115 protein-coding genes, 1 pseudogene and 1 riboswitch (1 of these 117 running past the window's edge) are annotated in these 113801 nt (G+C 68.9%); of the genes and pseudogenes, 51 read left to right on the top strand and 65 right to left on the bottom strand.

From position 1 onward, the window contains the following. Window positions 1–390: 390 nt before the first annotated feature. From RIE08_10765 to RIE08_10800, 8 genes are all read left to right on the top strand, one after another. Complete coding sequence (locus RIE08_10765) at window positions 391–705, top strand: hypothetical protein (GenBank protein ID MEQ8718076.1); 315 nt, start codon at window positions 391–393, stop codon at window positions 703–705. A gap of 37 nt (window positions 706–742) precedes the next feature. Further along, window positions 743–1132, top strand: a complete 390-nt coding sequence (locus RIE08_10770) for a putative toxin-antitoxin system toxin component, PIN family (protein ID MEQ8718077.1) — start codon at window positions 743–745, stop codon at window positions 1130–1132. 199 nt (window positions 1133–1331) lie between these two features. Then, window positions 1332–1772 (top strand): MarR family transcriptional regulator, encoded by a 441-nt coding sequence (locus RIE08_10775; GenBank protein ID MEQ8718078.1) that lies wholly within the window; start codon window positions 1332–1334, stop codon window positions 1770–1772. Between the two features lie 20 nt (window positions 1773–1792). After that, complete coding sequence (locus RIE08_10780; protein MEQ8718079.1) at window positions 1793–2224, top strand: pyridoxamine 5'-phosphate oxidase family protein; 432 nt, start codon at window positions 1793–1795, stop codon at window positions 2222–2224. A 664-nt stretch (window positions 2225–2888) separates the two neighbouring features. Continuing rightward, window positions 2889–3236, top strand: a complete 348-nt coding sequence (locus tag RIE08_10785) for a helix-turn-helix transcriptional regulator (protein MEQ8718080.1) — start codon at window positions 2889–2891, stop codon at window positions 3234–3236. 28 nt (window positions 3237–3264) lie between these two features. Beyond that, window positions 3265–3765 carry a hypothetical protein gene (locus RIE08_10790; GenBank protein ID MEQ8718081.1) on the top strand — a complete coding sequence of 167 codons (501 nt, stop codon included), beginning with the start codon at window positions 3265–3267 and terminating at the stop codon, window positions 3763–3765. A gap of 222 nt (window positions 3766–3987) precedes the next feature. Then, on the top strand, window positions 3988–4248 hold the full coding sequence (locus RIE08_10795) for a hypothetical protein (GenBank protein MEQ8718082.1): 261 nt from the start codon (window positions 3988–3990) through the stop codon (window positions 4246–4248). After that, window positions 4245–4517, top strand: coding sequence for a ribbon-helix-helix domain-containing protein (locus RIE08_10800; GenBank protein ID MEQ8718083.1), 273 nt, complete (start codon window positions 4245–4247; stop codon window positions 4515–4517). Before RIE08_10795 ends, RIE08_10800 begins: the two co-directional genes overlap by 4 nt. A 195-nt stretch (window positions 4518–4712) precedes the next feature. Here the strand turns inward: RIE08_10800 and RIE08_10805 are convergent, their stop codons facing one another. Beyond that, window positions 4713–4997 carry a hypothetical protein gene (locus tag RIE08_10805; protein ID MEQ8718084.1) on the bottom strand — a complete coding sequence of 95 codons (285 nt, stop codon included), beginning with the start codon at window positions 4995–4997 and terminating at the stop codon, window positions 4713–4715. A 346-nt stretch (window positions 4998–5343) separates the two neighbouring features. On the opposite strand from RIE08_10805, the gene RIE08_10810 reads away from it, so the two are divergent. From RIE08_10810 to RIE08_10820, 3 genes are all read left to right on the top strand, one after another. Next, window positions 5344–5739 (top strand): hypothetical protein, encoded by a 396-nt coding sequence (locus RIE08_10810; protein ID MEQ8718085.1) that lies wholly within the window; start codon window positions 5344–5346, stop codon window positions 5737–5739. 147 nt (window positions 5740–5886) lie between these two features. Further along, on the top strand, window positions 5887–6309 hold the full coding sequence (locus RIE08_10815; protein MEQ8718086.1) for a hypothetical protein: 423 nt from the start codon (window positions 5887–5889) through the stop codon (window positions 6307–6309). Between the two features lie 4 nt (window positions 6310–6313). Beyond that, window positions 6314–6658, top strand: coding sequence for a hypothetical protein (locus RIE08_10820; protein MEQ8718087.1), 345 nt, complete (start codon window positions 6314–6316; stop codon window positions 6656–6658). 330 nt (window positions 6659–6988) lie between these two features. Here RIE08_10820 and RIE08_10825 read toward each other — a convergent pair whose 3' ends face one another. Both RIE08_10825 and RIE08_10830 read right to left on the bottom strand, forming a co-directional pair. Continuing rightward, window positions 6989–7189 (bottom strand): hypothetical protein, encoded by a 201-nt coding sequence (locus RIE08_10825; protein ID MEQ8718088.1) that lies wholly within the window; start codon window positions 7187–7189, stop codon window positions 6989–6991. Further along, complete coding sequence (locus RIE08_10830) at window positions 7186–7464, bottom strand: hypothetical protein (GenBank protein ID MEQ8718089.1); 279 nt, start codon at window positions 7462–7464, stop codon at window positions 7186–7188. The genes RIE08_10825 and RIE08_10830 overlap by 4 nt, the downstream gene beginning before the upstream one ends. A gap of 165 nt (window positions 7465–7629) precedes the next feature. Here RIE08_10830 and RIE08_10835 point away from each other — a divergent pair, with 165 nt between their 5' ends. From RIE08_10835 to RIE08_10845, 3 genes are all read left to right on the top strand, one after another. After that, the gene (locus tag RIE08_10835) at window positions 7630–8301 is read left to right on the top strand and encodes a TetR/AcrR family transcriptional regulator (protein ID MEQ8718090.1); all 672 of its coding nucleotides are present in this window, start codon (window positions 7630–7632) and stop codon (window positions 8299–8301) included. A 141-nt stretch (window positions 8302–8442) separates the two neighbouring features. Beyond that, the gene (locus RIE08_10840; GenBank protein MEQ8718091.1) at window positions 8443–9141 is read left to right on the top strand and encodes a DUF4386 family protein; all 699 of its coding nucleotides are present in this window, start codon (window positions 8443–8445) and stop codon (window positions 9139–9141) included. 118 nt (window positions 9142–9259) lie between these two features. Beyond that, window positions 9260–9769, top strand: a complete 510-nt coding sequence (locus tag RIE08_10845) for a VOC family protein (GenBank protein MEQ8718092.1) — start codon at window positions 9260–9262, stop codon at window positions 9767–9769. Between the two features lie 220 nt (window positions 9770–9989). Here RIE08_10845 and RIE08_10850 read toward each other — a convergent pair whose 3' ends face one another. The 6 genes and pseudogenes from RIE08_10850 to RIE08_10875 all read right to left on the bottom strand — a co-directional run bounded on the left by RIE08_10850 (window position 9990) and on the right by RIE08_10875 (window position 13342). Beyond that, entirely contained in the window at window positions 9990–10310 is a 321-nt protein-coding gene (locus tag RIE08_10850; protein ID MEQ8718093.1) for a type II toxin-antitoxin system PemK/MazF family toxin, read from the bottom strand. Continuing rightward, on the bottom strand, window positions 10304–10558 hold the full coding sequence (locus tag RIE08_10855) for a hypothetical protein (GenBank protein MEQ8718094.1): 255 nt from the start codon (window positions 10556–10558) through the stop codon (window positions 10304–10306). The genes RIE08_10850 and RIE08_10855 overlap by 7 nt, the downstream gene beginning before the upstream one ends. Before the next feature lie 143 nt (window positions 10559–10701). Next, complete coding sequence (locus tag RIE08_10860; protein ID MEQ8718095.1) at window positions 10702–11958, bottom strand: sigma-70 family RNA polymerase sigma factor; 1257 nt, start codon at window positions 11956–11958, stop codon at window positions 10702–10704. 34 nt (window positions 11959–11992) lie between these two features. Then, entirely contained in the window at window positions 11993–12337 is a 345-nt protein-coding gene (locus RIE08_10865; GenBank protein ID MEQ8718096.1) for a YciI family protein, read from the bottom strand. A gap of 120 nt (window positions 12338–12457) precedes the next feature. Then, window positions 12458–13207, bottom strand: a complete 750-nt coding sequence (locus RIE08_10870; GenBank protein ID MEQ8718097.1) for a WYL domain-containing protein — start codon at window positions 13205–13207, stop codon at window positions 12458–12460. A gap of 39 nt (window positions 13208–13246) precedes the next feature. Continuing rightward, a pseudogene (locus tag RIE08_10875) lies at window positions 13247–13342 on the bottom strand (helix-turn-helix domain-containing protein). Between the two features lie 174 nt (window positions 13343–13516). Here RIE08_10875 and RIE08_10880 point away from each other — a divergent pair. The 8 genes from RIE08_10880 to RIE08_10915 all read left to right on the top strand — a co-directional run bounded on the left by RIE08_10880 (window position 13517) and on the right by RIE08_10915 (window position 19900). Beyond that, entirely contained in the window at window positions 13517–14509 is a 993-nt protein-coding gene (locus RIE08_10880; GenBank protein ID MEQ8718098.1) for an alpha/beta hydrolase, read from the top strand. Between the two features lie 441 nt (window positions 14510–14950). Then, complete coding sequence (locus RIE08_10885) at window positions 14951–15193, top strand: type II toxin-antitoxin system VapB family antitoxin (protein ID MEQ8718099.1); 243 nt, start codon at window positions 14951–14953, stop codon at window positions 15191–15193. Further along, window positions 15190–15576, top strand: coding sequence for a type II toxin-antitoxin system VapC family toxin (locus RIE08_10890; GenBank protein MEQ8718100.1), 387 nt, complete (start codon window positions 15190–15192; stop codon window positions 15574–15576). The genes RIE08_10885 and RIE08_10890 overlap by 4 nt, the downstream gene beginning before the upstream one ends. Before the next feature lie 215 nt (window positions 15577–15791). Further along, window positions 15792–16280: a hypothetical protein gene (locus tag RIE08_10895; protein ID MEQ8718101.1), complete on the top strand. Its 489-nt coding sequence runs from the start codon at window positions 15792–15794 to the stop codon at window positions 16278–16280. Between the two features lie 42 nt (window positions 16281–16322). After that, a complete protein-coding gene (locus RIE08_10900) occupies window positions 16323–17498 on the top strand; it encodes a sensor histidine kinase (protein MEQ8718102.1) in 1176 nt (391 codons plus the stop codon). Further along, a complete protein-coding gene (locus RIE08_10905; protein ID MEQ8718103.1) occupies window positions 17495–18145 on the top strand; it encodes a response regulator transcription factor in 651 nt (216 codons plus the stop codon). The genes RIE08_10900 and RIE08_10905 overlap by 4 nt, the downstream gene beginning before the upstream one ends. A 53-nt stretch (window positions 18146–18198) precedes the next feature. Then, window positions 18199–18825: a hypothetical protein gene (locus RIE08_10910; GenBank protein MEQ8718104.1), complete on the top strand. Its 627-nt coding sequence runs from the start codon at window positions 18199–18201 to the stop codon at window positions 18823–18825. A gap of 94 nt (window positions 18826–18919) precedes the next feature. Next, window positions 18920–19900: a nitronate monooxygenase gene (locus RIE08_10915; protein ID MEQ8718105.1), complete on the top strand. Its 981-nt coding sequence runs from the start codon at window positions 18920–18922 to the stop codon at window positions 19898–19900. Between the two features lie 39 nt (window positions 19901–19939). Here the strand turns inward: RIE08_10915 and RIE08_10920 are convergent, their stop codons facing one another. Beyond that, window positions 19940–20593, bottom strand: coding sequence for a hypothetical protein (locus RIE08_10920; GenBank protein MEQ8718106.1), 654 nt, complete (start codon window positions 20591–20593; stop codon window positions 19940–19942). Between the two features lie 535 nt (window positions 20594–21128). Then, complete coding sequence (locus RIE08_10925) at window positions 21129–21548, bottom strand: hypothetical protein (protein ID MEQ8718107.1); 420 nt, start codon at window positions 21546–21548, stop codon at window positions 21129–21131. Window positions 21549–21704: 156 nt separating this feature from the next. Between RIE08_10925 and RIE08_10930 the strand changes: the two genes are divergently transcribed. Next, complete coding sequence (locus RIE08_10930; GenBank protein ID MEQ8718108.1) at window positions 21705–22220, top strand: HTH domain-containing protein; 516 nt, start codon at window positions 21705–21707, stop codon at window positions 22218–22220. A gap of 23 nt (window positions 22221–22243) precedes the next feature. Here RIE08_10930 and RIE08_10935 read toward each other — a convergent pair whose 3' ends face one another. Next, entirely contained in the window at window positions 22244–23338 is a 1095-nt protein-coding gene (locus RIE08_10935; protein MEQ8718109.1) for a hypothetical protein, read from the bottom strand. Window positions 23339–23515: 177 nt separating this feature from the next. On the opposite strand from RIE08_10935, the gene RIE08_10940 reads away from it, so the two are divergent. Together RIE08_10940 and RIE08_10945 are read left to right on the top strand one after the other, a co-directional pair. After that, window positions 23516–24310, top strand: a complete 795-nt coding sequence (locus RIE08_10940; protein MEQ8718110.1) for a class III extradiol ring-cleavage dioxygenase — start codon at window positions 23516–23518, stop codon at window positions 24308–24310. Window positions 24311–24661: 351 nt separating this feature from the next. Further along, complete coding sequence (locus RIE08_10945) at window positions 24662–26137, top strand: glycoside hydrolase family 130 protein (GenBank protein MEQ8718111.1); 1476 nt, start codon at window positions 24662–24664, stop codon at window positions 26135–26137. A gap of 9 nt (window positions 26138–26146) precedes the next feature. Here the strand turns inward: RIE08_10945 and RIE08_10950 are convergent, their stop codons facing one another. Continuing rightward, window positions 26147–27184, bottom strand: a complete 1038-nt coding sequence (locus RIE08_10950) for a hypothetical protein (protein ID MEQ8718112.1) — start codon at window positions 27182–27184, stop codon at window positions 26147–26149. Continuing rightward, entirely contained in the window at window positions 27181–28365 is a 1185-nt protein-coding gene (locus tag RIE08_10955) for a glycosyltransferase (GenBank protein ID MEQ8718113.1), read from the bottom strand. Before RIE08_10955 ends, RIE08_10950 begins: the two co-directional genes overlap by 4 nt. Before the next feature lie 204 nt (window positions 28366–28569). On the opposite strand from RIE08_10955, the gene RIE08_10960 reads away from it, so the two are divergent. Then, complete coding sequence (locus RIE08_10960; GenBank protein MEQ8718114.1) at window positions 28570–29574, top strand: glycosyltransferase family 4 protein; 1005 nt, start codon at window positions 28570–28572, stop codon at window positions 29572–29574. A 32-nt stretch (window positions 29575–29606) separates the two neighbouring features. Here the strand turns inward: RIE08_10960 and RIE08_10965 are convergent, their stop codons facing one another. Both RIE08_10965 and RIE08_10970 read right to left on the bottom strand, forming a co-directional pair. Next, window positions 29607–30089, bottom strand: coding sequence for a DUF1772 domain-containing protein (locus RIE08_10965; GenBank protein MEQ8718115.1), 483 nt, complete (start codon window positions 30087–30089; stop codon window positions 29607–29609). Beyond that, window positions 30086–30985 carry an NAD(P)H-binding protein gene (locus RIE08_10970; GenBank protein ID MEQ8718116.1) on the bottom strand — a complete coding sequence of 300 codons (900 nt, stop codon included), beginning with the start codon at window positions 30983–30985 and terminating at the stop codon, window positions 30086–30088. Before RIE08_10970 ends, RIE08_10965 begins: the two co-directional genes overlap by 4 nt. Before the next feature lie 45 nt (window positions 30986–31030). On the opposite strand from RIE08_10970, the gene RIE08_10975 reads away from it, so the two are divergent. Further along, window positions 31031–31975: an AraC family transcriptional regulator gene (locus RIE08_10975; protein ID MEQ8718117.1), complete on the top strand. Its 945-nt coding sequence runs from the start codon at window positions 31031–31033 to the stop codon at window positions 31973–31975. A 60-nt stretch (window positions 31976–32035) separates the two neighbouring features. On the opposite strand, the gene RIE08_10980 is transcribed toward RIE08_10975, so the two are convergent. Next, the gene (locus RIE08_10980) at window positions 32036–32452 is read right to left on the bottom strand and encodes an SRPBCC family protein (GenBank protein MEQ8718118.1); all 417 of its coding nucleotides are present in this window, start codon (window positions 32450–32452) and stop codon (window positions 32036–32038) included. Between the two features lie 46 nt (window positions 32453–32498). Here RIE08_10980 and RIE08_10985 point away from each other — a divergent pair, with 46 nt between their 5' ends. The 4 genes from RIE08_10985 to RIE08_11000 are packed head-to-tail and all read left to right on the top strand — an operon-like array spanning window position 32499 to window position 35178. After that, window positions 32499–33014 carry a TetR/AcrR family transcriptional regulator gene (locus RIE08_10985; protein MEQ8718119.1) on the top strand — a complete coding sequence of 172 codons (516 nt, stop codon included), beginning with the start codon at window positions 32499–32501 and terminating at the stop codon, window positions 33012–33014. A 54-nt stretch (window positions 33015–33068) separates the two neighbouring features. Further along, window positions 33069–33716 carry a helix-turn-helix domain-containing protein gene (locus tag RIE08_10990; protein ID MEQ8718120.1) on the top strand — a complete coding sequence of 216 codons (648 nt, stop codon included), beginning with the start codon at window positions 33069–33071 and terminating at the stop codon, window positions 33714–33716. Window positions 33717–33720: 4 nt separating this feature from the next. Further along, entirely contained in the window at window positions 33721–34485 is a 765-nt protein-coding gene (locus RIE08_10995; GenBank protein MEQ8718121.1) for an SRPBCC domain-containing protein, read from the top strand. Between the two features lie 48 nt (window positions 34486–34533). Then, window positions 34534–35178, top strand: a complete 645-nt coding sequence (locus RIE08_11000) for a poly-gamma-glutamate hydrolase family protein (protein MEQ8718122.1) — start codon at window positions 34534–34536, stop codon at window positions 35176–35178. Here the strand turns inward: RIE08_11000 and RIE08_11005 are convergent. Next, window positions 35163–35582, bottom strand: a complete 420-nt coding sequence (locus RIE08_11005; GenBank protein ID MEQ8718123.1) for a PPOX class F420-dependent oxidoreductase — start codon at window positions 35580–35582, stop codon at window positions 35163–35165. The two genes, RIE08_11000 and RIE08_11005, sit on opposite strands and share 16 nt — an antisense overlap. A gap of 119 nt (window positions 35583–35701) precedes the next feature. On the opposite strand from RIE08_11005, the gene RIE08_11010 reads away from it, so the two are divergent. Continuing rightward, a complete protein-coding gene (locus RIE08_11010; protein MEQ8718124.1) occupies window positions 35702–36325 on the top strand; it encodes a lysoplasmalogenase in 624 nt (207 codons plus the stop codon). 15 nt (window positions 36326–36340) lie between these two features. On the opposite strand, the gene RIE08_11015 is transcribed toward RIE08_11010, so the two are convergent. The 3 genes from RIE08_11015 to RIE08_11025 all read right to left on the bottom strand — a co-directional run bounded on the left by RIE08_11015 (window position 36341) and on the right by RIE08_11025 (window position 38137). Continuing rightward, the gene (locus RIE08_11015) at window positions 36341–36919 is read right to left on the bottom strand and encodes a hypothetical protein (protein ID MEQ8718125.1); all 579 of its coding nucleotides are present in this window, start codon (window positions 36917–36919) and stop codon (window positions 36341–36343) included. 204 nt (window positions 36920–37123) lie between these two features. Next, window positions 37124–37462, bottom strand: a complete 339-nt coding sequence (locus RIE08_11020; GenBank protein ID MEQ8718126.1) for a hypothetical protein — start codon at window positions 37460–37462, stop codon at window positions 37124–37126. Between the two features lie 69 nt (window positions 37463–37531). After that, window positions 37532–38137, bottom strand: a complete 606-nt coding sequence (locus RIE08_11025) for a carbonic anhydrase (GenBank protein ID MEQ8718127.1) — start codon at window positions 38135–38137, stop codon at window positions 37532–37534. A gap of 29 nt (window positions 38138–38166) precedes the next feature. Between RIE08_11025 and RIE08_11030 the strand changes: the two genes are divergently transcribed. Both RIE08_11030 and RIE08_11035 read left to right on the top strand, forming a co-directional pair. After that, window positions 38167–38823, top strand: coding sequence for a phosphate uptake regulator PhoU (locus RIE08_11030; protein ID MEQ8718128.1), 657 nt, complete (start codon window positions 38167–38169; stop codon window positions 38821–38823). Then, window positions 38820–40550, top strand: coding sequence for a glycerol-3-phosphate dehydrogenase/oxidase (locus tag RIE08_11035; GenBank protein ID MEQ8718129.1), 1731 nt, complete (start codon window positions 38820–38822; stop codon window positions 40548–40550). The genes RIE08_11030 and RIE08_11035 overlap by 4 nt, the downstream gene beginning before the upstream one ends. 4 nt (window positions 40551–40554) lie before the next feature. Here the strand turns inward: RIE08_11035 and RIE08_11040 are convergent, their stop codons facing one another. From RIE08_11040 to RIE08_11055, 4 genes are read right to left on the bottom strand one after another with little or no spacing between them, the layout of a single operon-like run. Then, window positions 40555–41400, bottom strand: coding sequence for a hypothetical protein (locus RIE08_11040; protein ID MEQ8718130.1), 846 nt, complete (start codon window positions 41398–41400; stop codon window positions 40555–40557). Beyond that, window positions 41397–42821, bottom strand: a complete 1425-nt coding sequence (locus tag RIE08_11045) for a fused MFS/spermidine synthase (GenBank protein MEQ8718131.1) — start codon at window positions 42819–42821, stop codon at window positions 41397–41399. Before RIE08_11045 ends, RIE08_11040 begins: the two co-directional genes overlap by 4 nt. 35 nt (window positions 42822–42856) lie before the next feature. Next, complete coding sequence (locus tag RIE08_11050; GenBank protein MEQ8718132.1) at window positions 42857–43855, bottom strand: cobalamin-dependent protein; 999 nt, start codon at window positions 43853–43855, stop codon at window positions 42857–42859. After that, window positions 43852–44481 carry a MerR family transcriptional regulator gene (locus RIE08_11055; GenBank protein ID MEQ8718133.1) on the bottom strand — a complete coding sequence of 210 codons (630 nt, stop codon included), beginning with the start codon at window positions 44479–44481 and terminating at the stop codon, window positions 43852–43854. Before RIE08_11055 ends, RIE08_11050 begins: the two co-directional genes overlap by 4 nt. Before the next feature lie 162 nt (window positions 44482–44643). On the opposite strand from RIE08_11055, the gene RIE08_11060 reads away from it, so the two are divergent. Beyond that, window positions 44644–46734: an EAL domain-containing protein gene (locus RIE08_11060; GenBank protein ID MEQ8718134.1), complete on the top strand. Its 2091-nt coding sequence runs from the start codon at window positions 44644–44646 to the stop codon at window positions 46732–46734. An 18-nt stretch (window positions 46735–46752) separates the two neighbouring features. On the opposite strand, the gene RIE08_11065 is transcribed toward RIE08_11060, so the two are convergent. The 6 genes from RIE08_11065 to RIE08_11090 all read right to left on the bottom strand — a co-directional run bounded on the left by RIE08_11065 (window position 46753) and on the right by RIE08_11090 (window position 52546). After that, window positions 46753–47094: a helix-turn-helix domain-containing protein gene (locus RIE08_11065; GenBank protein MEQ8718135.1), complete on the bottom strand. Its 342-nt coding sequence runs from the start codon at window positions 47092–47094 to the stop codon at window positions 46753–46755. A gap of 147 nt (window positions 47095–47241) precedes the next feature. Further along, window positions 47242–49005: an SLC13 family permease gene (locus tag RIE08_11070; GenBank protein ID MEQ8718136.1), complete on the bottom strand. Its 1764-nt coding sequence runs from the start codon at window positions 49003–49005 to the stop codon at window positions 47242–47244. A gap of 46 nt (window positions 49006–49051) precedes the next feature. Then, window positions 49052–49792 (bottom strand): hypothetical protein, encoded by a 741-nt coding sequence (locus tag RIE08_11075; protein MEQ8718137.1) that lies wholly within the window; start codon window positions 49790–49792, stop codon window positions 49052–49054. Next, complete coding sequence (locus RIE08_11080; GenBank protein MEQ8718138.1) at window positions 49789–50712, bottom strand: ABC transporter ATP-binding protein; 924 nt, start codon at window positions 50710–50712, stop codon at window positions 49789–49791. The genes RIE08_11075 and RIE08_11080 overlap by 4 nt, the downstream gene beginning before the upstream one ends. Continuing rightward, complete coding sequence (locus RIE08_11085) at window positions 50709–51590, bottom strand: ABC transporter permease (GenBank protein ID MEQ8718139.1); 882 nt, start codon at window positions 51588–51590, stop codon at window positions 50709–50711. The genes RIE08_11080 and RIE08_11085 overlap by 4 nt, the downstream gene beginning before the upstream one ends. Further along, window positions 51587–52546, bottom strand: a complete 960-nt coding sequence (locus RIE08_11090) for an ABC transporter ATP-binding protein (GenBank protein ID MEQ8718140.1) — start codon at window positions 52544–52546, stop codon at window positions 51587–51589. The genes RIE08_11085 and RIE08_11090 overlap by 4 nt, the downstream gene beginning before the upstream one ends. 181 nt (window positions 52547–52727) lie before the next feature. On the opposite strand from RIE08_11090, the gene glgP reads away from it, so the two are divergent. Together glgP and glgX are read left to right on the top strand one after the other, a co-directional pair. Further along, window positions 52728–54713, top strand: a complete 1986-nt coding sequence (gene glgP / locus RIE08_11095) for an alpha-glucan family phosphorylase (protein MEQ8718141.1) — start codon at window positions 52728–52730, stop codon at window positions 54711–54713. A gap of 23 nt (window positions 54714–54736) precedes the next feature. Further along, entirely contained in the window at window positions 54737–56848 is a 2112-nt protein-coding gene (gene glgX / locus RIE08_11100) for a glycogen debranching protein GlgX (protein MEQ8718142.1), read from the top strand. Here the strand turns inward: glgX and RIE08_11105 are convergent. Beyond that, window positions 56805–57743 (bottom strand): LysR family transcriptional regulator, encoded by a 939-nt coding sequence (locus RIE08_11105; GenBank protein MEQ8718143.1) that lies wholly within the window; start codon window positions 57741–57743, stop codon window positions 56805–56807. The two genes, glgX and RIE08_11105, sit on opposite strands and share 44 nt — an antisense overlap. A gap of 59 nt (window positions 57744–57802) precedes the next feature. Between RIE08_11105 and RIE08_11110 the strand changes: the two genes are divergently transcribed. Further along, entirely contained in the window at window positions 57803–59107 is a 1305-nt protein-coding gene (locus RIE08_11110) for an inositol-3-phosphate synthase (GenBank protein MEQ8718144.1), read from the top strand. A 1-nt stretch (window position 59108) separates the two neighbouring features. Further along, window positions 59109–59705, top strand: coding sequence for a class I SAM-dependent methyltransferase (locus RIE08_11115; GenBank protein MEQ8718145.1), 597 nt, complete (start codon window positions 59109–59111; stop codon window positions 59703–59705). On the opposite strand, the gene RIE08_11120 is transcribed toward RIE08_11115, so the two are convergent. Further along, the gene (locus RIE08_11120; protein ID MEQ8718146.1) at window positions 59702–60160 is read right to left on the bottom strand and encodes a MarR family transcriptional regulator; all 459 of its coding nucleotides are present in this window, start codon (window positions 60158–60160) and stop codon (window positions 59702–59704) included. The two genes, RIE08_11115 and RIE08_11120, sit on opposite strands and share 4 nt — an antisense overlap. Window positions 60161–60275: 115 nt before the next feature. On the opposite strand from RIE08_11120, the gene RIE08_11125 reads away from it, so the two are divergent. After that, window positions 60276–60998 (top strand): pirin family protein, encoded by a 723-nt coding sequence (locus RIE08_11125; GenBank protein ID MEQ8718147.1) that lies wholly within the window; start codon window positions 60276–60278, stop codon window positions 60996–60998. A 39-nt stretch (window positions 60999–61037) separates the two neighbouring features. Then, complete coding sequence (locus RIE08_11130; GenBank protein ID MEQ8718148.1) at window positions 61038–61538, top strand: VOC family protein; 501 nt, start codon at window positions 61038–61040, stop codon at window positions 61536–61538. A 19-nt stretch (window positions 61539–61557) separates the two neighbouring features. On the opposite strand, the gene RIE08_11135 is transcribed toward RIE08_11130, so the two are convergent. The 7 genes from RIE08_11135 to RIE08_11165 form a co-directional block, all read right to left on the bottom strand. After that, on the bottom strand, window positions 61558–62418 hold the full coding sequence (locus RIE08_11135) for a phosphatase PAP2 family protein (GenBank protein ID MEQ8718149.1): 861 nt from the start codon (window positions 62416–62418) through the stop codon (window positions 61558–61560). 170 nt (window positions 62419–62588) lie between these two features. Next, entirely contained in the window at window positions 62589–63647 is a 1059-nt protein-coding gene (locus tag RIE08_11140) for an enolase C-terminal domain-like protein (protein ID MEQ8718150.1), read from the bottom strand. Between the two features lie 13 nt (window positions 63648–63660). Then, on the bottom strand, window positions 63661–64491 hold the full coding sequence (gene menH / locus RIE08_11145; protein MEQ8718151.1) for a 2-succinyl-6-hydroxy-2,4-cyclohexadiene-1-carboxylate synthase: 831 nt from the start codon (window positions 64489–64491) through the stop codon (window positions 63661–63663). Further along, window positions 64488–66179 carry a 2-succinyl-5-enolpyruvyl-6-hydroxy-3-cyclohexene-1-carboxylic-acid synthase gene (gene menD / locus RIE08_11150; GenBank protein MEQ8718152.1) on the bottom strand — a complete coding sequence of 564 codons (1692 nt, stop codon included), beginning with the start codon at window positions 66177–66179 and terminating at the stop codon, window positions 64488–64490. Before menD ends, menH begins: the two co-directional genes overlap by 4 nt. Next, window positions 66176–67468, bottom strand: coding sequence for an isochorismate synthase (locus tag RIE08_11155; GenBank protein MEQ8718153.1), 1293 nt, complete (start codon window positions 67466–67468; stop codon window positions 66176–66178). Before RIE08_11155 ends, menD begins: the two co-directional genes overlap by 4 nt. Beyond that, window positions 67465–68136 carry a MerR family transcriptional regulator gene (locus RIE08_11160; protein MEQ8718154.1) on the bottom strand — a complete coding sequence of 224 codons (672 nt, stop codon included), beginning with the start codon at window positions 68134–68136 and terminating at the stop codon, window positions 67465–67467. The genes RIE08_11155 and RIE08_11160 overlap by 4 nt, the downstream gene beginning before the upstream one ends. 69 nt (window positions 68137–68205) lie before the next feature. Then, window positions 68206–69315: an LCP family protein gene (locus RIE08_11165; protein ID MEQ8718155.1), complete on the bottom strand. Its 1110-nt coding sequence runs from the start codon at window positions 69313–69315 to the stop codon at window positions 68206–68208. 150 nt (window positions 69316–69465) lie between these two features. Here RIE08_11165 and RIE08_11170 point away from each other — a divergent pair, with 150 nt between their 5' ends. Further along, window positions 69466–70677, top strand: coding sequence for a peptidoglycan DD-metalloendopeptidase family protein (locus tag RIE08_11170; protein ID MEQ8718156.1), 1212 nt, complete (start codon window positions 69466–69468; stop codon window positions 70675–70677). Between the two features lie 50 nt (window positions 70678–70727). Here RIE08_11170 and RIE08_11175 read toward each other — a convergent pair whose 3' ends face one another. From RIE08_11175 to RIE08_11195, 5 genes are all read right to left on the bottom strand, one after another. Then, entirely contained in the window at window positions 70728–71495 is a 768-nt protein-coding gene (locus RIE08_11175; protein ID MEQ8718157.1) for a glycosyltransferase, read from the bottom strand. 11 nt (window positions 71496–71506) lie between these two features. Beyond that, complete coding sequence (gene gcvP / locus RIE08_11180) at window positions 71507–74422, bottom strand: aminomethyl-transferring glycine dehydrogenase (GenBank protein MEQ8718158.1); 2916 nt, start codon at window positions 74420–74422, stop codon at window positions 71507–71509. A 78-nt stretch (window positions 74423–74500) separates the two neighbouring features. Continuing rightward, a complete protein-coding gene (locus RIE08_11185) occupies window positions 74501–76654 on the bottom strand; it encodes an acyltransferase family protein (GenBank protein ID MEQ8718159.1) in 2154 nt (717 codons plus the stop codon). Window positions 76655–76661: 7 nt separating this feature from the next. Continuing rightward, complete coding sequence (locus RIE08_11190) at window positions 76662–78836, bottom strand: hypothetical protein (protein MEQ8718160.1); 2175 nt, start codon at window positions 78834–78836, stop codon at window positions 76662–76664. Next, the gene (locus RIE08_11195; GenBank protein MEQ8718161.1) at window positions 78833–80161 is read right to left on the bottom strand and encodes an aspartate aminotransferase family protein; all 1329 of its coding nucleotides are present in this window, start codon (window positions 80159–80161) and stop codon (window positions 78833–78835) included. The genes RIE08_11190 and RIE08_11195 overlap by 4 nt, the downstream gene beginning before the upstream one ends. Before the next feature lie 71 nt (window positions 80162–80232). On the opposite strand from RIE08_11195, the gene RIE08_11200 reads away from it, so the two are divergent. After that, window positions 80233–81276: an ATP-grasp fold amidoligase family protein gene (locus tag RIE08_11200; protein MEQ8718162.1), complete on the top strand. Its 1044-nt coding sequence runs from the start codon at window positions 80233–80235 to the stop codon at window positions 81274–81276. Beyond that, entirely contained in the window at window positions 81273–82043 is a 771-nt protein-coding gene (locus tag RIE08_11205) for a methyltransferase domain-containing protein (GenBank protein MEQ8718163.1), read from the top strand. The genes RIE08_11200 and RIE08_11205 overlap by 4 nt, the downstream gene beginning before the upstream one ends. Here the strand turns inward: RIE08_11205 and RIE08_11210 are convergent. The 3 genes from RIE08_11210 to RIE08_11220 are packed head-to-tail and all read right to left on the bottom strand — an operon-like array spanning window position 81948 to window position 84743. Beyond that, window positions 81948–83093: a glycosyltransferase family 4 protein gene (locus RIE08_11210; protein ID MEQ8718164.1), complete on the bottom strand. Its 1146-nt coding sequence runs from the start codon at window positions 83091–83093 to the stop codon at window positions 81948–81950. The genes RIE08_11205 and RIE08_11210 overlap by 96 nt on opposite strands. A 4-nt stretch (window positions 83094–83097) precedes the next feature. Then, window positions 83098–83868, bottom strand: a complete 771-nt coding sequence (locus RIE08_11215) for an ABC transporter ATP-binding protein (protein MEQ8718165.1) — start codon at window positions 83866–83868, stop codon at window positions 83098–83100. After that, on the bottom strand, window positions 83865–84743 hold the full coding sequence (locus RIE08_11220; protein ID MEQ8718166.1) for an ABC transporter permease: 879 nt from the start codon (window positions 84741–84743) through the stop codon (window positions 83865–83867). Before RIE08_11220 ends, RIE08_11215 begins: the two co-directional genes overlap by 4 nt. A 136-nt stretch (window positions 84744–84879) precedes the next feature. Here RIE08_11220 and RIE08_11225 point away from each other — a divergent pair, with 136 nt between their 5' ends. Together RIE08_11225 and RIE08_11230 are read left to right on the top strand one after the other, a co-directional pair. Beyond that, window positions 84880–86802, top strand: a complete 1923-nt coding sequence (locus RIE08_11225; GenBank protein ID MEQ8718167.1) for a hypothetical protein — start codon at window positions 84880–84882, stop codon at window positions 86800–86802. Then, window positions 86799–88112 (top strand): glycosyltransferase family 2 protein, encoded by a 1314-nt coding sequence (locus RIE08_11230; protein ID MEQ8718168.1) that lies wholly within the window; start codon window positions 86799–86801, stop codon window positions 88110–88112. Before RIE08_11225 ends, RIE08_11230 begins: the two co-directional genes overlap by 4 nt. 6 nt (window positions 88113–88118) lie before the next feature. Here the strand turns inward: RIE08_11230 and wecB are convergent, their stop codons facing one another. Beyond that, the gene (wecB, locus tag RIE08_11235) at window positions 88119–89195 is read right to left on the bottom strand and encodes a UDP-N-acetylglucosamine 2-epimerase (non-hydrolyzing) (GenBank protein MEQ8718169.1); all 1077 of its coding nucleotides are present in this window, start codon (window positions 89193–89195) and stop codon (window positions 88119–88121) included. 140 nt (window positions 89196–89335) lie between these two features. Here wecB and RIE08_11240 point away from each other — a divergent pair, with 140 nt between their 5' ends. Further along, complete coding sequence (locus tag RIE08_11240) at window positions 89336–91333, top strand: glycosyltransferase (GenBank protein MEQ8718170.1); 1998 nt, start codon at window positions 89336–89338, stop codon at window positions 91331–91333. Between the two features lie 11 nt (window positions 91334–91344). On the opposite strand, the gene RIE08_11245 is transcribed toward RIE08_11240, so the two are convergent. The 3 genes from RIE08_11245 to RIE08_11255 form a co-directional block, all read right to left on the bottom strand. After that, window positions 91345–91842: a hypothetical protein gene (locus RIE08_11245; GenBank protein ID MEQ8718171.1), complete on the bottom strand. Its 498-nt coding sequence runs from the start codon at window positions 91840–91842 to the stop codon at window positions 91345–91347. Between the two features lie 132 nt (window positions 91843–91974). Further along, a complete protein-coding gene (locus tag RIE08_11250; protein MEQ8718172.1) occupies window positions 91975–92577 on the bottom strand; it encodes an alpha-ketoglutarate-dependent dioxygenase AlkB in 603 nt (200 codons plus the stop codon). 60 nt (window positions 92578–92637) lie between these two features. After that, window positions 92638–93885 (bottom strand): MFS transporter, encoded by a 1248-nt coding sequence (locus RIE08_11255; GenBank protein MEQ8718173.1) that lies wholly within the window; start codon window positions 93883–93885, stop codon window positions 92638–92640. A gap of 55 nt (window positions 93886–93940) precedes the next feature. Here RIE08_11255 and RIE08_11260 point away from each other — a divergent pair, with 55 nt between their 5' ends. Both RIE08_11260 and RIE08_11265 read left to right on the top strand, forming a co-directional pair. Further along, window positions 93941–94984 (top strand): GntG family PLP-dependent aldolase, encoded by a 1044-nt coding sequence (locus tag RIE08_11260; protein MEQ8718174.1) that lies wholly within the window; start codon window positions 93941–93943, stop codon window positions 94982–94984. After that, on the top strand, window positions 94981–96174 hold the full coding sequence (locus RIE08_11265; protein MEQ8718175.1) for a crosslink repair DNA glycosylase YcaQ family protein: 1194 nt from the start codon (window positions 94981–94983) through the stop codon (window positions 96172–96174). The genes RIE08_11260 and RIE08_11265 overlap by 4 nt, the downstream gene beginning before the upstream one ends. A gap of 12 nt (window positions 96175–96186) precedes the next feature. Here the strand turns inward: RIE08_11265 and ppc are convergent, their stop codons facing one another. Together ppc and RIE08_11275 are read right to left on the bottom strand one after the other, a co-directional pair. Further along, window positions 96187–98934 carry a phosphoenolpyruvate carboxylase gene (gene ppc, locus RIE08_11270; protein ID MEQ8718176.1) on the bottom strand — a complete coding sequence of 916 codons (2748 nt, stop codon included), beginning with the start codon at window positions 98932–98934 and terminating at the stop codon, window positions 96187–96189. 40 nt (window positions 98935–98974) lie between these two features. Further along, window positions 98975–100204, bottom strand: coding sequence for a Glu/Leu/Phe/Val dehydrogenase dimerization domain-containing protein (locus tag RIE08_11275; protein MEQ8718177.1), 1230 nt, complete (start codon window positions 100202–100204; stop codon window positions 98975–98977). A gap of 198 nt (window positions 100205–100402) precedes the next feature. Here RIE08_11275 and RIE08_11280 point away from each other — a divergent pair, with 198 nt between their 5' ends. After that, the gene (locus RIE08_11280; GenBank protein MEQ8718178.1) at window positions 100403–101575 is read left to right on the top strand and encodes an MFS transporter; all 1173 of its coding nucleotides are present in this window, start codon (window positions 100403–100405) and stop codon (window positions 101573–101575) included. Here RIE08_11280 and RIE08_11285 read toward each other — a convergent pair. From RIE08_11285 to RIE08_11300, 4 genes are all read right to left on the bottom strand, one after another. Next, window positions 101545–102960 (bottom strand): sulfatase, encoded by a 1416-nt coding sequence (locus RIE08_11285; GenBank protein ID MEQ8718179.1) that lies wholly within the window; start codon window positions 102958–102960, stop codon window positions 101545–101547. The two genes, RIE08_11280 and RIE08_11285, sit on opposite strands and share 31 nt — an antisense overlap. A 30-nt stretch (window positions 102961–102990) precedes the next feature. Next, the gene (locus RIE08_11290; protein ID MEQ8718180.1) at window positions 102991–104031 is read right to left on the bottom strand and encodes an ABC transporter ATP-binding protein; all 1041 of its coding nucleotides are present in this window, start codon (window positions 104029–104031) and stop codon (window positions 102991–102993) included. Continuing rightward, complete coding sequence (locus tag RIE08_11295; protein ID MEQ8718181.1) at window positions 104021–105679, bottom strand: iron ABC transporter permease; 1659 nt, start codon at window positions 105677–105679, stop codon at window positions 104021–104023. Before RIE08_11295 ends, RIE08_11290 begins: the two co-directional genes overlap by 11 nt. After that, entirely contained in the window at window positions 105655–106716 is a 1062-nt protein-coding gene (locus tag RIE08_11300) for a thiamine ABC transporter substrate-binding protein (protein ID MEQ8718182.1), read from the bottom strand. The genes RIE08_11295 and RIE08_11300 overlap by 25 nt, the downstream gene beginning before the upstream one ends. After that, a riboswitch (TPP riboswitch) is annotated at window positions 106706–106818 on the bottom strand. (Overlaps the previous gene by 11 nt.) Window positions 106819–106910: 92 nt before the next feature. Between RIE08_11300 and RIE08_11305 the strand changes: the two genes are divergently transcribed. Further along, on the top strand, window positions 106911–108284 hold the full coding sequence (locus RIE08_11305; GenBank protein MEQ8718183.1) for a hypothetical protein: 1374 nt from the start codon (window positions 106911–106913) through the stop codon (window positions 108282–108284). On the opposite strand, the gene RIE08_11310 is transcribed toward RIE08_11305, so the two are convergent. From RIE08_11310 to RIE08_11340, 7 genes are all read right to left on the bottom strand, one after another. Then, entirely contained in the window at window positions 108219–108626 is a 408-nt protein-coding gene (locus tag RIE08_11310; protein ID MEQ8718184.1) for an NUDIX domain-containing protein, read from the bottom strand. The two genes, RIE08_11305 and RIE08_11310, sit on opposite strands and share 66 nt — an antisense overlap. Beyond that, window positions 108626–109108: a GNAT family N-acetyltransferase gene (locus RIE08_11315; protein MEQ8718185.1), complete on the bottom strand. Its 483-nt coding sequence runs from the start codon at window positions 109106–109108 to the stop codon at window positions 108626–108628. Before RIE08_11315 ends, RIE08_11310 begins: the two co-directional genes overlap by 1 nt. Window positions 109109–109112: 4 nt before the next feature. Then, the gene (locus RIE08_11320) at window positions 109113–109607 is read right to left on the bottom strand and encodes a hypothetical protein (GenBank protein ID MEQ8718186.1); all 495 of its coding nucleotides are present in this window, start codon (window positions 109605–109607) and stop codon (window positions 109113–109115) included. 31 nt (window positions 109608–109638) lie between these two features. Beyond that, a complete protein-coding gene (locus RIE08_11325; protein MEQ8718187.1) occupies window positions 109639–110121 on the bottom strand; it encodes a hypothetical protein in 483 nt (160 codons plus the stop codon). Window positions 110122–110215: 94 nt separating this feature from the next. Further along, complete coding sequence (locus tag RIE08_11330; protein ID MEQ8718188.1) at window positions 110216–111190, bottom strand: LysM peptidoglycan-binding domain-containing protein; 975 nt, start codon at window positions 111188–111190, stop codon at window positions 110216–110218. 126 nt (window positions 111191–111316) lie between these two features. Next, window positions 111317–112924, bottom strand: coding sequence for an FAD-dependent thymidylate synthase (locus RIE08_11335; GenBank protein MEQ8718189.1), 1608 nt, complete (start codon window positions 112922–112924; stop codon window positions 111317–111319). A 70-nt stretch (window positions 112925–112994) separates the two neighbouring features. Further along, window positions 112995–113801: the 3' portion of a M20 family metallopeptidase gene (locus RIE08_11340; protein MEQ8718190.1), read on the bottom strand. Its footprint extends 387 nt past the window's final position; 807 of the gene's 1194 nt are visible here — the last part of the coding sequence; its start codon lies off the right edge, out of view — the gene reads right to left on this strand; the stop codon is at window positions 112995–112997.

The following is a 113801-nucleotide window of genomic DNA, read 5'->3' on the forward strand; positions in this document are numbered from 1 at the left end:
CTCCACAGGGGCTCTCCAGGATCGACGGCGTAGGAACCACCGATTCTGTTGAGCCCCTGTCCCGCGCACAGGGACCCTCACCCCCTCAAGCGCTCACCCCCGCGAGAATCCGAAGCGCCCTGAAAGTCGTTGCGGCTGAGCATCGACCGCACGGTTGTGAGCGCCTCGGGCGTTACTCGATACACGGGCCCGGAGGTCAGCCATGGAAGTTCGCCTCGAATGTGGACCAGTGGGGCGCTCACAGTGAGCACGGTACACACCCATATCAGTGACGTGTCGCTAGGGTCCGACCGCTCGGGAATGGCACATCGGATCGGTGCTCCAACGCGAGAATGTGCAGTCGATCTCGGCTGATTGCGGAGGACCTTGTTGTCAGGCTATCCTGACAGCATGGGTGTGATCGTCACCGATGAGCTGCCAGCTGACCCGCTGGACGCGCTGCGGGCGCTGGCGCGCACCGAAGCCGAGCTCGACGAGCTGCGCCGCAAGCAGGTCGCGGCGGCGCGGGCTGCGGGGGCGACCTGGGAGCAGGTCGGTGAGGCGCTCGGGATGAGTCGCCAGTCGGCGTGGGAGTACTACGCAGCCCGCACCAGAGCTGAACTCGCAGCGAACGCTGCCGCCAACACCGAGTTGTCCGAAGACGACGCCATGGACCTCGCAGTCGAAGAGGTTCGCGCCGTGCGGCGTCGCCGACGCGCCGGCTGAACCGGCCTCGCATGCGGGTTGTTCTGGATGCCAACATCTGGGTGTCGGCTGCGATCCGAACGGGCCTGGCGTATCGGATCGTGCAGTCCTGGCTCTCGGGATCCGCAAGCTTCGAGGTCGTCTCTGCCCGGCCCTGATCGCCGAGGTCGAAGAGGTCCTCACCCAGCGGTCGAGGATGCGCAAGTGGATCGCCCTCGACGTCGCCGAACACTTCGTCGAGACGCTCCGGGTTCTGGCCGACGTTGTGCCGGACCCGGCCGAGGTCGAGGCGACCACTCGTGACGTCGACGACGACTACCTCGTCGCCCTCGCTCGCGAGCACGGCGCCGACTACATCGTGACCGGCGACAAGGATCTGCTCGAGTGGCCCGACCAGCGCCCGCCGGTGCTTTCGCCGGCTGCGTTCGCCGAGCTGGTGGAGGAGTGAGGGGTGTCGCTCTGCAAGTGGTTTCCCAATGGCAGCCAGCGGCAAGGAGCGGCAGCGGCAAGGAGCGGCAGCGAGCGGCAAGTAGCGCTTCGGAACGTGTCAAGGGGGATGAGACAACTTCTTACGCGGATTGCTTGGACCTGCAGGTGGCGACCATAATCGTGTTGTATTCGTGAGTACACACGCTTATGCTGGTGCGATGAACTCTAGTGAGTGGAGCGGGCCCGAGCTGGTCTTGGCAGTAGTTGGTGCGGCCAAAGGCCTTGAGCGCATCGTTGACGGGAACCTCTCCGCGATCAAGGGGATCACCCTGGCTGAGTTCCGGCTCCTGTCAGCTATCGCCGAAGCCCCGGCCAAGCGGGCAAGCCGCGCGGACATTGCTCGAGCCGTTGGGCTCTCTCCATCGGCGGTCACTCGGGCTCTGCGACCGCTGGAGCGCCTAGGTATTACCAAGACCGTGAAGAACGAACGTGACGCCCGGCTCGCGCTCGCAACACTGACGCCCCAAGGCGAAGAGCTTCTATCCGACGCAATCGGCGTTCTCGAGGACGTCCTGCCATCGATTCTCGAACGAGCCCCATCAGTCGCCGGTGGCAAGGACGAGTTCCGGACGATGCTGAACGAACTCGCCCAACTCTGACAAGACCCGGAAGGATCACCATGAAGGTCGAAGACATTGAACGCATCGCCCGAGATCTCTCGGTTCGTACCTACCTGGCAACTACGAACGCGGAGATGGAGCCGCACGTTGTGCCGGTCCACCCAGCATGGGAAGGATCAACCGTTTGGATCATGACCTCGCGCTCCTCGGTCAAGGCCCGCAACGTCGAACAGAATCCGACCGTTGCGATGCACTGGGAAACCAACGAAGCCGGCGATGGGCTCCTCGTGTGGGGCGAGGCCGTCATTCACGGCGACTCATCGACGAAGCAACGACTCTGGACAGGCGTCTTCGACTACGACCTCGATCAGTTCGCCCCCGATGGCGTCAACAACCCCGACGCGATCTTCCTCGGAATCGAACCAAATAGGGCCATCCACGCGCTCGCCTACGGCGCCGGTGGGGTGCAGCGCTGGCAGCCGCACCCTTGACAAAGCCTGACCCAGGTTGACGCTCACAACAACCGCAGCTGCGAGCCACAACATGTCCGATATCGCTCAAGCGAATGCAAGAAGTCAGCCACTCCCGATCGGCACTTCTGCGTCACCTCTGCCGCCGATGTCCTTGATGGCGCATATTCTCCTCGGTGGTGACGAGTGCACCGCGGATTGGAACCGGAGCAGGGGAGGGGTGTCGCGTGCTAATGGTTTGCTAATGGCATCCAGCGTCCTGGAGCGGTAGGGAGCGGATTCGGGGGTTGCCAGATGCCGCAGGGACGCTGGTTACCGCGGGACGACGCCAGATGCCGCCTTGGGGAGGTGAGTTCAAGTCCCCCTCCGACACGTTGTGCAGGGCCCAGAGCGCCTCCGATGCGAACGACTGGGGAGATCACACGGCTGAGCTTGATGTGCCGGCCGACTCGCCGACGGGTAGTATAGCATGAACGCTATGTCTTGGGGTGAGGTCGAACTCGAGCCCGAGGTCCGTGACTGGTACCTCGCCCTTGATGATGACGATCAAGGTCGCGTCGACTTCCACGCCGATCGGCTGGCAAACGAGGGACAAGACCCGGCGGCAGGAACGACGAGAGGTCGATCGAGCCCGCCGAGCGATGGAGCGATGCATCGCGGAGCGACACACCGCGGAGGACGAGTGATGAGTGAGCTGACGAGCTGGAACGACATCAAGAAGAAGCGTTCTCCGGCGGGCCAGGCTGCCCATGAGGACGAGGCGCGGATCAGCGAGTTCCGGGAGTTGGTGTATCGGCTGAGGACCGAGGCCGGGCTGACTCAGGCGGAACTGGCCGGGCGGATGGGGACGACCCAGTCCGCGATCGCTCGGATGGAGGGCGGCGGCACACGGCCGAGCCTTGAGACGTTGGAGAAGCTGGCGGTGGCTGTCGGTCAGGAGTTGGTGGTCGGAGTGGGGGAGCACCTCAGCGAGAACCGGTCGATCGCCAAGTTGGTGCGCGAGGGCCACGCCGTGGTCCGCCGCGCCGGCTGACGACCCCCCGCCCGGCAGGCTTGCGCTCGTGTTCACGATTCATGCGACGAAGAAGCTGCTCGATCGGGTGAAGCAGCCCGTGGGGGAGCCGGTCGAGGAGCCGGGCACGGCGCTCGGCAACTGGTATGCGACCGCGCTGTTCTGGAAGCCGCAGGTTGCGCTGTTCGTGAACGAGCGGACGTTGTTGCCAGTGTTCGTTCCACTTGCGCCGGCGACGAAGGTCGCCGGTCGCTTGCCCGATCAGCTGGGGCGGTTGCTCGATGCGATGGAGGTGCCGCTCGAGTTCATCCTGCGGGAGACCGCAGCCATGGAGTCAGCAAGCTACGCAAAGACGGCGAACCGCAGCGTCGTTGGTTCGATGAACGACTTCGTGTTCCTCGCCGAGCACTACCTCGCAGGCGGATTCCCCCTCGACCTGATGGCTCTGTCGCTGCGGATGGCGGGTACACCGTGCGGGCCACTTCGCAAGGGGCATGGCTTCCCCGACCTGGAGGTCAAGGCACTCGTCGCCGCGACGATGGACTCCTGATCCCGAACGGCGCGACCTGTGTCGTTTGTCATCACCGTGTCATCAGAATCCCCGGAAACGGCCCCGAATCGACGGGATCGGCCGGAACGACCTACAACCCGACACCCTGTCTGAGCTGGGAAGACAGAGAATCGCCAGCAAGAGTCGGAATCCCAGATGAGGGGTTCAAGTCCCCCCTCCGACACTTCCCACGCCCATCAATTCGTATTACGATAACCGGGTGTGCGGTTCCACCGATCAGCGTTCAAGCACGGCTACGAGGAGGAGACCATCCTTCACGCGGTCGAGCACGCGGTCGTCGTCGTCGATCTGGAGCCCGACGCCGACCCGCCGAAGGTCCTCGCCGTCGGCCCGGACCCGGCCGGCAACCTACTCGAGGTCATCTGGCTCGATCTCGTGGATGCCGAGTTGGTGATCCACGCCATGGAACTGCGCCCGAAGTTCTACGACCTGCTCCCCACCGGAGGAGACCCGACACGATGACCACGCACAAGACCAAGACCGGACGGACCCTCACCGACGCCGACATCGACGCGCTGGCCCAGGAAGTCGAGACAACCGACTACGACGTCGAAGAGCTCAAGACCCGCCGCCGCGGCCGCCCGACCATGGGCTCGGGCCCGGCGGATGTCGTGCCGGTGCGGATCGATCCCGAGCTCAAGGCTGCCATCGAAGCCCGCGCCGAGGCCGACCACACCACCACCAGCGAGGTCATCCGCGAAGCCCTCCGTAAGTTCCTCGAGGTCGCCTGACCGGCTACGTCGGGGGTGTCGCTCTGCAATGGTCTGCTACTGGCCACCTATTGCCGTTCGCTGCCAGTTCGGGGAGGTAAGTTCAAGTCCCCCCTCCGACACCACAACACCGCAGGTCAGGAACATGATCGACGGTCGTGTAGGGCGGAATGAGCGCGGCAGCAGGGCCCTCGTCCCACGAAGTCACTGCACGACTCAATCGGGCGAGGTCAGATCCTCTGCCCGGTCATAGGCATCGAACTTGGTTCGGTCCGCATCCAACTCGTTTCGGTCCGCCTCCTCGAGGAACTCACTGACGCCAGTGCCGGAGGAAATGGCTCGCGGCCCCCTCTTGATGTTCCACCATGCGATCGCCAGGCTGCCGGACACCACTGCCCAGCCCGCGATCAACCAGAGCCAGATCCACCATGGTCCGCCTCCCGCGAAGAAGAGGAATATGAAGAGCTGGTAGCCGAACAGGGTCGTGGCGATCAGCGCCATGACCCACCCCGGGAAGTATCGGGGGCCCCGTTGAGTCCACGTGGTCTTCGGAGGCGGCGGCGGGAGTTCGTTCGTCACAAGACGCCAACAGTAGTCGCCGATTGCCGGATGAAAGATCGCCTCCAATGGTCTGGCGGCCTCGACCACGACCCACGAGATCAGAGCGATCGAAAGGTCCCTCTGGAACGCGCCGACTGGAAGCCCTCGCCGCCTTCCGCGCTGTCCCGGAGGTGTGCAGATCTCGCAACGATGCGCCTACCTTCCGCGGGGGTGCGGTGGACCAGGGAGCGGCGTTCGGTTCGGCGCACTCGGAGGCGCGTTCTCCGTCGACTGGCATGAACGGGTTGTGGGCGAGAGTTGGTGGAAAGGGGAGTGCCCCACCCGTGCAGGTCTGGAGCGACTCGGGGCCGACCGGCTCGATGTGCTCGTCGCCCACGACGCGCCAGCCGGCGTTCCCCTGCTCGGCCTCCGGCTGCCGGCTGCTGACGAGATTCGTGCCAACGAGGTCAGGGAGTTCGTCGCCGAAGCGGTGCGAGCCACCGAACCCAAGCTGGTCCTGCACGGCCACTGGCACATGCGGTCCAGCCACGAGCTGACGTGGCCGGTGTCCCGAGGCGAAGACCTGGCATGGAGGTCGGCGATGGTCGAGGGTCTCGCCGCCGATGTGCCAGGCGGACAGGCGGCCTGGGGGATCCTCGAGCTGGCGCCGCTCCGCTTCCTCGACGTGCGGAAACTTGGATGAAACCCACCATCGGAACGGGCGACCGATGCAGGGTCTCGTACGCGCCGCCGGATGGTCGGCCGGGACGGTTCCCTCTTCCCGTTGACTTCTGAAGTAGTTCAGATATCTTGCAGTATGCGTGTTGTCGAGCGTCCCTTCTCTGAGTTCTTGCGTCAGCCCAACGACGTCGTGGCCGAACTGGCCGAACACGACGTGGTGCTGCGGCGCCGGAACGCGCCCGCCCTCCGGCTGAGCCAAGCTGACCGAGACGACGAGCGCTCCGAGGCGTTCGAGGCCCTGGCCCGCCTGCTGCGGAACCTCGCCGTGCGCAATCCCGCAGCATTCGATGCCGCTGTCGACGACGCGTTCGCCTGGTCGACGTTCCTACCCAAGGCCGACCGCAAGCTCTTCGTCGAGGAGCTGACCCGCACCCTCGTCGGCGCAGCCGACGTCGACAACTACGCACCGGTCGCACAGCTGCTTCGTGAGTGGAAAGGCACCGCCGAGATCCACGCCGACCCGGCCCTTGCCCGCAGGCTGCGCAAGCCGATCGAAGCCGCTGGGGACCAGGTCACCGTTCCCGCCGGTTGAGCAGATGCCCAAGCGCAAGGAACGCGTTGCGCCGCCGCCCACTGCCGGTGGGTGGGACTTCCGCTACGCCAACAACGACGCCGTGAAGGGCTGGGAACAGATCTGCGCCACCGCAGCCGCCAACGCCAGAACAGCGTGGGAGCGCATCACCACCGACCCTCGCCAGCGCGACAGCCGCCAGCACCCGCTGAAGGGCTCGCTCGGCCAGCGCAGTGTCAACGGCGTCGAGATGGAGCAGTGGCAGTACGAGGTCACCGCCGGCGGGCGCCTCTGGTACTGCATCGACGACAAGGCCAAGACGATCTGGCTCACCGACGCCCACGTCGGCCACCCCAAGGCAACCGAGTGATGCGCCGACCCCGCGCACGTGTCGGAGGGGGAGCGAAGGGTGTGTCGCTTGTCATCACCGTGTCATCAGAATCTTCGGGAACGGCCCAGAATCGACCCGAAACATCGGAATCCGGCACGCCCAAATACCCACGCTGACCAGGGAAGACACTACCTATCGACAGGCATCCCAATGGCCCGGGAGCAGTTCAAGTCCCCCCTCCGACACCGCACGCAGAGTGAGACTCTGTTCCGCTCCCTGCCGTCGGTTGCCTATGGCTCCCGCGTCGAGGCCACCCGAGCGTGGTGTCTCGGCGGTGAACTCCCCCGGCTGAGTTGCAGGGGATGGGCCTCAGTGGTCGGCGTGGGCTCTGCGCCGGTGCAGTGACAGCGGGCCGAGGGCTGTGGCCATCCACATTGCGAGCGGCCAGGCGACGTCGCCGGTGTCGATGATCACGGCGGCCCAGACGATCGATGCGGCGACGAAGCCGATCTGCCAACGGCAGCGACGGGTGAACCGGCGTCGCGTGTCCCCGGTCGTGCCGGCGGTCAAGGCCGCACCCTGATGACGGGCTTTCCGGTGACGGTGGCGCCGAGCGCCTTGGCCAGCTGAACCGTGAACGACCCGACACCCCCGGAGGCGCCGATGACGAGCACGTACTGGCCCGTTTCGAGCCGGCCGACCTTCGTCAGGGCCTGGAGGGCGGTGATCCCTGAGATGGTGGAGACGGCGGCTTCTTCGAAGTCGATCGCGTCGGGCTTGTGGGCCCGCTTGGCCTCCTTCGCGACGCCCTGCCCGGCGAAGGCGCGTTGGGCGACGGCGCGCATCGTTCTGGGATCGGCGGCGGGCGATGGTGTGGTGGCTCGCCTCGTTGGCCTGCGATCGGTCGAGGCGTGCATGTCGTCCTCCGAATGTCGTACTTAGTACCGAGCTGTTGTGTACAGTACTCGTACTTAGTACTGTCGGCAACCGAAGATGCGGAAGGAGAAGCGATGACAGCGTCTGATACCCAGGAGAAGCCCCAGTCGAAGAGGCCGCGGCTGAGCGTCGATCGGGTGCTCGACGGCGCGGTCGCGCTCGCCGACGAGATCGGTGTCGACGCGTTCACGATCCGCAAGCTCGCCGACGCCCTCGACACCAAGCCGATGACGATCTATCACCACCTCGACAGCAAGGACGCCATCGTCGATGGGATGGTGGATCGGGTCTTCGCCGCGATCGAGCGGCCGCCGGCCGAGCTGGGTTGGAAGGACGCGATGCGCAAACGCTGCGTGTCGGCCCGGGAAGTGCTGAGCCGGCACTGGTGGGCTGCGCCGCTGATGGAATCCCGCACCAACCCCGGCCCCGAGACGCTCGGCCACCACGACGCCGTGCTCGGTTGCCTGCGGCGCGGCGGACTGTCGCTGGAGATGGCCGCGCACGCCTACGTCCTGCTCGACAGCTACGTGTACGGGTTCGCCCTCCAGGAGGCGAACCTGCCCGCCACCGGTGGCGCGGAGATGGCCGACCTCGCCGGCCGCATCCTCGGGCCGCTGTCCGCCGAGACCTACCCCTACCTCACCGAGTTCACCACCGGCCATGTCCTCCAGCCCGGCTACGACTTCAGCGCCGAGTTCGAGTTCGGGCTCGACCTCATCCTCGACGCACTCGAACGGATGACCTGAGACTGGTCGGTGAGGTCCGCGACTCCGCCCATCTGCACGGTGTGATCAACCAGCTCACGTCGCTGGCCATCGAGATCGTCACTATCACGCCCGCCGGCCCCGACTCCCCATGACCGCCCAATCCCAAGCAAGGAAGACACCATGACCACCAAGACCAGCGTCCACGTTCCGGCCTCACGGTCGACATCTCGAGCGGGCGCGATCGGCGGCCTCGTCGCCGCGGCGACGTTCGTGTTCGGCATCGCCCTGTTCGTGAGCAGTCTGAGCGATTACACCGATTCCGACGCGACGCCGGCGGAGTCCGTCGACTTCCTGGTGGGACACCAGACCGTCTTGTTCGTCTGGTACCTCGTCATCTTTGTGGTCTTCGGTGTGGCGATCATCCCGCTCGCACGAGCGCTCCGCAGCCGATTGGGCGACGTCAGCCCCCAGCTTGCCGACATCGGCGCCGTGTTCGCCTACATCTGGGCCGGCCTCATGTTCGCCACCGGCATGATCTCCAACATCGGCATCTCCGCCGTCGCCGATCTCGACGAAACCGACTCAGGAGCCGCCGAGAACCTCTGGTCGGCCATCGACACCGTCACCGAGGGCCTCGGCGGCGGCAACGAACTGGTGGGCGGCCTCTGGATCCTGCTCGTCAGCCTCGCCGCATGGGGCACCGGGCGCCTGCCGAAGGGACTCAACGTCCTCGGCATCGTCAGCGCCCTTGCGGGACTCGTCACGCTCATCCCCGGGCTCAGTGACGTCGGCATGGTCTTCGGGCTCGGCTCGATCGCCTGGTTCGCCTGGACCGGCATCGTGTTGTTCCGCACCGACACCGTCGATGTGGCCCGATGACAAACCCCCTACCGGCCCGAGGCCTCTGAACGAGACGGCCAGGGAGGAGCGGGTTGGGACCGGGAGCCATCGTCCTGTGCGACCCTTCGGATCAGAGCACTCGACAAGGAGGATCTCCATGCTGACCGTCGGCATCGACCATGTCGCCACGATCACCAACGACGGCGACCGGTTCATCGACTTCTACACCGAGGTACTCGACGCCGTGGTCGAAGCTGACGGACCGGAGTATCCGGGCGGTCCGCGGATGATCATCCTCAAGCTGGGCCCCACCACCGAGCTGAACGTCTTCGAGGTCGAGGGGAACTCGCAGGCCGACCACCAGCGCCCCATGTTCGGGCGTGGTCGGCTCGACCACATCGGGTTCCGCGCCGCGGACCTCGAGCGGTTCGGGGAGATCCGAAGGCGGCTGATGGCCAAGGGGGCCACCGATGGGGTGGTGACCGAGTTCGGGCGGAAGATCAGCCTGTTCTTCCGCGACCCCGACCTTCTCGAGTGCGAGGTTCTGTCTGTCAATCCCGATGCTGACCCCGCCGCGCTGCGGTTCGGGACTGCGTCCGACCGGTTCCCCGAACGTGTCGAGATCGCCCCGGAGTTCGTGCCACTCGACGTGCAAATGCTTCGCTAATGGCAGCCAGCGGTAAGGAGCGGCAACGAACGGCAAGTAGCGTTTCAGCCGATCACCCACTCGGGAATCGCGCTCCGGAACGCTCCGGCGGGCGAGCGATATCCGGCGAAGTCGAGTGCTGTTGGTCGACTTGAAGGTGCTCGGTAGTTACGCGTTGCCCGAGGAAGCCGTTCGACCAGACGTGGTTCTCACTGTGGGTGAGCAGCGCCCGGCCTCGGAGCTAGCAGTCGATGGCGGCGCGGACTGCGGCGCATGCTTCGGTGAGTCGGGCTGGCTGTAGCGCGCAGATCTGGTCGACGAGGTAGGCCTTGGGTACGACTCGGAGATTGTCGAAGCTCGCAACGCAGTCGGTTGGCATGCCGTCGTCCACGCCAAGTCGTAGCTCGGTGGGAATTCCTCTGATGGTGCGGGTGACAGGCGCCGCGAGAACAGCGTTGAGCACAGGAATCGCAGCCGAGCGGGTCATGATCAGGAACGGGCGCCGACCGGCGTCTTCGAGTTCGCCCCACCAGATCTGCCCTCGGTCGGGGGTCGTCACCATGGCTCGTCGAGGATTGCTTCACGAAGCGACGCAAGTGCGGCGCGGTCTTCGGCTTCAGTCGGTGGTTGCCGGGTGTAGCCGTCGACGATGGCTCGGTCCGTCCTGCGTTGCTGTTCGAGTCTCATGATCGCTTCGATGCCGGCTCGGACCGCGGCTGCTCGGCTTTTGTAGGCTCCACTCTCGACGAGGTCATCGAGGTCGGAGAGGAGCGGTTCGGGGAGTCGAACGGCGATCTGTGCGGTAGCCATTCGAGAAGCATACCGAAACGGGATACATATCGGTATGCATCCGGGCCACGAGGGCCGAGCGCCGCGTCGTGGCTGGTCAGGGGTATTGCTGAGCCGCGGAGGAGCCCGTCGCAGCGGGTTGCGACACGGACCGACCGTCCCGTTCAGATCCCTCCATCGGCCAGTTCGTCCCGTCGTCGCCGAAGGAACGATCGTTCCGATTCGTTTGTGCTGCACCCGATTGCGACGTCGAGTGCTTCTTCGGCCTCGTCGAGGCGATCGAGACGGGCCAGGACGCTGGATCGGGCGGTGTGAAAGTACACGTACCCGCTGACGTCACCGGTGAGGTCATCGGCCTGTTCAATCGCGTCGAGAGCGGCGAGCGCTGCGCCTGGCCCGCGCACGTGGTCGACGGCGATGGCCCGGTTCAACGCGATCAGCGCGCTGGGCTGACGCTGCAGGAGCACGTCGTACAGGCGCAGAACCGCCCGCCAGTCGGTCGCCTCGAAGCTGGGAGCGGTGGCATGCAGGGCGGCGATCGCCGCCTGGAACTGAAACGCTCCGCCTCGCCCGAAGGAGTGCGCTCTCGCCAGTTCCGCGAGACCGCGAGCGATCATCGGTTGGTCCCAGAGGGACCGATCCTGGTCGGCGAGGAGGATCGGGCTGCCGTGGCGATCGAGACGGCTGGATCGTCGGGCGTCGGTCAGCAGCAGGAGCGCGTGGAGTCCCGCGACCTCGGGATCGTTCGGGGCGAGCCTGCTCAGGAGCTGAGCGAGCCAGATCGCCTCTTCGCAGAGGTCTCCGCGGATGAGTGCCGTGTCGGTCGCGCTGGCGTGGCCCTCGGTGAAGACCGACGAGATCACCTCGCAGACGGCGCCGATGCGCTCGGTGAGCGTGTCCAGCGTGGGTGGTTCGAAGGGAATTCGTGCGGCCCGGATCTTCGACTTGGCGCGTGTGATGCGGCGCGTCATCGTCTCCTCGGACACCAGAAACGCCCGGGCGATCTGTGGCGTGGAGAGCCCCGCGACGATCCGCAGTGTCAACGCGACCTGCGCCTCCGGGGCGAGGGCAGGGTGGCAACAGCCGAGCAGGAGCGCGAGTTGGTCATCGAGCGCCTGCGAACCGTCGACGTCGGGTGACCCGGTGTCGTCGGAGTGAACCGTCGTGCGGTCGCCGGCCAGTACCGGGAGACGGTCTTCGAATCGCTTCAGTCTGCGGATCTGATCGATGGCCTTGCGTCGGCCCGTCGTGACCAACCATGCACCTGGCCGGTCGGGGATCCCGTCGGTCGGCCATCTCGTCGATGCCTCGAGGAACGCGTCCTGAGCCGCATCTTCGGCGATGGTCAGGTCGCCGACGTCTCGCATGAGGGTGGCCACCAGCAGCGGCCACTCCGCACGAAAGACGTCGGCGACACCCATCGGATTCCTCAACAACCTGTCGCGGCTCTGCTCGTCAGCCGTCGAACTCCATGACCGGGCGGACCTCGACGGTCCCGAAGTGGGCGTTCGGGATCTTGGCTGCCCAATCGAGCGCCTCGTCGAGGTTGGCGACATCGATCACGTAGTAGCCGCCGATGACCTCCTTCGACTCGATGAACGGACCGTCGGTCACGATGCGCCTGCCATCGCGTACCTGAACGGTGCTCGCGGTGTCGGCATCCTGCAGTGCTTCGCCGGCGACGAGGGCCCCCGCCTCGGCGAGTGCCTGGCTGTAGGCGGCCCATTCGCCCATGTAGGGGCCGAATGCTTCGCTGTCAGGGGTTGGTTCATCGGCAGGGTTGCTTGCAAGGAGGAGCATGTACTTCACGGTCTGACGTCCCTTGGTTCGGTGGTCGATTCTGATTGTCACAGACACGACGAACGGCGAACCAGAATCCGGACAGAATGCACGGTCGTGGCTCCCCGGAGCTGGGGCTCGTCAGCCGTTCGCCGAGCAGTTGTCTGCCAGCTGTCTGATCGTGTCGGCCAGTTCGACCGGTTCGAGCACTTCGACGGGCGCAGTGAGCGCGATGCGTGCGACGGTCATGGCGAGCCGGCCGAGGTCCTCGCTACGGATCCCGATCACACACGACGCTGCCTCTGACCGGATTGGTGTGTGGTCTATCCACCGGAGCACGTCAAGGAGTTCGGCGAGCGGTGCGCTGATGGCGAGCGTTGCTTCTTGGAGACGCAGCGCCGGTCCGATCGAGGCGGCGACGAAGCTCGCCGCGTCGCCACCGGGGATCACGCGGGGGGTGAATCGCTTGCCCGCCGGCCGGGGACCGCTGAGTCGGTCGAGTCGAAACGTTCGCCAGTCGTTGCGGCGGAGGTCCCATGCAACGAGGTACCAACGCCGGCCTGCGGTCACGAGTTGGTGCGGCTCGACGAGTCGTCGGCTGTCATCGCCATCTCTTCGTCGGTAGTCGAAGCGGACCTCCTCGCTGTCACGACACGCTGCGGCGAGAACGCTGAGCGCTTCGGGGTCGATGACGGCGTCGTCGGTGGTCCGAGGCACCGACGTCACGGTCGAACTCAGCGCCGACAATCGTCGGCGAAGCCGATCCGGCAGCAGCGATTCGATCTTGGTCAGGGATCGCAGTGACGTGTCCTCCATGCCGCTGATCGCGGCTCCTGCGGCGTAGCGCAGGCCGACGGCCACGGCGACGGCCTCGTCATCATCGAGCAACAACGGAGGTAGGTGCGCGCCTGCCGCCAGGCGATACCCACCGTCGGTCCCCGGCGTGGCATCGACCGGGTAGCCGAGATCGCGCAGCCGATCGACGTCGCGGCGAATCGTCCGCTCGGTGACCTCGAGACGCTCAGCGAGCTCAGCACCCCGCTACACGCGATGCGTCTGCAGCAGCGAGAGCAGCTGCAGCGCCCGACGGGTGGGATCGTTCGACATCTTCCAAGTCTGTCATTAATTCAGGACCGAATCTGTCCGCAATGGTTCCTACGTTGATCTGCAGCTACTCCCGAAGAGATGCAGAGGAATGCCGTGTCAGAACGAATCGATTTCCCCGCACCCACCATGATCGCGGTCAACGGGGTGGAACTCGAGGTCTTCGAAGCAGGCCGTGAACACGCCGGAAAGCCGATCGTGTTGTGTCACGGTTGGCCCGAACTCGCCTACTCGTGGCGCCATCAGATTCCGGCCCTTGCCGCAGCTGGCCACCACGTCATCGCGCCCAATCAGCGCGGCTACGGCAACTCGTCACGACCAGCCGACGTCGCCGCCTACGGCCTCGAACATCTGACGGGTGATCTCGTCGCCCTGCTCGATCACTTCGGGTACGACGACGCAGTCTTCGTCGGACATGACTGGGGTGCGAACGTCGTGTGGGGGCTCGCCCAGCTGCACCCGAGCCGCGTCAGCAGGGTGGTCAACCTGAGCCTGCCCTACCAGGAACGGGGAGACCAGCCCTGGATCGAGTTCATGGAAGCCGTCTTCGGTGACGACTTCTACTTCGTTCACTTCAATCGCCACCCCGGTGTCGCCGACGCCGTGCTCGACGAGAACGCGGAGCGATTCCTGAGGAACCTCTATCGCAAGAATGTGCCGATCGCCGAGCCTGAGCCCGGGATGATGATGATCGACCTCGCCCTTGCGGAAGTACCGCTGGGAGACCCGGTGATGAGCGACGACGAGCTGGCCGTGTTCGTCTCCGCCTTCGAGGCCGCCGGGTTCACGGGCGGCGTCAACTGGTATCGGAACATGGACAGGAACTGGCATCTCCTGGCCGACGTCGATCCGGTCGTTCATCAGCCGGCACTGATGATCTACGGCGACCAGGATTCGATTCCGAGGTCGGGGAACCTGGCGGACTTCGTACCGAACGTCGACATCGTCGGCCTCGACTGCGGTCACTGGATCCAGCAGGAGATGCCAGAGGAGACAACCGAAGCGATCCTGAGCTGGCTGAAGCGCCAGGACGTCAAGCCGGTAGTCGAACCTGTCGTGTCGGCCTCAGCGGTCGACGGTGACCAGTAGCGTGGTCTTGTTGGGCCCGCCGCGCCCTGACGGCCTGAACTTCCGCCGGTATCGCCGGTGAATGGGCGGCCTGGTAGTCGACCTGGGCACTCCCCGGCTGGGGCCTCGGAATCGCCGTCCACGGAATCGTCCTGGTCCGCAACCAGACCAAGGATGAGGTCGCAGTGAGATAGCCCGATGAGCGCCATTCCGGTGACCGGCATCGAAGCCCCCACCACGACCTGCAGCGACCGCCACTCCCTCCACCGTCCCCCAGTTGCCGACGAACGGGGTCGCAGGTGACCGGCGGTCGCGATGTGTGCCGCTACGGCGCCGAGCTCATGCGCGCCTGGAGTCCACCGGCTCCTTCAGCGAGAAGGTTTGCAGAACCTGCTGAGATGCCGATGCCGGGCATCCCCACTCCGTTGACACCTATCTTCCATACTAGATAGATTGGTAGATATGGCGTTGAGCATCAAGAGTGAGCGAGCAGACCGGCTGGCGCGTGATCTCGCTGAGCTGACAGGGGAGTCGATCACCGACGCGGTGGTTGCGTCTCTCGAAGCTCGACTCGAGGTGGAGCGTCGTCGTCGTCGGGCTCTGGGGCTTGGCGACATCGTGGAGCGTTTCGGCCGGTTGCCGCTGCTCGACGGACGAGACCCTGACGACGTCATCGGCTACGACGAGCACGGATTGCCGGTGTGATCGTCGTCGACACGTCGGCGATTGTCGCCGTGCTGTTCGACGAGGATGGCGGTAGAGAGTTCGAGCATCTGCTTCTCGCAGAACACTGTGTGATGTCCGCCGCGGCCCGGGTGGAGCTCGGAATAGTGATCGAAGCCAAGACGGGTTCAGCCGGGACGCAGCTACTGGAGGAGTTGCTCGGGCGCATAGCGATCGAAATAGTGCCAGTCGATGCCGAGTTCGCTGAGGAAGCAATCGTGGCCTGGCGTCGCTTCGGGAAGGGGCGCCATCAGGCCGGTCTGAACTTCGGTGACACGTTCTCGTATGCCCTTGCAAGGCGGCTGGGTCAGCCGCTCCTGTTCGTCGGTGACGACTTCTCGCACACTGACGTCACCGTGCCCTGATCGAGTGGACCCGAAAGGGCTCGCCAACGAGCGATAGCAAGCCGGCGACTCTGGTTCTCGCCGAGACCCCGTTCCTCGGCTCGCTGCTGGCCATTGTCGCCGAGAGGGTCGACGCGCCGATCGGTTGAGCCGAGAAGCAACCACCTGGTCGATGTGGCCGGCGATGGTGTTCTTCATGCTGGGAGACGTCAACCCGTCACCACCTGGAGCATCCCATGACCACTCTCAAGCGCCTGCTGCCCGTCGCCCTCGGACTGTTTCTCGTCGCTTCGGGAATCGCGAAGTTCGCCACCGGCCACGTCTTCCAGTACATCGAGTACCGGTCGGGTATCGACCTCTTCTACCCGTTCATCAACAACCTGACCGGCATCGCCGAGATCGTGGCGGGCGCGGCGATCCTTTACCGCCCCATCCGCCTCGCTGGCAGCCTGCTTGCATCGGCGCTGATGATCGGAGCCATCGGCTTTCACCTCTCACCGTGGCTGGGCGTGTCGATCCCGACCGGGCTTGCCGATGGCGCCGCGACGCCCTGGGATGCCAGCGACTTCGCCACGAGCACGACATCGGTCTCCTTCTTCTTGGCGATCGTGACCGGACTCGGTTCGCTCGCCACCGCACGTAGGGCACACCGGGCGCGCAACAACCCGGAAGCCACGAACGATGCGCCGGCCACGTCGGCCGATGCCGACCTGGTCCGGGCCTGAGCCGCAGTCGGCCGGGAACTAGCGTTGAAGGAGATGAGCGAAATGGCCACCTCGAATAGCGCCCACAGCACCCGATCGCCCTTCGCTCGGTCTGGTGCGGTATGGGTCGGAGTCGGCGTTGCGGCGTGGGCCGTGTCGCTGGCGCTCACCACCGAGTCACCGCTCACCGATGCGCCGACGGTGTGGTGGACCGTGCTGGCAGTCGTGGTACTGGTCTCGATGACGGTGTCAGTGGTCGAGCCGTTCCGAACCCTCTCGGACCTCAGCGCTGCAGCCGCCGTTGCGGTGACGCTCGGGGGATGGGCTGCACTGATGTTCCACGACGACCGCTGGTCGGTTCTCACGTTCGCCCTGTACGCACTGTGCTTTGCGAAGGGTCGGACGCTCGGCGTGGTCCTTGCAGCGGTCGTCAGCGGGATCTGGCTGGTCTCATGGATCGATGCCGATCAGCCGAGTTGGACACTGCTGTTTCCGTTCGCGGCGTTCGCCGTCGGAGCGATCATGTCGGTCACGATCCATCGGGTCGGCGACGAGAACGCAGCCCAGGCGGCGCTGATCGCGCAGTTGGAGGCGACGCGTGAGGACCTCGCCGCATCTGAGCGGGAACGGGGGACGCTCGAAGAGCGGGCCCGCTTCGCCGGCGAGATCCACGACACGCTGGCACAGGGCTTCACCTCGATCGTTCTGTTGAGCCGAGCCACCCGACGGAGCCGGGACTGGCAGACGGGACTGGAGACCATCGAGTCCACGGCGGAGGAGAACCTCCAGTCGGCCCGCCGACTCGTTGCCGCCATGGGACCGGCCGAGCTCGAGAACGGCTCGCTGGTCGAGGCGATGCAACGCCAGCTCGCGACACTGGACGACGAGGTCGACGCCACCTTTACGGTTTCGGGCACACCGGTCGCCATCGACAGCGATGTCGAAGTGGCCCTTCTGCGGGCAGCACAGGAAGCCGTTCTCAACGTCCACAAACACGCCCGTGCCCGAGCGGTGCACATTACCCTCAGCTACTTCGGCGACTCCGTCGCACTCGACGTCCAGGACGATGGAGTCGGCTTCAGCGGAGCAGCACCCGTCGACCGCGGATCGCTGACCGGGGGGCAGGGCCTCGAAGCACTCGAGCAGCGAGCCCGGACGCTCGGCGGGAACCTCGACATCGAACCCGGAGTGGCCGGCGGTACGACGATCTCGGTGCAGCTCCCGGTGACCAGGCGATGACGATCACCCTCGTGGTGGCCGACGACCACCCGATCGTGCGAGGCGGCATCGTCTCGCTGCTCGCGGCGGAAAGCGACATGGAGATCGTGGCCGAGGCCGGAAACGGACTCGAGGCCGTCGCGGCTGCCCTGCACCACCGCCCGTCGGCGATCCTCATGGACCTGCGCATGCCCGAGCTCGACGGCGTCGCAGCGATCGAGGAGATCCGCTCGCAATGGCCTGACGCAGCGATCGTGGTGCTCACCACCTACGACACCGATGAAGCCATCGTCCGGGCGATTGAGGCCGGCGCCACCGGGTATCTCCTGAAGGACGCACCATCGGAGGACCTGGTCGATGCCGTACGTCGAGCCGCGGCGGGTGAGACCGTCCTGGCTCCGCCGGTGGCGAAACGTCTGGTCGACCGGGTGCGGGACCCCATGGCCGCAGCACTGTCGGTACGGGAGATAGAGGTGCTCCGCGAGGTGGCCTCCGGAAATACCAATGCGCAGATCGCGGGGCGACTCCACATCAGTCAGGCCACGGTCAAGACCCATCTCATTCACATCTACGACAAGCTCGGTGTCACCGACCGGGCGGCGGCCGTTGCGGCCGCCTACGACTCCGGAATCCTCACCTCCGAGTCGAGCCGGGGATCGGATTCCTAGCGGCGCCGTTGCTGGCCGGGGCCGCCGAGCGCCGCGACCGTAGGCTCGAGGCTGTGCGGACGAAGACGGCGGAGCTGTGGGCGGAACAGGACAAACACCCCGGCGATCACCATCGCCTGTTCGGGGCGGTGGCGGAGGCGGTCGACGCCGAGACGGTCCTGTACCCGGGCTCGTGGTGCGATGTGGCGGCTTCGTTCGTGTGGCCCTCGGTGACCTACGTGGACAAAGACCGGCGAGCCGTTCGGTTCTTCGACGACCCCGGCGGGGTACGCGAGATCATCGCCGCAGTCGCCGGAGCACCTGCCGACCCCGAAGTCGGGTTCATCCGCGCCGACTACACAGAGCCGCTGCCACTCGCCGCCGACGGCTTCGACCTGCTCGTCTCGCTGTATGCGGGTCCCGTGTCGCGCCACTGCACGAGCTACCTGCGTGTCGGGGGAGCGCTGTTGGCCAACCCCAGCCATGGTGATGTGGCGTTGGCGTCGATCGATCCCCGCCTGGAGCTATCGGGGGTCGTCACACCTCGAGGCGGTGGGTACCGGGCAACGACTGCCGATCTCGAGCAGTACCTCGTGCCGAAGAAGCCCGTTGAGATCACCGCGGAACTGATCGAACGCACCGGCCGAGGCGTCGCCTATACGAATCAGGCGTTCGCCTATCTCTTCCGCCGCGTGCGCTGACAGCACGCTTCGTCGTGGGGCAGGTTCGCCATGGCGAAGCCGCACGACGGGTGGGCGCCGGTGGGCGGTGAACCGCGTGAGTAGATTTGGCCCGATGGCAGTTCGGACCGAAATCTGCGACCTGTTGGACGTCGAGCACCCTGTCGGGAACGCGGGCATGGCAGGTGTCGCGAACGCACGACTGTGCGCGGCGGTGGCCGCGGTCGGCGGCATCGGCTCGGTCGCGATGGGTGGCGCGTCGACGGCCGAGGTGAGCGAGCGGGTTGCTGCGGTGAAGGCGTTGACCGATCGGCCCTTCAGCGCCAACTTCATCGCCTGGCTCATCGAGGACGACCCGTCGCCGCTGGACGCCGCGCTCGAGGCCGGCGTTGCGTCGATAACGCTTTCGTTCGGGGACCCCGCGCCCTACGTCGAGCGCATTCGTGGGGCCGGATCGCTCCTGTTGAACCAGGTGCAGACGGTGGAGGCGGCCCGCCGGGCGGTCGAGGTCGGGGTCGACGTGATCATCGCGCAGGGCAGCGACGCCGGTGGTCACACCGGGGCGATCCCGCTGTTGCCGTTCCTTCCCCAGGTGGTCGATGTCGCCGGTCACATCCCCGTGCTCGCCGCGGGCGGCATCGGCGACGGACGTGGGCTTGCGGCCGTTCTGATGCTCGGCGCGCAGGGTGCGCTGATGGGTACGCGCTTCATCGTGTCGGACGAGGCCGAGAGCGACTGGCCGCGGCTACCCGACCAGGTACTGGCCGCCTCGGCCGACGACTCCGTCTGGACGACGGCGATCGACATAGCGCAGGGTCGCGGGCGGTCGAACTGGCCCGCTGGGATCGGCGCCCGTTCCCTGCGTACGCAGTGGCTCGATCGATGGGTCGGACGAGAAGAGGAGCTTGCGGGCCTTCTCGCCGCCGACAGCGACGCGGACCATGCCGGGGGCAACGACCCCACTCCAGCGTATGCAGGGCCCATCGCAGGCATGGTCGACCGATCCGAACCGGCAGGGCGCATCGTCACATCGGTCATCGCGGAGGCTGCGCAGGTTCTCGAGTCCGGCCGGGGCCTGCTATCCGGTCGGGGCTGAGTGCCAAGCCTGGAGCGCGTGCAAGGGTGGCTCGGACGTCTACGGGGTGACGTACGGCTCGAGTGCAGCGGTGACCGCCGGGTCGTCGAATTCCAACATGAAGACGTTGAAGTAGCCCGCCTGACCCTCTTCGATCGACGTGACGAGCCCGGTCGGGCAGTCGCCGCTCGACGCCTCGAGGGGTAGTGAACCGACGGGTTCTCCAGTGGCCGTCTCGAAGATCTCGAGATCGTAGGTGACGTCGACGAGGTCCAGCGTGAAGACGGTGCCGTCTTCGCGTGTGAAGTCGCACGTTCCCCCGTTCGGAGTCCGCTCGGTGAGGGTCCCGCAGGCCACGAGTTCGGCGAGTTCGACGTCGGAGCTTCCGACCGTCCAGTCGCGTGGGACGCCGATCCCCGGGTCGATCAGGACGCCGTCCTCGTTCTCGACCAGCACAGCAATGGGGTGTGGGCCCGGTGTGGTCGGGTCGTAGACGGGAAGGTCGCCGAAACCTTCGCCGGTGTCGCACACCCGTCCGAGGGCACGGACCGAGGTGAGCTCGTCGTCGGGCGTCTCGGTGGGTTCGGGCGCAGGCGTCGTCGGCGTTTCGGTGGGCGGTTCGGCGACCGTGTCGTTCCCCTCGCCGCCACCCCCGCACGATGTGAGAAAAGCGGTCAACAGGCAGATGGCAACCAGGGACAGGGGTCTCTTCACCGCGGGAGACTACCAGTGGCCGTCGTGGCGCCGACCGCTCGTGGCTCCCAGAACGGCGTGCCGCCGAGCTGGGTGACGCTCGACCGTTGGAGTGAGACGTGCGCTCCGACGACATCACCCACCACCTGGATGACTTCGAGGTCAGCGGTCAGGTCCGAGACGCGTCCGATAGCTCGATGTGCTCGACTCTCGACACTGTCGGGCCGTCCGCACCGGGTCTGCCAAAGGTGGTCGGCGTGTGGCTCGGTGAGCACCGAAGGCGGGAGATGCGCACAGCGGGGAGTAGAGCGTGCGATCGAGTCGTCGGAAGGCGTCGGAGGCGCTGCCAGCGACCAGCAGAGCAGGTAGCGGGGGATGGCGTGACCTGCCGTCCCATGACGCGGTCGTTCAGATGCGGGTCGCGAAGGAAAAGCCGGACCGGCGCCCCCACGCGACATGGAGCGCACCGATGGCGCTGAGAGTGCCGATCGTGAGGCGCGTCGAGACCGTGTGGCCGGGGACGGGTTTGACGCTGATCGGATCGTGTGGGCGCGGCTCAGGGGATGGCGCGCATGCGGTTGTTCCGGGCATTGTGCTCCACCTCGGCGAGGCCGAGGTGCTCGAGTACCGGGGGGACGTAGTTCCCGAACCGGCCCCGATAACCCTTGCGCAGCCCGTACCAGCCGCCAACCGGGTTGTCGGTCGAGCGAGCCCACGCTTCGACCGTGTCGGGCTTCGCCTCCTTCTGCTCATCGGCATTGCCAAGTGCGACCCAATCCCCATTCTCGACGAGCATTGCGTGCAGGTCCTCGATGCAGCTCAGGCGATAACGCAGCGTGGTGGAGCCGACACGGACCACCAGCGCGGGAGGGTCGGAGTTCTCGTCTCGCCAGGCGTCGAACTCGGACTTCCCGGGCGGAGTCGTGAGTATCCAGGGGTCCTCGGGGGTTCCACTTCCCTCGACGTGATCGGGCATCGCTTCCTGCTCCTCGATGGTGTGTCTGCGGGCCGGACGTGACCCGCTGGGAGATCATGAGCGCTGCTTCATGACACCATGTGTCATGAATTACGGGAAACCGTCCGGGGCGGAGTCAAAGCGGGGCGGAGGTGGCCGGTGCGTGCGGGTCGGTTGGTGAATCTCCTGCTCGTCCTCCAGAACGGCGGGCGACACACCGCGGCCGAGCTGGCGGACAGGTTGCAGGTCTGCGAGCGGACCGTGTTGCGCGACATCGAGGTTCTCTCAGGGGCGGGGGTTCCCGTGTACGGGCAGCGCGGTCCGGGCGGGGGGTTCGAGCTGCTGGACACGTTCGAACAGACGGTGCCGCCGCTCCCGCCGGGGTTCGGGTCGCCCCCGGGTCGGCTCCGTCGCGTCCGGGTCCGCCTCTCTCCCGCAGCGTTGCGGTTGGCATCGGTGAGAGGCAGCCCCGAGGGCTGGCGCCAACGGCCCCATGCCGACCCTCCCGCGGATCGCCCCGACTGGGTCGAGGGGTCGTTCCGGTTCGATTCCTACGATTCCGCAGTGCGTGAGCTGATGGCGTTCGGCCCCGAGGTCGAGGTCCTCCTCCCTAGCGAGCTGCGTGCGACGATGGCCCAGGTCGGCCGGCGTATCGCCCGACTCCATCGACAAGCCGGCGACCTCGGGGAATGACGCTCCCTGCGGTGGGCCGATGCTCAGCCCAGGGCCCCCTGGGCGTCGTAGGGGCGGCCGAGCGTTTCGGCCATCCGCCGTCCCGCTTCGATCTGCGCTTCGCTGATCCCGCCGGGTTCGAACGGTCCCCGCGAACCGGCGGCGACGGCAGCATCCGACTTGGCGGTGATGCCGAAATCGCGGCGTACGTCGTCGAGCGGGCGGTGAGCCATCGAGAAATAGTCGAGGGCGATGTAGTCGACGCTGCCTCTGCCGAGCGCTCCCCGCCGAAAGGCGTCGGCGAGCCGCTCGGGCATCCCGTCCTTCGCAAGGTTTCCCTTGTCCGCTTCGAAAAAGCCGGCGGCGGAGGGCAGCAGACCCGTGTGGAAGAGCGTGATGGCCATGCCCAACAGGGCGAACGCCTCGGGATTGTCGCTCGCCCTCGCCATGAAGGCGAAGACCTCGATCTCGGCCTCGAGTCGGCTGCCGTAGTCGGCCAGGACGTGAACCCAGTCGTGTTGGGCGAGCAGCGGCGGAACCGATCCCGGCTCTCCCGGGAAGCGGAAACCCCGCGCCTGATAGAAGTCGTGCACCGCCCGGCCGAGGGTTCCCTTCTCCAGCTCACCGAGGGCCCGCCACTTGGCCAGGAGTTCCGGGCTGTCGACTGTCGAGGACCACGCTCGGACGTGGTCGTCCTCGGACCGCAGAGGCGTGAAGCTGCTGAGGTCGAGACGTGTGATGTACGTCGCACGGTCGATGTCGGCCGCGACGAGCTGGGCCGAGCCCGTGGCGAGGGCACGCGCCTTCTGCAGCGGCGCGGTGTCCAGGTCCAGCTCTGCCGCGAACGACACGATCCGGTCGGCCACGGCGAGGTCCGGGGCCTCGAGGATCATGTGGCCGAGTTCCATCAGCTGCGTCATCTCGGTGCGGAACCTCAGGTCCCGGCCGGCGAGCCCCTCCGCGAACTCGACGGGTCCGAGTGGTTCGAGCTCGGCGACGTCGAGTTCGTATCCGGTCATCGAAGTGGTGATGGCGGTCAGCACCTGGGTCTGCAACTCCGTCAGCCCGCCTTCGGGTTGCATTGCCGTCTTCAGGCCGCGGGTGATGTGAATGACCTCGTCCCGGTCCGGCGGGCCCATGGTCGGGGAACCCGGACCTGGTAGGGGAGTCGGCATGTCAGCGGCGCCCTTCGAGACAGCTCACAGCGACTGATTATCCCCGACGTGGCCGTGCCCCACGCAATCCAAGGGGCCGCCCTGGAGCCAGTGGCGGCCCGTGGAACCGGCCCGCCTCCACGGCTCCCTATCCTCGGTGCCATGACAGGCCGAATTCTCTACATCCCACACGGTGGCGGCCCCCTGCCGCTGATGGGTGAACCATCCCACAACCAGATCGTGAAGTTCCTCCGGGGCGCGCACACGACGTTGGGGCGCCCGAAGGCCATCGTGGTCGTGAGCGCACACTGGGAGTGTTCCGGGCCGACGGTCACGGCCGGCGCGGCGCCACCGCTCATCTACGACTACACGGGTTTTCCGCCCGAGACCTACCGGTTGAAGTACCCGGCACCGGGTGCCCCTGATCTCGCCGACCGGCTCGTGGAACTGCTCGGAGCCGGGGGCTTCGACGCCTCGCTCGACACGGGACGCGGCTTCGACCACGGGATGTTCGTCCCGCTGATGTTGATGTACCCCGACGCCGACATCCCTGTGGTTCAGCTCTCGATGCTGCGAGACCTGGACCCGGCCCGCCACATCGACATGGGCGCCGCCATCGCCTCCGTCGTGGACGACGACGTCCTGATCCTCGGGTCAGGGCTGAGCTTCCACAACATGAACGCCTTCGGGCCCGCCAACCCGGCCAGTGGAGTGGACCACGAGAACGAGGCGTTCGACGCGTGGCTCGAGACGGTCTGCACCGACACGTCGATCGACGAGGACGAGCGTCGCAGCCGGCTCAGTCGGTGGAAGGACGCTCCCTCGGCCCGCTACAACCACCCGCGTGAGGAGCACCTGCTACCGCTACACGTCTGCTACGGAGCGGGCGGGGGACCCGCTACGCGCGCATTCGACGGCAGGGTCCTCGAGAAGAAGGTCGCCGGCTACATCTGGTGATCAGGCGCGCACCGCATCGTCCAGCCTATGGCGGCCAATGTGGTGGCTGGGTTCGCCTCGCCGGAACCCATTAGCCGCTTCCGAAGGTGGATTCGACGTAGGCTGCATCATGGCAAACAAATCGGCTCCATCAGGACAATCCAAGAAGCCCGGCCGTTCGCTCAAAGAAAAGCGAGCCGCGAAGCACGAGAAGCAGGAAGCAAAGACCCAGGCTCACAAGGCCTGGGACAAATAGTTCGACGGATCGCCCCCCGACGAACACCGCTCAATGGGTGATGTCAGCCAGTACGTTGAGCGCGGTCTGCTGATGTCGGTGGACGATCTGATCGGCTGATGCCGGGAGGCCCGCTCATGAACGCTCTCCCCGTCACCCGTTGTGCCGATGTTCGTATTGTTCCCGATGCCCGCAGGGTGATCGTGAAGCCGTTCCTCTCCGGCGACGACGTCGTCGTCGAGGGACGTTCGCGGACCGAAGTCGTCGTCGAGCGGATCATGGCGATGGACGAGTCCGCGGTCCACGCGACGCTGGATGCCGTACTGGTCGACTTCGGCGAGCGACACCGTGACCTTCGGACCGTTCTGGCGTCACACTTCGACACCGTTGCCACCCGCGTTGCCGTCGCTGACGGAGCGTCGTCCGAGAGACGCCTCCTGATCGGGGCCTACTTCTCCCACGAGTACTCGATCGAAGCGGCTGCGCTCGGCAACCCCTCGATGGTGCTCGCGCCGGACCAGGAAGATCTCGGTGACGCCAGCGCCCGGTTCGTGATGAGTCTGCGCGCCGTCGGCGAAGGTCATCTCTCGTCCATCGAGTTCCGCACCGGCCTCATCGGCCGCGACCTGACCGTGAGCCTCGACCCCCCGACGCGCTATGCCACAACGGGGCGGAGGGCGGGCGTCGTCTACGACAAGGCGTTCTTCGAGGCGAAGCTCGGCGAACTCGGCGTCCTCAACCAACTGGCACGCACCGTGCTCGGGAGTCTCCCCGACGACTTCACCAACCAGGAGCTCGATGCCGCCCTTCACCCTTCGACCGAGCATGCCGCCGAGCGCATTCTTTCGGCTGAGACGACCCACGTCTTCGAGTGGCTTGCATCGTCGAACTACCGGGTGGATTTCGCACCCGATAGTGAGATCTCCGAGCGGGTCATTTTCCCGAGTGGTCCCACCGAGAGCCAGGGCATGGAAGATGTCAGACTCGTCAGGTTCATTCGCGACGACGGGACGGTCGTCTACTACGGGACGTACACGGCTTTCGATGGTCATCAGATCCTTCCCCAGCTCCTCGAGACGACGGACTTCGTCAGCTACCGGGTCGCAACGCTGAGTGGAGCGTGCGCCCGCAACAAGGGCATCGCCCTCTTCCCGCGGATGGTCGACGGTCAGTTCATGGCGCTCGGGCGTCATGACAACATGAACAACTACGTGATGCGGTCACCGGACGTGAGGGTGTGGAGTGACGCCGAGAGGATCCAGGAGCCGCAGCTGCCGTGGGAGCTCATCCAGCTCGGCAATTGCGGGTCACCGCTCGAGACCGAGGCCGGGTGGCTCGTGGTCACCCACGGTGTCGGCCCGTTCCGTCGCTACAGCCTCGGCGCGATTCTGCTCGACATCGACGACCCGGCTCGTCTGGTCGGACAGCTCGATGAGCCGTTGCTGGCTCCAGAAGCGAGCGAACGCGAGGGGTATGTGCCCAACGTCGTGTACTCCTGCGGAAGCATGCTCGTCGACGGACATCTCGTTCTGCCCTACGGCTTCGCCGACGTGGGAGCCGGCATCGCCACGGTCAACCTCGACGAACTGCTCACCCGCCTGACGTCGCGGTAGGTATCGCCGTTAGGCGAAGAGAGAGCTTGCCCGGGCATGACCGTTCGTCGTCACGAGATGCCGGGCGTGTTGACGCACCGACACCAGCGCGAGCGTCGACTCGGCGCCCTGGTTCATGTTCGGGCCGGAGGTATGGAGTCCGTCGTAGCCGCCGCCGGTTTCCGAGTCCCACATCGCAATGCCGGCGTCGTTGTCGCCGGCGAACCACTCCGCGGCCATCTCGATGCCCCGGAGCCATTCGGCGTCGTCGGTGACCAGATAGGCGCGGTGGCATGCGTCGGCCATGGCCGCGACCTCGATGGGCTGCTGGTCGAACGCCGGCGGGGTGTCCGCCGGTCCTGCGCCGTCGACCGGGGTGGGGGAGAGGTGGGAGCCGACGGTTTCGCGATCGAGCAGCCAGCGGAGCATCGTGATGCCGTCCCCGGTCACCTCCGGGCGGCCGAGGAGGTCACCGGCCGCCATCAGCGCTTCGGCCAGGGCCGCGTTCGCGTAGGCCAGCCGCTCCTCGGGCCACGGCCAGTCCCGGTTCGACGCGGGGCGTCCGATGGTCGTGACGGCATCGTTGAGAAGCAGGCGGGCGCCCCGGTGGGTCGGATGAGCCGTTGCGACGTCGACCGCGCCGAGCGCAGCGAACGCCATCGCCCGCGGCGACGGGGACCGTTGTTGGATTCCGTGGCCGAAGTAGGCCAGGCAGCTCTGGCGCATCCACTCCTCGGGAGCGAGGCGCGCTGCGGTACCGAACGCCCAGAGGCTGCGCCCCCAGCAGTCGTCGACCGAGTGCCCGCCGCTCCAACGTCCCCGGGCACTTCGTCGATTGCGGATCTTCCCGTCGACACGCTGGGCTCCGGCGAGGAACTTGATCGCAGTGCGGGCGAGTTCGCGCACCGGTCGGTCCGGTTCGCTCTCGCGCGAGATGACGACGAGCAGCCGGGCCATGTCATCGGTGCAGTAGCCGTGCTCGGGTCGGGCGACGGCGAGCTCAGCGTGCTCGAACAGTCCGATGTCGTCGCTCATCGACAGCAGATGGTCGAACATCGACACGGTCACGGCCGCACCGCCCCACGCTCGGCGAGGAGACGTTCCGCGAGGTCGTCGTAGCGGGTGGCGACGGCTGTCCAGGCGAGCCCGGGAGCCAGTCTCCGCGCCTCGGCGGACATCGACGCCGCGAGGCCGGGTCTTGTGAGAACCGACCGCAGCGCGCCCGCGAGGGCTGCGGAGTCGCACTGGGGTACTACGAGACCCGCGCCGGTCCCGAGCAACTCCACGGCGTGGGGGAACGCTGTCGACACGACGGGTCGACCGGCTGCGACCGCGTCGACGAGGACGCCGGAGGTGACCTGGTCGGTCGAGTCGTAGGGGAGGACCACAACGTCGGCGGATCGGATGAGGTCCGTCAGCGAAGCGAGATCCCGATAGGCGTCGTCGAAGGAGATGTGTGCCGCCGCTGCTGAGGACGCAGCGCGATCGGCGAGCATCCGCCGGTAGGACTCACCCGCGTGCGCAAGCACCTTGGGGTGAGTCGCACCTGCGATGACGTACTCGGGGTGTGGCCGGAGATCGCTGAGTCGGGCGACCGCGTCGATGGCCCACTCGATGCCCTTCCCCGGCCCGAGCAGCCCCCAGGTCAACAGGCGCGGCGCGTGCCGCTCGAGATGGGTCAGATCCATCTCCCCCGTGGCCGGAGGTGTCGCCGCCCCATGGGGGATCACGGTGACCTTCGCGGCGGGGACGTCGAACCCCGCAACGAGACGCGCGCTGGCGGTCTCGGTCATCACGACGACGGCATCGGCGCGGTTGCAGATCCGTTCGAGCACGGCCTTCTGGTTCTCCGAAGGCCTGCTCGGCACCGTGTGGGCGACGAGGATCAGAGGGACCACGATGCTCTCCGCGAGGGGTACGACATCGGCACCGTCGGGGCCTCCGTAGAGGCCGAACTCGTGCTGGATGATCGCCACATCGGTCTGGTTGAGTACGTCGAGAGCCGGCGGAAGTCCAGCCGTGTCGTCCGGGTCGATGGTGCCGAGCACCGATGCGTCCTCGAAGGTCGGCACCGGGCCACATCGCACGACATCGACGGTGCCACCGTTCGCGATGAGGCCTGCCGTGAGCGCGGCAGCGAACGTTGCTATCCCACACTCGGTGGGTGGGAACGTCGACAACATCGAGAAGCTGCGGGTTGTGTCGTCGCCGCTCTCAGGAGTGGGACGGGCAGGCAGGGATCTGTGCATGACTGAGCTCCAAGGTCAGCTCGGTCGAGGCGACAGGCCTGCGGAGGGCGACGAAACCGGTACTGGCCGTCCAGCCCAAGCGGGGCGTCTGTTCCAAGAGGTACCGCAATAGTCTACGCCTTTCTCCACCCGATGGGTAGGGGTGCGGGTAGCGTCGTCGGTGTCGCCGACTCACGAATTGCCACCACCCATCCGGTGTTGAGAGTGGCCGTCATCGCTCCGGTCTCGTGGCGGACGCCGCCACGTCACTACGGCCCCTGGGAACTCTTCGCGTCCCTGCTCACGGAGGGCCTCGTCGCACGGGGCCATGACGTGACGTTGTTCGCCACCTCGGATTCGGTGACCGCCGCCCGGCTCCGTGCGACATCGCCCACGGGCTGGTCCGAAGACGAGGGGATCGACCCGAAGGTCGCGGAGTGTGTGCACATCGCCGACGTGTTCGAGCACGCCGGAGACTTCGACATCATCCACAACGGCTTCGACTTCCTGCCGCTCACCTACAGCGGCCTCGTCGACACCCCCGTCGTGACCACGATCCACGGGTTCTCCTCGGAGCGCATCGTTCCCGTGTACGAGCGCTACGACCCGACCACCACGTATGTGGCGATCAGCGACGCCGACCGCCATCCGCGCCTGAACTACGCAGCCACCATCCACCACGGAATCGACGTGGGGGCCTTTGCCGTGCACCCGGATCCCGGTGGGCACCTGCTCTTCTTCGGGCGGATCCATCCCGACAAGGGCACTGCGAACGCAATCTCTGTGGCACGCCTCGCCGGCCGGCCGCTGGTCATCGCGGGCATCGTCCAGGACGAGCGGTACTTCACCGAAGAGGTCGAACCCCACCTCGACGGTGATCGGGTTCGGTTCATCGGCTCCGTCGGCCCCGCTGAGCGCAGCGAGGTCCTCGGCGGAGCCCACGGTCTGCTCCACCTCATCGACTTCGACGAGCCGTTCGGCTTCAGCGTGGTCGAGGCGATGGCGTGTGGGACCCCGGTGATCGCCTACGCACGTGGCTCGATGCCCGAGCTGATCGAGAACGGCCGCGACGGCTTCCTGGTGACCGGGGAGGCCGGGGCGACGGCTGCCGTGGATCGTGTCGCCGACCTGGATCGCTCTGCAATCCGCGCCCGCGCCGTCGAACGGTTCAGCGCTTCCACGATGGTCGACCGCTACATCGCCGTGTACCGGCGGGTCCTCGAGGGGTAGGTCCCGCCGGTACCGGCGACGTCTGATCGGCATCAGTCGAGTTGCAGCGAGACCGACAGCAGGACGGCTGAGACGAGGGGAGCGACAGTGCGGACGTGGTTCATCGCCACCCACTCCCGCAGGTAGGTGCCCCAGTACGCAACCCCCTCCGCGCCGACCGGATCGACGGCGTCGAGCAGGTCGTTGCGGGGGACGTGGTAGCCGATGGTCAGCAACACCACGCCGACGAGGTAGATGCCCGCAGCCGCGAGGTGGTACTTCGCCGCCGGGTCGTCGAGGTTCAGGGCCGCCCGCACCCCCAGCACGGCCAGGGCTGCGCCGGTTCCGAACAACAGGATCATGAACAGCGGCGAGGGTGCCTCGCGGTTGATGGACTGCATGGCGCTCGCTCCCTGGGAGGGGGGAAGGCGCTTCAGTCCGTTCATCGTGAAGGTCGAGAAGGTGAAGAAAGTGCCGGCGGCGGTCGCCGCTCCGACGGCGCAGACGATCGTCAGTGTGCGCAGCAGCGGACTCATGACGGGACCCCGGCACGGTCCCAGACGCCGGTCGCGGCGGCGTCGCGGGCGTAGTCGGCGAAGTCACGGGGTTCACGCCCAAGTGCCTGCATCACCCCGTCGGTCAGGTGGGAGTTGCGTCCGTCGAGGACCTCGGCGAACAGTTCGGCGATGGGGACGGCCTCGCCCTCGGGGAATCCCGCGGCTATCAGCTCCGCGGTGAACTCCGCGGTGCTCAACGGCACGCGACGGACCTCATGGCCGAGCACGGCGGAGAGCTCCGTGGCGACGTCGCCGAAGCTCATCAATCGCGGTCCGGTCAGCTCGTAGAGCTGTCCGATGTGACGCTCGTCGGTGAGTGCGGCGACGACGACGTCTGCGATGTCATCCGCGTCGAGGAACGGTTCGACCGTCTGGCCGCCGGGGACGGCGAGGACGCCGGCGCGGATGGCGTCGGCGAACGCCTCGTCGAAGTTCTGGTTGAAGAAGGCGCACCGCACCAGTGTCCAGTCGGCGCCGGAGTCCTGCACGCGCTGTTCAGCGAGGCGGGCTCCTTCCTCGCCGCGTCCCGACAACAGGACGAGGCGGCGCACGTCGTGCGCCACCGCCAACTCGGCAAAGGCTCCGACGACGTCGGCCGCGCCGGGAAGGGCGAGGTCGGGGTAGTAGGTGATGTAGGCGGCGTCGGCGCCGGTCAGCGCAGGTGTCCACGTCGTGCGGTCGTTCCAGTCGAAGTGGACTTCGCCCGAGCGGGAAGCAGCTCGAACCGTGGAGCCGACGACGGACATACGCTCGGCGACGCGGCGCCCGGTCTTGCCGGTGGCGCCGATCACCACGGTGGTGGTCGGAGTGGTTGTGGTGGTCTGTCTCGTGTTCATCATGAGGGCATCTTCCGACGGATCGATGAGACGCTCCATGGGTCAGACGATCAGATACATACGTGATCGTCTACAGTCTCGTTGATGGACGAACTGGTCGGACTTCTGGATGGACCCCGGGCCCGCAGCGCCTTCCTGCTGCGATGTGTGATGAGCCCTCCGTGGTCGCTCAGAGTGATGGACGAAGCTCCACTGACCGTGATGGCGATCGCGTCGGGTTCGGCGTGGATCGTCCCCGACGAGGGTGATCCGGTCCGTCTGGGGATGGGCGACGTCGCGGTGGCCCGCGGCCCCGGCCACTACATCGTCGCCGATCACCCGGGGACCCCACCCGACGTCGAGATCCTCGCGGACCAGGTCTGTGTCACGCCGAATGGCCGTCCCATGGCCGAGGCGATGAGCCTCGGTGTGCGGTCGTGGGGCAACGACCCCGAAGGTGACGACGTCATGATCGTGGGGACCTACGAGTCCATGGGAGACGTAAGCCACCAGCTCATGCGGGCACTTCCGCCGGTGCTCTCCCTCGCTGCCGACGACTGGGACTGCCCACTCGTGCCCTTGCTGTGCGAAGAGGTGGTCCGTGACGCAGCGGGCCAGGGAGCGGTGCTCGACCGGCTGTTGGACCTGGTGCTCATCGCCGCGCTCCGAGCCTGGTTCGCCCGTCCCGAGGCCGAGCCGCCGGCGTGGTATCAGGCCCAGAGTGATCCGACCATCGGGCACGCCCTGCGACTCATGGACAACAACCCGTCGCATCCCTGGACGGTCGCGAACCTCGCGAGAGAGATCGGCATGTCGCGTGCCGCATTCGCACGCCGGTTCAACGATTTGGTGGGGGAGCCGCCGATGACCTATCTGACGAACACGAGGCTCGCGCTCGCCGCCGATCTCCTGCATGAGCCCAGGGCCACCGTCGGATCCGTGGCCGCTGCGGTGGGCTACAGCACCCCGTTCTCACTCAGCGCGGCCTTCAAGCGCGTGCGCGGCGTGACCCCCACCGAGCACCGCTCACTGGTGACGTCGCCCCTCTGAGGGCTGTCGACCCGAGTCGAGGTCGCGCGGTGACCTGACGGGGGAGGGGGGGGGGGAGGGTCAGCTCTCCGCCGCGGTCTTGAATCCCTCGTTCTCGGTGCGGATGGCACTCAGGATCGGGCGCCGCACGAGGCGGCCGACGATGCCCGAGAGCGGACCCTCGATGTCGACGATGAGCGTGTTGGTCGTGGTCGACCCGGCGGGACGCAGTTCGTGGGTGGCCGTCATCTTCGTACCCATCGCCCTCGTGGACCAGGCGAATCGCTCCTCGGCCTGTAGTTCGCTGACCGTCCAGACCCGGGCTGCCTGGCCAGGTTGTTTGATCCTGACCTTCGATCCCACGTCGAACTCGTCGGTGTCGAGTCGTTGGACGCTGGTCATCGTCGGCGTGTGTTCGGGCCACGACTCGACGTCGAGGGTGAGTCCCCAGACGCGGTCGAGCGGGGCGTCGATGTCGATGCTGTGTTCGAGTCTCATGGCCAAGAGTGTACCAACTGGTACAGACTTCGTCTACACTTGCGGCATGCCTGATGCGCGCGACGACCTCCTCGACCGGATTCTCACGGAGGCCACAACCAACGGACTCGCCGATCGAAGCCTGCGTGACCTCGCGGCGGCGGTCGGGTCGAGTCACCGGATGCTGCACTACCACTTCGGCTCGCGCGCCGGCCTCGTCGGGGCGCTGGTACAGAGGGTGGAATCCGCCCAGCGGGAGCTGCTCGTGGAGTTGGCGGCCGAGGCGGATGGTGTGGCCGATCTGGTCATGACGCTGTGGTACCGGACCGCCGCGCCCGAGATGCTCCCTTTCGTGCGCCTCTTCTTCGAGTGTGTTGCCGCCACCGGTGGGGAGGGACTGACCGAGCCGTGGATGGACGTTGCTGCAGAGGTCGCCGAGATGATCGGTGTCGAGTTGGATGCGGACGAGCTACGGCTCGCTGTTGCGGTGAGCCGCGGGCTGCTGATCGACGTCCTGGCGACCGGAGACGCCACCGCCGCCACCCGTTCGATGCGGCGCTTCGTCGCCCTGTGGGGTGTGTGAGCAGGCCCGCGACAGCTATTGACAAGAAGAACTGTCAATAGCACCATCGGGCCTGTGCGAGAAACGGATCTGCTCGTCCAGGACGTGCCCGAAGCGCAGGTGCCCGATCTGGAGGTGATCGACGACGCCGCGGTCGCCATGGCTGCGCTGTCCCCCGTGCGCGCCCGGATCCTCGCGGTCCTGTCCCAGCCCGGCTCCGCGACGACGGTGGCCCGACGTCTCGGGGAGTCGCGCCAGAAGGTCAACTACCACCTCGGGGCACTCGAAGAACACGGCCTCGTCCGCCTGGTCGAGGAGCGTCAGCGCCGCGGCTTGACCGAGCGCATCATGGTGGCCTCGGCCAGCTCCTACGTCGTATCGGCCGAGGCCCTCGGTGCCACAGCGGCAGACCCCGTGCACACCGACCGGCTCTCCACTCGCTATCTGGTCGCCGTCGCCGCCCGGCTCATCCGGGAGGTGGGACGCCTCGCCCGCGAGGCCGACGCCGCCGGGCAGCGGCTGTCGACGCTCACGATCGAGACGGAGATCCGCTTCGCCTCGCCCGCCGCCAGGGCGTCGTTCGCCGAAGACCTCGCCGACGCGGTGGGCGCACTCGCGGCGCGCTATCACGCCGGGGACGCACCCGAGGGCAGGACCCACCGCCTCGTCGTCGCGGCCCACCCGATTCCGACAGATGATCCGACACCCGGTGAGGAGCCGTGAACCCATGACCGATGACCCCCGTTCGATCGAAGTCGAGATCGAGGTGGCCGGGACCCCCGAAGAGGTATGGCGTGCGATCGCCACGGGCCCCGGCATCTCCTCGTGGTACGTGCCCCACACGGTGGAGGAACGTGACGGCGGGGTGCTGTCCGCGTCGTTCGGTCCGGGCATGGACGTCACGGGCCGCGTGGCGTCGTGGGATCCTCCGCGCCGCGTCGTGTTCGACAGTGCCGAAGACACCGGTGGCATGGCATTCGAATGGACGATCGAGGCACGTGACGGCGGGACGTGTGTGGTCCGACTGGTCAATTCCGGATTCGGCCACGGCGAGGAGTGGGACGCCCGCTACGACGGGATGGCCGAGGGGTGGCTGCTGTTCCTCGAGAACCTGCGACTCCATCTCGCACACTTCGCCGGCCAGAACGGGACGGCCACCCTGCCGATGGCCATGTGGGACATGTCCAGGGAGAAGGCCTGGACGACGCTGCTCGCTGCGCTCGGGCTCTCGGCGGCCCCCGCCGTGGGGCAGCGGATCACCACGGAAGGCTCGGGGGCGCCGGCTCTGGCGGGGACCGTCACGAGGGTGTGTGCCACCGGAGCGTCGCTCCTGCTCGAGCAGCCGTTCCCCGGCACCGGCTTCATCGCCGCCGAGGGGTACGGCGAACAGGCGGGCGTATCGGTGTGGTGCTACCTCTACGGCGCCGAGGCTGCCGCTGTCGCCGCACGGGAAGAGGAACTGTGGGCCGCGTGGCTGACCGAGGCCGGCTGAGCGCCGCCCGGCTCTCGGCTGAGGCGGGGTGGCCCCTACCCTGAGCACGTGTTGTCATCCCTGCTCGCCCGCCCCGACGTGACCGAGGAGTGCGAGCTCCGATCGACCTTCGGTTTCATGGCGTACCACGGTGGGACGCTCGAGAAGGCCACCGATGCCATCGCCCGCGACGCAGCGGCGCGCAGCGGATCGTCGTTCTACGGGATCGTGCAGTGCGATCCCGAGCCGCTCCATGTTCCTTCGACCGCGATCGAACCCTCCCAGAGCGCGGCGATGACGGCCTTTCTCGACCACGTCGACGTCGTCGTGACCGTCCACGGCTACGGCCGCGACGAACTACGCCACACGGTGCTCGTCGGGGGGACCCATGCCGGGCTGCGTGACCACCTGGTTGCAACGCTGGGGCCAAGCCTCGACGGCTACCGGTTCCTCACCGAGCCCGAGGAGATCCCTCGCGGACTCGCGGGGCGTCACCCCGACAATCCCGTCAACCGGCCGGCGGAGGGAGGCGTGCAACTCGAATTGCCCCCGACGCTGCGTTGGCACTACGAGCGCCACGGCTGGTCCGACGATCCCGGGGTTGGACGCGCCCCTCAGGTCGAAGTGCTCGTAGCCGGACTCACGGCGGCGGTGGGGTCCTGGGCCGAGGCGGACCCGACGGTCGTCGCCGCGACCACTCAGCCGTTGATCTGACCGACGACCTTCGTCGGCGTGAACGTCACGATGAGGCGACCCTCGTCGATCATCGCCTGCCGGTACTCGTCCCAGTCCGGGTGCTCGCCGCTCACGGCCCGGTAATACGCGACGAGGGCTTCAGCGGTGTCGTCGTCGGGGCTGGTGGTGACGGGGGAGAGCTCGACGGTCCCGTCGAAGGAGAGGTACGTCCAACCCGCGGGGTTCGAGAGGTGCACCACCACGCGTGGATCCCGCTGCATGTTGCGGGTCTTGGCACGACCATCGGTCACCGAAATGTGCAACACATCGCCGTCGACGGTGTACGCGATGTCCGAGGACTGTGGCCTCCCGTCGGAACGGATCGTGATCAGCGTGGCCGTCCGGCCCTTCGCGGCGTACTCGAGAGCGGTCGAGAGGTCCATGACGGGTCTCCGTGGGAGTGAGGGGGGGCAACGACACGACGGTAGTGCCCGTGGCAGTGTGGACGCCGACCCGACGACCGGCGGATTCCGGAGGAGTGCGAAGTGACTGCTGACGGGCCGTGATCGGGCTCTGGGTGACCGGGGCTGCGGCGGTGTGGCTCGTGACGGCGACGCTGGCCCAGCATCGGACGCGTTTCGTGGCGAAGGCCGCCGCGTCAGCGGGGTTCGTGCTGGTCGTCGCTCTCGATCCGCTCGATGACACCACCAGGGCGGCACTCATCGCCCTGGGCCTCGCGCTCGGCGCAGTGGGCGATCTCGCACTCATGGGACGCGGTGAGGGTTGGTTTCTGGCGGGGCTCGGCGCGTTTCTCGCCGGCCACGTCGCCTATGCCGTCGCGTTCGGCTACGACCAGGGCGCAGCACCGGCCCGGGTGGCTGGAGCATCTGTCGCCGTGGTGCTCGCCGTCGTCGTCGGGCGTTGGCTGCGCCCCCGCCTGCACGGCCCGTTCCGCGTGGCCGTACCCGTCTACATCGTCGTCATCTGCGTGATGGTCGCCCTCGCGATCGGCGCGTCGTCGTCGCATCCCGCCGCGGCCGTCGGCGCCGCGCTGTTCGCGGCTTCGGACCTCTTCGTGGCCCGTGAGCGTTTCGTCGAGCCGGCCCGGTGGAACCCCGCTGTCGGTCTGCCCCTCTACTACGCGGGGCAGGTGCTCATCGCGGTCTCGGCGGTTGCGTGGTCCTGACCCGGGCCGACGGGGTCACATCGTGGACGGGTAGTACTCGCCGAGGTCGAGGGAGCCGATGTCGGAGATGAAGTCCGATTCGAACGGCCAGGCCCCCTCCCCGGGCAGCGGGGTCTGTGCGAAGCGGCCCCATGTGCCCCCCACCCGCTCGTGGCCGACGAGCGACCATGCCTGACGCTTGTAGGTCCAGTTCTCCGGTTGGAGGCGGTGGCACTCGTTGAAGTGGTGGATGGCCCGCTCCCGGTCGATCGCCCAGAGATGGTTCGCCAGCTCGAAGTGGGCCGCGGCCGCGGAGACCTCCGGGGGGCGGGGTCGTGATCGGGCGACGACCTCCTCGGGCGTCAGTCGGAACTCGCTGGCGGCACCGTTGGCAACCCAGTCCCGTATCGCGTCGGGATAGGACGCGCGGTCCTGCCCGGTGTAGATGAGCTGGAGGATCTCCTCACGCGAGGCTCCCTGTGCGCCGGTGGCAGCGGCCTCGCGGGCCAACCGGTCGCCGACGAACTCAGCGAAACCCTCGGGGTGTGCGGGTGGCCCGGCCCATCCGGACTCGGGTGGGCGCACGATGACCCCGCCCTCGTCGATCCAGATCACACTCGGGATGTTGACGACACCGAACAGCGCGTCCAGGCGGTGGGTGGTGTCGATGAGCGACGGGTGCTCGGGGGCCGCTGCCTCGATGTGGGGGCGGGCCGCCGCGGCCCCCTCGAGGGTGAGGGCGACGGTGACGACCTCGAGGCCGTGGGGATGGAGTTCGCTGCGCAGTGCCTGCCACCCGGGCAGGTCGAAGGCGCAACCTCAGTAGGGCGCCCAGGCGACCAGCAGCACCTTCTGTCCCCGCAACGAGGACAGGGCGAAGTGAGTGCCGTCGAGGTCGGGCAGGACGAGGTCGGGGGCCTGGGCGGAGCCGAGGGCCCGGCCCCCCACGGTGTCAGGCCCGAGTGCCCACAGCCCCGCCTGCTCGTCATGGATCAGGGCCATGCCGAGCCGGGCCGCCACGTCGGGGAGGTCGAAGTCGCCGTCGGCGCCGCCGAGCGGCACGCATATCTCCGCGCGGCACGCCCCACGGGGCTCGACCTTCCAACCGGTGCCCGCCGCGAACGCTGCGGCATCGATCTCCAGATCTTCGAGCAACATCGTCGATCCCCCCGGTCACGTCGTGCGGACAAGCTAGTGCGGTTCCCCGTCGGACCGCGGGGTCAGGCCTCAGGTGACCTCTTCGAGCCTGGCCGTGGTGATGTCGTAGACGAAGCCGCGGATGTTGTCCTTGTAAGGGATGAACGCACTCAGCGTCAGCCTGGTCATGGACTGGCGGACGTCGGTGGCCGCATTGGTGAACGACTCGAGCGCCCACGGCGGCTTGATCCCCAACTCGGCCTCCAGACCGGCCTTGAACTCGTCCTCGGAGACCAGCTGGAGCCCGCAGTCGGTGTGGTGCACCAACACGATCGCGCGAGTGCCGAGGTGGCGCTGGGACAAGGTCAGGGAGCGGATCACGTCGTCGGTTATCACCCCGCCCGCGTTGCGGATGATGTGGGCGTCGCCGTTGGCGAGGCCGAGCAGTCTGAAGATGTCCAGCCGTGAGTCCATACAGGTCACGACGGCCAGCCGGCGCCGCGGGTGGACGTCGAGTCCGGTGTCGTCGAAAGCGTCGGCGAAGGCCTTGTTCGCGGCGAGGAGATCGGAGATGTCGACTGGATCGTGGGTTTCGATGATCGGGATGATCGCGCGTCCCGTACGGGGGCGGAAACATCCCTGCGATAAGGGTCCGGCGTCGCGTCGTCGGGCCGCGTACTCTCGTGACGTGTTCACGAACGGGCCATGGTTGAGCGGGGCGACGGGTGAGTGAGTCGCGTCACCGCTTCCGAGAGGACCTCGACGAGGTCTCGCTGCGTTGTGGTGATCTCGCCGCGGGCATCGCTGGTCACCTGCGGAAACTCGCAGAATGGGGTGTTCCGGACGAAGCTCTCGTCGAGGCACTCAGGGCGGCGTCCGCCCGCACCATCGAGAGCACCGAAGACCTGGAGCAGATGTGCGCCTCGCTGGTGCTGCGCGAGCAGCCCGTCGCGGGCGACCTACGGATGGTCCTCGCTGTCCTGCGTCTGGTGAACAACATCGAACGCAGCGCCCGCCTGCTCGAGCACACGGCCGAGGCGCTCATCACCATCAGCAGCGTCGACGCTCCGGCACCGGTGGTGGACGCCGTAGCTGAGCTACGTGACCGCGCCGTGTCGCTCTTCGAGTTCGCAGTCACGGCCTTTCGTTCCGGCGACGTGGACCTCGCCGAAGCCATCCGCCGCGGCGACGACGCCGTGGATACGGCCGCGATCGAGCTGCGGCGCGTCGCGAACGAGCACTGGGCGGGCGCGGTCTCGCCGGCGGAGGTGGACGCAATCATGGCGACGGGGTTGGTCGGCCGGTACCTCGAGCGCATCGGCGACCATGCGACGGTGTTGGGTTCCGAGGCGATCTACGTGAGAACGGGAGACAGGGGATGAAGGGCGCCACAGCCATGCCACATGCAGCGACGTCGAGACTGGGTCCGGCCGAGCGCACGGCCGCACTGAACCGCCTCGGTTCGCAGACCTTCGACATCGTCGTCGTCGGCGGTGGCGTCACCGGCGCCGGGTGTGCCCTGGACGCAGCCACCCGCGGACTGTCTGTCGCGCTGGTCGAACAGCGCGATCTCGCCTCTGGTACGTCCAGCCGGTCCAGCAAGTTGATCCACGGAGGGCTGCGCTACCTCGAGCAGCTGGACTTCGGGCTCGTTTCGGAGGCGTTGCACGAGCGGGGCCTGATCAACGAGAACCTCTGTCCGCACCTCGTCGAGCCGGTGTCGTTCCTCTACCCGCTGCGCCACAGGGTGTGGGAGCGGGTGTACGTGGGCGCGGGCATCGCCCTCTACGACGTCATGGCGGGCCTGCAGCGCGGTGGCCTTCCCAGCCATCGCCATCTCAGCCGCCGCGGCGCGCTGCGCCTGGCGCCCGGTCTGCGCGACGACGCGCTCGTCGGCGCCATCCGCTACTGGGACGCCCAGGTCGACGACGCCCGCCACACGATGACGCTGGCGCGCACGGCCGCCTCGCACGGGGCCTCCGTGGCGACGAGTACACGTGTCGTGGACGTCCTGCGCCAGGGAGACAGGGTCACCGGGGTCGTCGCCGAGTGTCTCGAGACAGGGGCCCGCCTCGAGGTGCACGCGAAGCAGGTCATCAACGCGACCGGGGTCTGGACCGACGAGATCCAGGGCCTCGCGGGCCGCGGACGGATCCACGTACGGGCATCGAAGGGGATCCACCTCGTCGTTCCGCGCGACCGGATCCATTCCGACACGGGTCTGATTCTGCGGACCGAGAAGAGCGTCCTGTTCGTGATCCCATGGGGGCGGCACTGGATCATCGGCACGACCGACACCGACTGGGAACTCGATCTCGCCCACCCCGCTGCGAGTCGCGACGACATCGACACCATCCTCGGTCATGTGAACACGGTGCTACGGACCCCGCTGACCCACGACGACATCGAGGGTGTGTACGCCGGCCTGCGCCCGTTGTTGCACGGGGAATCGGAGGACTCGTCGGAACTCAGCCGTGAACACGCAGTGTCGCAGTCCGTTCCCGGGTTGATCTCGGTCGCGGGTGGCAAGTACACGACGTACCGGGTCATGGCGGCCGATGCCGTCGACGCGGCGGCCCGGGGTCTCGATGCACTCGTGGCGCCGTCGTGCACCGAACACGTACCGCTCGTCGGTGCCGCAGGCTTCGCTGGATACTGGAACCGACGGCACAGGATCGCGGCCGACAGCGGCGTCCACGTCGCGCGGATCGAGCGGATGCTGCGACGCTACGGGACCGAGATCGACGCGGTTCTCGATCTCGTCGCGGACGACCCCGACCTCGGACGTCCCGTCGATGGCGCCGATGACCACCTGCGGGCGGAGTACGTCTACGCAGCCTCACACGAGGCAGCGCTGCATCTCGATGACGCACTCACGCGTCGGACCCGTGTGTCGATCGAGACGTGGGACAGGGGAGTAGCGGCTTCGACCGAGGTGGCCCGGTTGATGGGTGCCGTGTTGGGTTGGGACGACGCGGACCGGGCCCGCGAGGTGGCGCACTATCTCGGTCGGGTCGAGGCCGAGCGCGAGTCGCAGACGATGCCCGACGACCACACGGCCGATGCTGCCCGGATGGGGGCGCCCGACGTCCGTACCGGAGGACGCTGAGCGCTCACCAGGATCGGGCCTCGGGGGGAGGAGCCGACGGGTCGGGCCTCGCCGATCCGAGGTCGTGTCGCCAGGTCACCTCGGGTTCCCCACCGCGGAGTTCGCTGAGAGTCAGGGCGCCATCGGTCGTCGCGGTGAGAAGGCGGCCGTCGTGGGCCCAGTCGGCCCACTGCGCCTCGTGCAGCGACGTGACTCCACGCGCCGTCACGAGGTCGTACCGCAGTGCCGACGGGTCGTGGGGCCCCGTACGGAAAGCCGCGTAGACGCCCGTCACACGTAGCTGTTCGTCGGCTCCCGGGCGCCGACGGACCATCGTCACCGGGCGCTGTTCGTCCCACGGTCCGCCATCGGCCCGCGGCGGGGTGTCCGGGGCCTCTGTCCATCCGTGGTGGCGCTCGACCGCGAACTGAATCGGCGCGTGGAGCCGGATGCCGAGGCGAGCGACGAGCGGGACCGATCCCACGTCGGGTTGGCCGAGCTCGCATGTCCCCTGCGAATGCGCATCGAACCGGGCTCCGCGCGTGTAGGTCGTTCCCGCGCCCCAGGCGGCGAGGGCGTGCAGCCACGGCAGTCGTGAGATGGCGGAGTAGATCTCGCCGGCGGCCCAGTCGGCGCCGGGCTTCTGGGCGGTGTAGAGGAACCAACGCCCGTCAGGGGAGAGGTCGCTGCGCTGTGGGAACAGTCGGCCGTGGAACCAGGCGCCTGCCTCGTAGTGGGCCCCGTCGACGTCCCATCGGCCGACCCTGACCCAATCCGAAGGGCCGCGGGCGATCACGGCCACGACGGGTCGGCGCTCGGCGACGATGCAGTAGATCCTCGGGGTGTACGCCGGCGGCTCGGACACCGTCATCGTATGAGCCTGTCCACGGGGGCGTAGTCGTCGGTCAGGTGCCCGGCGCCGTCGACGAGCGCATCGAGTTCGCCACCGCGTACCACGACGCCGTCGGAGGCGACCACGGTGAGGCCGGTGAGGTCGCGGTCGCTGGCGACGAGGACCAGGTTCGCGACGGAGGGCCCCGGGATGCCATCGGCCGGGACGATCGCGGCGGTGTTCGGGAAGACCTCGGTGAGGGTGGCGAGCTCGGCACGCGCGAACAGCGACGGCCCGCCGTCGATGACGTTCATCGCGTACGCACCGCCGGGGCGCAGCACACGGTCGACCTCCGCCATGAACTCCCTCGTCGTGAGGTGCCATGGGACGCTGCGCCCTCCGAAGGCGTCACCGATCACGATGTCGAACGCGTCCGTCGGGAGGTCCTCTATCGACAGTCGGGCGTCACCGGTGATCACCGAGAGGGACGGACCCGTCACGAGGCCGAGATGGTCGCGTGCGATGTCGACGAGCTCGGGGTCTATCTCGAGGACGGTGCTCGTCGAGCCGGGACGGACCGCCCCGAGGTAGCGGGGGAAGGTGAACCCACCGCCGCCGACGTGCAACGCGTCCAGAGGTCCCGGCGGGAGAGCATCGGCAACCTGCGCGAAGAGCCGCACGTACCGGAACTCGAGGCGTGTGGGATCGGTGAGATCGACGTGGGAGTGCCGCAGGTTGTCCAGAACCAGTATCCGCGAGTCGGGATCGGCGTCGTCGACCTCGATCCGTGCGCAGTAGTAACGGGTCTCGAACTCGCACGGAAGAGACGTCGTCGCAGTGAGCGCCAGGAGGCCGCCGAGCACGATGACGGGCAGTGGTGTCACGAGGGCCCGACGGCCGACCATGGCCAGAGCCATCAGAACGAGGATCGCGCCGGCGCCGATGATGGTGGGCCGGCTTGGCACGTAGGCGATCAGGACGAAACCGGTGAGGAAGGTTCCCGCGAGCGCACCCGCCGTCCCCGAGGCCGAAAGGCCCCCGACGACCGACCCCGTCTCGTCGAGGTCGCCCAGCCGTACCTTCGCCACCATCGGCGACACCGCCGAGAGCACGGTCGCGGGCGCCAGGAACGCCGCGACCGTCAGGCCGACGATGGCAGCGGGACCCTCTCCGACGCGCGGGCCGAGGGCTGTGACGATCGGTAGCGAAAGCCAGATCAGGCCGCCGCCGACGGCGAGTAACACGGGGAGCACCGGGCGCGGGTCGACGACGTCGGCGAGACGACCACCGAGGGCGCTACCGATTGCGATCCCGGCCAGGATGGTTCCGATGATGCCGGTGAAGGTCTCGAGGGAGACGCCGACGTAAGGGGCCATCAACCGTCCGGCGAGGATCTCCGTTACGAGGACGATCGCCGAGGTGATGAATACGAGGGCGGACGCGCTTCGGTGGGTCACCATTCCATGATCCCAGAAGCGTGCGCGGCGCCGGCACCCTAGGGCGCGAAAGTCGCCAGCAGGTCGACCGTCGCCCGGTCGACCGGTCTCAGCTCCGACGAGGCGTGGGCGAGCGCCGCAGCCAGGGCCGAAGGAGCGAGGTCATCGCGGGCCCAGGCTCGCCGGGCATAGTCGCCGATGTCGGTGAAGGCCGTCTCGTCATCGATCGATACCGCGATGGCGGCCGTGACGACCAGGGTCATGAGCGTCGATTGGGCCAGCGGGCCGCGATGGAGCGGGAACAGGTCGTCGTCAGGGCCGAGCCCTGCTGCCTCCATGGCATCGGCGACAATGCCCGGCGCGACGGCGCTCACCGCACGGTACGGCTCCATCGCGGGGGTCGTGGCCAGCGGTGGGGGACCCTCGTCACGCCATCGTGAGAGGACCTCGTCAGCGCCGTGATGGTCGCGAGCCCACCCGTCGGCACCGATCAACGCGGCCCGTTCGGCACTCACGGCCGCCCCGCCGACGAGCGTGGGCAGCCCCAGCTGGTGCGCCGCCGCGATCGACCTCACGGCACCCCCGAGGTTCTCGACTTGGGAGCAACTCAGCGCGATCGCCGTCCCTGGTGCTTCTGCGGCCATCGCGGCGAGCGACGATGCCGGCACCGACGCCCCCACGAGCGTCACGCGCCACCGCCGCGTACGAAGCAGTTCGGCGAGCATCCTGGGCGCGAGCGCATGCCAGTCACCCTCGGCGCAGGCGGCGATCACGTGGCCGCGGTCGCTGGGATAGTTGGCGCGTGCGAAGAGAGCTCCCAGAGCGGACTCGGTGATGGCGGTCGCAGCGTGTTCTTCTGCGACGCTGAGGCGTCCGTCGAGCCAGGCCTCACCGATCGCGCGCTGCGTCGGAATCAGCACCTCGTGGATGATGTCGCCGGGCGCAAACCCCGTCTCGAGCAGGCGGATGACGTGGGCCACGGCGGCCCGATGGTCGCGCGCCTCGATGAGTCGGAGATACGTCTGCGCTGCGTCGCGGTCGACCAGGTGCGCAGTCACGGGTCCTCTCCGGCACCGCCATCGGGCCAGCCGCCGCAAGCGAGTAGGTCGACCATGCGCCGGGCGTGGACGACAAGATTCGGTAGCACCCGCTCGAGGCGCATCCGGGCGATGCTCAGAACGGGCGTCGCTGCGACGATCGGATCGGCCGTTCCGAGCGACAGGTCCACGGGGATCTGTTCGCTCCGCCCCTCTTCGGGAGACTCCAGGACCGCTCCCAGGGCCTCGGCTGTGTCGGCCAGAGCCCTCGCGACATCGCCCGGGGTCCGGGCCCTCAGTATGGCCTCGAGGCAGCGGTTGACGATGGCGAGGGCCACGGGGTCCGTGACCATGCCGTCGCCGTCGCGGCGGGATCGATTTTCGGCTGTCAGCCGACGCGCTGCTTCGGCCGGAGTGAGTCCGCCGTCCACGAGTGCGCGGAGTGTGAGCAGCATCTCGACCTCGCCGTGATCGTACCGGCGACGTCCGCCCGGGGTCCTCGTCGGCGCGGGGACGCCGTAGCGACGCTCCCAGGCCCGGATCAGGTCAGGCGTCATCCCCACCCGGGTCGCTACCTCTCCGATGCGCAGCGACAGACCGCGGCTCTCATCCCCCTGGGGTCGCTCGCGATCCGCGCCTTGCGCCATGCCCCCACCCTAGGGGGTCCCGGTCCCTCGAGCCCGGCCCGCGCTGCGACCGCCACCGACAGTGGGGATTCGGGCTCCGGTCCAGCGCACCTGTTCGGAGCTTCTGGCTTCCTGGACACGATGTTCAGGTCCCCTCGAGCCGAAGGGGTACCATCTCCTGCCGTGGGGGACCTGGCGGACCTGGCGACCGACACCGCGGTGCGAGTCCTTCTCGTGGAGGACAGCCCCGGTGATGCGAGTCTCATTGTCGTCGCGCTCGAGCAGGGCGACTTCGAGGTGGTGCACGTCGAGACCCTCGCTCTCGCGCTGAGCCGCCTCGACAGTGACGACTCGTTCGGGTGCGTACTGGTGGACCTGGGCCTTCCCGATGCCTCGGAGCTGGAGGCTGTCGATGCCCTGCTCACCCGGTATCCCGGACTTCCCATCGTCGCCATCACCGGGAACACCGACGCGGAACTGGGCCTCGCGGCCATGCGCAATGGCGCGCAGGACTATCTCACCAAACACGAGATCGACGACGCCACGCTCTCGAGGGCGATGCGCTACGCGATCGAACGTCAGAACGTTCGTGGTCAGATCCGCGACGTCGAGGCACGCTTCCGGGTGATCGTGGAGAACGTATCGGACGTATTCCTCGTGATCGCCCCGGCCGGCACCCTCGACTATGTCAATCCGGCTGTGCGGACGGTGTCGGGTCTCGACCCGTCCGCCCTCCACGGCACGAGCCTCTTCGCGCACGTGCCCATTCGTCAACACGAGAGCCTTGCCGGAGCTCTAGCCGCCGCTGTGGCTTCTGAAGGTGCCGTGGTGAGCTTCTCGCTGAGACGTGAGGACGGCGGTTGGTGCGTTCTCGAAGGCTCGGCGAGGGCGATGCGGTGGGGTGCCGAGGACCGCGTCGTCGTCGTAGCCCGCGACGTCAGTGACAGGCAGCGCCTCGAAGCCGAGTTGGCGGAACGGCGTATCTACGACCCCCTCACGGGGCTGCCGAATCAGGCACTGCTCCATGATCGTGTCGCGCAGGCCGTGAAGAGACGCCAGCGGACCGGCAAGGCCTTCGCTGTGGCCTTCCTCGGTCTGGACGGCTTCGCAGAGCTCAACAGCGCCTACGGCCACGAGGTCGGCGATCAGGTTCTGGTGGCCGTCGCGCGCCGTCTCGAAAGTGCTCTGCGGGACACCGACATCGTGGTGCGTTACGCGGGAGACCAGTTCTGTGTGGTCTTCGAGCCCCTCGAGCACAGCCTCGAGGCTGTCGCACGGGCCGATGCGCTGCTCGCAGAGCTGGGGCGGCCCATGGACGTGGATGACCATTCCCTCTACCTCCGGGCGAGCGTGGGTCTCGCCGTGGTCGCGGACGGCCTCGACGACCACCACGGGCTGCTGCAGGCAGCGGATTCGGCGCTGAGCCGGGCGAAGGCCGACGGGGGCAGCCGCGTCTTCACGTGGCACGACTCGCTGCACGCCCGTGCCCGTGAGCGCACCGAACTCGGCGCCGCGCTGCGCGACGCCGTGGACCGCGGTCTGATCGAAGTGGCTTTCCAACCGATCGTGGAGCTGCGCACGGGTCAGATCTGCGGCGCGGAGGCCCTTGCGCGGTGGAGCTGCACCCCCGGCACCCACGTTGCGCCCGACGTGTTCGTCACCCTGGCCGAGGAGATCGGACTCGCCCGCCAACTCGACGATGGTGTACTCGCGCTCGGCCTCGCGCAGCTGGCCCGGTGGCGGACCGACGGTCTTGTTGCAGCTTCGTTCCAGCTCTCGGTGAATCGTTCACCTGCGCACATGGCCGACCAGGATGTCGCGGCGGACGTGCGCCGCGCGCTGGAGAAGGCCAGCGTCCCGGCCGACTGCCTCGCCATCGAGTTGACCGAGACCGCACTGGCCCGGGATATCGAGGCCGTGTCACAGCGTGTCCGGGATCTCGACGAGCTGGGCGTGAACGTCGCGATCGACGACTTCGGCACCGGGTACTCGTCCCTCGCGTACCTGCGGACACTGCCGATCGACGCGTTGAAGATCGATCGCGTCTTCGTCGCCGGGCTCGGTCGCGACCGTCGCGATTCAGCGATCGTCTCGACGGTCGTCTCGCTCGGAGTCGCCCTCGGCTGTGATGTCGTGGCCGAGGGGGTCGAGGAGACCCGCCAGTTGGATCAACTGCGTGCGCTGGGGGCCACCAGGGCTCAGGGCTATCTGATCAGCGAGCCGCTCGGAGCGGCCGAGTTCGCGGACCTGATGACCTCCGGGCGCACCTGGTAGGGCTTCGGCCCTGGCGGATCACGATGCGATGCCGGTCACCTCGTCGGTTCTGAAGACGTCGTCGAGGACCTCGTCGACGATGTCGGCGGCGGAATCGATCATGGTGAACCACACCCAGCCGTCACGACGGGACTCGGCGCGGACCAGGCCGGCGGCGACGAGTTCGGAGAGGTGACTCGTCAGCGCGGGGAGAGCGGACCCCGTGACGTCATCGAGATCCGCGATGCAGATTTCTCCGTGCGGCGACCGGGCGATCGTGCGCAGCAGCCGGAGCCGCTGTGGATCCGCGAGGGCTCCGAAGATGCGCGCCGCGACGAGTGCCCGGTTCCCATGGTCCAGTTCGACTGACGCCCGGTTCACTTCACCGTCTCCCGCCCGACACAGCGTGTCCGTCGTCGGCCGACAGCCGACGCGAAGCGGTACCTCCGCTTCTGGAGGTTACCGGTGGGCTCGCATTCCGTCCCGGGCACAAAGTCCCGACACCGGTGCCACGCGTCGGACCCCGGTTCAGTTGAGAAGGGTCACGACGGCCGCATTCGTGACGACGACGGCCACCGTGAGGGGGGAGCCGGCTCGCAGGTAGTCCGAGAAGCGGTACCCGCCGGGTCCGTACACCATGGTGTTGGTCTGATAGCCGATCGGGGTGAGGAACGACATCGACGCGGCGACGGCGACAGCGCTGGCCATCAGGCGCGGATCGATCCCGGCCGTCGTCGAGATGGCGAGAGCGATGGGCATCAGCACCGCCGCCGCCGCGTTGTTCGTCACCACCTCGGTGAGCAGGGTCGTCGCCACCACGACACCGAGGACGACTCCGAAGTCACCCATCGAGTCGAAGGTGTCCACGAATCCCTCGGCGATGCGCTCCGCGAGACCGCTGACCCCGACGGCCCGACCCAGGCCCAGCGCGGCTCCTATGAGGACCACGACGTCGAGGTCCACGGCCTTCTTGGCCTCGGCGAACGTGAGGACCCGGGTGGCGACGAGCGCCGCGGCGGCGAGAAGTGCTCCTTCGAGGACGGTCACGACGCCCGCTGCCGCCAGGGCGACGAATCCCGCCAGGGCTGCTGCCACGATCGGAGCCTGGGCCGTCACCACCGGATCGGCGCCGTCCAGGCGCGCCACGAGGAGGAAGTCGCGTCCCTCCCGCCACCGTTCACGGAAGCCCGCGCCGGCCATGAGGACGAGCGTGTCGCCGTGCCGGAGGCGTACGTCGCCGAGCTTGGCCTCCACCCTGTGGCCGGCGCGGTGGATCGCGATCACGGCCGCGTCGTAGCGGCCGCGGAAGCGGGCCTCCCGAAGGGTCGCTCCGGCGACGGGGGATTCGCGGCCCACGACGGCCTCGAAGAACGCGAGTTCGCCGGCGGGTGCGCTGATGGACCGGGCCGTGGCTGGTGGTCGCAGGCCGGCCATCTGCTGGAGATCGACCACCTGGTCGATGCGGCCGACGAAGCCGAGGCGATCACCTCCGACCAGGATCTCGTCCGGGTCGACCGGTCCGAGGACACCGCCGTCGCGGTGGATCTCGACGAGGTAGACGCCGGAGAGGTGCCGCAGACCCGCAGCGGTGACCGATGTGCCGTCGACGGCACCGCCGGGCACGACCTCCATCTCGAAGGTGAACTCGCGCATGGTCGCCGCGACGTCGTTCGCCGCACCTGTGCGATCCGGGATGAGCCGCGCCGAGACGGTGAGCAGGACGGCGAGACCGACGAGCGCAACCGGGCCACCGACCTTGGTGATCTCGAACATCGTGAACCCGTCGCGTCCCGACTCCTCGAGAAGTCCTGACACGACGAGGTTCGTGGAGGTGCCGAGCAGGGTCAGGGTCCCACCGAGAATGGCCGCATACGACAAGGGCAACAGAAGCCGCGAGACCGCTTCGCCGTGGCGGCGCGACCAGGCGACGACGTCGGGGATCATCATGGCGACGAGGGGCGTGTTGTTGAAGACGCCCGACGCGAGTGCCGTGGGCGCGGCGAGTCGGGCCAGACGGGCTCTGTCCCGCCCCGGCCGGCCCAGCACACGCGACACGACCGGTGACAACATGCCGGTCCTTCGTGCGCCTGCTGCGAGGACGTAGAGGGCGGCGACGGTCAGCGGCGCCGGGTTGGAGAACCCGCTGAAGGCCTCACCTGCGTCCAGGACGTCGGCGAGCAACAGGGTGATGGTCGCGGCCAGTACGACACCCGACGGCGGGAAACGGCCGACGGCCAGACCCATGAGCGTCCCGATGAGGACGAAGAGTGTGATCCACTCGTCGCCGCTCACCTGTGCCGCCTGCGCCGCGCGCCGTCCACCGGTCGAACCCGGACCATCAGTCGATCTCGCGACGCGCGAGGACGACCGCCGTCCCGACCGCCCCGATGAGCCCGACAGCCAGCGGCGTCACCACCGAGGCGGTCGTCGAGGCCCCGCTGAGTGTGGTGGAGACGTCCATGGCCTCGGCGACGATGGACTGCAGATAGCCCGATATCGACAGGCGCGCGAGGCTGTCGCCGATTCGCGCTATTCCGTTCTCCCAGCTCAGGATGTAGCCGAGCGCGAACCACAGCCCTCGGCGGAGGCGGGCGCCGGCGAGAACGAAGAGGCCCGAGTAGGCGACGGAACCGATCACGACGGCGGCGATCACCGGCGTGACCAGTCCTTCGGCATCAGCGACCACGGCGGCGACCACGAGCGGCGCTCCGACCACGGGCAGGGTCACGAGGATCGATGTGAACACCGCGGCGGTTGCCAGAGTGATCCTCGAGACGGGCTTCTGCCACAGGTAGACGAGCGTCCGGTCCTCTACGAGGTCGCCGACGACGGCGCAGCCGATCCAGGCGACCGCCACCGGCAGGATCACACCGAAGCCCATCTCCGCGACCAGTAGTGCTCCCGCCTCGCTCGGGTCGTCCGAGCCGCGTGTCGCTGCCGCCAGCGCGATCGTCAACGACGAGAGCAGCCCGAGCGAGATCACCCGTGCCCGATTCACGTGCAGACGAAGCAGGAGGCGGGTCAGCACGATCAGATCCGACGACGACCGGACCAGCGTCGGTGCCTGCCCTGTGCTCACGGTGACTCCACCAGGTAGCGGAAGACGCTCTCGAGATCGTCGTCGAGCGGACGGACCTCGATCAGGTTCACCCCGGTGTCGAGGACCAGCCGGGGTAGCGACCGTGCGAATGCGGCTCCGTCGGAGGTCTCCAGGGTCACGGTGTCCTCGTCGATACGGACGCCATCGACCACATCGGCCGCGACGAGCGCCGCTGCCAGGGGGCGCGGGGTGTCGCAGCGGACTGCGATGCGCTGAGGCCGGTCGTCCATCAGCGTCCGGAGGTCACGGAAGTCGCCCTCGGCGGCGAGCCGTCCCCGGGCGATGACGAGGACCCGCGACCCGATCCGTTCCACCTCCTCGAGGACGTGGCTGGATACCAGCACGCAGCGCCCCTCCTCGCCGAGGCGGTGGAGGAGGGCGATCATCACATGCCTCTGGTGCGGGTCGAGACCGGTCAGCGGCTCGTCCAGGAGGAGCACGGGAGGCTCGTGTACGAGCGCCTGCGCGAGCTTGACGCGCTGGCGCATGCCCTTGGAGTAGGAGCCGAGCAGTCGTACGTCGCGGGGGTCGAGCTCGACCACCTCGAGCGCTGTGGCCGCACGAACGTCGGGTTCGGGTAGGTGCTGAAGCCGGGCGCTAACCGCGACGAACTCGAGAGGTGTCAGGTTCTCGAACATGCCCTCGTTCTGGGGCACCAGCCCGACGGATCGGCTGACGGCGACGTCGGTGCGGGGATCGCGACCGAGGATGGACACCGAGCCCGACGACGGACGAGCGAGTCCGGCGAGCATGCGCAACAAGGTCGACTTCCCCGCACCGTTGGGGCCCAGCAGCGCCGTCACCCCCGGACCGATCTCGAAGGAGACGTCCGAGACCCCGACCACGGAGCCGAACCACTTCGAGGCGTTGTTGGCGCCGACCATGGCGGGCGGGCTCATCGCGTCACCGGAGCGCGGCGGATACGTAGCCAGCAGATCGCGCCGCCGAGCACGGCCCACGCGATGGGCGCACCGATCACCGCATAGTCGGGCAGCTCGCCGATGCGGGGTGCCGGCTCGCCGATCTCGTCGCCGTAGATGCGGGCGCCCATCTCGACGACGAGGTCCTGGAGGTTCATGAGGTAGAGCCACGGGGACGCGTCCGCCGCGTCGACGAACGCGACCACCGACACCGTCGAGACAAGCAGGAAGAGGACCACCACCGCCGAGGCGATCCCACGGCGGCTCGTCAGGGTGGACAGCGCGAGCGCGACGGACGCGTACACGGCCGCCGTCAGGATGCCCACGGCGAGAATCTGCACGAGGAGCTCGAGGGTCCCGAAGGGAACTCCGGGACCGGCACCCTCGATGCTGAACGCGACCAGCATCAGGAGCTGCGGGCCGGTGGTGATGACCAGCATCACAGCGACGATCGCGCCGACCTTGGCCACGGTGTAGCTCGTACGCGTCAACGGTGCGGCCAGATAGAGGCCGAACATGCCGGTGCGCCGGTCCGTGACGACGGCCTCCGGCGCGGCGAAGGACGCGAACAGGACCACGGCGAACGTGACGATGCCGCCGTACTCCGCGTACCCCGGCAGGATGTCCTCCTGCAGTAGATCTTCGGGGAGGAACGCCGCGAGCCCCACGAAGACGACCGCGGGGATGAACGCGAGCGCCACGACGATGATCGGTGCGATCTTGTGTCGGAACTGGCGGCGGAGCCCCAGCACACGCTGGATGGTGTGCAGCGCGAGGTCGACCGTGGCGGCGGTGGGGCCCCGTCGTCCACCTTCGTAGCGGCGGTAGCCGAGGTCGTGGATGCGGGCGTCGCTCACAGTGGTGCACCCCCCGCCACCTGCGGATCTGCGTCCTCAGCGAAGAGGTCCTCCAGCGAGCCGCGTCGCGATTCGAGCCGGCGCAACCCGGCGCCGAGGTCGCTGACCGAAGCGCAGATCGCACCCGTGACACCGTCCGCGACGGGGACGGCGAGTCGGCTCGGTCCGATGACCTCGCCGCCGTGGCCGCGCCCGGCGAGCGCCGCGACGACGAGGCCGGCATCGACATCGACGTCCACGATCAGAGTGCCCGTCTCGGCCTGTACCGATGAGAGCGCTCCCGAGCGCAGCACGCGTCCGTCGCGCAGGACGACCACATCGTCACAGATCTGCTCCACTTCGCGCAGCCTGTGCGACGACAACAACACCGAGATTCCGAACTCCCCCCCGATGCGTGCGATGAGGTCGAGCATCTGGCCCCGCTGCATGGGATCGAGCCCGTCGGTGGGTTCGTCGAGCATCACCAACTCGGGGTCGTGGGCGATGGCCGACGCGAGCTTCACCCGCTGGCGCTGTCCGGTGCTCATCGAGCCGATCGGGCGGAATCGTTCCTCGCCGAGCCCGACCAGCCAGAGGGTGTCGTTGGCCCGTTCCGTCGCCGCCTTGGCGGGGATGCCGTGCAACACGGTCAGGTGTCGCACGAGATCGTTGGCCGTCACGTCGGGCGGTAGATCGTGGTGTTCGGGAGCGAAGCCGATGCGCATCCTCAGCTCCGGCCCCGCCATGTGGGGGTCCAGGCCGAGAACCTCCAGGTCCCCGCCATCGCGTGGGCGCAGGCCCAACAGCATCGAGATGAGCGTCGTCTTGCCCGCTCCGTTCGCTCCGATGAGCCCGGTGATGCCCGGTCGCAGCGAGAAGTCCGCGTGGTCGATGACGGTGTTGTCGCCGTAGCGCTTCGTGACCGCTCGTCCATGCGCCACGGCGGACGTCTCGAGGGAATGCACCGCCGGGATCACGACGGCAAGTGTGGCGCGTCGCGCGGCGTTTGTGCGCCGGGCCGCGTCATGGGCGCGAGCCAGTCGGCGAAGAGGTCACCCCCGGGCCGGCTCTGCGCCACCTGCGGACGCCCGCGATGTCGTCGGGCTCGCGGGCGTGCCTGTACCGTGTCTGCTTCTCTCACCCCCGGAGGAGCCGACGATGGTCGACGTATCCACCGCCCGAAACGCGCTCGTCGCGTTGGCTCAGAACCACAGGTGGACCTGGCACGGAGCGACCCGTGACCTGCTCGAGAGCCTGCCCGGTGCCCCCGGCGTCCACCCTGCGGCCGTCATCGCCGATCTCGACGACGACGCCCTCGTCGCCTGGCTCGCAGACGAGGCCCACGGCTCGGCACTGGTCGACCTCTCCGCCGATCTCGAGGCCCTGGTCAGCCGACGCGCCGCCACGCGGGTTGCGTACTTCTCACCCGAGTACGGCCTCACGGACCTTCTGCCCCAGTACTCCGGCGGACTGGGGATCCTCGCAGGGGACCACACGAAGTCCGCCAGCGACGAGAACATCGGACTCGTCGCGATCGGTTTGTTCTACCGCCAGGGCTTCTTCCACCAGGAGATCCATGGCGACCGCCAGGGGGAGAGGTACGAGGCGGTCGATCCGGCCGGTGTGGGTGCGGTCGACACGCGGACCGCCGTCGAGGTGGAGATCGGCTCGGCACGCGTGACCGCCCGCATCTGGCGCATCGACGTGGGCGCCACAGCGATGCTGCTCCTCGACACCGATGTCGAAGGGAACGATCCGGAGTTCCGCACGGTGACCGACCGGCTCTACTCGGGTGACCGGACCCACCGTCTCCGCCAGGAACTCATTCTCGGTGTGGGTGGGGTGCGGGCGCTGCGCGCGCTCGGCTTCGAGCCCGGCGCGTTCCATCTCAACGAGGGACATGCATGCTTCCTGCTGCTGGAACTGCTCGCCGAGCGGATCGCTGCGGGGGCGACGCTCGGTGAGGCGAAGCAGTGGGTCCGTGACCGCACGCTGTTCACGACGCACACCCCGGTGCCCGCCGGTATCGACAGGTTCGACGCGGGTCTCATCCGTCGGGACCTCTCGGTCTGGCCGGAGCGTCTGGGAATCACGATGGAGACGCTGCTGCGCTGGGGTCTGCTACCCGACGACGGCGCGCCATACCCGTTCAACACGGCAGCCCTGTGCCTGCGCCGCTGCGGCGCTGCCAACGGGGTGTCGACACTGCACGGTGAGACGAGCCGCCAACTCTTCTCGTCCATGCCGAGTTCGGGGCGTATCGGTTCGGTGACCAACGGGGTCCATGCGCGGACCTGGGTCGCGCCCGGGCCGGCCGCGCTCTTCGACGAGTGCCTCGGCGAAGGCTGGGACGGCGGAGACGAGGCGTCGTGGGCGCGGGCCGCAGACATCGACGACGCATCCATCCGCGCGGCGAGGGCGCCCGGCAAACAGGCCCTGGTGGAGCGTGTCGCCGCAGCCACGGGAACCGACCTGGATCCCGAGGCGTGCATCATCGGTTTCGCCCGGAGGTTCGCCACCTACAAGCGCGCCCACCTGGTTCTGCGCGAGCCCGAGCGCATCGAGGCACTCCTCGCCGACGACGAGCGCCCGGTGCAGTTCGTCTTCGCCGGAAAGGCCCATCCCGCCGACGAGCCCGGCAAGGCCCTGCTCCACGAGATCGTCCGCTTCTCGCACAGCGCGACCGCCCGTGGACGGTTCACGTTCCTGCCCGACTACGACATCGGCGTCGCACTCGACATGTACGCCGGCTGCGACGTGTGGCTCAACAACCCCCGTCGTCCCCAGGAGGCCTGCGGAACCAGCGGCGAGAAGTCGGCGCTGAACGGCGGGTTGAACTGTTCGGTGCTCGACGGCTGGTGGGCCGAGTGGTTCGACGCCTCGTGGGGGTTCGCCGTGCCCACGTTCGAGTACCTGACCGATCTCGCCGAGCGTGACGCCGCGGAGGCCGCGGCGCTGGTGGATCTCCTCACGGCCCGGGTGATCCCGGGCTTCTACGACGGCGGCGCCCACGGCCCGCGCTGGTCACAGTTGGTGCGCTCCGGTTGGGTGGGCCTGGGCCCACGCGTCACCGCCGGGCGGATGGTGCGCGACTACGACGAGCGGTACTACACGCGCCTCGTCGAGGGTCACCGACTCCCGTGAGCCGGCCCTGGCCGGGTCGGGCGATGCCACTCGGCGCCCACTGGGACGGCGAGGGTACGAACTTCTCGCTCTTCTCGGAGATCGCGGAGGCGGTCGATCTGTGCCTCTTCGACGACGACGGCAACGAGACGCGCCACACGCTGGGCGAGGTCACCGCCTTCGTCCACCACGGCTACCTACCCGGGGTCGGCCCGGGGCAGCGCTACGGATACCGGGTCCAAGGGCCGTGGCAGCCCGCACGGGGTCACCGCTGCAATCCGGCCAAGCTGCTGTTGGACCCCTACGCCAGGGCCATCGATGGCGACTGGACGTGGCGGCCCGAGACCCGGGACGCGTCGCCGGGCGACCCTGACACGGCGGACACGTCCGACAGTGCGCCGTTCGTGCCGCGCTCTGTGGTGGTGGACTCCGCATTCGACTGGGGTGATGACGCCCCGCCGCGGACGCCGTGGCACCAGACGGTGATCTACGAGACCCACGTACGGGGTCTCACGATGACCCACCCCGATGTCCCGGTCCCCCTGCGGGGCACGTTCGCCGGCATGGCACACCCCGCCGTGATCGACCACCTCGTGGACCTGGGCGTGACTGCGGTCGAACTCCTACCGAGCCAGCACTTCGTCACCGAGGCCGTTCTCGCCGAACGCGGCCGGAACAACTACTGGGGCTACTCGACGATCGGCTACTTCGCGCCACACGGCGCGTACTCGTCGGCCGGAACCACCGGTGGACAGGTGAACGAGTTCAAGGCACTCGTGCGGAGTCTGCACGCGGTAGGTATCGAGGTCATCCTGGACGTCGTCTACAACCACACCGGCGAGAGTGGCCTGGACGGTCCGACTCTGTGCTTCCGGGGTATCGACAACCTGTCCTACTACCGGACCGATCCGGAGGACGCCGCCACCTACGTGGACTTCACCGGTACGGGCAACACGCTCGACATGCGTAATCCGGGTGTGCTGCAGATGGTGATGGACAGCCTTCGGTACTGGGTGACCGAGATGCACGTCGACGGCTTCCGTTTCGACCTGGCATCGACACTCGCCCGGGGGCTCTACGACGTGGACCGGCTCTCGTCGTTCTTCGACCTGATCCACCAGGACCCGGTGGTGAACTCGGTGAAGTTGATCGCCGAACCGTGGGACCTGGGCGAGGGTGGCTACCAGGTCGGGAACTTCCCGCCTCTGTGGTCGGAATGGAACGCGGAGTACCGCGACGGCGTGCGGGATTACTGGCGCGGCGCCGACGCCACACTCGCCGACTTCGCGTACAGGTTCACGGGGAGCTCCGACCTCTACGGGCAGGCCGGACGGCGTCCCTCGGCGAGCATCAACTTCGTCACGGCCCACGACGGGTTCACGCTGCGCGATCTCGTGACCTACGAGCACAAGCGCAACGACGACAACGGGGAGCAGGGGCGCGACGGTACCGACGACAACCGGGCGTGGAACTCGGGCGTCGAGGGCCCCACCGATGACCCCGTCGTGAACGACGTGCGCCGTCGCCGGGTGCGCTCGATGCTCGCCACGCTCATGTTGTCCCAGGGCGTTCCGATGCTGCTCGGGGGCGATGAGATGGGGCGGACGCAGGCAGGCAACAACAACGCGTACGTACAGGACAATCCCGTGGCCTGGTACGACTGGGACGATGTCGACCGCCCGCTACTCGAGTTCACACGCCGGCTCATCCACCTTCGGAAGGCACATCCGGTCTTCCGACGTCGACGCTTCTTCGAGGGACGTCCGGTCATCGGCAGCAGCCTCGACGACATCGGTTGGTTCCGTCCCGACGGCTCGGAGATGACGCCCGAGGACTGGACCATGGGCTATGCGCGTTCGTTGACGGTGTTCCTCAACGGTCTCGAGATACCGGCCCGCGGCCCGAGAGGTGAGCGGATCACCGACGACTCCTACCTCGTGATGTTCAACGCCTCGGCCGACCCGCTCACCTTCACGGTGCCTCGCGGGCTCGGGGGGCTGAGCTGGCGCGTGGAGCTGGACACGGCCGAGGTCGACTCCGTCGACCACGCCGTCCAGGAGCACGACACATGGGTGGTGGGCGGGTGGGCCGTCGTCCTGTTACGCCGGACGCTCACACCGGCATCCGCGCCATCAGGCGCCGGCCCGCTTCTGTGAGCGCCGCCACCAGATCGCCGGAGGCCACGCCGCCTCCGGTCTGGCGGCGCGCGACGACGATTCGACGGCTGGCGATGGGATGTGCCGCGACGCGCCGGATGCGGGGGTGACCCGCGACGTCGGCCGATTCGGGTAGCACCGTCCATCCGACGCCCAGCGCGACCATCTCGCGCAGCACCTCGGGCTGGTGGGACTCGGCGACGACGACGAACGGCGCTCCCGCCGCGCTGAGCGCGGTCTCGATGACCGCCCGGGTGTGGGCGCCGGGCGGGAACATGACCCAGGGACCCCAACGTCGGGGGTCGTCCGCTGCCTCGGCGCTGACATCGACGGGTGCATAGACGTCCAGGGATTCCTCGAGTACGGCTTCGGTGGCGACGCCCTCGAGGGGCGTGGCCGGATCGACACAGACGACGACATCGAGATCGCCCCGGACGAGCCCGGCCAGTAACGATGCCGACGACGTGACATGGAGGTTGAGCTCGAGGCCCGGCCGCTGCTCGCGGAACTGGCGCAGAGGGTCGGGGAACCAGTGGACGGCAGCGGCGTCGATCATCCCGACCCGCAGACGTCCGGCGCGTCCCTCGTTGATCTCCGCCGCCCAGGCGGTCAGGTCGTGGGTCGCCGCGAGTACGCGACGGGCGTGTGTGAGCACCGGCCGGGCCTCGGCGCGCAGCGCGCGCCGACGGCCGTCACGGTCGAACAGGGTGACGCCGACGCGCCGCTCGAGTTCGGCGAGTCCCTGTGACAGCGCGGAGGGTGACACGCCGAGGCCGGCTGCCGCCTCGGCCCACGTCGAGGCCTCCGAGACGGCGTCGAGGTAGGCGAGTTGTTGCACGGTGATGTCGGGCAGCGGCTGGCCGGGGGAGCCGTGTTTGGTGGGCGGTGTCGTCATCTGATGAAGTCATCCTTCACAATCATGCGCGGACGATGAGCAGGACTTATCATCATGTCATGTCCGAACCTCGCACGATCCCTCCCGCGTCCGGCCGACTGGGTGTTCTGACCCCGGGCCTGGGCGCTGTCGCCTCGACCTTCATCGCCGGTGTCCTGTCCGCTCGCGCGGGCCACACCAAGGCGGTGGGTTCCCTGACGCAGATGGCCCACATCCGCCTCGGTGAACGCAGTGAGGGGCGCAATCCGCTCATCCGTGACTTCGTACCCGTCGCGGGACTCGACGACCTCGTCTTCGGTGGCTGGGACCCGATCTCGGCCAACGCGCTAGAGGCCGCCCGCACCGCGGGCGTACTCACCGACGCCGACCTCGCCCCGATCTCAGGGGAGCTCGAGGGCGTGGTCGCCATGGATGCGGTGTTCGACCGCCGCTGGGTGTCCAAGCTCGACGGGCACCGCGTCAAGGCGGCGGCCACGAAGTGGGACCTCGCCCTGGCCGTGATCGACGACATCGAGCGTTTCCGCACCGACAACGACTGCGCCCGTCTCGTCATGGTCTGGTGCGGGTCCACCGAGGCCTACCAGGAGGCGACCGACGTCCACGCCACCGTGGAGGCGTTCGAGGCCGGACTCCGTGCGGACGATCCGGCCATCTCGCCGAGTCAGATCTACGCCTATGCGGCGCTGACGTCGGACGTTCCCTTTGCCAACGGTGCGCCGAACCTGAGCTGTGACCTGCCCTGCATGCTGGAACTGGCACAGCGGCGAGGTGTGCCCATCTGCGGTAAGGACTTCAAGACCGGCCAGACCCTGATGAAGACGATGATCGCTCCCGGCCTCAAGACGCGGATGCTGGGCCTCGAGGGTTGGTACTCGACCAACATCCTGGGAAACCGCGACGGTGAGGTCCTCGACGATCCGGAGAACTTCAAGACCAAGGAGATGTCGAAGCTCGGCGTCCTCGACACCATCCTGCAGCCCGAGGTGTACGACGACCTCTACGGCGACATCTCACACGTCGTGCGGATCAACTACTACCCGCCCCGGGGCGACAACAAGGAGGGGTGGGACAACATCGACATCTTCGGGTGGATGGGCTACCCGATGCAGATCAAGGTCAACTTCCTGTGTCGTGACTCCATCCTCGCCGCACCGATCGTGCTCGACCTCGCCCTGTTCCTCGACCTGGCTGCCCGCGCCGGACAGTCGGGGATCCAGGAGTGGCTGAGTTTCTATTTCAAGTCACCACAGACCACTGGTGACCTCCCCCCTGAGCACGACCTCTTCATCCAGCACACGAAGCTCAAGAACACGCTGCGCGAGTGGATGGGGGAGCCACCGGTCACCCACTCCGAGGCGGACTGAGATGGACCGCACGGCGTGGAACGAACGCTACGGGTCCACCGAGCTCGTCTGGAGCGAGGGCCCGAACGCGTTCCTCCCGACCGAGGTCGCGGGTCTCGCGCCCGGGCGGGCGCTCGACCTCGCATGTGGAGAGGGACGCAACGCGCTGTGGCTCGCCGAGCAGGGCTGGGACGTCACGGGCGTCGACTTCTCCGAGGCGGGGGTCGACAAGGGTCGGCGCTTCGGCGACGAGCGCGGCATCACCGTCGACTGGCAGGTCGCCGACATCACCGTATGGCGGCCCGGTGCGCCCTTCGATCTGGTCGTCATCTTCTACCTCCAGTTGCCGGCGGAGGAGATGGCGACCGTCCTCGCGATGGCGGCGGAGGCCGTCGCTCCCGGTGGAACGTTCCTGCTCGTGGCCCACGACCGGTCCAACCTCGAATCCGGCTACGGGGGACCGGGCGACATCTCGGTGTTGCCCACGCCCCAGAGCGTGGTGGCTGCGATCAACGGGCTCGAGGTGGAAACGGCGCTCGTCGTCGAACGGCCGGTTGACACAGCCGAAGGCGAGCGGATCGCCCTGGACACCTTCGTGCGGGCGCACCGCCCGGCCTAGTCATCTCGGGTCGCGGCAGCCGCGGCGATCGCCCCCAGGGCCCGGCCGAGGATGTCCGGGGCCGTCCCGATCGCCGCGAGGGGTGCGCCGATGTGGCGCGCGATGCCAGCGAGATGTGTGGGCGCGGCGCGGCGGAAACGACGCCGCCCCGCCGGGGTGAGGACCGCGAGCCGGCCGCGCCGGTCGCCGGGGTCGTCCTCGCGCGCGACGAGCCCGGCACGGTCCATGCGGTCGACGAGGCGGGTGCAGTTCGAGCGCGAGACGAGGAGACGGTCCGCGAGATCACCCATGCGCAGACGCCCACCGTGTTCGTGGAGCTGGAAAAGCACGTCATACCACTCGAGGGGCAGGTCGTGGGCCGCCCTCAGCTCTTCGTCGAGCGCCGTCGTCGCGCCCCGGTGCGCCTCCAACAGGGAGCGCCAGGCCGTGAGCGTCGCCGGGTCCGGGCGTGTCATGACGTCACGGTAGGGAAATATCATTGCACTTGCAACGGTTGGGCATGGTGTCAGAGGATGTCGTCGTCCGGCGGATCACCAGATGCCCCCGGACGGCACGACGAGAGGATTCGACATGTCCACAGCGACCATCGACGTCAGGCGGGCCAGGGACCGCTTCCACACCGACATGGGGTGGCTCGACTCGTGGCACAGCTTCAGCTTCGGCGGCCACTGGGATCCGGGGAACACCGGCCACGGGCTTCTCATCGTCTCCAACGACGACCGTGTCGCTCCCGGCGGCGGATTCGGAGCGCATCCCCACCGGGACATGGAGATCGTCACCTGGGTGCTCGAGGGCGCGCTCGAGCATGCCGACAGTGCGGGCAACACCGGTGTCATCGTGCCGGGCCACGCACAACGGATGTCGGCGGGGACGGGCATCGTCCACTCCGAGATGAACCATTCCGCCACCGAGCCCGTGCACTTCCTGCAGATGTGGGTGGTGCCGGACCGAACGGGCCTGGAGAGCGGATACGAACAGGTCGATCTCACCGACCGCCTCGATGCCGGGGGTCTCGTCACGGTGGCCTCGGGTGAAGGCGACACCGAGGGCGTTCACATCAACCAGTCGGGCGCGACGCTACGGGCCGCTCGGATGACCGCCGGCGACACGTTCGCCGTGCCCGAGGACCCCTACGTGCACCTCTTCGTCGCCCGCGGTGCCGTCACGGTCGGTGAGACGATGCTCGCCGAAGGAGATGCCGTGCGGCTGACATCGGCGACCGGTCTCGACGTGACGGCGTCCGGGAGCAGTGAGATCCTGCTGTGGTCCAGTGACGCCGAGGCCCGACGTTGAACCGTGCGCACGAGACATGAGACATGGAGAGCAGAACCGATGACAGACACCACCGCACAGCCGTCCCGTGATGACGAGTGGGAGCGCCTCCGGGCCGCCCACCTGCGGCCCCGCTCTCAGCGGCCGGCTTCCAGCGCCCGGGGTGTGCACCACCAGGCGCTGATCTCCAGCGACGTCGAAGCGACGATCCGCTTCTATCAGGAGCTTCTCGGGTTCCCCCTGACCGAGTTGTTCGAGAACCGGGACTACCAGGGATCCACGCACTTCTTCTTCGACATCGGCAACGGCAACGCGCTCGCGTTCTTCGACTTCCCCGGCCTGGATCTCGGCGAGTACGCCGAGGTCCTGGGCGGCCACCACCACCTCGCCATCTCGATGGATCCAGAGGAATGGGATGCGGCCCGGGCGCGCCTCGACGATGCGGGAATCGACTACATGCTGGAAAGCGGAACGTCGCTCTACACGGCCGGTCCGGATGGCGAGCGCATCGAGTTGATCGCCGACCCACTCGGACACATGTACGGCTCCGACATCGGCTGAGCCGGGCGAGCGGGCGCGCTCAGGTACAGGCCACGCGTCTGGACGTCTCGTCCGCAGCGTCGCGCTCGACCCGCTTCATGATGCGGTGCGCAATGTAGAGGCCGAGAAGCGAAACGGCGCTGCCGGCGATGGCGTCCACGATGAAGTGGTTGCCGGTGAACACCACCGCCAGTGCCATGAGCAGGGCCGGAACCACAGCGGCGATCTTGAGCACGATCCACGGCGACGCCTGTGCGAGGACGACGCCGACGATGACCAGCCAGCCCACATGGAAGCTCGGCATCGCCGCGAACTTGTTGATCAGCCCCGACGGATGTCCGATGAGGCTCGAGCGGGACGCATCGCTGACGGTGTCCGTGAATCCGTCGAGGAAGCGTGGGGGAGCGACAGGGAAGAAAGCGAAGATCACGAGACCGATGCCGCCGGACACGAACAGCGCGTTTCGCAACATGACGTAGTGCTTCCTGGAGAAGCGGTAGAGCCCGGCGAGCGAGCCGATCAGCACCGTCCAGTAACCCCAGACGTAGACGACGTTCCAGAAGTCGATCCACGTCTGGCTGTCGAGTATCAGGTTCTGTGCGCGTTGTTCCCAGGCGATGCCGAGTTCGTGTTCCCACTCCAGGAGGCGCCGGGCGTTGTCGAACGCGAGTGATTCGGCCCCCTGGGTGAAGGCACGAACGCCGAGGTAGAAGAGCAGGCCCATCGCGACGAGCACGATCTGCCCGACGAGGCCGCGCCAGGGAGCGTTGGACTCCGAGGTGCGATGGGGGAACAGCGCTGGTCGCAGGTACGCCCAGAAGCCGCCGGGAGCCGGTTGGGCGGCAGTGTCTGCACCTTCGGCCGACGTCTCACACGTCTGGCTCGTTTCGCCTACGCCCATAGCTCGTCCTATCGAATCCCGGTCATCGTCGCCAACCCGCAACGGCCATCATGTGTTCCGCGCGGCGGTTGTCGTGCGAATCCCGTTACCTGGCTTGCGATTGTAACACGATCGCAAGATGGATGTCGGCAGTATTCGATCTCGGCCGGAGAACGGTCGGGTCCGGGCGCTTACAGGTCGGGATCGAAACCGATTCCGGAGCCCTCGTCGACTCGAACGGTGGGTGACAGCCCCCAGGGGGGGTCGGTCACGTCGGCGGCCAGGAGTCGCCCGGTCGAAAGGCCGTGGCGCTCACCCTCCGCGCCCGCGACGGCGGCCACCACGGCGGCGGTCGCCCGGGCCACCGCGCCGTCCAGCAGCGACGTGACCACGATCCGCGTCCCGGGAGCCCGCAGGGCGAGGGTCGCGCGGGTGACACTCACCAGGTCGCCGAGTCTGGCCGGCTTCACGATCACGGCGGGTGCCGCGTCCGCCGCCCGGCGCAGGTCGCTGAGATCCTCTATCGACTCGTCCACGGCGACGGGCACCTCGACCAGGGCGGCCACCTCTTCGAGCGCGCGCAGCCCGGATGTGGGCTCCTCGAGGAGGTCGATGCCGAAGGGGCCGAGTGCATCGACCGCCGTGCGCGCCATCTCGAGGTCCCAGGCTCCGTTGGCGTCGAGACGGATTCGCACGTCCGAGCCGACGGCGGAGCGCACGGCCGCCACGCGCGAGACGTCGTCCGCCAGCGTCGCAGCGCCGACCTTGAGTTTCACGGTGTCGAAGCCGTCGGCGACGGCGAGTTCCGCCGCGGCGCCGACCTCCTCGGGCTCGTCGCCTGACAACAGTGCGCCGGAGGCGACCGCACGGCGGTAGGGGACATCGAGGCGGGCGGCCACCTCCGCGCTGAGGCACCGCCGCGACCGCCGGGCCAGCAGGTCCAGGAGGGCACCGGTCGCCGCGAACCGGGCGGCCGCGACGTCGTCGAAGCGGTTCATGACCGCCGCGAGAAGCGACTCGGGGTCTTCCGGGTTGAGTGCCACGTCGACGGCCAGGGTCTCCAGATGCGCTGCGATCGCAGGCGCACGGTGGACGCCGAAGCCGGGAACCGGTGTCGCCTCCCCCCAGCCGCGATCGCGACCGTCGTCGAAGGAGACGATCACGCCGTCGAGCGCGTCGTGGGAGCCGAGCGTCGTCGTCAGCGGCCGGCTGAGGCGGACGGTGATCTCGTGGACCTCGGCCTCGATCATGGTGCGAAGACTGTCACAACGAAGCGACGAAAGTGGCTACGGAGCGGGCCACGTCGACCGGGCGCTCGAGGTGGGCGGCGTGCCCGGCCCGGTCGATCACGCGTGCCTCGCCGGCCGGGGTGAGCTGGGCGAGTTCGTGTGCGATCGCCCGGTACTTCGCATCGAGCCCACCCGCCAGGAACAGGGCCGGCGTGTCCAACCGGGCGAGGCGGTCGTGCAGCGGCGCCATAGAGCCGGTACCGCCTCCCCGGAGGCTCCGCGCGAGACCCTCCGGAGAATTGAGGAGCTTCTGGTCCCGGATCCGCGCCAGGGCCTGCGGTCCGAGTGAGGCCTGGGTCGCGAACAGCGGCAGTGCCATCCACCGGTCGACGAAGGCCTCGAGCCCGTCTCTTTCGATGTCGTCGGCCAGAGCTGCGTCCGACGCCCGCCGTTCCGCACGGGCGAGCGGATCGGTGAGACCCGCCGTGGCGCCGATGGTGACGAGTCCCGCGACGAGGTCGGGCCGGCTGCACGCGAGCGTCAGCGCAATCCTCCCGCCCATCGAGTAGCCGACGAGGACGACGTCGCCGAGTTCGAGTGCCTCGAACAGGCCGACCAGGTGACGCGCCACCGCTTCGGTCGAATAGGCCGAGGTGTCGTCGGGCACGGCGGATCCGCCGTGCCCCACGAGGTCGACACTCAGCACCCGGTGTGTGCGACGGAGAGGTACCGCGAGCGGCTCCATGGCAGCCGCCGAACCGGTGAAGCCGTGGAGCAGGACGACCACCGGCCCGCCGTGACCGGGCGGATCGAGTCGTGAGCGGAGCTCCACACCGTCGATCTCGACGCGTATCTCGCGGCTCACGGTGGAGTGGTCGCGGCTGTCACCGCGGCCATCGCGGCGCGCCTGCGCCGCACGGCGACGGCCGTGTCGACCGGCACCTCCACGACATGGATGCCGCCGGTGGAACGGGCACCGTGGAGCGCTGCCACGAGGCCGTCCGCGTCGCCGACCCGGGTGTGGTTGATGCCCGGGAAGGCTCCGATGGCGGCGAGGTCCACGCCGTGAGGGGCGTGGAACAGTCTCCCGAAGGAGTCGGCCGGAAGGCTGTCCGCGATCGGGAGGAGCGAGAAGATCCCACCGCCGTCGTTGTTCGGGACGACGAAGGTGGCGGACAGCCCGAGGCGAGGTCCCGCGAGCAGACCACCCAGGTCGTGCAGGAGGGCGAGGTCGCCGAGGAGTGCGACGACAGGGCCAACGTCGGCAGCGGCCGCGCCGAGTGCGCTCGACACGATGCCGTCGATCCCGTTGGCGCCGCGGTTGGCCAGGACCCGTCCGGGGCGGTCGCCGATCGCGAGGAACGTGTCGGCGTCGCGAATGGGCATGGAACTGGACAGCCACAGCACGCCGTCGTGGCCCATGGCGCGACCGACCGTCGCAGCGATCTCCGGCTCCCCGAAGACGCCGTCCGCCAGTGCGCTTCGGCGGGCCGTGTCAGCGGCGGCGCTGATGGACCTCCAGTGATCACTCCAGGTCCGGTCGGCTGACTCGTCGACCCGGGTGGTCGCGACGTCGAAGAGCGCCCCGGGTGCCGCATCGAGGGCGGCGGTGAAGGTGAACGACGGCTCGTCCCAACGGCCGCCGTCGCCGACGAGGACGACCTCGTCGGCGGGTCGGTCCGCCATCCACGTGTTCAGGGCCTTGCTGGTCGGCGCAGGACCGATCCGGACGATCACATCGATGGAATCTGGTCGGTGCGCGAAGAGGTGGTCGCCGGAGCCGAGAACCGCTGCGCCGTCTCCGGGGAGCACGCCGCTGCCGACGTCGGCGATCACCGGCCAGCCGGTCTTCGCCGAGAACCGGCGTATCGCGACCGCCGCGTGGGCGTCGAGGTCGGCCGGGCCGACGACGAGCATGCCGCGGGGCCGCTCGGCCAGGGCCACCAGGAGGTCGATGTCCGCGGCGTCGGCACCGCGGGTGCGGGCCGAGGGCGCAGAGAAGTGCTCAGCGGTCGGCTCCACCTCCCCGTCGGGGTGCAACGGGTCACGGAAAGGAGCGTTGAGGTGGACGGGGCCCGGCCGGATCCCGGAGGCCACCGCGACGGCGCGCCGACCCGTTCGTTCGAACCATCCCGGGCCGGCCTCACCGGCGACGGGCAACTCGGCGAACCAGCGGACATGACGGCCGTAGAGCCCGATCTGGTCGATCGTCTGGCCGGCGCCCCAGTCACGCAGTTCGGGGGGCCGGTCCGCGGTCACCACGACGAGGGGGATGCCACGGTGATGTGCTTCGACCACCGCCGGCAGGTAGTTGGCGGCGGCCGAACCGGACGTGCAGATCAACGCGACCGGGCGCCGCGCCGCACTGGCCAGGCCGACCGCGAAGAAGCCGGCGGAGCGTTCGTCGAGGTGCACGGTGACCCGGGCGTCGGCGCGCGCGTCCGCGGCGATCGCCAACAGGGCCGACCGCGAGCCGGGGGACACGACCAGATCGCCCACACCCTCGCGGACCAGTCCTGCGACGAGGGCGCGGGCGGACGTCAGGCCCGTCACGAACCGAGAGCCGTACCGAGCGCGTCGAGCTTCACGTCGGTCTCGGTGAGTTCTGAGCCGGGTTGTGAGCCGGCGACGATCCCCGCCCCCGCGAAGAGATGGGTGACACCGACGCCGGGGTCGATCACCCCGCTGCGCAGACCGACGTGGAACGAAGCCGCGCCCCGTCCGTCGATCCAGCCGACCGGCCCCGCGTACCAGCCGCGGTCCAGTCCCTCGTGGTCCCTGATGAAGCGGCGGGCGGCCGCGGTCGGCGTGCCGCACACGGCGGGGCTCGGGTGGAGTGCCCCGAGGATCTCGATCACGTGGCGTGAGTCGGGGTCCAGCGAACCGGATACCGGGGTGTACAGGTGCTGGATTCCGGGAAGGCGCCGGATCTCCGCCACGGCTGGCGGGTCGAGACGAACACCGGCGGCGGCGAGTTGGCGCCGCAGATCGTCGACCACGTAGGCGTGCTCGGCGACCTCTTTCGGATCGGCGGCGAGTTCGGCCGCCATCAGCGTGTCGTCCGCGTCATCGCGACCTCGCGATCGCGAGCCGGCGACGGCTGCCGAGGTGACGTGTCCGGCGCCGTCATGGGCGAGAAGCAGCTCAGGGCTCGCTCCGAGGAAGACCCGTGGTCCGCGCCGGAAGGCGAAGATCGCACAGGACGGCTGGCGGGCGGCGAGCCCCGCGAGCACCTCCGCGACGTCCACCGGACCGTGGTGGGTGCGGCGGCGCGCGAGGACCACCTTCTCGAGACGATGTGCGCTGATCTCGCCCAGTGCGGTCGTCACCAGGTTCGTGTACGCCTCGCGGTCCTCCTCGACCGCCCGCGCCGCCCCGGTCCCACGCCTCGCCATGGGCGGGTCGATTGCTGCGACGAGGTGGTGCGCGGCGTCCGCGTCGCCGCCGCGCACGATGCAGGTCGTCGTGGCGGTGGGATCGATGTCGAACGTGAAGACGGGCAGTGTGAGCGCACCGCACGGATGGTCCGCCCAGAGATCGTCGGGGGTCTCGCCGCAGTCGAAGGAGAAGCCGCCGAACCAGCGATCGCTTCCGCTGTCGGCGCCGGTCGTCGAGGACAGGCCAGCGGCGACCTCGGCGAAACGAACGGCGGGGGAGTGGCTGGTGATCTCCGCGGCGGCTCCGATTCCGACGGTGACGGTGGCGGTGCCCGGTTCGCGCCACAGCACGGCGCGATCCCCGGGAGCGTCGGCGAAGAGGCGCCAGGGGTCGACCGTCGCCGCCATCTGCACCTTTGTGGCCCCGGGGGCCACCAGTCTGGTGCTCGTCGTCGCGGGGCTCATCGCACACCCTCCCCGGGCGTGTCGCCGCCGGTGGCCTGGCCGAGTGCCTCGCGCAGCAGGCTCGCGTTGAAATGGTGGGCGACCAGACTCACGGCCAGGGGGACGAGGCGCTCCACGTCGGTGGCAGCGGCGTCGCGGTCGCCACCGAGCGAGCGGCGGAACAGTCCGACGGCCTCACGGCTCAGCTCGGTGACGTGGCCGGCGTGGCGCAGCGCGAGGTGGGCCAGGGCCTCGGCGTCGATGCCCGCGGCGAGCAGAGCTCCACCGGCGCGCAACATGTCGACGACGTCGGGCGTGAAACGCTCGGGGTCCCGGCCGGCGGCCGTGATCAGGCCGGAATCGACCACGAGATCGACCACCTCGTCGCTCACTCCCGAAGCTGCGCCGAGATCGGACCGGCTCAGGCTCGCCGTCTCGGTACCGGCGAGTCGGGTCAACACGTCGAGCACCGGGTCCGCGCCGTCGTCGAGGGTTCGGATCTGGTCGAGGGTGAATCCGGCTGCAGCGAGGCGCCGTATCCGTCGCAGGCGTGTCAGGTGATCGGGCTCGTACCACGCGACGCGACCTTCACGCAGCGGCGGTGGGAGGAGATCGCGCTTCTGGTAGAAGCGGATGGTGTCCACAGAGCAGTCGGCCTCGGCGGCCAACTCGTCGACGCGGTAGCGCACGCCACGATTGTAGGAGTGACCACTCCCATTGTCGCCCCGAGCCGGGCGCGTCAGGCGTGTCCGTTCGCGTCAGCGGAAGCGGCCCAGCACCTCGTCGGCCCCGGCGTCCAGACCGAGCACCGCCGCGCCGCCCGAGGTGGTGAACGGGAAGGTCGGGAGCTCTACGGTCTCGGGGTCGAGCCCGCGCAGCCGGCGCGCCAGGCCGAACGCGTCACGCAGGCCCAGGTCGTCGTCGAGTCGGATGTTGCCGGCGAGCGCGTCGAGGATTCCGAGCAGGGTGAAGGGGTTGCGAGTCCCGCCGATCTCGTCGAAGACGGCCCGCAGGAAGGTCTGCTGGCGCTGTACGCGGCCGAGGTCGCCGGAACCGTCGACGACGTCGCGACCGTCTATCACCTCGGTGTAGCCGCGGGACCGTACATAGGCCAGTGCCTGGTCGGCGTCGAGATGCACAGGGCCGGTCTGCGCGACGCTCAGACCCGAGGCGGGGTCGTAGGCGGGGTTCTCGAAGGGGATCGTGATACCGCCGAGGGCGTCGACGAGGCCGAGGAACCCGGAGAAGTCGACCTCGACGTAGTGCTGGATCGGAATCCCGAGGCTTCCCTGAACCGTCCTGATGAGTGCGGCCGGTCCTCCCGCGAAAGCTGTGTTGATGCGTTGCTCGGCTCCGCCGTCTATCGGCAACCACAGGTCGCGTGGCAGGGCCATCATCATGGTTCCCTGAGCCCCACCGACCCGCAGAACGACGACGGTGTCCGTGCGTTCACCGCTCACGGTCCCGTCACCGAGGATCACCCCCGCGTTGGGGTTGTCGGCGGAGATCCCGTCGCGGGAGTCGGTCCCGACCACCAGGTAGTTGGTGCCCCCGCCGCTCGCGGGCGCGAGTGACTCGGAGACGTCGACCCGGTCGATGCGGCCCCACAGCACCAGGGCCCAGATCGAAAAGGCGCCGACGATGAGCACCGTCACGGCGGCGGCGGCTGCGGCCCACCAGACCCACCGACGCCGCCTTCGCTCCGGCGCGTGTGGAACGCTGTCGAAGGGCTCGTCGTCGGATGGCGCGACGATGGGTGGCGGCGGCGGCGGAGGTGAGCCCTCCACGTCCCGGCCGCCCCGCAGAATCGGGGGTGGCGGGGGTGGCGCGTCGTCCTGATCGCCCGGCGGATGGTCGTCGTCGTGCACTGCGGTCTCAGGCTAAGGCTGCGGCGCCCTTCGCCGCAGGACACGGCCGTCTATCGTCGGGCGAGTGTGGTGTCCAGCTCCCCCCGGGGTACCTCTGTCGGGGGCCGGGTTGCTACGATCACAATCTCCACACCAGCCCCAGGCGTTGACATGAGCAACAGGACCTCCATGCGATCACTCGCAGCCCGCGCCGCGGGGGCCGTACTCGCCGCGGCTGTGCTCTCCGCTGTCGGCGCGCCCCTCCTCGCGCAGGAGTCGATCGACGAGGCTGAGGAGCTCCGCGAGGACGCCCGCAACGCCCAACTCGATGCCGAGGTCCGGATCGAACTCCTCGAGGCCTATGACGACGATGTCGTCGCGGCGCTCGCCGCGGCGAACGAACTCGTCGAGCTCCAGCGTGCACGGGTCGAGGCGGTACAACTCGAGCTCGATCAGGCCCGCACCGAGCAGCGCCAGGTCGAGATCGCCCTGGAATGGGGGGCGGTGGATCTCGAGACGCTGCGCGAGCAGGCCCGGATCGTCGCGGTGGAGGCATACCTGACCGCCGGGGACCGTCAGCGCACGGAGTTCGTCCTTTCGGCCGACTCCGTCAACGAGGCCGCCACCCGCCTGGCCATGCTCGACGCCGTCTCCGATTCCGCCACGGAGGTGCTCGAGCAGCTCCGGGTCGCCACCGACGAACACGATGCCGCGCTCGCGTCCGTCGACGAGTTGATCGCCCGGATCGAGCGCACCGAGGCGGAGCTCGCCGTCGAGCTCGCGGAACTCACCGAGCAGGAAGCCCGCCAGGCCGAGATCAAGGCCGAGCTCGACGCCAGGATCGCGGTGTGGGAGGAGGAGCTCAGCGCCTTCGAGGCTGAGGAGGCGCGCCTCAGCAGCTTCATCGTCCAGACCCAGGCAGCCCAGGCCGCGGCGGCTGCGGCGGCCTCGGCCAGAGCCAACGGAACGTTCGTCCCGGATCTCAGCGCCGTGTCGACCCAGGGATTCGTCTACCCGACCGCCGGCGGGATCAGCTCGGGATTCGGACAACGACTCCACCCGATCCTCGGCTACTACCGGATGCACAACGGCATCGACATGGGCGGGGGATTCGGAAGCCCCATATGGGCGAGCAAGGGCGGCGTCGTGATCTCCGCCGGGTGGAACGGCGGCTACGGCAACGCGGTCATCATCGACCACGGTGACGGTGTCGCGACCCTCTACGGCCACCAGTCAGAGCTGTTCGTCTCCACGGGCCAGAGCGTCAGCACGGGTGAGCGGATCGGATCGATCGGCTCGACGGGCCTGTCGACCGGACCGCACCTGCACTTCGAGGTGCGCGTCGCAGGCGCCCCCGTCGACCCGCTGCTCTTCATGCCCTGAGGGCGGCGGATCCCCTGTTGTCGCTCTTCATGCCCTGAGGCCGGCGTCGCTCAGCCGGCGCGGCGAAGGGTGAGACGGAACCGCAGAACTTCGCGCAGAGCCCTACCGGCGAAGCGGGCGAGGCGCCATACGGCGGCGCCTCCCTGCCACATCGTCCCCGTCGCCTCCTCGCCGCGGCGCACCCGGTGGCGGACTTCGATCTCGACGTGGGCGACACCGGAGCGCGCCTCGAGCATCGTCAACAGGACGTGGGGCACCAGCGCGTCCGTGTCGACATCGCCGAGGAGGTCGGCGAGAACCGGTGCCCGGTAGACCCGGAAGGGGCAGTTGACGTCGGCGCGTCGGGCCCCGAAGGCGAGCCGGCTGAGGACGACCAGGAGACGGCTGAGCACCACCCGGAACCACGGGTCCACCCGTGCGACGCGTCGGCCTGTGGCCACGTCGGCGCCGGCACGCACCGCTGCCAGTAGGGGGGCGAAGTCATCCGCCTCGAACTGGCCGTCGCCATCGACCTGGGCGACCACATCCGCTCCGAGCTCCAGGCAGCGGCGGTAGGCGCGCACCACGGTGGGACCGTGACCGCCGTTGACGGCGCCTTCGTCGACGATGATCTCGACTCCCGACGGAAGACCGGAGACACCGCGAACCACATGGAGCGTGTCATCGGTCGACACGTCGTCGGCCACCACCAGCGAGACGCGTCCCGCCTCGCCAGCCAGGGCATCCGCGAGCTCGGACAGGAAGCCCGCGATCCCGTCCGCCTCGTTGTAGGCGGGGATGGCGACAGCGAGATGGTCGATCCGACGGAGTCCTGGCACGGCTCCGGACGCTATCGGTGGGAGCTCGGTGACGCGTCGCGGTAGGAGTCGAGCGACGGGCAGTCGCAGGCGAGATTGCGGTCGCCCCATGCCTCGTCGATCCGTCCGACCGGGGCCCTGTACGTCCCGTCGGACAGTTCCGCGGGGCCGTAGGTCGCGATCGAGCGCGGGTACGGGCGGTCCCACTTCTCGGCGCTCAGATCGGCGACCGTGTGTGGCGCCCGGCGCAGGGGACTGTCCTCGAGGGACCATCGCCCGTCGACGATCCCGTCGATCTCCGCGCGGATGGCGATCATCACGTCGCAGAACCGGTCGATGTCGGCGAGCGACTCGGACTCGGTCGGCTCCACCATCATCGTTCCCGCGACCGGGAACGACACCGTCGGCGCGTGGATCCCGGCGTCCATCAGGCGCTTGGCCACGTCGGCCACGGTGACCCCGGTCTCGTCGCGTACCGGGCGCAGGTCGATGATGCACTCGTGGGCGACGCGGCCCGACACCCCCCGGTACAGGACGGGGAAGTACGCGTCGAGGCGTTCGGCGACGTAGTTGGCGGCGAGAATCGCCACCCGGGTCGCCCGGGTCAGGCCCTGCGGGCCCATCATGGCCAGATACATCCACGGGATGGGCAGGATGCCCGCCGACCCCCAGGGGGCGGCGGACACGGGGCCGGGGCCCGATCGGGGCCCGGCATCGGCGACGAGAGGGTGGTTCGGGAGGTGGGGGGCCAGGTGGGCCTTCGCCGCGACAGGACCGACCCCCGGACCGCCTCCACCGTGGGGGATGCAGAACGTCTTGTGCAGGTTCAGGTGCGACACGTCCGCCCCGAACTCGCCGGGCCGGGCGAGCCCCACCAGCGCATTGAGGTTCGCACCGTCGAGGTAGACCTGTCCGCCGTTGGCGTGGACGATCTCGCAGACCTCGACGATGCCGGGCTCGAAGACGCCGTGGGTCGACGGATAGGTCACCATCAGTGCCGCCAACTCGTCCCCGGCCTCCGTCGCCCTGGCTCTCAGGTCGGTGATGTCCACGTTGCCGGCCTCGTCGCAGTCGACGACGGTGACGTCCATGCCGGCCATCACCGCGCTAGCGGCGTTGGTGCCGTGGGCCGAGCTCGGGATGAGGCAGATCCGGCGCTGTGCGTCGCCGCGCGAGCGGTGGTACCCCCGGATCGCCAGCAGGCCGGCGAGTTCTCCCTGGGATCCGGCGTTCGGCTGCAGGGAGACGGCGTCGTAGCCGGTGATCTCAGCGAGCCAGGACTCGAGATCGGCGAAGATGCGCCGGTAGCCGACGCTGCGTGAGTCCGGAGCGAACGGATGGATGTTCGCGAATGCCGGCCAGGAGATCGGTTCCATCTCGGCAGCGGCGTTCAGCTTCATGGTGCACGAACCGAGGGGGATCATCGTGCGGTCCAGGGCGAGATCCCGGTCGCTCAGGCGCCGCAGCCACCGCAACATGGCGGTCTCGGAGCGGTGCTCTGCGAAGACGGGGCTCGTCATGAACGGACTGCTGCGGGCGAGGCGACCGAGCGCTTCTGGTCGGCCCTCGTCCAACTCGGCGACGTCGGTCTCGTCGAGGGCGAGCCCGAGCGCACGCCAGATGGCGGTCACCGTCGCGGCGTCGGAGGTCTCGTCGAGGGCGACGGCGACCGTGTCGGCGTCGACGCGCCGGATGTCGTAACCCTGCTCGACGGCGGAGGCCACCACCGCGTCGGCGCGGCCGGCCACCTCGAACGCGACGGTGTCGAAGAACGCCTCGTGGCGGAGTCTCACCCCTTGGCGGCGCGCGCCGTCGGCCATGACCGCCGCGAGACGGTGGACCCGCGACGCGATTCTCCGGAGGCCGTTCGGGCCGTGGTACGCACCGTACGCGGCCGCGAGGACCGCCAACAGGACCTGGGCCGTACAGATGTTGCTCGTGGCCTTCTGGCGGCGGATGTGCTGCTCACGTGTCTGCAGAGCCAGGCGTAGCGCGGGTCGGTCGTCGACGTCGCGCGAGACGCCCACGAGCCTGCCGGGGAGCGCACGTTGGTACTCGTCGCGGACGGCGATGGCGGCTGCGTGCGGGCCACCGAAGCCGAGGGGCACGCCGAAACGCTGCGTAGACGCGACCACGACGTCCACGTCGTGGTCACCGGGCGGAGTCACGACGCAACAGGCGAGCAGGTCGACCGCTGCGGCCACGAGTGCGCCCCGCTCATGGGCGGCGGCGACGAGCGGAGCGAGGTCGCGAAGCTCGCCGGTCGTGGTCGGCTGCTGGACGAGGACTCCGAATGCCCCGTCGACCGGTTCGGCGGGATCGGCCACGACGATCTCGATACCGAGTGGCTCGGCGCGCGTCGCGACGACGGCGATCGTCTGGGGGTGGCATGCCTCGTCCACCACGAACCGTTCGCCGGGTGCATCACTGTGGACACGGCGCAGGAGTGTCATGGCCTCCGCCGCGGCGGTGGATTCGTCGAGCAGCGATGCATTGGCGAGTTCCCTGCCGGTCAGGTCCGCCACCATCGTCTGGAAGGCGAGAAGCAGCTCGAGACGCCCCTGGGATATCTCGGGCTGGTACGGCGTGTAGGCCGTGTACCACGACGGGTTCTCCAGGATCATGCGCCGCAGCACGGGCGGCGTCACGGTGTCGTGGTAGCCCATGCCGATGAGCGGCCTGACCACCTCGTTGGTCCCGGCGATGGCCCGCAGGGCATCCAGCGCCGCGACCTCGTCGATGGCCGGTGGCAGATCGAGTTCGCGGGCGCTCCGGATGGCCGGCGGCACCACCGCGTCGCTGAGCGCTTCGAGCGACGCGGCACCTACGACCTCCAGCATTCGCGAGATCTCGGTTTCGTCGGGACCGATGTGGCGGGCGACGAAGGCGTCGCGCGCGGTCAGGTCCTCGAGGGAACGGCGGAGGTCGTCGGAAGGGGTCGTGGTCATCGTCGGATCGCCGTCGACCCTATCCAGCTGCGACGGTCGGCCGATAGCCGATCGGAGCAAATCGTCGGGGTCGCGGGATCATCGCGGCGGTGCCGCTACGAGGGCCTCGTCGATGGCCACCGCCAGATCGGGGGCGAGCCAGGCCGAGTAGGTGTCCGTGAGGTGGTGGACGTCCTTGTAGGTCACGATGCCCGCTGCGGTGACAGCGGCGCACCGTCCGCCGGGACAGACGATGTCCGCGCCGTCGATCACGGCGAGGCCCGACGTGGAGGCGGCCGCGTCGATGATGCGGTCGAGACCGGCCAGAGGCGTCACCGCGAACGAACACGCCGAGGGATCCGCGAGGTTCGCCGACAGGCACTCGGGTACGTCGACGTCGTGGCGCGTCCCGTCGGGATCCACCGAGACGGAGCGGGGCGTGTCGAGGATCACGACGACGTCACCTGCGACGTCCAACAGACGCTCGTAGGTCGCCCGGCTCGCTGCGGACCACAGATCCGCCGATGCGGGGTCGGCGTCGTCGACCTCACGGCCCTGCTCGTCGAGCAGACCGACGGCGTGGAAGGAGATGTGGGTGAACACGACGAGATCGGGCTCGATCTCGGCCAGGTCGTCCATGACGTTACGCGCCCAGGCGGCACAGTCCCGGTACGGCTCGCGCAGACCGCTGTTCCACTGCGGCGGAAGCCCGATGTAGGGCGCACAGGCACTCTTCGTGCTCGAGATGAGGCGCCACGAGCGGGCCCGTGCGATGCCGGCGAGGGCCTGTTGCCAGTTCAGTGCGTGGCTGTCGCCGATCACCGCCACGACGACGGAACCATCGGGGTCACCCAGCTCGCACCACTGCGGCTCGTCGCCGGACCAGTCGAGGTGCCCGCAGGCATCGCGGTCGTCGGCGGCGTCGCGCGGGGTCATCGCGAACGGGCCGTCGGGTCGCTGCGGTATCGGACCGGCCGTGGCCGCTGCAGCGTCGGCGGCGCGCGGGGGACCCGGGCCATCGCCGCCGTCGGCCCGGATGTCCCCGGCATCTACCACGCGCACGACGGTGTCTCCGCCGGTGTCGACCGAGCCCGCGACGACACCCAGCGTGAGCAGGGGCAGGACCATCGCCGCGCCCCCCAGCGTCAGGCTCGCGCGCCGCGAAGCGAGTCCGCGAGCGTGGCGGACGGGGTCCTCCACGAGTCGCCGCGTCACGACCGCGAGGGCGAGCGAACCAGCAGCTGCGAGGGCCTTCACGAGGTTCTCGTCGAGTGGGCCACCCCCGCGGCGGTTCCAGAGGATCGCGATCCCTATCGCAGGCCAGTGCCACAGGTACCAGCCATAGGAGTTCCGTCCGATTGCGACCGGGAGCCGCGAGCCGAGCGCGTCGTGGACGGTCGAGCCCCGCCCACCCGACACGATGATCAGAACCGTCCCCATCGTCGGAACCAGGGCCCACGTGCCGGGCCAGCGTGTGGACTCGTCGACGAGCAGCGCCGCCGCGACGATCACAGCGAGGCCGGTGGCCGCCGCGACCGCCGACCACCGTCGGGGTAGTGACACCGACAGCGACGACTTCGGGCTCATGGCGAACGCCACGAGGGCGCCGGCGCCCATCTGCCACAGGCGTAGATGCGTCCAGTAGTAGCCCGCCGCGGCCGTCGACGACGCCGAGGCTCCGAAGGAGACGACGACCCCCACGGTCAGGACCGCGAGGATCGCACCACGCCTGCGGTGCGGCGCGTAGCGCGTCGTCAGGGCGACCACGATTGCGAACAGAACCGGCCACACGACGTAGAACTGCTCTTCGACCGACAGCGACCAGTAGTGCAGCAGCAGAGAGTCCGTGACGTCGGTGTCGGTGTAGGCGGTCGACTGGCCGGCGAAGCGCCAGTTCGCGAAGTACAGGAGCGCGGCTCGAGCGTCCCCGAACAGGCGGTCGCGTGCGAGCGGAGCGACCAGCACCGCTCCCGCGGCAACCGTCGCGGCGAGGACCAGCACGGCCATGGGGAGCAGACGGCGCACCCGGCGGGCCACGAACGAACCCAGCGAGAAGCGTCCCGTCGAGTCGACCTCGACGAGCATCAGGCTGGTGATGAGGAAGCCGGAGATGACGAAGAAGACGTCGACACCGACGAACCCGCCGGAGAACCAGGGCACGCCGGCATGGAACAGGACGACCACGCCGATCGCGACGGCGCGCAGCCCGTCGATGTCGCCGCGGTAGGGAGGGCGGTCCGCTCGGGGGGTCATGGCCGGGTCAGCCCGGTGGTCCGACTGTCGCAGTGGTCCGGGGTCCCGGGTAGGGCGCTGCGGGTGGAATCACCTCCAGGTGGTCCACCACGAGTGCGACCTTCGCCAGGGCGTCGCGGGCATCGGCGACCTCGCGCTCCAGACGCGCCCGCCAGTCACGCCCCCGCGTGTGGTCGAAGACGATCCGGGTCAGGGTCGGTGCACCGAACGCGATTCTCAGAGCGACGAGCGGATGGTCGTCGGAACCACCGACCCGGACCGGTTGGCCCAGATCGAACTCGCGTCCCGCGAGCTCGCGTGTCGGGCGGTCGAGCGTCGGTGACAACTCGTCGCGCAGGTCGATCCTCACCAGACGGTGAACCAGGGCGAGACGGGCCGCGTCGACGGGCAGCGTGGTCCGGGGGTCGATCACCGCGAAGGTGAAGATCGTCGGTAGGTCGTCGAGACCGACGTCGTCCGAGGTGGGCTCGCGGGTGTACGGGCTCACCACCAGCTCGACCCCGGGTGTCTCCAGGACGACGCGCCGCAGCTGGACGGCGAGCTCGCGCAGGATCTCGTCCCGCAGCGACGGCGACAGGGACAGGAACGAGCCCATCTCGTCGAGTGCAGCCTCCCAACGCAGCACGAGTCCCAGGTTTGCGACGTGTGACGCCCCCAGGTGAGCCAGCTCGGGGGGAAGACTCACCGAATCGAGGTGATCGCCAAGATTCGGTCGCGGGGTGGCCGCGCTGAGCCGGTCGGCGTGGCCGCGGGGCAGGATCACCGCGCCGGAGAAGGGGGGCCCTGCGAAGAACTTCGATCCCGTCACGATCACCATGCGGCCGGCTTCGACATGGCCACGGACCGTCGCCTGGTCCACTCTCATCTGTGCCGCGTCGACCAGGACAGCGATCCTGTCGCCGTGACGGGCCTGGAGATCCTCGACGCACGTCACGGACGGAAGGCGGATCCCGGTCTTCGATCCGTCGACGAGGTGGACCAGGACGTGGCGTCCGGCTGTCACTGCGGCGTCGGCCGCGGCAGTCACGTCGGCATCGACGGCGGATGTCGCCCGCAGGGAACCGTCGCTTTCGCGGACCGCCACCGTCGCCGCCTCGATGTCGAGGCCGCGGAACGGCTCAACGGCGATGCGCGTGTCGACCGGCCCGCCGAGTGGGGTGTGGAGACTGAAGTGGCGACCACGTGCCGCCGGGAGCGTCCCGCTGCCGACCTCGCGCGGAGCCACCACGATCGTCGTCACGGGGGCCCCCGCCGCGGCGCAGACGGCCGCCAGCAGGGCGACGTACTCGGCGTCGGTCCCCGACGGGGTGGGCACGACGGACGCGCCAGCCGCGCGTAGACCCAGCGCGGCGCCGAGGCGCTCGCGTACCCGGCGCCACTCTGCGGTGAGAACAGCGGCCCGGTTGCCGTCGAGGGATGCCCGCAGGAGTCGACGGCGCAGAGTGGAGGCCGCCGCGTAGGCACGTTCGGTCGGAGACGAGGCGGTGCACGACGAGAACGACGAGACCCACGGGGTCGGTCGTAGCGCCACGCCGTAGGGGTTGCGCCCCGTCGACCAGTCGATCGCCTGCCGGTCGTCGCCGCCGACGGACAGCAGGACGTTGGTGGGCAGCGCGAGGTCCAGGGCCGGCCGAGCGAGTCGAACCGCACGTTCGATCGTGGCCGCGTCGGGTTGGATGTCGGTGCCACGCTCGATCAGGGCCTCGGCGAGCTTGCGGGAGAGATCGGCATCGTGGGCCGCGGCCGCGGGCGCAGCGGCTCTCGTGTGGACCCTTCGGGCGACCTCGACGCTGTTCGGCGGGACCATCGATGCGTCGATTCCGTCCGCAGCCGACACGATGCCGACGTAGGCGACTGCCGTGAGGTGGGCCAGCATCCGGTAGGCGAAGGCCACCGCCTCGTCGTCGGAGTCGTCGTCACGCTCCAACTCGGCAAGTTCCAACGCCTCGCGGAGGTGCAGTGCGGCGAGCGTCGGGTCCGTCGCGACCGACGGAGCCAACTGGATCCGATCGGACGTGACGACGAACGGCAGGCCCCCGTCGGGGAGGCTCACGTCGAGGGACCACCCGGCGAGCAGGGGAGCGAACTCCGGAAGCCCACACACCTCCAAGAGCGCGAGCGGGTGCGGACGTCCGCCCTCGGGCGTGTGTTGGACCGGCGGGCGGACGGGGTGCACGCTCACTTGAGCCGCCCGTCGTAGACCCGATCGAGAGCGTCGGTGATGGCAGCGGCCACATCGGTGTCGTCGTCGCCCAGCTCCGCAACCACGCCGTAGGCCGCGGCCCCGCGGTTCTTCCCCGGTGGTGGGGCGGCCGCGGCGGCGGCACGGAGATCGGCGAGGAAGGCGTCGGCGACGTCGACCGTGTGTGTCGGGTTGACGATCAGGTGCAGGCAGTCGGGGTCCCGCTGACGATCGATGCGCCAACCGGACTCCTCGAGCGTGTCCGCCACGGCGAAGACGTCGTGGTGTCGCGAACCGAACGCCATGACGCTCATCGCCGGATCGCCGAGAATCGAGAAGCCGTCGAGCGCCGTGATGCCCTCGCGGAGGCGGTCGGTGACGTCCATGATCGATGCGAATATCGACTCGTAGCCGTCGCGACCGAGGTGCCGCAGACCGGCCCAGGCCGCGGCGATGACACCGCCGTTGCGTGAGCCGAGCAACGTGGGAGAGCCGAAGGAGCCACCCGGCCAGCCGATGTGGGTGAAGTACTGGTGCCGTCGCAGATCCCTGTCGCGGTAGAGCACCGTCGATGCACCCTTCGCGGCGTAGCCGTACTTGTGCAGGTCCGCGGAGATCGACGTGACGCCGTCGACCTCGAAGTCGAACGGGGCGACGTCTCGCCCGAGGCGACGGATGAACGGGAGCGCGAAGCCGCCGAGGCACGCGTCGATGTGGAGTCCTGTTCCGCGATCCGCTGCCAGCTCCCCGATGTCGGCGATCGGATCGATCACGCCGTACGGGTAGCACGGCGCCGAGGCGCCGACCACGGTCGTCTCGGGTCGCAAGGCGGCTTCGATCTGCGCGAGATCGGCCCGCAGATCCTCGCCGATGCCGGTGACCGTGACGTCGTAGCCGAGCAACTGCGCCCCCTTGTGGAACGCAGGGTGGGCGGTCACCGGGACGACGAGGTGGGGTCGCGTCCCCTCACCGCCGGCGACACGACGGTCCCTGTACGCCTTGAGCGCCAACATGATGCTCTCGGTTCCACCCGATGCCATGGTGCCCCCGGCTGTGGAGCGGTCCGCTCTCAGGAGATCCAGCGCGACCGCGACGATGTCGGCCTCCATCGTGGCGAGGCTCGGGAACGCCGAGGGGCTCAACCCGTTGGTCGATGCGTACAACCGGTAGGCGGCATCGAGCAGTTCTTTGTGGTCGTCCCCGGCGTGGTAGACGAGCGACCAGGAACGTCCATCGCGCCACGCGACGTCACGCGTGCCGAGGCTCTCGAGGTCAGCGAGGATCTCCGCCGGGTCCAGGCCCTTGTCGGGGAGTGGTGAGGTCATGTGCTCCGGGCGGCGTCGGGTGGCCCGTCGGTAGGATGCCACGATCCCGTCGCAGAGCCGGGACCCATCCCATGATGCGTCGTCTCTTCCACTCACTCCCCGCGCCCGTCCGCCGGGCCCTGCGGTCCTGGCGCGTCCGCCGGGATGCAGGAGCCGACGGCAGCGCCGGTCGTGCCGCGGCACCGACTCCTGCGGACCCGGCGTCCGCCGCGCTGGCCGAGATCTCGGTCCCGGCCCACCACGCGGTGTGGAGCGACGTGACCGAGGCCCGCCCGTCCTACGTCTACAAGCTGCACGAATCACGCCGTCGCAATCGACTCGTCCGGGCGATGGGATCAGCGCATCCGATGTGGGCGGTCAACTCGAAGGCTCAGGGTTACCGCTTCGCGGCGTCGCTGGGCATCGAGCACCCGCGCACAATCGCCACCTTCGACGACCTGTCCGCCCTGGACCCGTCGCTGCTCGGTGCGAGATTTCTGATCAAGCCCCAACAGGGGTCGACCAACCGCGGGGTGTTCGGCCTCGTCGCGGCCCCCGACGGCGGGTACCGAGACCTTCTCAGCGGTCGGGCGCTCTCATGGGACCGGGTCCACCGGGAGTACCGCTCCCACGTGAACGACGGGGCGATCTCGGCGGCCGGCATGGTGGAGGAACTCCTGGCGTCGTCGGACGGTTCTGGCGCCATCCCCGACGACTGGAAGGTCTACGTCTTCGGCGGACGCGCCGTCGTCACCATGCAACGACGGATGAACGCGACCGCTGACCGGTCGAAGTGGCGCTTCAGGATCTGGACACGGGAATGGAACGACCTCGGTCCGGTGAAGTTCGTCGACCGACTCGACGACACGCTGCCCGCACCGGTGCATGCAGCCGAGATCATCGACGCCGCGGACCGCATGGGCGATGCACTCGATCTGGCGTTCGTGCGCCTCGACTTCTACGACACCGACCGGGGCGTCGTCTTCGGGGAGGTCAGCCCCCACCCCGGCCCGCCCGAGGTCTGGCACCCGGCGGTCGACGAGATGCTCGGTCGGCACTGGGAGCGGGCCGAGGCGGCCACCGCCGTAGCCGACATCGCCGGTGGTCGATGGGCCGACCTCGAGCGGCACCGGTGAGCGAACCCCCCGGGCGTCTCGCCCGTGAGGCGGAGTTCCACGACAGTCTGTTCGCGCGCGGTGGCCGGGAGTGGCTCGGGGGTGTCAACAGACTGCAGGCCCCGGCCAGGGACCTGTTGGATCGACGGCTGCGGGCCGGGCCCCGACCGGGCGTCGTCGTGGAAGTCGGTGTCGGCCGGGTCAGCCGTCTGGCGGACCCCGGGATACGGCGCGGTGCGCTCGGCGTGGCACTGGATATCTCACAGGTCGGCCTGCGGCGCGCCGCCGTCGCCGCCGGGTCCGACGTGGCCTTCGTCCGCGCGGACGCCCAGCGCCTGCCGCTGCGGGATGGCGCTGTCGACCTGATCGTCGGGACTTCGATCGTGCACCATCTCGACGTGGCCACGACGGCGGGGGAGATGGCCCGCGCCCTGAGCGCCGACGGGCGGGTACTGCTGTTGGAACCGCGGGTGGGTAGCCCGCTGCTGCGGCTGTTCCGGAGGTTCACCCCGGGGTTGCGGTCCGCCGACGAGCATCCGCTGACGCCCCGCGACATGGCGACGTTGCGCGCGCGGTTCACCGCGTCGAAGGTCGACGACTTCGCGCTGACCAGCCTCGCGGCCGCACCACTGCTACGGAAGGGAGTCGGGGGTGCCCTGGCCGGCGCCCTCGGACGTCTCGACCGCGTCGTGCTACGACTCGCGCCCGCCCTCGGCCGCTGGGCCTGGATCGCGGTCATCGAGTTGGCCCGGCCGCGTCGCGGCTCCGGCCACGAAACCCTCGAGTAGCGCGACGAAACGGGGCCCGTCGGTGTCCCAGGACCACCGGGCCGCGACGGCATCCCGACCGTTTCGGGCGAGGCGAGCGCGTCGCTGGTCGTCCCCGAGCAGATCTGCGACGGCATCGGCCAGCGTGGGAGGGTCGAAGTCCGCCACGACGACGCCGCACCCGGCACTTCGCACGATCTCGGTTGCACGGGTAAGCGGAGTCGTCACGACGGGAACACCGTGAGCCGCGTACTCCAGGATCTTGGTGGGCACGGAGTGGCGGTAGTTGGGGAGGTCCCCCAGCGGGCTCAGACCCACCGAAGCCCCGTCGATGGCACGTAGGACCTCGTCGTTGGGCACGAAGCCGTGCATGTGCAGATCGCCGCGCGCGTCCGCGTCGCGGACGAGGGCCGCCACGTCCTCGTCGACGGGCCCGTAGAGGTGGATGCGCCCGCGCAGCCGCTCGTCGGACGCGAGCGCGACGAGGGTCAGCGCTCCGCGCCCGCGTGACACCCGCCCGACGTAGACGACCCTGCCGTCGTCGGGTGGTGGGACCTCCACGGGTTGCCACGGAGTGTTCGGCACCACCGGCGCCCCGGGCCACTCGTCGCGGTAGCCCTCTTCCGCGAGGATCACATCGACCCGACGGGCCAGCACCCTCAGGGCGCGCCGCGCCGCCGCCGCGACGACGGGCCGCAACAGTCGGGGGATCCACCGCTTCTCCCCGATGGCCGCCGGGAGGTCCTCGTGAACGTCCCACACGGCAACGCTGAAATGGGCGGCTCCGAGCCCCATCAGGAGCTCCGGGTCGTGGCCCACGATGAGGTCGACGTGCCCGTCCAGGTCCCGAATCGTGCGCCACGCGGCCCGCTGGGCGCGCAGTCGCTTCCGTCCGTGGGCTCTGGGCAGGCGGATCGATGTGACCGAGGGGTCGGGATCTCCAGGACTGTCCGCAGGCCACGGCGCGGCATACGTCACGCGATGCCCGGCGCGCAGCAGGGATTCGATCTGGCGCTTCCGGATGCGGGCATCGCGGGGGTCGTGGACGACGGTGACGACCAGGACGTGCACGACCTCAGGAGCTCTCGTAGGCCTCGACGACCTCTTCGGCGGGACCGTCCATGAGTATCCGGCCCCCGTCGAACCAGATGGCGCGGTCACAGCTGCGCACGATCTCGCCGAGGTTGTGGCTCACGAGGACGATCGTCCCGGCGTCCTGGCGGATCGCGTCGATCCTCGCACCGGAGCGTTCCCGGAACTTCCGGTCGCCGACCACGAGCGCCTCGTCGATCAGGAGGATGTCAGGGACGACAGCGGTCGCGATGGCGAAGTGAAGCCGCGCCCGCATGCCCGTCGAGTAGGTGTCCATGGGGTGCTCGATGAAGTCGCCCAACTCACTGAACTCAGCGGCCTTCGCCGCGACCTCGGGGATCTCACGCGCCCGCAGTCCGAGCGCCAGAAGGCCGATCTCGATGTTGCGTCGACCCGACATGGCGGGACGCAGCGCAGCGTTGACCCCCAGCAGGGTCGGTTGGCTGCGGACCCATACAGATCCGGCGTTCACCGGCATCAGACCCGCGATCGCACGCAGAAGGGTCGACTTTCCCGAGCCGTTGGGGCCGACGATGCCCAGTGACTCCCCGTTGTGGACCTCGAGCGAGACGCCGCGGACGGCCTCGACGTCGGTGAAAGGTCGCTTGTGGAGATTGCCCCGCAACATGTCGCGCAGTCCAGGACGGCGGCTGCGATAGATGCGGTAGGTCACGTCGACGGCGTCGACCACGATGGATCGCACCCGGTCCGGGGCCTGGGGCGTGTCGGTCCCGGTGGTCTCGGCGGCCGTCAACTCGCCCGTCCGTAGTCGTTCTCGGCCAGGCGGAAGACCGCGAGTCCGAACACAGGCATGACGAGCGCCCAGACGCCGATCGAGAGCAGCGTCCAGTGGGGGAGGTTCACGCCGAGGACGGCCCAGCGGGTCACGGTGACGAAGCTGTACATCGGGTTGAGGGCGAACAGGTCGCGCAGCAGGGGGCTGGCGACGAGGCGCTCCACGGAGTAGAGGACACCCGAGAGGTAGAAGAGCAGCCTGAACATGAACGGCAGGGTGTTCTCGAGGTCCCGCACGGCGTAGTTCAGGCGGGCGGCGACCAGTGCCACCCCGAGGCTGAACATCAACTGGAGTGCGACGATTCCCGGCAGCGCGAGCCAGGTCCATCGTGGGTTCGCCCCGTCCGCCACAGCGACGACCAGCATCACCGCCATCACTGGTAGGTAGCTGATGGCCTGTCCGATGACATCGGAGACGGGCAGGAGGATCCGGGGGAACTGGATGGCGCGGATGAGTCCGATGTTGGAGACGATCGACTTCGCCCCGTGGCCGACGCAGCGCTGGGTCAGGAAGAACGTGAAGACGCCGACGGTGAGAAAGGACAGGTACGAATCGACGCCCCGGTCGGCTCTGAGGATCAACCCGAAGGCGACGAAGTACACGCCCACCGACATCAGAGGTGTCAGAACGAGCCAGGCGCTGCCCATCATCGTGTTGCGGTTCTGGACACGGATCTCGTTGAGGGGGACGTGCAGGGCGTAGTCACGCCGCCGCCACGCCTCGCGCAGGTAGTCGCCGAGCGCGGGCCGACGACCCAGCCGGGTCAGGCCCTCGTCGGGGCCGGCGGGGCGGACGGTCGCCAGGTGCGCGTCGGGATTGGAGTCTGGGCTCATCGTGTCGTCGGGCGCCGTCGGACGGGTGGCCCGGAACGCGAGCCTAGCGACCGGTTCGCGATCCGGACCGGGACCCCCCGCCGCCACGTCGGTAGACTCCGCCGGTCGGAAAGCGGATGAAGGGCCGAGTGGATTCGTGAGCGAGGACCTCGAGGCACTGCGGCGACGGATCGACTCCCTGACAGAGGAACAACGCCGGCTCGACGAGGCCGTCCGTTCCCGGATCGACGGCGCGCTGCGACGCGCCCAGGACGCCACCGCCACCGCCCAGGAGGTGGCCGCGGTGGAACGCCGACGCGGCGAGGACCTCGCTGCCGAGTTGGCCGAGGCCGATCGCAGACTCGCCGAGATCCGCTCCAGCGAGTCCTACCGCCTCGGGAACACCCTGGCGAAGGGCCTGCGCCTTCCGACGCGGGTCATGCGCGCCCTGGCACGGCGCTTTCTGCCCCGGTTGCGCCGCATGGCGACGGCGGCCGTCGACACCGCCGGGTCCGATCCCCGGGCACGGGCTGTGATCGGGCGACTGCCGCAGCGGGGCGTCGCCATGGTGGGCGACAGCGGCCTGATCCGCCGTGCCGTCAGCTCGCTCGGAGCGGCCGCCACGCGTCCGACCGCCGTTCCCGAGCCGGGGACTCTGGTGGGTCTGCATGTGGACCTGCGCGGCGCCGACGCCATGATCCTCGCCACCGAGGATCTCGATCCGCCGGTGCCGGGCGTGGACGCCCGCGTCGTGGTCGACGACGCGCTCGATGCCGGGGAGGGTGTCGCGCTCGATGCCCGGGGCACCGTCGTGGCCGCGACCTCGGCGCTCACCGGTCCACCGCCGATCGCGGTGCGCGTCTGGGCCCCCGGGGGGTTCGGCCCGGACCACGACGGCGTCGTCATCCGAATCCGCCACCGCGAGGACGGTGACGAGCCGGACGCGTCGACCGCGAGCGGTCTGCCGCCCGGTCACCGACTCGTCGACGTCGACGTGGACGCACTGCTCGGTGACCCGGTCGCCATGGCCGAGGCGATGCGGGGGCGTCTCTGCGCGATCTGTGACGGCACCTCCGCAGCATCCCCGTGGCGGCAGGCGGCGGCGGTCGTGCGCACGGTCGCGGTCGGGTTGCCTGTGGCGCTGATGACGACACGGCCCGAACTGGACCGGGCGCTCGGCTCCGAACTCGCTAACGCGTTACGTCAGGTCGACCCCGGTGCGCTCACCGACGCGCTCGAACGCGAGCGGACCAGCCACCGTCTGCGCAACCTCGTCCTGCACTCGGCGGACAGCCGGCGCTTCTGGGGTCGTGTGATCGGTGACCTGCGCCCCTGGCCGGTCCCGGAGCCGTCGCTGAGCGTGCTCGTCGCGAGCCAACGCCCCGACATGGTGGCCGCGTGGAGCGCGATGTTGGCCCGCCAGGACCATCCGGCGTTCGAGGTCGTGGCATGTCTGCACGGCGAGGGTTTCGATGCGACCCACGAGTCGGCGCTCCATGACCGACTCGGCGACACGGTGACGGTCGTGCGGGTCGGCGACACCCGTGCCAGCCTCGGTGACGTCCTCAACGCCGGACTCGTGGTCGCCGCCGGCGACATCGTGACGAAGTGGGACGACGACGACCTCTACGGGTCCCGGCACCTGTCGGACATGACCACCGCGCTCGCGTACTCGGGCGCCACGATCGTGGGGAAGGCGGCCGAGTTCGTGTACCTCGCGGGTGAGGACATCACGGTCCGCCGATTCTCGGGCGTGATGGAACGCGGCTCGCGGACCATCGGCGGGATGACGCTCACGATGCGCCGGAAGGATCTCACCGAATTGGGCGGCTGGCGCCGGGTGCCCCGCCAGGTCGACACCCGACTCATCGACGCCGTCGTCCGTGCGGGCGGTTCCGTCTACCGCACCGCGGGATTCGGGCTCATCGTCGTGCGGGCGGCACACGCTGACCACGGTCACACCTGGAACCCGGCTGCGGCGGAGTTCCTCGACAAGAGCAGACAACAGTGGCGCGGCCTCGCCCTCGGGCAGGCGGGTATCGACCTGACGCCCGACGAAGTCCCCGCCTGGTTGACATGACCCGCCCGGTCCGCGCCAACCGATGGCAGGACCTCGGACCGCTGCCGTCGCTGCCCCGCGACGTGCGCCTGTCGGTGATAATCCCCGTTCGCGACCCTTCTGTCGCCCTCGCCCGCACCGTGGCCGCGCTCGAATCCCAGTCCCTGGACCCCGGACGCTTCGAAGTCATCGTCGTGGACGACGGCTCGGAGGACCCCGTCGAGATTCCGGGACCCGAGATCGACCTGCGTGTCGTCCGGCAGGAGACGGACGGCCGCTTCGGCGCGGGACGGGCGCGCAACACCGGGGCACGCGCAGCCAGCGGCGGTGTCCTGTTGTTCCTCGACGCCGATGTCGTCGCGGGCCACACGGTCCTCGAGAGGGCGCTGAGGTGGTTCGCCGCCGCTCCCTATGCTGTCCTCACCGGCGTCCTCGACTTCGCCGACTTCGACGGGCTCGACGCGTCGGCCGTGGGACGGTTCGTACGTGCCGGCGAGCTCGGCTCCCATCTCGATCCCGGGCCGGGACAGACCTGGCGCGAGGTGCACTTCGCCCGCACCCATGACCTGACCGTCGAGGTACCCGACATGTTCCGGGTGACCATCGGCGCCCTGCTCGGTGTCGGCCGTGAGCTCTACGAACTTGCGGGCGGCTTCCGCGAGTTGGGGCTGCGGGGGATCGAGGATGTCGAGACCGGCTACAGGCTCCAGAACACCGGGGGACTGATGGTCTTGGATCGCGAGCTGCAGGCATGGCATCAGGGGCGCCGCTTCTTCGACTCCCGGTCGGCGGCGAAGGCCAAGCGCGACCGTGAGCCGGCGATGCGCGATCTCCTACCCCTGCCGGCATTCCGCCCGGACGACCACCCGGAGATCCCCTCGGTGCCCCGGATTCTCGCGACTCTCGACGCCACCGACCTCGAGGCGGAATCGGTGGAGCGTCATGTCCGCGCTTTCGGCGCCTGCCCCCGCCGCGACGTGGCGCTGATGATCGAGGGGGTGTCGGTGCGTGAGGCCGATCCACGGGTGCACGAGGCGGGAACCCCGGGCCTGTCGCCGGTGGACCTCGCCGCCGTCCCCGTCCGGGTGAACCTCACCGGGGAATGGCTGCCCGGCCCGGACTCCTTCGAGCGGCTCGACGACCTGGTGACGTCGAGCGGCGTCGGGGTCGTCCATGTCATGGGTCACGACGGCGATGCCGCAACCGCTGCGAGCGCCCGGGCGCTGGGGCGGGCCCACCTCGTCGGTGCTGTAGATCGTGTCCGCTGCGCCGAAGAGCTGTTCGGCGTCCGCTGGGTCACGAACCGCGCCGTGGGTTTCCGGCCGGCCTGAACGGCCTCAGCCGTAGCGGGTCACCAGATCGTCGGCTATCCGGCGCCCGGCCTTCCCGTCCCACAGGGGCGGGCGCTTGGCGCCGCGGCGTTCGTCGATGCGGGCCAACGCCCGGCGGATGACGCGGTCGGGGTCGGTGCCGACGAGCTCGTTCGTCCCCTCACTCACGGTGATCGGTCGCTCCGTGTTCGGTCGTACGGTGAGACAGGGCACACCCAGAACAGTGGTCTCCTCCTGGACGCCTCCCGAGTCTGTGATGACGAGGGCCGAATCGGCCTGGAGTCCGAGGAAGTCCAGGTAGCCGAGGGGCTCGGCGAGATGGACACCGGGTGGAACCGAGATCCCCGACGCCTCGAGGCGGCGCCGCGTCCGCGGATGCAGAGGGAAGACGACGGGCCGCCGGACCGCGATCTCTCCGAGCGCCCGGAGAAGGCCCGCGAGTCGTGCAGGTTGGTCGACGTTGGACGGTCGGTGCAGAGTGGCCAACACGTAGCCGCCCGGCTCGAACCCGAGCGAGGCGGCGACGCCGCGTGCGCGTGCGCGTTCGAGGTTGTCGAGCAATGTGTCGACCATCACGTTGCCGACCATCACGACCCTTCGGCCGCCGATGCCCTCATCGGCGAGGTTCGCCACGGCGTCGGTCGACGGTGCGTACAGGACGCGACTCACGCGGTCCACCACGACCCGGTTGAGCTCCTCGGGCATCGTGTCGTCGAAGCTACGCAATCCGGCTTCGACGTGGGCGACGTCGATGCCGCACCGGGCAGCGACCAGGGCGCCCGCCAGGGTGCTCGTTACGTCACCGACGACCACCACGACGTCGAAGCGACCGGCGAGCAGCACGGGCTCCAACGCCAACATGATCGCAGCGAGCTGGCTGACCGGACTTCCCGGACCGACACCGAGGTCATGAGCGGGACGGGGGAGGCGTAGCTCATCGAAGAAGACGGCACTCATGGCGTCGTCGTAGTGCTGTCCGGTGTGGACGAGAACGGGCTCGACGGCGTGGTCACGGAGGCCGGCCATGACCGGCCCGATCTTCATGAAGTTCGGTCGGGCCCCGGCGATGAGACAGACCTTCATCGACGTACCGCGTGACGGTTTGACGTCGGGCGACGCCTCGTGGGTTCTAGATTCACCGGATCGGAGTCTTCCACACGCCAAAGCTCGCACGGATTCGCCGGCCGCTGGGCCGTCTGCGCTCCCGTGCGGCCGGCGCCCTGGTGGCCGCCGGCACCCGGGCGGGGGTCAGCGGCCACGACGACGTGCAGTGGCGACTGGTTCAGGGTGCGTGCATGGTGGGGCCGACGCGGACCCGTCTGCTGATGCTCGCACGCCTCGCCGTCGAAAGGGGAGCCACGCGACAGGCGCTCGACGCCTACCGGCGCAGCCGGGAGCGCAGTCGCGGGTCCGACGTCGCTGATGCCATCACCGAGCCGGTGCGGCTCCTCACTTCGCTCGGTCGGCGCGCCGAAGCCGTAGAACTGCTGGGTGCGGTGGCCCGGACGGATCTGACCCCTGCCGGTCGGGTGTCCGTCGCGGAGTGTGCGGTCGAGATCGACGAGCCTCAGTTGGCCGTATCGGTACTCACGGACCGGGCCGCGGAGGCCGAGGGCTCGGCGGCGCGGCGCCACTCGGCCATCGGAGCCCGGGTCGTCGACGAGATGGCGAACCCGTCGCCGGCGTCCGACGGTCTCGCCGCGGTACTCCTCGCGTCGTCGGATGCCGTGGCCGTGCGGGCGGCCGTTGGCTACCTCCTCAGGACCCGGTCCGCCGTCGACGCGCTCGATGTCGTGGACCGCAGCATCGAGGAACTACCGACGGGCGCCCGTGGCGACCTGTGCCGGGCGTTGCGGGCAGACGGCTGGTTCAGCGATTCCCGCAGGATCGCAACTGCCGGAGGCCTACCGACCGCGGACTGGTGGCGCTCGTTCCTGGCGGGTGTCGAGGCTCAGATCGACGAGTCCGAGCGAGGCCTGGCGCACGTCCTCGCCGAGCCGGCTCAGCCGACACCGACGCGCGCGCGCCGCATCCATGCTCTCTACGCGGTCCGCGAGTCGCTTCCCGGAACTCTGACGGGTTACACGGTGCGCACCCAGGGACTGCTGGAGGGCATGGTCGCCGGCGGTCTGAGCGTCGTCGCGTGCACGCAACCGGGCTTCGGCGCCGAGCCGGGCGACGCATCGGTGGGCCCTGTGCGATACCGGCGCATCCCGAAGACGAACGGCCACCTGGCACCCGGCGCCGCCGCCCGTACGCTTGCGTACTCCGAGGCGCTGGGCGACGTCATCGACGAGACCGACCCCGCGGTGGTTCACGCCGCATCCAACTGGCGAGTGGGCTGGGCCGCGGCGGTTGCGGCCCGAAGGCGTGGCCTTCCCTTCGTCTACGAGGTTCGGGGGCTGTGGGAACTGACCCGCGCCGCACGTGATCCACGGTGGGTCGACTCCGAGGGGTTCGCCCGCGAGGTCATCCTCGAGAGCGAGGTGTGCGCTGCGGCCGACGCGGTTCTCGCCATCAGTGAGGCGATCGTCCCCGAGCTGGTACGCAGGGGCACTGACAGGGACCGGATCGTCGTCGTCCCGAACGGCGTGGACGTGGCGGACTTCACGCCTCAGCCCCGTGACAGCGTGCTCGAGGAGCAGCTGGGTCTCCGAGGTCACCGTGTGATCGGCTTCGCCGGGTCACTGCGTGCATTCGAAGGCCTCGCGGACCTCTTCGAAGCCGTCGCGGACCTGCGTACCGGGCGCAGCTTCCGCATCGTCATCGTCGGCGACGGCGAGGACGCCGACTCACTACGCGAGGCGGCACGCCGCCGCAGTCTGGATGACCTCGTGCTGTTCGTGGGCAAGGTCCCCCACACCGAGGTGGCCCGCTACCTCTCGTTGTTCGACATCGCCCCGTTCCCGCGTCGACCGGCGATCGTGTCGGAGCTGGTCAGCCCGCTCAAGCCCCTGGAGGCGATGGCGACAGGTGCCGCCGTGGTGGTCTCCGATGTCGCCGCCCTGGCGGAACTGGTCGAGGACGGCGTGACGGGTCGCCACTTCACCAAGGGGGACGTTGGATCGCTCGCCTCCACGTTGGCCGAGCTGATCGACGACGTGGCCATGGCCGATGCCCTCGGCGCGGCGGCACGTGCGCGGGTGGTCGCCGATCGCACCTGGGAGTCCATCGGCGGGCGGGTCCGGTCGGTCTATCAGGACCTCGGCATCGCCATCTGAGGATCGTGCACTCAGATCCCGCCGATGGCGGCATCCGCCTGCCGGAACCCCTCGGCGACGCGCCGCGTGGCGTGGGCGGCCTGGTTGTAGCTGCCGCGGAGCCGCTCCATCGCCGGCGTGAGACGGCCGGTCAGCACCTGTTCGTCGTAGGACATCACGAGCCGGGAGAGGTCAGCCTTGAACTGCTCCGCGGTGGCACCCGTGTCGTCGAGGAGCGCCCGCAGCGTCGAACGCAGGTCCATCTCGGCCGCCTCGACGGCGGCCCGCGACGCGCCGAACCATTCCGTCCCCTCGAGGGTTGCGCGCATGGCGTCGGCCTCGGCGGTGCACGCGTCGACTGCCTGGCGGATCCTCGCGACGAGGGCACCCGCCAGCGCGTCGTAGTCGCCGTGCTGGGAGCGTGCGAACGATGCTGCCGACGTGGCCTCGGTCGCGGTACTGGCTCCGGTCGAGTCGAACCGACCCGCCGTCACCTCCATCGCGGCGATGTCTCCTCCGATGATTGCCATGTCGACCTCCTGAAGTGCGGTTCAATAACTGTCGATAATATTCGGGATACCTTGGAATAGCACGATAGGGGGCGGCTGGCAATGGTGACCGCCGGATCCGCAGTGGTCACGGCACCTCCTCGCCGGGACAGGTCACCGGCCGGCACTGCGAAAGGTCACGCTGATGCGCGGTCCTGCCCGGCGGACCTTGGGAACGCAGTGCTCGTGGTCGTGCTGGCAGGCTCCCCCCATGACGAGGAGGTCGCCGTGGCCCAGTTCGAAGCGGCGCGAAGCGCCGCCACGACGGGGGCGCACCAGGAAGCGGCGGGGCTCTCCCAGCGACACGATGGCGACGAGGGGGTTGCGCTCCGTATGGCGGTTGCGGTCGCCGTGCCAGGCGACGCTGTCGGCGCCGTTGCGGTAGTAGTTGCACCACACCTGGTCCAGTGCCACCTCGTAGCGCTGTGAGAGCGCCTCGACGATCGGCGAGATCGACGGCCACAGGGCGCTTTCACCCGTGACGGGCGCGGTGAGCCGGGGGACGGCGACCACCCGCTCGTACATCAGCCGCTCGCCGGCGTGCCAGCGCAGTCCTGCCCGCAGCTGCTCGAAGAGATGATCGGCCCGGGCCAACCAGGCGGGGGAGTGGTCGAGCCACGATGTCGCATCCAGGCGGATCCGCTCGACGGCGGCAAGTCCGCCCATGGACTGATCGAGGAGCGTCGGTTGCCATGCGGAAGCGGTGGGCTGGGCCACGCCGCACAATCTAGCCCATGCGACGAACACCTGTTCGTTTCACCGGTGACCATCGCCCGGTCAGGCGTCCGCCACGAACCCCTCGGCCACCGGTGCGGCGACCGGTTGGGAACGGATGTCGCGGTCCACCAGGGTCACCAGGACGAGCATCAGGCCGGCGAGTCCGGCCAACAGGGCCATCGGGACGTCGAAGGACCCGGTTGCGTCGGCGAGGACACCGATCACCAGGGGGCCGAGCGACCCGCCCAACTCGCCCGCGGCGAAGAAGATCCCGGTCCCGACGCCCATGTTCGCCTGCGTGATGCCCGGGGCCGCCATGACGAAGACGAACATCACCGGCACGAATCCGGACTTGGCGAAGCCGATCACGATCGCCGGAACGATCGACGCGGTTCCGTCGACGAGCGCCATCGTCCCCGCCGCGACGATCGCGGAGCCGAGCGTCGCACCGAGGACCAGGAGGCGGCGCTCGGGGGTGGCGAGGCGGGGGATCGAGGCGGCGCCGATGATCCCGACGATCACCGAGGCGGACGCCACGTACCCCGCCGTCTGCGAGCTGAGGCCCTCGTCGGTCAGGACGGTCGGTAGCCAGTTGTTGATCGAATGGTTGAAGAAGAAGGTCGTGACGGCCAGGACCAAGAGGAGGCGGATCGACGGGGATCGCAAGAGTCGGGCCACCTCCCCTCTGGGAGCTCTGCCCGCGACGGGTGTCGGCCCCAACTCGACGACCGAACGGCTCGACACCGCGAGCCACACGAAGATGGCGGTAGCGGCCAGGAGTCCGTAGAACACCAGCGCGGCGCGCCATTCGTCGTCCACCGCGGGCATGACCACCGAGTTCGCGGTTGCCAGTGTGAACGCGATCCCCACCGGAGGCGCGGTCATCATGATGCCCATCGCCGCCGCCCGGTCCTCGGGCCCGAAGAGCTGCCGGACGAGTTTGGGAGTACCCACCGACACCAGCGGCGCGCCGAGACCGAAGACCGCCACGGCGAAGAACAGCGTCCACCAGCCCGTCGCAGCCGCCCGCAGGAGACCCGAGATGGCGACGGCGGCGCCCCCGAAGAACAGCGACCAGCGCAGGCCGATCCGGTCCACGAGGGTGCCGGCCGGGATTGCGACGACGAGATAGGCCAGTGGCCACGCTCCGAGGACGCTGCCGATCGCCGACTTCGAGAGGTCCAGGTCCTCGGCGATCGCGGTGACGAGAGGCGCCATCGCCCCGACGACCATGCCGAAGGCCGCGTAGACGACCCATGCTCCTGCCAACATCGTCCAGCGCTGGGGATGGTTCACGTCGGGCTTCACGGCGAGACGACGCTACCAATGCGTGTCCCGCGGGGTCGCAGTTAGGGTCGCCACCGTGAGCGCACCGGTGATCCTGATCGATCTGTACAGCGACACCTCGACCAGACCCACGCCCGCGATGCGTGCGGCGATCTCGACGGCCGATGTCGGCGACGAACAACAGCGTGAAGACCCGACGGTCGAGGCGTTGTGCACCCGGGTGGCGGCCGAGCTGGGGCAGAGCGACGCCGTGTTCCTGCCGACCGGGACGATGTGCAACCTGGTGGCCGTCGCCACCCACACGACGCACGGCCAGACCATCGTCTGTGACGCTGCGAGCCACATCATCGGTTCCGAATCGGGTGGCGCCGCAGCGGTCTCGGGCGTCATGGTCGATCTGGTGCGATCCGAACGGGGTGTGTTCGACGTCGAGGATCTCGCCGTGGCGCTGCGGCCCGGCAGCCGGCACCGACCGCGACCCGGGCTGGTGTGTCTCGAACAGACGCACAACTTCGGCGGCGGAACAGTGTGGCCGCTCGAACGCTGGGACGAGGTGACCGCCCTCGCCCGCGACCGGGGAGTGCCGGTCCACGTCGACGGCGCCCGCCTCCACAACGCCGCCGTGGCCTCAGGTGTGGAGACGCGCCGCTGGGGTCGTGACGTCGATTCCATCTGGGTGGACTTCACCAAGGGGCTCGGGGCGCCGTTCGGGGCCGTGCTCGCAGGCCCGGTGGAGTTCGTCGCCCGGGCGAGGATGTTCAAGCACCGCTTCGGCGGGGCGATGCGCCAGGCGGGCCTGATGGCCGCCGGGTGCCTGTACGCACTGGACCACCACGTCGAGCGCCTGGCCGAGGACCACGCCAACGCGGCCGTGCTCCACGAGGCGCTGCGTGGTGCGGGACTGGACTGTCAGTCGCCGGAGACCAACATGGTCTGGTTCTCCCCCGAACCGTTCGGGTGGGCCGCCGACGAGTTCTCCGAGGCCCTCGTCGAACGCCACGGCGTGAGGGTGAGCGTCGTGGGGGAGCGGTGCCGGGCCGTCACGCACCTCGACGTGGCCCGCGCCGAGGTGGACGCAGCTGGCGCGGCGATCATCGCTCTGGCGCGAGACCGGCCATGAGCGCGCCCACGCCCCGGCGGCTCTCTCTGTCGCGCGCAAGGCGGCTGGCGCTCGGAGCGCAGGGGTTCACCAGGGCGAGGCCGACGGGCCGGGTCGACGTGCGGCACTTCCGCCGGGTGCTGGAGGGCCAGAAGGTCGTCCAACTCGATTCGGTCAACGTGATCGCCCGTGCCCACGAACTGGTCTTCTTCTCACGGCTCGGCCCCTACGACCTGGCGGCACTCGAGTCCTTCCTGTGGCACTCGGGTGAGGTGTTCGAGTACTGGGGGCACGAGGCGTCGCTGTTGGACGTGCGCGACCGACCCCTGTTCGTCCACCGCATGGATGGCGGATGGCACTGGCCCCGCGTCGAGGCGTTCGGCGATGAGCACCCCGACCTGGTCGAGGCGGTTCTCGACGCGGTGCGCGAGCGCGGGCCGCTGCGTCCCCGGGACGTCACCGCCGAGACCGGAACAGGGCCGTGGTGGGGTTGGAGTGACACGAAGATCGCCTTCGAGCATCTGTTCCTGCGGGGACGGCTTACCACGGCCCACCGGGTGGGCTTCGAGCGCTGGTACGACCTACCCGGGCGCGTCCACCCGCCCGCGATCATGCAGGAGCCGCCGTTGTCGCCGGCTGCGGCACGGGCCCGACTCCTCGAGTCAGCCGCCCGCGCTCTCGGGGTCGGCACCGCCGCCGACATCGCGGACTACCACCGCATCAGACCCCGCGACGCGGCCGAGTCCCTCGCCGCGCTCGTCGAGAACGGGTCTCTGGTGGAGGTGGAGGTGGAAGGTTGGTCGAAGGTGGCATTCGCACCGCCCGAGGTCACCATCCCGCGCTCGATCCGCAGTCAGGCCCTGCTCGCCCCGTTCGATCCGGTGGTGTGGCACCGGGAGCGGACCGAGCGACTGTTCGACTTCCGGTACAGGCTCGAGATCTACACGCCCCAAGACCGTCGCGAGTACGGCTACTACGTTCTCCCCTTCCTCATGGATGAGGCCCTGGTCGCCCGCGTCTGCCTCAAGGCGGATCGCCGGGACCGTCGCCTGCTCGTCCGCACAGCTCACCGTGAGCCTGAGGTCGACCGTGAGTCCGTCGCCCGGCGGCTCGCCGACGAACTCCACCTCATGGCGGGTTGGCTCGATCTGGACGAGGTCGACGTGGCCGACGTGGGGGATCTGGCGCCGGCACTGCGCCGTGCGGTCTGAAGCGCCCGCCCGTCAGCCGGTGTTGCGCATCCCGGCGGCGACGCCGTTCACCGTCAGGAGCAGCGCGCGTTGCAGCCGGCGGGTCTCCGCCGCGTCGGCCTGACCCGAGCGCACGCGGTCGAGCAATTCGACCTGCACCACGTTGATGGGGTCGAGATACGCGTCGCGCACGGCGAGGGTCCGCGACAGGACGGGGAGGTCCGACAGCAGGTCCCGACCCGTCACGTTGGTCACCTCGGCCACGGTGCGGTCGAACTCCGCGACGACGAGGTCGAAGAGGGGGTGCAGGTCCGGTGCGACGAGGCGGTCCACATAGTGACGGGCGATGTCGAGATCGGTCTTCGTCAGCGTCATCTCGACGTTCGACAGGAAGGTCCCGAAGAAGTCCCAGGAGGCGTACATGTCGGCGACGACATCGCCGTGTCCGGCCTCGCGTGCCGCGGCCAGCCCCGCCCCGACGCCGAACCAGCCAGGGATGATCTGGCGGGACTGGGTCCAGCCGAACACCCACGGGATGGCCCGTAGGTCCGCGACGCCGCTGGCGGCACCGCGCCGCCGCGCCGGGCGCGAGCCGATGTTGAGCGCCCCGAGTTCCTCCACGGGGGTGGAGGTCGCGAAGTACTCGGGCAGGCGTGGGGTCTCGACGAAGGTCCGGTAGGCGTCGTAGGCCGCCGCGGAGATCAGTTCCATCACCTCGACCCAGGGTCCCGTGCGGTCGGCCGACACGGTGGAGGAGCGGGGGAGCAGTGACGCCTCGACGACGGCCGACAATGCGAGATCGAGGTTTCGACGTGCCAGACCCGGCAACCCGTACTTGTCGGCGATGACCTCACCCTGCTCGGTGATCTTGACCTCACCGTCGAGCGCGCCCGAGGGCTGGCTCAGGATGGCCGCATGGGTGGGTCCGCCACCTCGCCCGACCGAGCCTCCACGACCGTGGAAGACCCTCATGCGAACACCCGTCTCCCGTGCGACGTCACGGATGGCCCGCAACGCCTTGTGGATCTCCCACTGCGACGTCGTGATGCCGCCGTCCTTGTTCGAGTCCGAATAGCCGACCATCACCTCCTGCACGTCGCCGCGTAGCTCGACGATGCGGCGGTACGGCGCGATGGTCAGCAGTTCACGGAGCGTGTCGCCGATTCCCCGCAGGTCGTCGATCGTCTCGAACAACGGGACGAAGCCGATCCGGGCGACGTCGGCCGACAGGTCGACGAGCCCCACCTCACGAGCGAGGACGACGGGCCCGAGCAGGTCGCTGACGTCGCGCGTCATCGAGACGATGTAGCTCTCGATGACCTCGTCTCCGTAGCGATCCATCGACAGGCGCAGGACCGAGAAGAGCCCCAGCGCATCGGTCGCCTCGGGGTCGGGTGCGCGCGGGGGAGCGAGCGGCCGGCGGCTCTCGAGTTCCGCGCCGAGGATCCGGGCCCGTTCACGGGGGTCCGCCCCCCGGTAATCCACGCCGAGCGAGCCGAAGAGGTCCGCCAGCGCGTCGTGGTGCCGGTCGGCGTGCTCACGGATGTCGAGCACAGCGAGGTGGAACCCGATCATCGTGACGAGGCGCCGGAGCCGGGCCAGACGACCTCCCGCGAGATGGCCCCCTCCGTTGGCGCTCAGCGAGGCGGCCATGACGTCGAGGTCCCGGGCGAGCTCCGCCGGACCGTCGTAGCCGAGCGGGTCAGAAGGGCTCTCAGCCGTACGGCGCAGGCGGTCGGCGATCACCGCGCAGCGCTGGCGGTACGGCTCGTGGCGTATCGCACGGCCCGCACCGGCCAGGACTGCTCCGTAGCGGTCGTGGTCCTCGGCGAGGCGGGCCTCGAGGTCGTTGCTGATGCCGCGGATGACAGTCGAAACGCTCAGCTCGTCGGAGAGTGCACCGACTTCGGACCGCAGGATGTCGAGCGCGACGCGGCGCTGGAGGCGGAGGACGTCCATGGTCGTGCGGGGCGTCACGTTCGGATTGCCGTCGCGATCACCACCCACCCAGCTGCCGAAGCGTATGGGGACGCTCGAGGCGTCACCGGCGGCGCCCAGCCCTTCGAGGACCGCATCGACGTCGTCGAGTAGCTCCGGGACGCCGTGACGGACGATCCCTTCCAGGTAGTACATCGCCGAGCGGGCCTCGTCGATGGGCTCCGGGCGCTCACGGCGGATTTCGTCGGTGAGCCACATGGCGTCGATGAGGACGTCGACCCGCCTGTCGATCCGGTCCCGATCGACCGAGGCGCAGTTCCGCTCGGCGCGGCCCTCCAGGAGCAGAGCGATCTCCGCCAACTTGTTCAGTATCGAACGGCGGGAGGCCTCGGTGGGATGCGCGGTGAAGACGGGCCGCAGGTCGGCCCGGCGGACCAGAGCGACGATCTCGTCGTCGGCGACGCCACCGGCACGGAGCTTCTCCACGGTCGCCCCGAAGCGGTACCCACTCGCGGGTGCGTTGACGTTGAGATCCTCGACCCTGTGGACCTGCTCGGCGACGTTGGCCAGATGGAAGTACGTCGTGAACGCCCGCACGAGCATGATCGCGTCGACGACCCCGAGGTCGCCCAGCAGGGCCGACAGCTCGGCTCCGGAGCTGCCGCCGGTCTCGCGTCGCAGTCCCCGGGCGAGGCGGCGCACGGTCTCGACGCGTTCGAGCAGTTCGGGGCCCTCCTGGCGCACGAGGGCGTCGCCGAGCTGGCTTCCGAGGCGTCGCACGTCGCTGCGGAGCGCCGCGTCGATCTGGGCGTCCAGTCGTCGGGCGTCGCCGGTCTCGGTCACGACCCGAGCCTAGGGCGTCCCGGTGAAGGGGCCGGGAGGATCAGCGTTCCAGGCCACGGAGACGGGCCGCGGCGGCGACGCGTTCGAGCGCCAGGACGAAGGCTGCGGTACGCAGGTCGGTGTCGACGCGCCCCGCGGTCTGCGCGACGGCGTTCCAGGCGGTCCTCATCGTCGACTCGAGCTCCGCGGCGACACGCGAGGCCCCCCAGCGCATCCGCTGGGCATTCTGGACCCACTCGAGGTAGCTGACGGTGACGCCACCGGCATTGGCGAGGATGTCGGGGATGACGGTCACGCCGCGCTCGGCGAGTGCCCGGTCCGCTGCGGGGGTGGTAGGGCCGTTCGCTCCCTCCACGATCAGCGACGCACGGATCTCGTCAGCGTTCTCGCCGGTGATGACGTCCTCGACGGCCGCGGGCACGAGGACATCCGCATCCACGGTGAGGACTTCGTCGCGGGGGAGCGGCTCACCGCGGCGGAAGCCGACGACGGTTCGGGCCTCGCCGGTGTGGGCCCGCAGGGCCGCGATGTCGAGGCCGCCCGGGTGTGCCACACACCCGTCGACGTCGGAGACCGCCACGACCTTCGCCCCGCGCCGCACGAGGGCGGTTGCCGCAGCCCTGCCGACGCTGCCGAAGCCTTGAATCGCCACACGGGTGTCCGCGAAGGACTGGCGCCGGGAGGCGAGGGCCTCTGCCAGGATGTGGACGAGTCCGTCGCCCGTTGCGGTCGAACGACCGAGCGATCCGCCCAGCTCGACCGGTTTGCCCGTGACGACGCCCGGGGCGTAGCCGTTGTGGCGCTCGTACTGGTCCACGATCCACGCCATCACCCGGGCGTCGGTGTTCATGTCGGGCGCGGGGATGTCGGTGTCGGGACCGATCATGGTGCCGAGCCCGTCCACCAGTGCACGTGTGATCGCCTCGAGCTCGCGCTCGCTCAGCGTACGTGGGTCACAGTTGACGCCGCCCTTGGCGCCTCCGAAGGGAACATCGACCACGGCGGTCTTCCAGGTCATCAGTTCGGCCAGGGCCGTCGCATGGGCCTCGTCGACCGAGGGGTGGTACCGCAGGCCGCCCTTCATCGGGCCGCGGGAGCTGTCGTGGTGGACCCGGAAGCCCTCATGGTGCAGGATCCCGCCGTCGTCCGCGTCGGTGATGAGCTCCACCTTGACGACACGGTTGGGCGTCAGCATGCGATCCCGCGTGCGATCGTCCATGCCCAGGAGATCGGCGGCCCGGTGAAAGTTCTCGTGCGCTTCGTTGAGCATCGCCTTCGACGTTAGGAGATGGCGTGGCCATCTCCGTGGTCGCAGAGCGGCGTGCCAGACGGGCCGTTGCCACCGCCCCCGGGACCGACCGGCACCCACCCCTCCGGGCATTCTCCGGAACTTTACATAACGTAGATTTCCGGCGGCTTCTGGAAGGAGTCGGATGGCCTTCCCCTGCCGCAGTAGCCTGGGGCACCGGTGACGCAGACCGCTCCCAACGCCGGTTCGTTTCGCAGCGTCGCGCTCGCGTTCGTCTCGAACTCGCTCATGTGGGGCTCGGTCGTTCCGAGGATTCCCGACCTCGCCGACCGTCTCGACGCATCGCCGGCGGAACTGGCGGTTCCTCTGTTCGCTTTCATGTTCGGTGGTCTGATCTCGTCGTCTGGGTCCGCGGCGCTGTTGCGCCGCCACATGCCCGCCTGGGGCCAGGTCGTGGGCGTCGCGCTCGGTGCCTCGGGAATCGCACTGGGAGCATTCGGAACCTCACTATGGGTGGTGGCACCGCTCTTCCTTGTCGGTGGCCTGGGAGACGGCCTCCAGGACGTGGCGATGAACGCTGCCGGCGTGGACCTCGAGGATCACAGGGGGCGGCCCATGCTGAGCTCGCTGCACGGCCTCTGGAGCGTGGGTTTCCTCACGGCTTCGGTCGTCGGTGCCGCAATGGCGGCCCTCGAGGTCTCCGTACCCGTCCATATCGCCGCCGCCTGCGCGATCGCCGGCGCGACGGGCGTGATCGCAGCCCGCGGCTTCGTGACGATGCCGCCCCACCCGCCTGCGGCTTCGAGCGACCGAACCGGAGCGCTCTCACGCTTCCTGGTGCTCGTCGGCGCGGCGACCGGGGTCGGCGCGGTGATGGAGATGGTGACCAACGACTGGAGCGCTCTCTACCTGCGGGACCGCCTCGGGGCGTCTGCGGGCATCGCGGCCCTCGCTCCGGCGGTGTTCATGGCGGGCATGGTGGTCGGCCGTGCCTTCGGCGACCGGATGGTCCGCCGGGTCGGCGCGACCCGGATGCTCGCCCTGTCGGCGGTGGTGGTCGCAGTCGCTCTGGTCGTGGGTCTCGCCCCTTCCGCCCCTGCGCCGGCGCTCGCCGGCATCGGTGTGGCCGGTCTGGGCTCCGCGTTCACGTTTCCCGGCCTGTTCTCGCTCGCCGCCCGGGCACCCGGTGTCACGCGCGAACAGGGTCTTGCCGTCGTGTCGACGATCGGACGTCTCGGATTCGTCGTGGGGCCGATTCTGGCCGGTGTCGTCGCCGAGGCGACCTCGCTGCGGGCCACCATGTACGTCCCGGTGGTGGCCGCGTGTGTCGTGGCCGCCATGTCCGTGGGTCTGCGGCGCGCTCAGGTCGTCGGAGCCGCTGGAGCCGGATAGGGCTCGTCGCCCAATGCTGCCTGTAGGCGCGCCAGTTCGGTCTCGAGTTCCCGCCTGATCGCCCGGTACGCGGGATCGTCGATGACGTTGTTCACCTCGTACGGATCGGCCTCGAGGTCGTAGAGCTCCCACTGCGGCGGGTCCGCCGGACCGTTCGCGCCGGGCTGTCCCAGCGGATCGGCGTAGAAGTGGATCAGCTTGTGGGTATGGGTCCGCACGCCGTAGTGGGCCCAGACGTCATGGGCCGAGTCGCGGTGCATCCAGTACCGGTAGTACATCGACTGCTGCCAGTCCGGGGGCGTCTCGCCCCGCAGTAGCGGCACGGCGCTGGTCCCCTGCATCCAGCCGGGCGGCTCCACGCCGGCGAGTTCGCACAGCGTCGGAGCGAAATCGACGTTGAGAACCATCTCGGTCGACACCGAGCCCGGTGCCGCCATGCCCGGAGCACGAACGAGCAGCGGCATCGACAGCGACTCCTCGTACATGAACCGCTTGTCGAACCAGCCGTGGTCACCCAGGAAGAAGCCCTGGTCGGAGCTGTAGACGACGACCGTCTCCCCCGCCAGGAGTTCGGCTTCGAGATGGTCCAGGAGTCTGCCGACGTTGTCGTCGATCGACGCGACACACCGCAGGTAGTCCTTGATGTAGCGCTGGTAGCGCCACGAGATCTCCTCGTCGGGCGTGAGACCTGCCGGAACGGGCTCCTTGAGGTCCGCCTCCCCCAGGTCCATCATCTGGCACCGTGCGGCCTCCGCCGCCGCGGAGCGGGTGGCGTAGTCGTCACGGAACGTCTCCGGTTCGGCGATGTCGACGTCGCGGTAGAGGGAGGCGTGAGCCTCGTCGGGCTCCCAGCTGCGGTGCGGCGCCTTGTGATGGACCATGACCATGAAGGGCCGTTCAGGGTCACGGGCGCGGATCCATTCGATGGCGAGGTCCGTGATGATGTCGGTCACGTAGCCCTTCACCACGGCCGCGCCGTCCGGTCCCAGGAATTCCGGGTCGTGATACTCGCCCTGATCGCGAAGGACGCGCCAGGCGTCGAATCCGGTCGGGTCGTGGCCGGCCCCGTGGCCGAGGTGCCACTTGCCGTAGATCGCGGTCTGGTAGCCCTCGGCCCGCAGGAGCTTGGGAAAGGTCCGCAGCGTGTTGTCCATCGGCGTGTCGAGGGTGGTGACGCCGTTGACGTGGTTGTACGTGCCCGTCAACATCGCGGCCCGGGACGGCGTACAGATCGAGTTGGTGCACAAGCAGCTGTCGAAGCGCATCCCCGTCTGCGCGAGGCGATCGATGTGGGGCGTCTCGTTGATGCGGCTGCCGTAGGCGCCGATGGCATGGGACGCGTGATCGTCGGAAACGATCACGATGATGTTCGGGCGGCGACCCACCGGTACCTCCTCGCGAAGTCGACCTCGGAATCACGGCGCAAGCGCCCGGATGCCCTCCATCTCGATGCGGACGTTCACCCGCGCCCCCGCCGGCGGTGGTTGCGTCGCCGACGCGGCGATCTGCCTTCCCGCGTCGTCGGCGACGATCACACGATAGGCATCTCCGTAGACGCGGGTGGTGATCACCACGGCGCTCCCCGTGGGTGTGGGCGTGAGAAGCACCGCCGTGGGCGCGATGACGACGGCCATGGCGCCCTGCGGTCCGGGCCATCCGGCGATCTCCCCCCAGTCGGTCACGAGCGAGGACCCCTCCCCCACCGCGGTCACCACGTTCGGGTGCCCGACCATGGCGGCGGTCGCCGCATCACCGGGATCGTCACGCAGTTCCGCCGGGGTGGCCAGACGGGCGACACGTCCCTTTCGCAGGACCGCGATGCGGTCGGCTACGGCGGCCGCCTCGTCGAAGTCGTGGGTCACGTACAGCGCCGTCTGGCCGAGATCGGCCAACAGCGCCCGCAGGTCGACGACGAGTCGGTCGCGCAGGGGGCGGTCGAGCGAGGACAGCGGTTCGTCGAAGAGGACCAGGCCCGGTTCCGGGGCCAGTGCCCGTCCCAGAGCGACCCGCTGTGCCTCACCTCCGGAGAGGTCGGCCACGGCCCGTTCGGCGAGGTGGCCGATGTCGAGCAGTTCGAGAACCTCGGCGACACGAGACCGTCGCGCCGAGCGCGGTCGGCGTTGCATCCGCAGGCCGAAGGCCACGTTCGCCGTCACGTCGCGGTGGGGAAACAGAGCGTGGTCCTGGAACATGAGGCCGAAACCGCGCCGGTGCGGTGCGACGTCGGTGATGTCGTCACCCGCCCACCGGATCCGCCCCGACGTGACCCTCTCGAGACCCGCGACCGCTCTCAGCAGGGTGGTCTTGCCCGTCCCGCTGCCTCCGAGCACGGCGACGACCTCACCGCGGGCGACCTCGAGCGATGCGTCCACCAGAACGTCGTCGGCACCGGGGGCCACCGTGACGGCGTCCACGGCGAGGCCGTCGGAATCGGCGGGCGGGGCCTCAGATCGCACGAAGCTCTCCCGGGCCCAGTCGGTCGATCAGCCACACGGCGGCTCCGGTCATGGCGACGAGGATGACGCTCAGCGCCATCGCCTGGCCGAATGCGGCCTCGCCGGGTCGACCGAGCAACTCGAATATCGCAACCGGGACCGTTGGTCGGTCGGCGCGCACGACGAATGACGTCGCCCCGAACTCACCCAGCGAGATGGCGAACGTGAAGGCGGCACCGGCGGTCAGCGCTCGGGCCGCCATCGGTAGGTCGATCTCGCGGCGAACGGTGCCGGGAGCCGCACCGAGGACGACGGCGGCTTCACGCACGTGCCGGTCGATTCCCCTCAGGACCGGCACGACGCTGCGCACGACGAAGGGTGTACCGATGACAGCGTGGGCGAGGGGTACCAGGATCCAACGGCTCCGCAGATCCACGGGAGGCGTGTCCAGACCCACGAGGATGCCGAAGCCGACCGCCACCGCAGACGTGCCGAGCGGCACCAGTACCGCCACTTCGAGCAGTCGTGACACGAGATGACGCCCGTGGACGATGACCAGCGAGGCGGCTGTCCCGACCACCAGCGCGATGAGCGTGGCCACCGCCGCGAAGGTCAACGAGTTGACGATCGCGTCCACCGGCGCCACGAACAGCGCTCTGATCCGGGTGTCGCCCGCGCCCCCGAGGGAGCGCCAGTAGCTGAGCGAGAAGCCGTCCCGCGTCCGCACGCTGCGTTCGGCCAGCACGGCCAGTGGAACACCGAGGACCACCGCCGCCGTCCCTAGACCACCGGCCAGCGAGACCCGCTGCCGGCGTGAGCGCACCGGACGCCGATGTTCGGCACGGAGTCCACCAGCGTTGCCGGTCCGCCGCGAGAGGTGGGCGTTGAGGACGACCACACCGAGCACAGTCACGAGCTGCACGACCGTCAGCGCGGCTGCAACGTCGAACTCGAGGCGCTGTGTGGCGAAGCGCCAGATCTCGGTGTCGAGCGTCGCCCGCCTGGGTCCGCCGAGGATCAAGATGATGCCGAAGGACGTGAACGTGAAGAGGAACACGAGGGCGGCGGCCGACGCCACAGCAGGCATGAGCCGTGGAAGCGTGACCTGTGCGAAGGTGCGGACCGGGCCGGCACCGAGCGTCCGGGCCGCCTCGGCCGGCCTCTCGTCGAGCTGCGCCCAGTATCCCCCCACGGTCCGCACGACGATCGCGAACTCGAAGAACACGTGGGCGATGAGCACGGCCCAGACCGACTGTCGGAGGTCGATCGATCCACCGTCGAGCGAGAAGCGGTCGAAGAGGGCCAGGAATGCGGTTGCCACGACGACACTCGGAAGCACGAAAGGCACGGTCACAGCCGCAGTCACGGCCCGACGACCGCGGAACTCGAACTTCGCGAGCGCTGCTGCAGTGGGGAAGGCGATCAGAAGTGTCAGCGCCGTCGACGCGCCCGCCTGCCAGGTCGTGAACCACACGACATCCCAGGTGATGCGGTCCGTCCACACGTCGACGACGGCGTTTCCGTCGAACGCCTCCGCCCCGATCACCGCCAGCGGGTACCAGAACATCAGGCCGAGGAACGCGACCGGAACCGCGACGATCAGGGCCCTTCCGGCCAGAGCGATGGCTTCGCGCCCGCGCCCGCTCAGCGGAGGACGATCTCGACCCATCGGCGGGTCCACTCGTCGACGTTGGCGGCGATGGTCGCCGGATCGAGCGTGAGCGGTTCGTCGACGGCGACCCCGTGCTCGACGAAAACGTCGGGCAGGGCTGCATCCGACGCTGCCGGGTACACGAACATCGACAGCGGGATGTCCTCCTGGAACGTCGTCGACAACATGAAGTCGATGAGTTCGCGGGCGGCACCCACGTCGTCGGCCCCGGTGAGGATTCCCGCGAACTCGACCTGGCGGAAACAGCCGTCGGTCATGACGCCGGTCGGTGGACTCTGTCGGGGCGGATCTGCGAACACGACCTCCGCCGGGGGTGATGTCGCGTACGACGTCACGATGTTGCGCTCTCCTCCTCCGGCGATGAACTCGCCGTAGTAGGCGTCGGTCCATGTGGAGGTGACCGCCAGGCCGGCGTCAGCGGCCTCGGCCCACCACTGCTCCCACCCGTCCTCGCCGTAACGGGCGATGGTGGCCAGCAGGAGAGCGAGGCCCGGCGACGACGTCTCGGGGTTCGGCGTGACCCACTGCGAGGCGTACAACGGATCGGTCAGGTCGTCGAGCGATCGTGGGGGTGGACCCTCGAGACCCTCGATCCAGTAGTTGATGCACACGTCGCCGTAGTCGATCGGCGTCACGCGGTGGTCGGGATCGAGGACGAGGCTCTCGTCGACGACGTCGAGCCGGGGTGACTCGTAGGGGGTGAAGAGGTCTTCGCCGAGAACCCTGGCGAGAAACGTGTTGTCGATTCCGAACACGACATCGGCCACCGGATCATCGGCGGTCAGAATGAGTTGCGCGGCCACCGAACCCGTGTCACCCCCCGTGAGGACCTCGACCTCGATCCCCGTTTCCAACTCGAACGCCTCGAAGACGCTGTCGCTGACGAGGAACGAGTCGTGGGTCAGCAGCGTCACGCTGCGTTGCTCGCCGACCTCGCCACCATCCGACGCCGCTGCAGGACCGTCGTCACTGGAGCAGGCGATACCGAAGAGTGAAACGGCGAATGCCAGTGCCAAGAGGCGTGTGTGTGTCATCAGATCTCCCTCCGCTGGAATTACCCAGATCAGGTTCACGGGTCGATGACGAATAGGTCACCCTCTCAGCCCGGCCGTTCCCGAGCTCCCCGGTTCACATTGTGTGCGTGGCTTCCACGGTACCCCGCGGCGGGGCTGCTCCCGACGAGGGCGGGTGTGTGACGCCGCGGGGCCGCCGGGTAGCGTGTCGGGCCATGGCCCGCCGCATAGACGTGGAACTCACCAGTCGTCGAGATGACGACACCTGGACCTGGCGCGCCATCGGCGCACGAGAACCTCGGGGGGAGCTCGACAGCTCACTCCTGTGGCCCGAGGCCAAGGTGGGTGATCACGTCCGTTGTGAGGCTGATTTCTCCATCGACGGGATCTCCGTGGTCTCGGCGGGTCCCCTCGTGGAGCCCGAGCGCACATCGGCGTTCGAGACTCTCGAGATCCTGGGCTCGGGAGCCGAGGAGAAGCTCGTCACGACGAACTTCGTCGAGGGTGGTGGCCGCGGACGTGGTCGCGGACGTGGCGACAGGGGCGACCGCGACGATCGCGGCGGTGGACGCCGTGACGAACGCGGCGCTGGACGTCGTGACAACGACCGGTCCCGACCCCGCGGCGAGTCGCGCCAGCAGCGTGAGCGGCCACCCGAGAAGCCCAAACCGAAGCGTCTGCGCCCCGGCCGCGAGCACCGCGACGCGTGGTTGGCGGAGCTCCCCGAGGAGCACAAGGCGATCGCCGACCAGCTGGTACGCGGTGGCCTTCCCGCTGTGCGTCAGGCCGTCGAGAAGCAGAACGCCGCCGCCCGGGAGACCGGTGAGCCCGAGATCGACGCGGCCCCACTCGAGGGCATCGCCGAGAAGTTGCTGCCGACGATGCGGATCGCGGAGTGGCGTGACCGCGCCGAGGCCGCCATCGCGGGCGTCGACGAGATCGACCTTCGAGACCTGCGCTCGGTCGTCGTCGCCGCCGAGGCCGTCCAGCGCGACGAAGAGTGCCGGGCGATGGCCGAGGACCTCCGTGGCAAGGTGTCCGATCGGGTCGACCGGGAGCACAGCGAATGGCTCGCCGAAATCGCCTCGACCCTGGGCGACGGCCGCACCGTGCGGGCACTCCGCCTCAGCTCACGCCCACCCAAGGCCGGTGTTCCCCTCCCCCAGGACCTCGCCACCCGCCTCACCGAGGCTGCTGCGGCCGGTATGGGCTCCGATGCCACTCAGGACCGCTGGGCCACCGTTCTCGACGCTGTGGCGTTCTCGCCCATCCGTCAGATGGTGCGGCCCGCCGCCATTCCCGCCGAGCCCGGGGAGGAACTCCTCGCCGCCGTGCGCAAGGTCTCCACCCGGGTTCCCCAGATCGCCGGCCTCTTCGGCATCGAGCCCACCGAGCCGCCCCGTAGGCGCCGGTCGCGCTCAGGGCGCGGCTCCGACACCAAGCCTGCCCGGACTGCACAGGCCGAGACTGCACCCGCCGAAGCGACCACGGACACTCCCGCGGCACCGGCCGAGCAGGCCCCCTCAGGCGAGGCCGGGAAGAACGTCGACGTCGACGAGAAAGTCGACCAGCCCGTCGACGAGTCGTAGCTGCGAGATCTCCTCGAACCGGACCCAGGCGACCTCGGCGGCGTCGTCGCCCGCCAGGGGCTCCCCATCGGAGATGATCGTCACCTCGAAGTCGGCGATCACGTGGTGATGGTCGTCACTCAGATGTTCCACCCAACCGAGATGGCGCCCGCACACACCGTCCAAGCCGGTCTCTTCACGTAGCTCCCGGACCACGGCCTCGATCAGCGTCTCGCCCCACTCGACGCGCCCGCCCGGCACCGACCACAGGCCCCGACCCGGTTCGTTCGCCCGGCGCACGAGGAGAAGGTGGTCGGCGACCGTCGCGACAGCGCCGACGGCGACGCACGGCGTCCGGCCCATCAGGAATCGGCACCGTCGAGGCGACGCCGGACCGTTATCGCCCGCGCGACGAGTCCGTACCGCTCGAAGAAGTTCTTTCCCGCCCTGTTTCCCGGTAGCACCGAGGATTCGATTGCGATGGCACCGTGTCCGTGACTCCACTCCAGGAGAACGTCCATCACCGCCTCGGCGACGCCGACGTCCCGGGCGTCGGGAAGCACCCACAGACCGGTCACGGTGGCCACAGTGCCGTCGCCGGGTCTCTCAGCCACCGCGGCCTCGCCGTAGCCCACCACGACCTCGTCGATCGTGCCGACGACGAGGGTTCGGTCGCCTGCGGCCAGGTCGGCCTGGAGCGAGGCACGCACCGCCGAAGGTCGGGGGTGCGTGAGCAACCACACATCGCCGCCGCGCATGGTCCCCACGTCGGCGGCCGCAGCGTCCAGCAGAGCTTCGACGACGTCCAGATCGCCCTCCCGGGCCTCTCGCGCGGTGACCTCCACCGACTCAGGCCTGGAGCTGATCTATGCGGCCCAGGATCGTCCTGCGACCGCGGTGGGAGGCCTCGTAGCGACGCACGTCCTCGAGCTCATCGGGCTCGAGGCCTGAGAGGCGTCGTACGACCTGCTTCGCTGCCAGGCTGTCGTAGTCGACGATGGCGAGAGTCTCGGAAGGGGGTCCCGTAGCGACGTCGTCGGGACCGGTGACGGCATTCGCGGTGGCCTCGGAGTCGACGGACGCAGCGACGCGATCTGCGACGACCAGCTCGGGAAGGCCCGTTGAGGGATCGGTTTCGGCCCCGGCGGGATCCCGGAACGATCGCCGCAGGTCCTCGATGGTGACGGTGAAGGCTGTCTGTCCGAGCATCCGTGCGAACGCGATCTGGCGACGGCCGCGGTCCGCCAGTTCGGCGACCACACGCCGGCGTTCCAGGATCAGCCCGAGTGGGGCGAAGACCGCCAGGTCCGCAACGGTGCCCATAGGGCCGCGTTCATCGCTCACAGGCGCTCAGAACCGCTATGGAGCGGTCGTGTCACAGCCGGGCGATGGAGGGGCAGGGGTCCTCACCCGACGGGCACTCGGGATTCGCACGTCGACCGAACATGCGTGCGTTCACGATCAGGAAGCACCCTTCGCACAGCCACTCGTCATCACGACGGGGCGCGACGCGGTCGGGTGTCTGCTCGGGCTTCTTCTGGCCGGACGTCTCGTCCTCGTCGTCCTCGTCGTCTTCGTCATCGCCTGCGGCGATGCGATCCTTCAGGATCGTGTCGAGGTCGGCCTCCACATCATCGGGGTCGGCTTCGTCCTCGTCGTCGTCCTCGTCGTCGCTGGTGCGGCGTCGGGGCTTCTCTTCCTCGTCCTCGTCGTCGTCCTCATCGTCATCATCGGTGTCGAGGTCCGCGTCGAGGGCCTCGTCGTCGATGTCCTCCTCGTCGAGGTCCTCCTCGTCGAGGTCCTCGGCTTCGAAGTCGTCACCGTCGAACTCTTCTTCGTTCTCGTCGTCGTCAGCCATCGTGAGTGTGGGGTCGATCCCGGGGTTGTGATCTCTGCGCGCCGGATCATAGAGCCAGCAGGGCGCGAGTTGGCGCGCCGAGCCGCCCGTGGCGTCAGATCCGGTTCCGCAGCGAGAGGATTCCGTCCACGTAGGAGACACTCGAGGGGTAGATCCCGTGGACCGCCACGGCGTGTAGACCCTGGTAGTAGGCGGCAACGGCGAGGCGTTCGTCACCGGCGAGTTGATCCAGGAGATAGGACAGGAAGCGCGCACTCATGCGGATGTTGTCCTCCACGACGAAGGGGTCGAGGCTCTCCGCGATGAGGTCTTCGGCCACCCAGCGCGCCGTGGACGGCATCAACTGGCCGATGCCGATCGCACCGGCCGACGACACCAGCGTGTTGTTCCATCCGGATTCGAACCACGTGAGCGCCCGGAAGAGGTCCGTCGGCACGCCGTAGTAGCCGGCCCAATGGTCGAGCAGGGAGCGGATCTCATCGCTGGAGGCGCCTTCGACGGGGATCCTGAGACGGTCGCCGACAACGACGAGATCCGGATCGGTCAGTTCATTGGCCGCCTCCAGCGCGACGACGTCCACCCCGAAGCGGGTGGCGACCGACGACAACGAATCACCCGGCTGCACGGTGTAGTAGCGCTCCAGATGTGCCGTGTCGGGTTCGGGTTCCGGGGCGGACGGCGCCGACGCGGGGATGACGATGTCGGTGCCGATCAGGACGAGATCGGGGTCGGCGATGCCGTTGTCGACCGCCAGGCGCGTTACGTCCACCCCGAAGCGGGCGGCGATCGCCGACAGCGAGTCGCCCCGCTCGATGGTGTAGACGAAGGTCGCAGCGGAGGTCGTCTCGCCCGGATCGACGGGGCCCACCACGAGCGTCTGGCCGACCTGGATCCGGTCGGCGTCGCCGAGACCGTTGCGCTCGACGAGGTCCGCCACCGAGGTGTCGTGACGCTGCGCGATCAGCGAGAGTGAATCGCCCTCGACGACGACGTAGTCCTCGGCGGCGACGGGGGCCGCGAGCGCCACCACCAGCGTGACCATGACGGCCACCAGACTCGGATACTTCATCGAGCGCGTTCTCCCCGGGGTCGGGGGAGAAATCTCGACGCGCACGGAAGGCCTGACGGTCCGCCCGCGGCAGGGTAAAGCTACACGAGTCCCCCACGGCGGGCAACAGGCCGCGGGGTTGCGGGTTCAGTCCCGACTCATGCGGCGCTGCTCGGAGCGCCGCTCCGACTCGAGGCGTTCCAGGTCGGCCTCAGGTGAGAGATCGACGTACTTCATCATCTCGGCCACTGCGGGATGGCCGGCTTCGGACTCGATGAGCCGGTACATCTCCTGTCCCACGTGGCGGTAGGCGGGGTGCCCCTGCGTCGATGTGCGCAACTCGATGAGATGCATCGCCTCGCGGGCGTTCATCTGCATGACGAACCGGACCTTGTAGGCGAGCGCGACGGCGTAGGCGGCCTGCTCCGGGTAGCCGTCGTCGAGCGCCTCCCACAGTGCAGCGGAGCGGTCCATCGCCCGGTCGAAACCCGCTGTCATGCCCGCCAGGTCCACAGCCTCGGGCCGCGTGTAGCCGTTGCCGGGCGTGAGGCGCTGCCACTCGATCGTGAGCATGCGGTGACGCTGCAGATCTCTGAACGCCCCGTAGTCGGCCAGCACGTCGAAGCGGTAGGTCGGTCGTTCCAGTGCTCTACCGGGCTTGTGGCGACGGTTGCGACGGTCGCCGACGTAGGCGCGCACCACGGCCATCCGGTCGTCGACGCTCATCGCCCGCACGAGACTCTCGAGTTGGCGCTCGGGGAGGTCGCTGTGGGCGTACAACATCGATGCCACGAGCTTGATCTCGCCCTCTGGGTCGTGGTCGACGAGCGTCACCGTGGGCGCCGGGTCCGGGTTGACCGTGGCCAGGAGGTCTCCGGCTACGGCCTGCATCCGCTCGTCGACGTCGGCGAGATAGTTGCTCGCCGCCACACCCCGGTCCTCGAGGTCCACCCGGCGCAGGAACGACGGGATCACCTTGCGCAGCTCGGCGAGCATGAGGGTGGCGTAGTGGCGGGCCTCGGGAAGCGGGTGGGCCCGCATGCGCAGCAGGAGGTTCTCGTAGCCCTGACCGGAGCCGTAGATGCCGACGTTGGACAGCGAGGCCGCGGGCAGCATGCCCCGGACGGCGTCGAAGGCCTTCGCCCTGATCGCCTGGCGGTACACGAAGTCGCTGTCGTCGGAGGTCTTGGGGATCCGGGCGCGGAACCAGTCCTGCATGATCGGAACGGCTTCGGAGTACGCGTCGAAGATCCGGTCCATGTCCGCCACGTAGCGGGTTCCGAGGTGCGAACGGGCCACGTCGGGATCCCGCCAGTACCGGTATCGCCCGCCGAGGCGTGTGTCGTAGGCGATGTAGCGCGTCGACTGCTCGAGGTACGACATGAGCCGACCCCATTCGAGAACCTTCGTCAGGACGTTCGACGCCTGCTCGCACGCCAGGTGCACGCCGCCCAGCTGGGCAACCGAGTCGTCGCCGTACTCGAGGAAGACACGGTCATAGAGCTGCTCGGCGCGCTCCAACCCCATGGTGGCGTCGATCGTGTCATCGCCGGTGATGTCGAGGTCGCCGACGAACTCGTCAAGGAACAGGCGTCGCAGGCTCTTCGAGCTGCGGGAGTAGCGCGCGAACAGGGCGCCCTTGACGACCTCGGGGAGGTTGACGAGCGCGAATACCGGCTGGTCGAGGTTCGTGAAGTACCGCCGGAGCACGTCGGTCTCGGGCTCGGAGAACTCCTCGGCGACGTAGAGGGTCACGGGCGGCGAGAGTAGGACGGCATGGCCCCGACGCGGCGGATGCCCCGTGCTTCAGCGTGACGACGCATGGTCAGGCGGAGTCGGAGGCCGCGTCGAACTCGTCGGCGGCGTCGGAGCGAAGCGCGTCGTCGAGCCACACGTCGACCAGCGTGGACGCCAGGATCTTCGCACCGTCGATCACGGCGGCGTCCCCGCTCGGCGACGCTGCGTACCCGGCGAAGCGTTCGGTGTGGATCGACACGTCATGGGGAGCTGCGGCGATCATGGGGTGGATCGACGGCACGGCGTAGCTGACGTCGCCCATGTCGGTGGAGCCCTGGACGCGGGTCCGCGCTGTCGGCTCCTTCATCTCACGGCCGAGCTGTCTCGCGTTCGAGACGAACGCTGCGAGGAGCGCCCGGTTGTCGATCATGTCGGCGTAGCGGCGGCCCTGGGCCTCGATCGAGCAGGTGCAACCTGTCGCGGTGGCTCCAGAGCGCAGCGCGGCCTGCACGCGGGCGCAGAGCTCGTCGAGCCCACCGAGCGTCGGTGAGCGCACGTACCACTCCGTCTCGGCCCGCGCCGGGACGATGTTGGGCTTCTCCCCGCCATGGGTGATCACACCGTGGACCCGCTCGGAGTCGGTCATGTGTTGGCGGAGCGCGGCGACACCCATGTAGCCGAGAACAGCGGCGTCGAGCGCGTTGCGTCCCACATGGGGCGCCGCGGCCGCGTGAGCCTCGGCACCGGTGTAGGTGGCCCGGAGCTGGTCGATGGCGAGCGTCGACATCGTGGTCAGGTCCCGACCCGACGGGTGGACCATCAAGGCGGCGTCCACGCCTTCGAAGGCGCCGCGCTCGACCATGAAGACCTTGCCGCCACCACCCTCTTCGGCCGG

Source organism: Acidimicrobiales bacterium, assembly GCA_040219085.1.
Taxonomy (GTDB): Bacteria; Actinomycetota; Acidimicrobiia; order Acidimicrobiales; family JAVJTC01; genus JAVJTC01.

Bases quoted from the DNA above. Each gene is read 5' to 3' on its own strand.
- RIE08_10985 (MEQ8718119.1), top strand. From the start codon at position 32,499: ATGCCTGATGCGCGCGACGACCTCCTCGACCGGATTCTCACGGAGGCC.
- RIE08_10945 (MEQ8718111.1), top strand. From the start codon at position 24,662: ATGAACGCTCTCCCCGTCACCCGTTGTGCCGATGTTCGTATTGTTCCC.
- RIE08_11125 (MEQ8718147.1), top strand. From the start codon at position 60,276: ATGTCCACAGCGACCATCGACGTCAGGCGGGCCAGGGACCGCTTCCAC.
- RIE08_10935 (MEQ8718109.1), bottom strand. From the start codon at position 23,338: ATGGGCCCGCCGGACCGGGACGAGGTCATTCACATCACCCGCGGCCTG.
- RIE08_11275 (MEQ8718177.1), bottom strand. From the start codon at position 100,204: ATGCTCAACGAAGCGCACGAGAACTTTCACCGGGCCGCCGATCTCCTG.
- RIE08_11135 (MEQ8718149.1), bottom strand. From the start codon at position 62,418: ATGGGCGTAGGCGAAACGAGCCAGACGTGTGAGACGTCGGCCGAAGGT.
- RIE08_11080 (MEQ8718138.1), bottom strand. From the start codon at position 50,712: ATGAGCCCGCCCGCCATGGTCGGCGCCAACAACGCCTCGAAGTGGTTC.
- RIE08_10860 (MEQ8718095.1), bottom strand. From the start codon at position 11,958: ATGGGTGTCGCCGACGTCTTTCGTGCGGAGTGGCCGCTGCTGGTGGCC.
- RIE08_10970 (MEQ8718116.1), bottom strand. From the start codon at position 30,985: ATGGAGCGTCTCATCGATCCGTCGGAAGATGCCCTCATGATGAACACG.
- RIE08_11120 (MEQ8718146.1), bottom strand. From the start codon at position 60,160: ATGACACGCCCGGACCCGGCGACGCTCACGGCCTGGCGCTCCCTGTTG.
- gcvP (MEQ8718158.1), bottom strand. From the start codon at position 74,422: ATGACCACGACCCCTTCCGACGACCTCCGCCGTTCCCTCGAGGACCTG.
- RIE08_11155 (MEQ8718153.1), bottom strand. From the start codon at position 67,468: ATGAGCCCCGCGACGACGAGCACCAGACTGGTGGCCCCCGGGGCCACA.
- RIE08_10900 (MEQ8718102.1), top strand. From the start codon at position 16,323: ATGGCCACCTCGAATAGCGCCCACAGCACCCGATCGCCCTTCGCTCGG.
- RIE08_11230 (MEQ8718168.1), top strand. From the start codon at position 86,799: ATGACCCGCCCGGTCCGCGCCAACCGATGGCAGGACCTCGGACCGCTG.
- RIE08_11195 (MEQ8718161.1), bottom strand. From the start codon at position 80,161: ATGACCTCACCACTCCCCGACAAGGGCCTGGACCCGGCGGAGATCCTC.
- RIE08_10830 (MEQ8718089.1), bottom strand. From the start codon at position 7,464: ATGCGCGCCGTCGCCCAACGCGCCTTCGCCGGGCAGGGCGTCGCGAAG.
- RIE08_11300 (MEQ8718182.1), bottom strand. From the start codon at position 106,716: ATGACACACACACGCCTCTTGGCACTGGCATTCGCCGTTTCACTCTTC.
- RIE08_11040 (MEQ8718130.1), bottom strand. From the start codon at position 41,400: ATGACGGTGTCCGAGCCGCCGGCGTACACCCCGAGGATCTACTGCATC.
- RIE08_10855 (MEQ8718094.1), bottom strand. From the start codon at position 10,558: ATGGCTACCGCACAGATCGCCGTTCGACTCCCCGAACCGCTCCTCTCC.
- RIE08_11295 (MEQ8718181.1), bottom strand. From the start codon at position 105,679: ATGGGTCGAGATCGTCCTCCGCTGAGCGGGCGCGGGCGCGAAGCCATC.
- RIE08_10775 (MEQ8718078.1), top strand. From the start codon at position 1,332: ATGAACTCTAGTGAGTGGAGCGGGCCCGAGCTGGTCTTGGCAGTAGTT.
- RIE08_10805 (MEQ8718084.1), bottom strand. From the start codon at position 4,997: ATGGCGCTGATCGCCACGACCCTGTTCGGCTACCAGCTCTTCATATTC.
- RIE08_10975 (MEQ8718117.1), top strand. From the start codon at position 31,031: ATGGACGAACTGGTCGGACTTCTGGATGGACCCCGGGCCCGCAGCGCC.
- RIE08_11130 (MEQ8718148.1), top strand. From the start codon at position 61,038: ATGACAGACACCACCGCACAGCCGTCCCGTGATGACGAGTGGGAGCGC.
- RIE08_11005 (MEQ8718123.1), bottom strand. From the start codon at position 35,582: ATGGACCTCTCGACCGCTCTCGAGTACGCCGCGAAGGGCCGGACGGCC.
- RIE08_11045 (MEQ8718131.1), bottom strand. From the start codon at position 42,821: ATGGTGACCCACCGAAGCGCGTCCGCCCTCGTATTCATCACCTCGGCG.
- RIE08_10840 (MEQ8718091.1), top strand. From the start codon at position 8,443: ATGACCACCAAGACCAGCGTCCACGTTCCGGCCTCACGGTCGACATCT.
- RIE08_11170 (MEQ8718156.1), top strand. From the start codon at position 69,466: ATGAGCAACAGGACCTCCATGCGATCACTCGCAGCCCGCGCCGCGGGG.
- RIE08_10845 (MEQ8718092.1), top strand. From the start codon at position 9,260: ATGCTGACCGTCGGCATCGACCATGTCGCCACGATCACCAACGACGGC.
- RIE08_11105 (MEQ8718143.1), bottom strand. From the start codon at position 57,743: ATGACGACACCGCCCACCAAACACGGCTCCCCCGGCCAGCCGCTGCCC.
- RIE08_10955 (MEQ8718113.1), bottom strand. From the start codon at position 28,365: ATGCACAGATCCCTGCCTGCCCGTCCCACTCCTGAGAGCGGCGACGAC.
- RIE08_10980 (MEQ8718118.1), bottom strand. From the start codon at position 32,452: ATGAGACTCGAACACAGCATCGACATCGACGCCCCGCTCGACCGCGTC.
- wecB (MEQ8718169.1), bottom strand. From the start codon at position 89,195: ATGAAGGTCTGTCTCATCGCCGGGGCCCGACCGAACTTCATGAAGATC.
- RIE08_11140 (MEQ8718150.1), bottom strand. From the start codon at position 63,647: ATGATCGAGGCCGAGGTCCACGAGATCACCGTCCGCCTCAGCCGGCCG.
- RIE08_11310 (MEQ8718184.1), bottom strand. From the start codon at position 108,626: ATGGGCCGGACGCCGTGCGTCGCCGTCGGCGCTGTCGCGACGGTCGCC.
- RIE08_10895 (MEQ8718101.1), top strand. From the start codon at position 15,792: ATGACCACTCTCAAGCGCCTGCTGCCCGTCGCCCTCGGACTGTTTCTC.
- RIE08_11020 (MEQ8718126.1), bottom strand. From the start codon at position 37,462: ATGTTGCTCGAAGATCTGGAGATCGATGCCGCAGCGTTCGCGGCGGGC.
- RIE08_10925 (MEQ8718107.1), bottom strand. From the start codon at position 21,548: ATGCCCGATCACGTCGAGGGAAGTGGAACCCCCGAGGACCCCTGGATA.
- RIE08_10885 (MEQ8718099.1), top strand. From the start codon at position 14,951: ATGGCGTTGAGCATCAAGAGTGAGCGAGCAGACCGGCTGGCGCGTGAT.
- RIE08_11245 (MEQ8718171.1), bottom strand. From the start codon at position 91,842: ATGGCAATCATCGGAGGAGACATCGCCGCGATGGAGGTGACGGCGGGT.
- RIE08_11110 (MEQ8718144.1), top strand. From the start codon at position 57,803: ATGTCCGAACCTCGCACGATCCCTCCCGCGTCCGGCCGACTGGGTGTT.
- RIE08_11325 (MEQ8718187.1), bottom strand. From the start codon at position 110,121: ATGGCTGACGACGACGAGAACGAAGAAGAGTTCGACGGTGACGACTTC.
- RIE08_11035 (MEQ8718129.1), top strand. From the start codon at position 38,820: ATGAAGGGCGCCACAGCCATGCCACATGCAGCGACGTCGAGACTGGGT.
- RIE08_10765 (MEQ8718076.1), top strand. From the start codon at position 391: ATGGGTGTGATCGTCACCGATGAGCTGCCAGCTGACCCGCTGGACGCG.
- RIE08_11330 (MEQ8718188.1), bottom strand. From the start codon at position 111,190: ATGAAGTATCCGAGTCTGGTGGCCGTCATGGTCACGCTGGTGGTGGCG.
- RIE08_11200 (MEQ8718162.1), top strand. From the start codon at position 80,233: ATGATGCGTCGTCTCTTCCACTCACTCCCCGCGCCCGTCCGCCGGGCC.
- RIE08_11305 (MEQ8718183.1), top strand. From the start codon at position 106,911: ATGGCCCGCCGCATAGACGTGGAACTCACCAGTCGTCGAGATGACGAC.
- RIE08_11220 (MEQ8718166.1), bottom strand. From the start codon at position 84,743: ATGAGCCCAGACTCCAATCCCGACGCGCACCTGGCGACCGTCCGCCCC.
- RIE08_11115 (MEQ8718145.1), top strand. From the start codon at position 59,109: ATGGACCGCACGGCGTGGAACGAACGCTACGGGTCCACCGAGCTCGTC.
- RIE08_10905 (MEQ8718103.1), top strand. From the start codon at position 17,495: ATGACGATCACCCTCGTGGTGGCCGACGACCACCCGATCGTGCGAGGC.
- RIE08_10915 (MEQ8718105.1), top strand. From the start codon at position 18,920: ATGGCAGTTCGGACCGAAATCTGCGACCTGTTGGACGTCGAGCACCCT.
- RIE08_11265 (MEQ8718175.1), top strand. From the start codon at position 94,981: ATGAGCGCGCCCACGCCCCGGCGGCTCTCTCTGTCGCGCGCAAGGCGG.
- RIE08_11185 (MEQ8718159.1), bottom strand. From the start codon at position 76,654: ATGACCCCCCGAGCGGACCGCCCTCCCTACCGCGGCGACATCGACGGG.
- RIE08_10785 (MEQ8718080.1), top strand. From the start codon at position 2,889: ATGAGTGAGCTGACGAGCTGGAACGACATCAAGAAGAAGCGTTCTCCG.
- RIE08_10835 (MEQ8718090.1), top strand. From the start codon at position 7,630: ATGACAGCGTCTGATACCCAGGAGAAGCCCCAGTCGAAGAGGCCGCGG.
- RIE08_11055 (MEQ8718133.1), bottom strand. From the start codon at position 44,481: ATGGCGCAAGGCGCGGATCGCGAGCGACCCCAGGGGGATGAGAGCCGC.
- RIE08_10850 (MEQ8718093.1), bottom strand. From the start codon at position 10,310: ATGGTGACGACCCCCGACCGAGGGCAGATCTGGTGGGGCGAACTCGAA.
- RIE08_10820 (MEQ8718087.1), top strand. From the start codon at position 6,314: ATGCCCAAGCGCAAGGAACGCGTTGCGCCGCCGCCCACTGCCGGTGGG.
- RIE08_10965 (MEQ8718115.1), bottom strand. From the start codon at position 30,089: ATGAGTCCGCTGCTGCGCACACTGACGATCGTCTGCGCCGTCGGAGCG.
- glgX (MEQ8718142.1), top strand. From the start codon at position 54,737: ATGCCACTCGGCGCCCACTGGGACGGCGAGGGTACGAACTTCTCGCTC.
- glgP (MEQ8718141.1), top strand. From the start codon at position 52,728: ATGGTCGACGTATCCACCGCCCGAAACGCGCTCGTCGCGTTGGCTCAG.
- RIE08_10865 (MEQ8718096.1), bottom strand. From the start codon at position 12,337: ATGCTCCTCCTTGCAAGCAACCCTGCCGATGAACCAACCCCTGACAGC.
- RIE08_10995 (MEQ8718121.1), top strand. From the start codon at position 33,721: ATGACCGATGACCCCCGTTCGATCGAAGTCGAGATCGAGGTGGCCGGG.
- RIE08_10940 (MEQ8718110.1), top strand. From the start codon at position 23,516: ATGACAGGCCGAATTCTCTACATCCCACACGGTGGCGGCCCCCTGCCG.
- RIE08_10800 (MEQ8718083.1), top strand. From the start codon at position 4,245: ATGACCACGCACAAGACCAAGACCGGACGGACCCTCACCGACGCCGAC.
- RIE08_10780 (MEQ8718079.1), top strand. From the start codon at position 1,793: ATGAAGGTCGAAGACATTGAACGCATCGCCCGAGATCTCTCGGTTCGT.